Below are 115,343 nucleotides of genomic sequence, written 5' to 3'. Positions count from 1 at the left end.
AAAAATCCGCTGACCCCGATCCAGCTCGCCGCCGAGCGCCTGCAGCGCCGCTTCGGCGACAAGGTCGAGGGCGATCAGGCGACCTTCCGCAAGCTGACTGACACGGTCATCCGCCAGGTCCACGACATGCGCCGCATGGTCGACGAGTTTTCGAGCTTCGCGCGCATGCCCAAGCCGACCTTCGGCGTCGAGGATCTTCGCGACATCGTCAGGCAGGCGGTGTTCCTGTTCGAGGTCGCCAAGCCCGACATCGTTTTCAGCGTCGAGGTTCCCGAGGAAATCGAACCCCTCGTCTGCGACCGGCGCCTGCTGTCGCAGGCATTGACGAACATCGTCAAGAATGCGGTAGAAGCGATTGAAGAAAAATCGAAAAGATCGGAATCGTCGCCACTTGGCCATATTCGCGCGGTGGTTGACGTCCGCAGCGAGCGCGAGGTTGCGATCCTGATCACCGACGACGGCATCGGCCTCCCCGAGGCGCGCGAGACGATCGCCGAACCCTATATGACGACGCGGCAGGGCGGCACCGGGCTGGGGCTCGCGATCGTCAAGAAGATCGTCGAGCAGCATTATGGCGAGCTCGACTTTGCTGACAATCCGGCGGGGCAGGGGACCCGCGTCACGCTGACGCTCCACCCCGACCGGCTGCGCCCGCTGGCCGGGCAGGGAAATGATGCGGCGGCGGGGCAAATGGAATCGGTTCCGGGGCGAATCCGCAACCGCAAGGACAGAGAAGACTGATGGCGCTCGACATATTGATCGTCGATGACGAACGCGACATCTGCGACCTCGTCGCCGGTGTGATGGAAGACGAAGGTTATGAAGCGCGCACCGCTTCGGACAGCGACGCCGCGCTCGAAGCGATCCGCCAGCGGCGGCCGTCGCTCGCGCTGATCGACGTCTGGCTGCAGGGTTCGCGGCTCGACGGGCTCGGACTGGTCGAGGCGATCAAGGCGTTCGACCCGACGTTGCCGATCATCGTCATTTCGGGGCACGGCGGGCTCGACACCGCGGTCGCGGCGATCCGCCGCGGCGCGTTCGACTTCATCGAAAAGCCCTTCGAGGCCGAGCGCCTGCTCCATCTCGTCGCGCGCGCGACCGAAAGCGAGCGGCTGAAGTTCGAATATGAGCGGCTGCGCGAACGCGCCGGACCCGCCGACGAGCTGACCGGGACCAGCGCCGCGATCAACAATGTCCGCGCGACGCTCAAGCGCGTCGCCGGCACCGGCAGCCGCGTGCTGATCACCGGGTCGGCGGGGGTCGGCAAGGAAGTCGCGGCGCGCGTCCTGCATGGCTGGAGCGGGCGCCACACCGCGCCGTTCCGCGTCATATCGTCGGCGCGCATGGACCCCGAGACGGTCGAGGCCGAGCTGTTCGGGGCCGAAGTCGATGACGGGACGATCCGCGTCGGGCTGCTCGAACAGGCGCATGGCGGCACGCTGTTCCTCGACGAGGTCGCCGACATGCCGCTGACCACGCAGGGCAAGATCCTGCGCGTGCTCACCGATCAGAGCTTCACCCGTGTCGGCGGGCGGACGATGATCCGCGTCGACGTGCGTATCATCTCCGGATCGGCGCGCGACCTGATGACCGAGATCGCCGAGGGACGGTTCCGCGAGGACCTCTATTACCGGCTCAACGTCGTGCCGGTGCACATCCCCGCGCTGCGCGAACGCCGCGACGACATCGCCTCGCTGTGCGAGCATTTCGTCAGCCGCTACGCCGCCGACCGCCATGCGCCGCCGCCCGAAATCAGCCCCGAAGCGATGGCAGCGCTGCAGGCGCACGACTGGCCGGGGAACGTGCGCGAGCTGCGCAACGTCATCGAGCGCGTGATGATCCTCGCGCCGAGCGACCGGCTCGGGCGGATCGACGCCGACATGCTGCCCGCCGAACTGGTGCGCGGCGGCACCGACATATTGCCCAACGCCGAATCGATCACCGCGATCCCGCTCAAGGAAGCGCGCGAGAATTTCGAGCGCGAATATCTGCGCATCCAGATCAACCGCTTCTCGGGCAATATCTCGCGCACCGCGACCTTCATCGGCATGGAGCGTTCGGCGCTGCACCGGAAGCTGAAGCTTTTGGGTTTGACCGATAATCCCGACGGCGAGGGCTGAGGCAGGCGGCTTTGCGCTAGACCTGCGCCGCGCTTTGCCGCATATATCGCTCGCCATGGCGAAAGGTGGCGGCCCCAACGAGCCGTCCAGCGGTGTTTGCCGCCAAGAACAGGAGGCCAATGTGTCCGATAAAAACCAGAATCTCCAGGATCTCTTCCTCAACGCTCTGCGTCGCAGCAAGACACCGGTGACGATGTTCCTCGTCAAGGGCGTCAAATTGCAGGGGATCATCACCTGGTTCGACAATTTTTCGCTGCTGCTGCGCCGCGACGGCCAGTCGCAGCTCGTGTACAAGCACGCGATCTCGACAGTCATGCCGTCGCATGATTTCGACCTGTCGCTGCTCGGCGACAATCTGCGCGAGGCGCCGGCGAGCAAGGGCAAGGCGTTGCAGGACGTGTTCCTGAACGCGGTGCGGCGGTCGGACGAGTCGGTGACGATGTTCCTCGTCAACGGCGTGATGCTGCAGGGCGACATCGTCGCTTTCGACCTGTTCTGCATGCTGCTCGAACGCGAGCGGCAGGTGCAGCTCGTCTACAAGCATGCGATTTCGACCGTTCAGCCGAACGGCCCGATCAACCTGACCGACAGCGAGCCCGAAGGCGACGTCTGATCGATATCGTCGCCGAAGCCAATGAGGTCAGCCGCGGCGCTGCGGCGGTTCTGGTCGTGCCCGAATGGCACGGCCAGCGGCTGTCGCGCGACCTTGGCGCGCGCGTCGAGGAGGCGAAGGGGCTCGCCGTCGCGATCGGGCTGGAGGTCGTCGCGACCTATCCGCTGCGGCTGCGGCAGACGCGCGCGGCGACGCTGATCGGCGTCGGGCAGATCGAGACGATCAAGGCCGAAGTCGGCGAAGGTGCCGCACAGCTCGTCATCGTCGATGCGGCGCTGACGGCGATCCAGCAGCGCAACCTGGAAACCGCCTTCGGCATAAAAGTCATTGATCGAACAGGATTAATTCTCGAAATATTCGGCGAACGCGCCGCGACGGCCGAGGGGCGGCTGCAGGTTGAACTGGCGCATCTCGACTATCAGGCGGGGCGGCTGGTCCGCAGCTGGACCCACCTCGAGCGCCAGCGCGGCGGCTTCGGCTTTCTCGGCGGCCCCGGCGAAACGCAGATCGAGGCCGACCGCCGGATGATCCGCAATCGCATGGCGCGTATTCGCAAACAGCTCGAGGAGGCGCGGCGGACGCGGCAGTTGCAGCGGTCGAAGCGCCAGCGCGCGCCGTGGCCCGTGGTCGCGCTCGTGGGTTATACCAACGCCGGAAAATCGACGTTTTTCAATCGCCTGACCGGAAGTGACGTCATGGCGGAAGATATGCTGTTCGCGACGCTCGACCCGACGATGCGCGAAATCCGGTTGCCCGGGATCGACAAGGCGATCCTGTCCGACACGGTGGGCTTCGTATCCGACCTGCCGACCGAACTGGTCGCGGCGTTCCGCGCGACGCTGGAGGAGGTCACCACTGCCGACCTGATCGTGCATGTCCGCGACATCGTCCACCCCGACAGCGATGCGCAATATGCCGATGTTGTCGCCATCCTCAATTCGCTGGGGGTGAACGGGCCGCAGGACGGCGGGGAAGGGGAGGATGATGCTCCCGATATGATCCCGCAGATCGAGATCTGGAACAAGATTGACACCGCCGACGCCGAGACGCGCGGTGTCATCGAGGACATGGCGGCGCGGCGCGGTGACGTCGCGGTCATATCGGCGGTGAGCGGCGAGGGCGTCGACGCGGCGCGCGTGCTGATGGCGACGCAGTTGACCGCGCGGCACAAGTTGCAGCGCATCTACCTGGGATATGAGCAGGGCGAAGCGGCGGCGTGGCTTCATGCACGCGGCGAGGTGCTGGACGACGAACCCGAGGGCGAGGGACATGTGCTGACCGTGCGGCTCGATCCGGCGGATACGGCGCGGTTCGCGCGGTTGTTTCCGACCGGGACGAGCCAAGCATAGGGCGCGGACCTCCATCGGTCCTGTCTGGCAGATGGATATTTCGTCGTAGCCCGGCCTGTCCGGGAAGCGCCCTTCGACAGGCTCAGGGCTACGGTTCCATGTGTGCGCGTCGCGTTTGCCGGCGCCTCTTGCTCAGCCGCGCTCCGCCACCTTCACCGCCTGCCAATGCGCTTCCTGCGTTTCGAGGTCGAGCCCCGCGAGACTGCCGCCCGCCTGCGCTTCCATGGCGGCAAAGCGCCGCGCGAACTTGAGATTGGCGTCGCGCAGTGCATCTTCGGCATCGACCCCGAGCTTGCGCGCGTAGTTGACCACCGCGAAAAGCAGGTCGCCGACCTCTTCGTGGCGTTCGGCATCGCCCGGCGCGTCGGCGACTTCGGCGAGTTCCTCGTCGATCTTGTCACGCGGTCCCGCAACATCGGGCCAGTCGAAACCGACGCGCGCGGCGCGCGACTGGAGCTTTTGCGCGCGAAGCAGCGCGGGCAGCGACAGCGCGACGCCGTCGAGGGCGCCCTTGGGACCGTCGGCGGCGCGTTCGTCGGCCTTGATCGCCTCCCATTGTTTGCGCACCGCCGACGCCGTGACGTCGCCCGCGCCGTCGGCGCCGAAGATGTGCGGATGGCGGCGTTCCATCTTGTCCGAAATCGCCGTGGCGACATCGTCGAAGGTGAAGAGCCCGTCGTCGGTCGCAATCTGGCTGTGGAACACGACCTGGAGCAGGAGATCGCCGAGTTCGTCGCAGATGGCGGCGGGGTTGCCGCCGGCGATCGCGTCGGCGACTTCATAGGCTTCCTCGATCGTATAGGGCGCGATCGTCGCGAAATCCTGCGCAAGATCCCATTCGCAGCCGCCGTCGGGGTCGCGCAGCCGCGCCATGACGCCAAGCAGACGGTCGATCGGGGTTGCAGGGAGGGATGCCGGGGAAGCGGGTGTCTCTGCTGGCATAGATTTATCCGATAATATATATTATGTTAAATTTACTGATATCCGGCGAGGAATGAATGCCCCCTTCGGTATTCACCGCCGCGCCGCGGCGCCGAACGCCGTTCGTTTCAGGTCACCGCCTGCCACGTCCGCACGACCAGAAACACCAGCGCAAAGATCGCGATCCATGCGAGCGCCATCTTGACCCAGTCCGCCGCCGGCAGTCGCCGGACGAGCAAGCCGCTCAAGACCAGCGTGAACGCCCCCACGAACCAGATCAGATTGACCGCCATGTCGCCGTTCACAATTGCACCTCCAGCCCGTCATAGCCGGGCTCGACGCCCGGCGGCAACTCGGCCGCAAGGTCGTCGTAATCCATCGTATTGTCCATATGCGTGATGATCGCGCGCGGATGGCCGACCTTGGCCAGCGCTTCGAGCGTCATCGCCAGATGCGGATGCGTCGGATGCGGATAACGGCGCAGCGCGTCGATCACGAACAGGTCGACGCCCTGGAAGAAATCGACCATTTCGTCGGTGAACTTTGCAAAATCAGTGGCATAGCCAATCTTGTTCGAACCGTCGCTGAAGATGAGTCCGCTGGCCTTGATCGGGCCGTGCGGCATCTCGATCGCCGACACCTCGATCGGGCCGATCGATTGATGATCCATCAGGTCGACCGGATCGACCGACGCCGGATAGCCAGCATTGCCCGCAAAGGCATAGGTAAAGCGCCATTTCAGGATATCGAGCACATGGTCGCGCGCGTAGCAGGGCACCGGCGAGCCGCGCAGGTGCATCACCTGGCGCAGGTCGTCGAGCCCGTGGGTGTGATCGGCATGTTCGTGCGTCCAGATGACGGCATCGACCTCGCCCACCTCCGCGGCCAGAAGCTGGAGCCGCATGTCGGGGCTGGTATCGACGAGGATGCGGAAACCGCCGAGCGAGACGAGGATCGAGGCACGGCTGCGCAGGTTGCGCGGGTTGTCGGGGTCGCACTGGCCCCAGTCGTTGCCGAGCCGCGGCACGCCCGACGACGTGCCGCTGCCGAGGATGCGGACCTTCATGATGCGCTGCCCGGAAAGCCGGAGCCGAAGCCCCGGGCCTGTCGAAGGACGCCTTGCCGAGAAGAACCCTTCGCCAGATTCAGGGCTATAATATTGAAAGGACACCAAAACCTGTGTGACGTCATGGTGTCGCCTTGTTGAAAAGCGCATAGAAATTGGCGCTTGTCGCCTGCCCCAGCGCGTCGCGGTCTTCGCCGCGCAGGTCGGCAAGGAACGCCAGCGTGTCGGCTACGAAAGCGGGTTCGCCGGTCTTGCCGCGGTGCGGGACGGGGGCGAGGAAGGGGGCGTCGGTTTCGACCAGCAGCCGGTCCTGCGGCAGCCATTTGGCGGTCGCCTGAAGTTCGGCGGCGTTCCGGAAGGTCACGATGCCCGAGATCGAGATATAGAGGCCGAGGTCGAGCGCGGCCCGCGCAAAATCGTCGCTGGCGGTGAAGCAGTGGATCACGCCGGGGAAGACCGCCCTGCCCATCTCCTCGCCGAGCAGCGCGAGGGTGCCCGCCTCGGCATCGCGCGTGTGGACGATGACGGGAAGCCCGGTTTGCTGCGATGCGTGGATATGGCGGCGGAAGCTGTCCTGCTGCCGCACGCGATCGCTCTTGTCGTAATAATAGTCGAGCCCGGTCTCGCCGATGCCGATGACGCGCGGGTGCGCGGAGCGCTCGATCAGCTTGGCGGTATCGACGTCGGGATGGTTGTCGGCATCGTGCGGATGGATGCCCACGCTGGCCCAGACGTCTTCATGCGCCTCGGCCGCGGCGAGCACATCGTCCCACTCGCTTTCGCGCGTCGCGATGTTGAGCATCGCGGTCACGCCGCGGTCGCGCGCGCGCGCCAGCACTTCGCCCTGCTGCTCGGCGAGCCCCTTGTAATTGAGGTGGCAGTGCGAATCGACGAGCATTACGCCTCCCCTTCCCCCCCATTTTCGTCGGCGCCCTCGGGCAGTTCGAGGCGGGGGAAGATCGGGACGGGCTGGCCGACAGTGAAGCCCGTCGCGGCAAGCCGTGCGAACCATTCGGTGTCGGCGAGCGCGGCGGCATCGCGCGCGTCGTCGGCGATGCCCATCTGGTCGAGCAATTTGTCGGCCGCCGCCGGCACAACGGGGCGGATCGCGATCGCGAGCGTCCGGACAGCCTGGAACAATGTCATCAGCACCGCGCGCATGCGCTCGGGATCGGTCTTGCGCAGCGCCCACGGCGCCTGCGTGTCGACATATTGGTTGCAGGCGAACACCGCCCGGATCCAGTCCTCGATACCGACCGAGAAGGCCAGCTGCTCGAATTCGCGCGGCAGGCGCTCGGTCGCCATCGCGCGGAGATCGGCGAGCAGGTCGGCATCATCCTGTGATGGTGCATAGTCCGCGGCAATAACGCCGTCCAAATTCTTGAAAATCATCGACAAGCTGCGCTGTGCAAGATTGCCGAAGCTGTTCGCGAGGTCGGCATTGGCGGTGCGCACGATCGCCTCGGCCGAATAGCTGCCATCCTGCCCGAAGCTGACTTCGCGCAGCAGATAATAGCGCAGCGCGTCGACCCCGAAGCGGTCGGCGAGCGTCATCGGATCGACGACATTGCCGAGCGACTTCGACATCTTCTCGCCGCGGTTGAGCAGGAAGCCATGGCCGAAGACCTGTTTCGGTAGCGGCAGGTTGGCGCTCATCAGGAAGGCCGGCCAGTAAACCGTATGAAAACGAACGATATCCTTGCCGATCATATGAATATCGGCGGGCCAGAATTTGCCCCATTCGCCGTCGGTATCGGGATAGCCCAGCGCCGACATATAGGTGGTGAGCGCATCGACCCAGACATACATCACATGGCCGGGCGAGTCCGGCACCGGCACGCCCCAGTCGAAGCTGGTGCGCGAGACGCTGAGATCCTTGAGCCCGCCCTCGACGAAGCGCAGCACCTCGTTGCGGCGGCTTTCGGGGCGGATGAAGTCGGGATTGTCGTTGTAGAGCGCGAGCAATTTGTCCTGATAGCTGGACAGGCGGAAGAACCAGCTTTCCTCGACGGTCCATTCGACCGGGGTCCCTTGCGGCGAGAGCTTCGCCTCCCCCTCTCCCTGCGTCAGTTCGCTTTCGTCGTAAAAGGCCTCGTCGCGGACCGAATACCAGCCCTCGTAGCGGTCGAGATAGAGATCGCCATTGGCCTCCATCGCGCGCCACAGCGCCTGCGACGCGGCGTGGTGCGCGGGGTCCGAGGTGCGCATGAAATGATCGAAACTGATATTCAGTTTGCTGTACATCTCACGGAAATATCCGGACATTTCGTCGGCGAGTTCGATCGTGGGCCGGCCCTGGTCGCGCGCGGTCTGATACATTTTCAGGCCGTGCTCGTCGGTGCCGGTGGTCAGCCGCACGTCGCGGCCGCGCGCGCGCTGGAAGCGCGCCATCGCGTCGGTGGCGATCGCCTCATAGGCGTGGCCGATGTGCGGGCGCCCGTTGGGGTAGCTGATCGCGGTGGTGATGTAGAAAGGGGTCTTGGTATCGGACATCGCCGCGCCTTAGCGGGTGCGGGGCGCGAGGGAAAGCATGTCGTCGTCCGCCGCGGAGGCGGGGCTGCGGACGCCTAGCGGGCCGCGGCGCCGCGCGGCGCCAGTTCGGCGAGGCAGTTGCCGATCTCGAAGCCGACCATCGCGCCGTCGTACGATCCGCGGATCGCATCGCGGACGGTGCGCTGGATGCGGTCCCATTGCGCGAGCACGGGAGCGATCGCGGCGACCGGACGCTCGCGCGCGAGATCGGCGAGCAGGCCGGGCACAATGTCGATCACGAGCTCGAGCCGGGCGCGGTTGGCGGTGCCGCCGACCTCGCGCGCCAGCGCCTCGCGCAGCCGGTTTCCGGGGTCGCCCGAAACGGCGATCGCGCGCAACTTCTTCTCCATCGCCGCAATGTCGCTGTCGATGAGCGCGAGCGCCTTGCCGGGCACGCCGCCCGATGCGGCGACGGTCGCGCGCACCTCCGCCATCTCGGTCATCGGGCGCAGCTCGTGCAGCCACGCCGCCATGACGTCACGCTCAACCGGTTGAAAACGCAGCGTCCTGCATCGCGAACGGATCGTCGGCAGCAGCCGCCCCGGCGAGTGACTGATGAGGATGAAGACCGTCTGCGCGGGCGGTTCCTCGAGCGTCTTGAGCAGCGCGTTGGCGGCGTCGGTCTCGAGGTCGTCGATCGCGTCGACGATGATCACGCGCCAGTGGCCAAGCGACAGCGAGAAGTGGAGGCGGCGGATCAACCCGCGGATCTGGTCGATCGTGATGTTGCGCGCGAGTTCCTTGCCCTTGTCCTTGGGCTGGCGCGTCAGCGCGAGGATTTCGGGATGGTTGCCCGCGGCGACGAGCCGGTCGGCGGCGCTGTCGCCGACATCGTCGAGCGCGACGCTGCGCCCCTCGCCGCCCTTGCCGTGGGTGACGAGGAACCGCGCGGCGCGCGCGGCGAAGGCCGCCTTGCCCATGCCCTGCGGCCCCGCGAGCAGCCAGGCGTGGTGGAGCCGTCCCGCCCCCCAGGCTTCGAGGAAGGCCTCTTCGGGGGCCTGGTGCCCGATCAGAGCCATGATGAAAGCCCGGCGAGGAGCGCCGACGTCACGGCGTCGGGCGTACCCCCCGCGTCGACGATGCGCCAGCGGGCGGGCTCGGCGGCGGCGATTTCGGCGAAACGCGCGGCGAGGCGTGCCTGATAGTCGGCGGGCTTGCTGCCCATGCGGTCGGCGCCCGCGGCGTCGCGCACCGCGAGGCGCCGCGCCGCCTCGCCGGCGCCGAGGGTGAGCAGGAAGCTGCGGTCGGGAAGCAGGCCTTCGGACCCGATGCGGTGGAGGTCGAGGATGTCGGCGTCGGTGAGCCCGCCGCCGGCGCCCTGATAGGCGCGCGACGAGTCGACGAAACGGTCGCAGAGCACCCACGCGCCGCGGGCGAGCGCCGGGCGGATGGTGCGCGCGACATGGTCGGCGCGCGCGGCGGCGAAGAGCAAAGCCTCGCTGCGCGCCCCCCAGCGGTCGTCGCTGCCCTCCATCAGCAACGCGCGGATCGCCTCGGCGCCCGGGCTGCCGCCGGGTTCGCGCGTGACGACGACGTCAAGACCCCGCGCGGCGAGCGCGGCGGCGAGCGCGCGGATCTGGGTCGACTTGCCGACCCCCTCGCCGCCCTCGAGCGTGATGAAGCGCGCGCTCATCGTCCGCCGGCGCGCCCGCGCTGCGGCGCCTGCGCGAAGCCCCAGTCCATCAGCCTTGTGGCTTCGTCGCGGCGTGCCTTTTCGCTCGCCATGCCCGCGACGACCATCACCAGCCGGCGCCCGTCGCGCTTCGCCGAGCCGAGGAAGCAGTAGCCCGCCTCCGACGTGTGCCCGGTCTTGAGCCCGTCGGCGCCGTCGAAGCGGCCGAGGATGGGGTTGCGGTTCGCCTGGACGATCGGCTTGCCGTCGGGCGACTTGCCGTGCTGGAGGCTGGGGATCGCGAAATAGCGCGCATAGCCCTGCGGATGATCGCGGATCAGCCGGTCCGCGAGCGTCACCAGATCGGCGGCAGATACCTTTGTTACCCCGCCGTCGGGCCAGCCGCTGGGGGTGCCGAATCGGCTCGACTTCATGCCAAGAGACGATGCCATATCGTTCATTCGCTTGACGAAATCCTTTTCGCTTCCATCGATTCCGACCGCGAGAACCGCGGCGGCGTCATTGCCCGAAACGGTGATCAGCCCCTTGAGCAGATCGTCGACGCTGACCTTTTCGCCCGGCGCGAGGAACATCGACGATCCGCCCCTGCCCGCGCGCCATTTCTTCCATTCGGCCTCGCCGACGGTGAATTTGGTGTCGCGCGCCAGCCTGCCCGCCTTGATCAGGTCGAGCACGACATAGGCGGTCATCACCTTGGTCATCGAGGCGGGCGCGAAACGCTGGTCGGCGCCGCGCGAAAAGAGGATTGCGCCCGAATCGAGATCCTTGAGCATGACGATCGGCGCCTGCGGTACGAAGGCGGCCGAAGCCTGTGCCGCGGGAGGCGCGGCCTTGGGCGCCGACGGCGCCGCCGCGACCGGCGACGCCAGCGCGAGCGCCAGCCCGGCCAGAATTGCCGCGCCCGCTCGCTTGCTGTGGATGCGACCCATCATCGGGCGGTCAGCGATCGCGCATGACCCGCGCGTCGCGGAAGCCCTTGGCCTTCGCGCGGCCTGCCGCGCCGAGTGCCTCGGTTTCGCTGGCATAGGGGCCCATGCGCACGCGCCAGAGATTGCCCGCCTTGCTCACCGTCCCGCCGACCGACCTGGCCGCAGCCTTCGCGCGCGCCTCCCCGCTGAAGGCCGCGATCTGGACGACATAGCTGCCGCTCGTCGCTGGCGCGGGCTTCGCCGCCGCAGGCGGCTTGGAGGGCGCGGGCCTCGTTTCCGCGGGTTTCGGCGGCGCCGGGGTCTTCGCGCCCGGGCCCTCGACGATGAAACGGTCGCCGCCCGGCGCCGGGGCCGAGGGGGTCGGCTTGCTGGCGGTCGGCGCGGCGACGCCCGCGGGTACCGGCATATCCTTGAGCTTGCCGCGCAGCAGAACGAGCAGGGCGTCGGGGGTCGGCAACCGCTCGGCCACCGGCTTGCCGCTGCGCAGTTGCGCCTTTTCGCCCATCGGCGGGTTGGTCCGGCGCACGCGCACCGCGGCGATGCCGCCCTGGAGCCCGAGTTGCTGCGCCGCGCCGCGCGACAGGTCGATCAGCCGGTCGTTCGCCATCGGGCCGCGGTCGTTGACCCGCACGAGGATCGTGCGTCCGGTGTCGAGCGCGGTGACCTCGACATAGCTCGGCAGCGGCAGCGTCTTGTGCGCGGCGGTGATCGCGTCGGGATCGAAGGGCTCGCCGGTCGCGGTCGGCGATCCGGCCGCCTCGTCGCCGTACCAGCTCGCATAACCGACATCGTCATAATCGGCGATATCGGCGGGGGTATAGGTCACGCCGCTGACGGTGAAAGGCGCGCCGAGCCTGGCCGGACCGTCGACCGTCGCGGGCGCTGCCGGGGTGGCGCCGGGCGCCGCGCCGGGGACCGAATTGCGCTTGCCGTCGACACTGCCGCAGCCGCCCAGCGCGAGCATCGCCCCCGCGAGCAGCACGCCTCCCCTACCTATCGATTTCATCCGCCAGCAACCCCACAGACAGTGCGTAAAAATTGGAACAATTGTAATCGAGTATCGCACGATAGTTGCCGGTGAGCAAATAGGCCGTTTTTCCGGAGCCGTCGGGTTCGAGCAGTGTTGCCTGGACATGGTCGCCGGGCCAGCGCCCCCCGACGGGGGTGATGCCGTCGGCGCGCCATTCGGCCATCGAGCGCCAGCGGCTGTGGCGGTCGAACACGCGCGGGCAGCGCGTCGGCTGGAGCCTGTTGGCATAGCGCGCGCGGTTGAAACCGTCGGGAACGCGCACCGCGACGCCCCACGGCTGGCCGGCGCGCCAGCCGGCGTTGCGGAGGTAGGAACCGATCGATTCGATCGCATCGGCCTCGCTCGACCAGATGCGCGCGACCCCGTCGCCGTCGCCGTCCTCGGCGACGCGCAGATAGACCGAGGGCAGGAATTGCGGATAGCCGAAGGCGCCCGCCCAGCTGCCCTTGAGCACCTGGCGCGGAACCCCCTGTTCGACCATCACCATCGTCGCGATCAGTTCGGGTTCGAACAGGCTGCGGCGGCGGCCTTCATAGGCCAGCGTCGCGAGCGCCTCGGGCAGGTCGAAACTGCCGGTGACCTGCCCATAGGCGGTTTCGTGGCCGTAGATGGCGATCATGATGCTGGTCGGCACCCCGGTGCGCTGTTCGATGCGCGACAGCAGCGGCAGCAGCCGGTCGTGGACGCGGCGCCCGCCGCCGATCCGCGCGGCGTCGACATGCTTGACGCGATAGGGCGCAAAGGCCGGGATCGGAGTGTTCGGGTTCGGCGGACTGCCCAGATTGTCGCGATCGAGCGCGACGACGCGCGCATTGTAGCGCAGCCCCGTCGCGACGCGGTCAAAGGTCGCGCGCGACACCCCCTGCGCCTGCGCCTTGGGCCACAGCGACTGGACATAGGCGTCGAAGCCCGCATCGCCGCCGCTCTGCGCGTGCAGCGGCGCCGAAGCCGCCATCGACCACGCCGAGGCGACGACCGCCGCGACCGAGAGAAACCGTCCGATTCCAAAAGTTTTCGTGCGCATCATAGCCACCCCATAGGCATGATCTGGCACACATGCATCCTGAATAACCAGAGGGGCGAGGGACGAAGCGACTCATATGCGCGGCGGATGGAGTGGCGCCGGCGAAGCGGGCGCCAGGCTCGCGGCCGCCTGCCTCGAACGGGGTGAGAGCGGATCGCGGTTTGGAGTGATGATCGGATATTCTGATCCCGCCCGTGCCGCAGACCTGGAGAGGTGGCAGCACGAAGCGCCGACGGGTGGTTGACAGCGCGACGTCATGCCCCCTCCACCACGCCCTACGGGCGCGCGCCTTCCCATCGCTTCGCGACACGGGGGATATTGAAGTCCGCGATCGGTCGTTTGGCTTCATCGCGTCGCCATCCCGGATCACGTCCGGGGCGTCGATGGCGGACAGGGTGGGATTCGAACCCACGGTGAGCTTGCACCCACGGCGGTTTTCAAGACCGCTGCCTTAAACCACTCGGCCACCTGTCCGGTGCTTGCGCCATAGCGCGCGGGCGCTTCGCGGCAAGCGAAACCTGAATGGGGACGATGAACCCGCAGGCCGGGCGGCGAATCCGTTCGGGTCGTTCTGCCGGCGCCCTGCCTCACGCGGGCACCGCGCTGGCATCGGTCCAAAACGGATAAGGTTTGGCGCACGCCGATCCCCGAGACCGTTATCGTCGGCTTCTTCACGATATGACGGAGGGGCATATGGCCGAGTTCCAACTCGTTCAGGCGGACGCGTCGCTGGGGCAGGAATATCCGGATCTGGGCAAGGTCCGCGCCTATCTGCAGGTCTTTGGCTATCTTCGGGAGGACACACCGGCAGGGGGCATTCTCGACCTCGTGACTTCGGCGGCGCTCGCCCGGTTCCAGGAAATGTTCGGGATCGAGGCCAGTGGTTCGATCGATGCCCCGACCCGCGCCGCGCTGACGATGCCGCGGTGCGGGGTTCCCGACGGGGGACCGGGCGGCGGCGTGGCGAAGCCCGCGCCCTACGTGCCGATCGGCTGCGATTATCACGCCAGGCACCGGACCCTGACCTATCGCTTTGACAACAGCACGCCCGACCTGCCGGGCGATGCCGAACGCGACGCCGTGCGGCGCGCTTTCGCCACATGGGCGAAGGTGATCCCGGTCGATTTCGTCGAGGTCGGTCCGACCAATGCCGCGGACCTCAAGATCGGCTGGGCGACGGGCAATCACGGCGACGGCGCTTCGTTCGACGGACCCGGCGCGATCCTTGCGCATGCCTTCTATCCGCCGAGTTGCGGGGGCAGCTTTGCCGGTCACTGCCACTTCGACGAGGGCGAGAATTGGGGGCTGGCGCATGGCGCGGGAAGCTTCGACCTCGAAACCGTCGCGGTGCACGAAATCGGACATCTGCTGGGGCTTGCGCATTCGAACGGCGCCAACTCGGTGATGGTGCCGGGCTATGCGGGGCAAAGGCGGGTGCTGTCGACCGACGATGTCGCCGGAATCCAGTCGCTTTACGGGAAACCCGGCCCCGCGCTGCGCGTGCGCGCGCACCTCGAAGGCCATGGCGACAGGATGGGCCGCGAAAGCGAGTTCATCGGGACGCGCGGCGAATATCGGCGCCTCGAAGGATTCCAGATCGAGATTGCGACGCCCGTGCCGAACCTGTCGCTGCAATATATGGCGCATTTGGAGGGTATCGGCGACACGCCCATGGTCCCTGAGGGAAATTTCGTCGGGACGCGCGGACAGCATCGCCGGCTCGAAGGATTCACGATCGAACTCACCGGGAGCGCCGCCGGGAACTACAATCTCTTCTACCTCGCGCATCTTCAGGGGATCGGCGATACGCCGCTGATGACTGGAGGCAATTTTTGCGGGACGCGCGGTCAGAGCCGGCGCGTCGAGGGGATTTTGGTCCGGATCGAGCCCAAATGACGGCGAGCGACGGGAGACGCCGGACGGCTCGGCGGTTGGCGCCTTTTCCGGCCCGCAGATAAAAAGGAAGTCCGCCGGCGGGGGCCGGCGGACTTCAATGAACAGGACGGCTTTTCGGGGCCGCCCTGCCCTTGGGTCGCAACGACTGCATGCGCGATTCGCGGCGCGAACGCGCTACCCATCCGGGTAGCTTCGGCGATTTTTTGCATCGCATTGAGGCTTGGCACGGCGCGATACCTTCCTCTATCCTGTGCCCATCGATTTTCTCGGCGGGGGACGGGGATGCCGGCGAACAATGCACCGATCTTTCCTTCGGGCCATGACGCGCATGCCGAATGGGAAACGCTCAACGCGCTGATCGGGCGCATCTATGATTCGGTCCTGCACCCCGAAAGCTGGAACGAAACGCTGGCGCGGGTCACCGGCGCGCTCTGTCCGCTGAGTTGGGAAGCCGCGTTCATCCTGTGGGAAGGAAGCAGCCCGCCGCGCGCGCGCTTCGTCGCGGCAACCGGCCTCGCTGCGGGCATCCAGGAAATCTACACCGGCGTCTATGCCGGCAACCATCCCTGGTCGCGCAAATTCATGCGCTACGCCAATGGCAGCGTCGTCGACAGTTACGAGATCATGACGCGCGACGAATTCTACCAGTCCGAATTCTTCCGCAACTTCCTCCAGCCTTACGGGATCGACCGGCTCGTCGGGGTGCTGCTCGACCGCCGCGCGAGCGAGCGGCTGGGGCTGATGCTGCCGGGACCCGGCGACCGCGATGTCGCGCCGCTCAAGCGCGGACTGCGCGTGCTCGCGCCGCATATCCAGCGCGCGATGCGGATCAGCGACCGTATCGCGGAACTCGAGCTGGCGGCGGGGGCGGCGCGGGCCGCTGCCGACATTGCACCCTTTGCGATCTTCAGCCTCGACGACCGGCTCAATATCCTGTCGGCCAACCGCCGCGCCGGACGCTATGCCGAGGCGGGTTTCATCAGCCTGGCGCAGGATCGCTTCGCCTTCACCCACCCCGCGAGCCAGAAGAAGCTCGCCGACCTGATCCACAACCCCGCCCCCGCCGGGCTGGCCTTTCAGGCGATCGCGCCGTCGGGCGCCGAATGCCCGGTGCTCGTCGCGCGCATTTCGCCCCAGGCGGCGCAGAAGATCGGCGGTGTCAGCCACGGCGCGTCGCTGATCGTGACGCTGGGCAGCGCGCCGGGCGAGACCCCGGTCGTCGAGATCGACCGCGTCGCGCAATGGTTCGGGCTGACCCCGGCCGAGGCGCGACTGGCGGTCGGGCTGGCGGGCGGCCAGACGCTGCAGGATTATGCGGCGCTGCGCGCGGTGAGCCTCAACGCCGCCCGCTTCCTGCTGAAGGGCGTCTTCCGCAAGACCGGCGCGACGAGCCAGGCGCAGCTCGTCGCACAGCTCGCGCGGTTGCCGTCGATCAGGCGTTAAGCGAACCCGCAGGGCGAGCGGGCGCCCTACCCCATCGCCGCTTTCGGCGAACAGTGACGGTCAGTGCACCGCGGCTTTCGAAAACAGGTTCATCACCATCACCCCCGCGACGATCAGCGCGATGCCGGCGAGCGCGGGGGCATCGAGCCTTTGCCCCTGAAAGATCCAGGCGACGGCGACGATGAGCACGACCCCGACCCCCGACCAGATCGCGTAGGCGATGCCGGTCGGGACGGTGCGCAGCGTCAGCGACAGGAAATAGAAGGCGATCGCATAGCCGATGACCGTGACGAGCGACGGCCCGAGCCGGGTGAACCCCTCCGACCATTTGAGGCTGGAGGTCGCGACGACCTCTGCGACGATCGCGATCGCGAGATAGACATAGGCCATGACCCGGCTTCTCCTTTCCGGCTTATCCGACCCAGCCCGCCGCCTGCGCGAGCACCCAGAGGCCGATCACGAGGAACAGAAGGGCGGCGACGCGGCGCACCGTGTCGAGGTTGACGCGCTTGAGCAGTTCGTGCCCGAGGAAGATCGCGGGGACGTTGGCGATCATCATGCCGAGCGTCGTGCCCGCGGTGACGAGCGCGACATTCTGATATTGCGCGCCGAGCGCGATCGTCGCGACCTGCGTCTTGTCGCCCATTTCGACGAGGAAGAAGGCGACGAGCGTGGTGAGGAACGCCCCGAAGCGCGGCTTGGGGGCTTCGTCGTCCTCGAACTTGTCGGGGATCAGCGTCCATGCTGCCATTGCGACGAAGCTCGCGCCGATCGCGTAGCGGAAGACCGGGCTGTCGAGGAAGGCCGCGGCCGAGGCGCCGAGCAGCGCGGCCAGCGCATGATTGGCGAGCGTCGCGACGAGGATGCCGAGGATGATCGGCGCGGGACGGTTGAAACGCGTCGCCAGCAGGATCGCGAGCAGCTGCGTCTTGTCGCCGATCTCGGCGAGCGCGACGATGGCGGTCGAGGTGAACAGGGCTTCCATAAAGCGACTCCGGGGCCGGGCGGCAGTACGATTCCAACGGACATCGGCACCCGCCGCCCGGCCCGGACGTGGGTTCGATGCCATTGGTCTCGCCCAAGCGGTGTCCCGCTTCCACCGCACCACGGCCTCTCGACCGAGTATGTTGACGCGGCGGCCCGTCGCGAACGACGGCTGGCTACTCCCCAGATGACGGGGGCGGGTTAGCCGGGAGGGACGGCGAAGGCAAGGCCTTTGCGGGAGCCTCCTCGCCCGCGTCCTTCGCCGCCTTGTCGGCGGCGGCGATGTCGGCGTCCATCGCCTTGGCGCGCGCCTCGACCTCTTTCGCCGCCTTGTCGAAGCGTTCCTCAAACTTCGGTTCGTCCTTGCACGCCGCGAGCAGCAGCAGCGGGAGGATCAGGGCGGCGGCGTGCATTAATAATCCTTGCGATAGCGGACGCTGAAGCTCGTCTGTCCCGAGCCCCCCGCCTGGCTGAGGATCGACAGCGCGGGGGTCAGGCTGATCTCGAGCTGGGTCGCGGTATAGCCGCGGCCGTCGGTGATCACTTCGAGGTAGATGTCGTTGGTGATGTGCTGGCCCGCGGCGAGCGCAGTACCGCGCCCCTGCGCGTCGTCGGGGCCGAGGACGCGCAGGCGGTCGATGCCGGTCGCCGACTGCAGCGCGCCGAGCGGGCTGAGCCCGCCGCTGCCGCGCAGGCTGTTGAGCGACGCGGCGAGCTGCACCGCCTGGAGCGGCGACAATTCGGTGATCGAACTGCCGAACAGGATGCGCGAAACGATCTCGTCCTGCGGCAGGCCGGGAACGCTCGAGAAAGCGATCTGCGGATTCTGCGCGCGGCCCGAAACGCTGACGTTCACCGTCACATTGTCGAACGTGTCGCTCGCGAGCAGGCGGATCGACGGGTCGTAGGCGTCGCCGGTCGGGAAGGTCACCCTGCCCTCCTCGAGATCGAACGAACGTCCCGCGAAGCCCAGCGTACCGCGCACCAGCTCGATCTCGCCGGTGACGCGCGGCGCCTCTGTCGTGCCCTTGAGCGTGACGTCGGCCTGCCATTCGGATTCGAGCCCCATGCCGCTGACGTAGATTTCGTCGGGCGCGCGCAGGCGGATGTCGAGGCGGATGAGGTCGAACAGGCTGCCGCCGACCGCTGCCAGCCCGTCGCCGCTGATCCGCTGGCGGCCCGCGGGCGGTTTGCGGCGGACGCCGGTGAGCACGGGCACGCTGGCGGCCCCCTGGCGTACGATGCGGTAGCGCGTTTCGGGGAGGCGCAGGCTGCCCGAGAGCAGGGCGGTCTGTCCGGCGACCTTTTCGAGCGTCAGGTTGCCCGTGGCACGCGCCGACAGGCCCTCGCTGCGCGCGAGGCGCGCATTGTCGAGCACCGCGTCGATCTTCATAGGATAGCCGCTCGCCTGTGCGAGGCTGACATAGCCCGACGCCTTGACCGTTCCGTCGCCGGCGGTCGCGGTCAGCTGTTCGATTTCGAGCCGGTCGCCCGAGAAACGGCCGCTGACCGCCATGTTGGTCAGGCGCGTGCCGTAAGTCAGGTTTTCGTAGGTCAGCGCGTTGCCGCGGATCACCCCCTCGAGGCAGGGCGCGGAGAGGCGGCAGCTGAAATCGGCGGCGACGCCGATCGGACCACCGACGCGCTGGTCGCCCGATCCGATGAAGGAAAAGAGCGTGTCGGCAGGGCCATTGTAGCGAATGCCGCCGCCGAGCGGGGCGGCGCTGAGACGGGTGGTCCAGCTTCCGGCGCCGGGGGGCAGCGGGCGCAGCGATGCCTGCATGCGCCCGATCACGCTGCCGCGCTTGCGCATCACCGCGCGCACGTCGCCGCCGTCGGCAAGCAGCTTGCCGACGACATTGACGTCGACGGGCTGGCTGACCGTCGCCGCGGTGGTGCGGGTGAAATCGTCGAGCGTCAGCCGCGCGTCGGCGCGCGGGAAGCTGTCGGCGCCCGCCTGTTCGAAATCGAGGCTGCCGCTCGCGCGGCCGCCAAGCCCCATGCCGGGATAGATGGCGTTGAGCAGCGACAGGTTGACCCGGTCGAGGCGGCTCTGGAGCATGATCCCCTCGCCGAAGCGCCCGGCGAGCCGCGCGCTGCTGCCGCGCCCGAAATCGACGGTGGTCGGCAGCAATTCGTAACCGTCGGCGCCGGGGATGATGCGGGCCGGGCTGGTCGTGCGGAAATTGATGCCGGTCGCGCGCCCCTGAACCGAGGCGCGCCACAGCTTTGGCTGGAGGTCGGCGTTGGCGGCGACGCGGAAGGGCACGCCGCTCGTCCCTTCGACCAGCGCCTGCGCCTTGCCCGCGCCGTTCTGATAGTCGATCTTCACCCGCCCGACGGCGATGTCGAATTCGCGGATGCGCGTACTGGCGAGCTGGATATCGGCAATGACGCGCGGCTGGTCGTAGAGGATGACGTCGGCATCGACGATCGCCGAGCCGACCGAAAGCTGGGCCGCTCCGGGAAGCACGACATTGTTCGCGCGCACGTTGATTGCCGCGGCCTGATATTGCCCGGCGGCGCTGAGCCGGACGAGCCCGCCGAGCCCCTGCCCCGACGCATCGAGCTGGCCGACGAAGGGACCGGCGTTGCTCTGCACCAGCCGCCCCTTGAAGCCGATGCCCGACAGGTCGGCACGCTCGACGTCGATCGTGAGCGGCCCGGCCGCGGTGAGCAGCACGACATCGGCGCTGAGCGGGCCGTAATCGGTGTCGCCGGTCGCGGCGAGGCGGTAGCCCTTCGGCGCGCCGTTGATCCGCGCGACCAGTTTCGAGAGGCCGATGCCGAGCCCGGGCCGGTCCGCGGTCAGCGTCGCGCGCGGATCGGTGATCGTTCCGGCAAGCTGGAGCCCGAGCGGGCCGTACTCGGACGAGGAAGCGCGCGCGGTCAGGTTGATCTGGCCATTGGGGGCATAGCTCCCCTGCCCGCTCGTCACGCGCATCAACGGTGCGTTGAGGCGCAGGTTGGCGAAACGGGTGATCCCGTCGGTGCCGTATCGGACGTCGCCCGATGCGACGGCATTGCCGCCGAGTATGTTGCGAACCCCCGAGTTGAAGAGCTGCGTCGAGCGCGCGCGGACGCGGCCGACGATTTCGAACCCGCCGTTCGGTGCGGTCTTGAGGTCGGCGTCGGTGTCGATGTCGAAGATGCCGACGCTTTCGATGCGATAATCGTCGATCCGGCCATCGATCGCGCCGGTGTAGAAGCCGCGATTGAAATCGGCGATCAGGATCGCCTTCGCGTCGATGCGGCTCGATCGCAGGCGCATGTTGTCGCTGAGCAGGCGGCCATCCTTGTACGCGAGATCGCCGTCGAGGCGCACCTGGACGAGTGTTCCGCCCGCGACGGTGTCGAGCCCGCGGATGCGGCTCGCGCGGCCCGCGACCGGAATGAAGATCTGGTCGGGATCGACGCGCGCCTTGCCCGAGAGAACGAGCGCGTCGACGATGATATCGTTGACCGCGAGACTGGTCACGTTCGCCTGATATTCGACCGCCGGCAGCGCGAACGCGCCGTTGAGGCGCGCCTGCGCGCGCAGGCCGCTGCCACGCACATAGGGGGCGACCGCCCCGGGTTTGAGCAGCACCAGCGCGAGTTGCAGTTCGTCGTAGCGGCTGGTGCCGAGGTCGACGCCGCCGCTGATCCCGAGGCGGAAGGCGTCGGAAGCGATGCGACCGTCGAGGTCGGCCTTGCGTTCGGCGAGGCGCGCCGTGACGTCGACGCTGGTTTCGGTGCCGAGCAGATTGGCCACCGGGCCGGCCGCGAACAGCCGCGACGGCTGCGCCGTCCCCTTGACCGCAAAGACGCCGTCGCGCGCCGCCAGCCCGAGGCGTGCGAGCGGTGCGGTGCCGAGACTGCCGGTCAGCGTGCCGTTCCAGACCTTCCAGTCGCCCTTGCCTGCCAGCCTTGCCGTCAGCGGTTCGCGGAAGCCGCCGATCGCGGCGAGCACGCCCCCCTGCGGCGCATTGAGATCGAGCGTGAGCGCGAGCCGGTTCGTTTCGGGAACCGCGTCGAGGACCAGCGCAAGCTTGTCGCCCTTTGCGTTCGCGCCGATCGTTTCGGCGTTGGCGGTGACCTGGGCGCGGCGGTCGGCAATCGCGACCTTGCCCGTTATCCGTGCTTCCTGCCGCTCGCCCGCGACCGCGGGTTCGAAGATGAAGCGGTCGACTTGCAGTTTCGCGACGTCGATGTCGATGTCGGGAAGCAGCGGTTCGCCGGTGTCGGGGACCGGCTTTAACGCGGGCAGTCGTTGCAGCGTCATCGTTGCGGCAGTCGCCGAACGGACGTCGATATGGTTCGAAAGATATGCGAACGGTCGCCAGTCGAGCTTGACCTCGGGCGAGCGCAGGAAGACGCCCTGCGGGTCGGCAAGCGTGAGTTCGCGGATCGTCATCGCGCCGTAGAGCGACCCGTCGAGGCGGCCGATGCCGATCTTCATCCCGTTTTCGAATTCATATTTTTCGAGCTGGGTGACCACGAAGCGGCGCCCGGCATCGCTGTTGAGCCCGATCAGGAACAGCGCGACGAGCGCGACGAGACCGAGCAGCGCCACGCCGACACCGCGTGCGATGCGCAGCGGCCATGAACGCGCCTTGGCCGGCGCGGGCGGCGGACCATCGTCGAAAGCGGCGTCCTCCGCCATCAGAAAGCCTGTCCGATCGAGACATAGACGCTGACGCGCGATTCCCCGGGCTGGCGATCGATCGGGGTCGCGATGTCGAGCCGCATCGGGCCGAAGTTGGTATAGAAGCGCCCGCCGATGCCGACCCCGTAACGCATGTTGGAAAAATCGGGGGTCGAGCCGCGATAGACCTGTCCCGCGTCGACGAAGCCGACGATGCCGTAATTGCCGAAGCGGTAGCGCGCCTCGATCGCGGCCTCGCTGACGCTGCGTCCGCCGATCGGATCGTTGTTCGGATCCTTCGGCCCGAGCTGCTGGTAGCCGAAACCACGAACCGACCCGCCGCCGCCGGCGTAGAAGCGCCGCGAGGGAGCAAGCCGTTCGCGCGAGGCGCCGAGGATCGATCCGGCGCGAACGCGGCCCGCGAGCACGATGCTGTCGGTGACCGGATAATAGCCGCTGAGGTCGAAACGCACGCGCGCATAGGGCGAGAAGCGCCCGCTGAGCGAGCCTTCGGGCTGGATCAGCGCGGTGGCGCGAAAGCCCTTGGTCGGATCGAGCAGGCTGTCGGTGCGATCCATGCCGACCTGGCCGGTCAATCCCGCGATATAATAGACGCTGCGGTCGCGCGCGCCGAGAAGGAAGTCATAGTCATCCTCGCTCGTCGCGATCAGGTCGAGGCCGTAGGCATAGGTGAACTTCTTTTGCCAGATCGGCGTCGAGTCAAAGCTGACGCGCGCGCCGATGCGCCCGGTCAGCGCCTCGAACGCGTCATAATCGCTGCGCGACGCCTCGACGACGAGTTCGACGGTGCGGTCGCGGCGACCCGCGTTCGAGCGGCGGAGCGTCGCGCCGAGCGCCTGTTCCTGCGTGCCCGCGACACCGCGGATGATCAGCGCCCCCTCGGGCGGGAACAGGTTGCGGTGCATCCAGCTGCCCTCGACGCGCAGCCCCTGCCCGGTGCCGTACCCCGCGCTCGCCGCCAGCGTGCGCGGCGGGCCGGCCTCCTGCGTCACCAGCATGGTGACATATTCGGTGCCGTCGCCCGCCGGCTCGCCGGTCTTTTCGGGCTCGACCGCGACGGTCGCGAAGAGGCCGGTCGCGACGAGCGCCTGGCGCAGGTCGTCGGTCCTGCGGCTGTCGTAGAGGTCGCCGCGCCGGAAGCGCGCGAGCGTTTCGACATGCTCGACGTCGAACGCGAGCTTGCCCGTCGTCCGGAAGCCGCCGAAGCGCGCGCGCGGTCCGACGTCGACCGGCAGCGTGTAGACGCCCTCGCCCGTCGCACCGTCGAGCAGAATGTCGCGCTGGCCGACGGTGGCGAAGGGATAGCCTTCCTCGGGAAGCTTGAGCGCGATCGCCGCCTCGGCGCCCTGGATACGCTGCGCGATGATCGGTTCGCCGATCGCGATCGGGAAATTATCCTTGATCAGCGTCGGCGGTACCGTCGGTCCGGCCTGGATGACGATGTCGGACAGGGTGTAGCGCTGGCCCGGTACGACGTCGATGATCGCCACGAAAGGTCGGCGCTGGCGCGGACGGCTGTCGGCGGCGCTCGTGGTTGCGGTCGTGGCGGCGTCGCCGTTCGCTGCCTGTCCGCGCCCGCCGTTCCGGTCCCCGCCATCGCCGTCGCCGCCGTTGCGGTCGAGGCGCGTGTCGACCTCCGCGTCATAATAGCCTTCGGACGCAAGGATGCGCTGCATGAGTTCGGCGTCGGCGGTCAGGCGCGCGCGTACCATCGCGGCGTTGGCGGCCTCGCCGTCGCCGTCATGGAGCGCCGACAAATCGCTGAACAGGCCGGCGAGGTTCGCGTCGCTCGCCTCGTCGGCGAGGGCGAGGCCGTTGACCTGTACCGAATAGGCGACCTTGACCGTCTCGTCGGTCGATTCGGGCTCGGCGAACTCGACCGGTTCGACGCTGAAGCTTTCGAGCGGCGGCAGCGGGGCCGCGAGTTCGGTGTCGCGGATCGGCGCGTCGCCGATCGCCTCGATCGGGTCGCCGTCGGCCAGCGCGGGAACGGGGACCGGTTCCGAGCCGGGCGGGGTTTCGCCATCGGCTGCGGCCTTTGCGGCCTGCCGGCGCTCGAATTCGGCGATCGATTCGAGCGGGACATCGAGTTCGGGATCATCCTCGACCGCGATCGACGGGATGGCGCGGTCGAACTCCTCGTCGGGAATGATCGGTTCGACCGGCGGAAAGTTCGCATCGGGCGGCGGCGGCGTCGGTTTCGCCATTTCGGCTGCGTCGGCGGGCGCAGCCGGGTCTTCGGCCTGTCGCGCGGGAACGTCCTGCGCTGCCGCCGGGATTGCGGCAAAACAGGCGAGCGAAGCCGAGAGCGCGAGCAAGGAACGCGGCGAGACCCCGCCGCGGAGCGCGAGGATCAATTCGCGAAGATTTTCAGAATTTTGCATCTGCTGGCCGCCATCAGCCATGCTTGTGTCCCGTGGCACGAAGCCGCGCAACCGGAATCTGGCGGGGATTGCAGACGGATGGTGCGATCGCGATGCTCTTTCCCCTGCTGCTGTCTCTCGCAACGAAACGGAACGGGTCTGGTTCCGAAGCCGGGCCGCGCGTCAGGCTTCGCGTCGCAGCAAGTCGGCCATGATCGCCGCCTGACGGTCGACCGACAGCCGGGCCAGCGCATGGCTCCGCGCCGCGCCATCGGCGAAATCGCCGCGGTCGAGCAGGGTGCCGAGCAGGCTTGCGAGGCCCGCGACGTCGCCCTCGTCGAACAGATGCCCGTGCCCGCCCATCACCTCGGGGATCGCGCCCGAGCGGCTGCCGACCATCGTGCGCCCGCACGCCATCACTTCCTGGATGACGCGGCCGTACTGCTCCTTCCACTTGGGGGTGCTGAGCGACGGCAGCACGACGATGTCGGCGGCGTTCATGTAGCGCGCCATGTCCTCATGCTTTGATTCGAAGAAGATGACGCGGTCGCGAAGGTTCAGCCGCTCGATCTGTGCCTGAAGCTGCGCGGCATAGGCCGAGGTGCCGATGAAATCGTCGATCAGGAACTGCCAGTCGCGGTCGCGGATGCGGTCGAGCGCGTCGATCAGCAGATGGATGCCCTTTTCGGGGGTCTGGCGCCCGAAATAGGCGATCGTCGGGCGCGTCAGCCCGAGTTCGGCGCGCACCGCCTCGCGCGCCTCGGGCAGCGGCCGGAACAGGCGCGGATCGAAACCGAGCGGCACCTGCGTCGCGGTGAGCCCCATCGCCTCGATCAGCGCGGTGCCGTCGGCGCTGAGCGTCAGCACGCGGTCGACCCTGCGGCGCGCCGAGCGGCGCAGCCATGCCTTGACCAGCGCCGAGGCAATGCCCGCCGGATTGCGCGTTTCGGCGGCTTTTTTGAGGTCAATGCCAAGGCTTTGCGGCATATTTTCCGCGGTCAGCGACCAGAGCCGCGCGTGCGGCGCGACCTGTTTCGCCTGGCGGACCATCATGCTCGCCGGATCGCTGTCGCAATAGATATGCGTCGGACCAAAGGCGTCGACGACCGCTTGCAGCCCCTTGAGCGTATGGGTGCGCTGGTTGGTGCCGCTGAGGTCGAGCAGCGTGAGCTCGTAATTTTCGGGCGGGAAGTCGGGGGTGTCGCGCCATGTGCCGCCCACGAAATGACGGCGCGGGACGACGAGATGGACGGGAATACCGAGCGCGCCGATCTCGCGGAACAGCGCGCGGTTGACCGGTTCGTGGCACGACAGCGAGATGGCGAGGAGGCGCGGACCGCTCATGCGGCGAAGGCGGCGATGGTACGGCGCGCCTCGTCGGCGATGCCGGCGACCGGCGCCCAGCCGAGCGCGCCGAGGCGCGAAACATCGACCGCGAACGGCCTGCGGAACGCGTCGGTGCCGTCGCCATAGGTGATCGCGACCGGCTGCGGCGCGGCGGCGGCGATACCTTCGGCAAGCGCCTGCATCGTGATCGCCTGCCCCGCGCCGAGGTTGAAGATATCGTTCCAGCCGGCCTCGGCGCGCAGCAGCAGGCGCACCGCGGCGATCGCGTCGTCGAAGGGCAGGATATCGCGATAGCTCTGCCCGTCGTTGCGCAGCGCCATCGCGCCGGTCTCGGCGACCTGGCGGCAGAGGTCGAGGAAGATCAGCCCGGCCTGTTCGCCGAGGTCGCGGTGCGCGGGCGCGCCAACCATGTTGGTCGGGCGCAGGATCGCGATGCGATCGGCGACGTCGCTGGCGGTGAGTTCGCCCTCGATCGCGAGATGCGTCCGGCCATAGGGATGCCCGGGCGCCTTGGGCATGTCCTCGACATAGGTTTCGGCGGCCTGCCCGCCGTAGACGTGGAAAGTCGAGAAATGGATGAGGCGCGCCGCCCTGCCCCCGCGCAGCGCGGCGAGACACGCGGCCGCGGTGCTGCGGCCCTGCGCCATCGCGGCGTCGGCATCCTTGCCCGCCGCCTGCGCGCCGGGCATCGCGAGATTGACGATCGCCTCGAAATCGCCGCCGGGGAGCGCCGCGTCGGTGCTGCTGTCGTAGCGAAACGACGCGATACCCCGGTCGGCGAGCCACGCGCTGCGTGCCGGGGTGTCCGACCGCACCGTGACCGCGACATCGCATTCGCCGGCCAGCGCTTCCGCCAGCCGGGCGCCGAAATATCCGCTGCCGCCGACGAGCAGCAGCCGGCAATCAGCCATGGCGGACGTCCCAGTTATACGGGATCTTGTCGGTGAAGGGATCCATGCGGTCGATTTCGTCGGCCGAGTGGACGTGCGTCGGGCAGTTGGCGACGATCGCCGGATACTGGCCGTACCCCTTGAAGCCGTTCCATACGAAGGGCGGCACGGTGACGAGGCAATAATTATCCTCGCCCATGAAGATTTCCTGCAATTCGCCGCGCGTCGGCGAGCCTTCGCGGTCGTCGTAGAGCACGAACTTGATGCGGCCGTGGACGACGGCATAGTTGAGCGTCATCTCGCTGTGGATGTGCCACGCCTTGATCGCGCCGGGCTGGACGCACGAGAAATAGATTTCGCCGAACTTGTCGAAGTGCGGAGCGTCGCTGCGCAGCATGTGCATGATCTTGCCGCGCTCGTCGGGAATCTGCCGCAGCGGGGTGATGATGACGCCGTCGATCATGGTCTTTTCCTTGTAGTCAGGCCGCCCAGGCGAGCGACTTGGCCCGCGCCTGAGCAACATAGGTTTCGATATCGTGACGCGTCTGCGCCAGCGCGTCGGCGCCGTCGGCGACGACCGCCTTGTACCAGCCCGCGGTCAGCGCGACGCCGCCCGCGAAGTCGAGCGTCGGCGCCCATTCGAGCTTGTGATACGCCTTGTCGATCGACAGGCCGAGCAGCCCCGCCTCGTGCACCGCGCCGGCTTCGGCAGCGTTGATCCATTCGCCGGGCCAGTGCCTGAGGAACTCGGTAACGAGCCGCTCGACCGAACCATTGGCTTCGACCCAGGGGCCGAAGTTGAAGGCTTCGGTGACATCGGTCGAGGACCGAACCCGCGCCGTCGTCGCCGCGCCGCCGAGCAGCGCGCCGAGCCAGAGATAGCCGCTCAGCGATTCGAGGACATGCTGCCAGGGCCGCGTCGCATGCGGGTTGCGGATGCGGATCGCCTCGCCCTTCGACAGGCTGCGCACGCAATCGGGGACGATGCGGTCGAGCGACCAGTCGCCGCCGCCGATGACATTGCCCGCACGCACCGTCGCCATCTTCACCGGACTGTCGGGGGCCGAGAAGAAACTGCGGCGATAGCTGTGCGCGACAATCTCGGCCGCGCCCTTCGACGCACTGTAGGTGTCGTGCCCGCCCATCGGGTCGTCCTCGCGATATCCCGACAGGATTTCGCGATTCTCGTAGCATTTGTCGGAGGTGACGCAGACCGCGACCGCGGGCCGTCCGGCGCGGCGCAGCGCGTCGAGGACATGCACGGTGCCCATGACGTTGGTCGCCATCGTTTCGACCGGATTGTCATAGCTGTAGCGGACGAGCGCCTGCGCCGCGAGGTGCAGGACATAGTCGGGCCGGTGCGCCGCCACGACCTCGTTCACCGCATCGGCGTCGCGCACGTCGCCGATGATATGCGTCATGCGGTCGGCGAGCCCGAGGCTGCCGAAATGCGTCGGGCCGTCGTCGACCTTGTGCGAGAAACCGACGACATTGGCGCCGAGCGTCAGCAGCCATTCGGCGAGCCACGAGCCCTTGAAGCCCGTGTGACCGGTCAGCAGCACGGTCTTGCCGCGATAGGCGTCGCCGAACATGCCGTTTACCACGTCTTCCAGGGCGCCTGATCTTCGGCCCACAGTTCGTTGAGCAGCGAATATTCGCGCGGCGTGTCCATCGGCTGCCAGAAGCCGTTATGTTCGAACATCATCAGTTCGCGGTCGGCGGCGAGGCGTTCCATCGGGTCGCGTTCGAGGATCAGATCCTCGCGGTCGTCGAGATAGGTGTCGACGAAATCGCGGTTGAACACGAAGAAGCCGCCATTGATGTGCCCGCCCGAAACCTGGGGCTTTTCGTTGAAGCTGTTGACCGTGCCGCCGTCGGTGTTGAGCTCGCCGAAGCGGCCCGGCGGATAGACGCCGGTCAGCGTCGCGGTCTTGCCGTGCCCCTTGTGGAAATCGATCAGCGCCTTGATGTCGACGTCGCCGACGCCGTCGCCATAGGTCGCGCAGAAATGCATGGCATCGTCCAGATAGCGGGCGCCGCGGCGGATGCGCGCGCCGGTCATCGCATCCTCGCCGGTTTCGGCGAGCGTGACCTTCCAGTCCTCGCTCTGGTGCTTGTGGAACTGCAACCGGTCCTCTCCGCGCTTCGACAGGTCGACGGTGACGTCCGACGCCTGGTTCGCATAGTTGAGGAAATAGTCGCGGATGATGTCGCCCTTGTAGCCGAGGAGCAGGACGAAATCGGTGATGCCGTGCGCGGCATAGATTTTCATGATGTGCCAGACGATGGGCTTGCCGCCGATCGGCACCATCGGCTTGGGAAGGGTTTCCGACACTTCGCGCAGGCGGGTGCCACGGCCGCCGCAGAGGATCAGTGCTTTCATAGGGGTGAGCTCATTCCGTTCTGTTGGTCAGGATGCGGCGGAATCGATTGGGTTTTTCGGTGCCCGCTCGGTAGCCGCAAAGACAGGACGCCGCAACGCGCTTGAGGCCGTAAAACATGTCATGTGCCGCAGAAGGTAACGTAGGGCGCCGCCTCGGCGGGGCCGGGCGTCGCATAGGCGGCCCAGTCGGTGCGCGCGACAAAGGGATGGCGAACGACTTCGAGCAGCGCCTCGAACGGCGCCATGTCGCCCGCCTCGGCCGCGACCAGCGCCTCCTCAACCCGGTGATTGCGCGGGATATAGAGCGGGTTGACCCCGTCCATCGCCGCGGCGCGCTCGATCGGGTCGACATCCTCGCGCTCGAGCTGCTGCCACCAGCCGGCGATCCACGGCGCCATCGCATCGGGTTCGGGCAGCAGCGCCTCGATCGGCCCGGCATCGCCGCGGAGCAGTGCAGCAAGCGCGCGGAAGAAGCCGGTGAAATCGACCTGCAGGCGTTCGAGATCGGCGAACAGGCCGTCGACCAGCGCGCCGTCTCCGTCGTCCGCGCGGCCGAGCCCGAGCTTGCGCCGCATGCGGTCCAGCCACGCGGTCCGGAACAGCGCGGGGATCGCGTCGATGCGCGCCTTCGCCTGTTCGACGCCGGCGGGATCGACGGCGTGAATTGCAGGGAGCAGGGCCTCGGCGAAGCGCGCCATGTTCCAGTGCATCATCTGCGGCTGGCGCGCATAGGAATAGCGGCCGTTGGCGTCGATCGAACTGAACACCGTCTCGGCGGCGAAACGGTCCATGAAGGCGCAGGGACCATAGTCGATCGTCTCGCCGCTGACCGCGACATTGTCGGTGTTCATCACGCCGTGAACGAAACCGAGGCTCAGCCAGCTGGCGACGAGTTCGCATTGCAGCGCGACGACGCGTTCGAGCAGCGCGAGGTGCGGGTTCGCGGCACCCGCGAGATCGGGGAAATGACGGCGGACGGTATAGTCCGACAGCTGGATCACATGTTCCGCCCCGAAATGCGCGGCGAAGAACTGGAAAGTGCCGACGCGGATGTGGCTCGACGCGATGCGCGTGACCACCGCGCCGGGGTGCGCGCGTTCGCGCTGGACGCGGTCGCCGGTCGCGACAGCGGCGAGCGCCCGCGTCGTCGGCACGCCGAGCGCGGCCATCGCCTCCGACACCAGATATTCGCGCAGCACCGGGCCGATCGCGGCCTTTCCGTCACCATTGCGCGAAAAAGGCGTGGGGCCCGATCCCTTGAGCTGGACATCGAAACGCGCGCCGTCGGGGGCAATGATCTCGCCGAGCAGCAGCGCGCGTCCGTCGCCAAGCTGGGACGAGAAATGGCCGAACTGGTGCCCGGCATAGGCGAAGGCGAGCGGATCGGCGCCCTCGGGCAGCGCCTGCCCCGAAAAGAGCCGCGCGAGTGTCGCGTCGTCGGCGTCCGCGACGTCGAGACCGAGGCGGCGCGCGAGCGGGTGATTGAATGCCAGCAGCGAAGGCGCCGAGGGCGCCGCCGCTTCGGCGTGGGCATAAAAGCCCTCCATGTCGCGGTGGAAGCTGTTGTCGAAGGCGAAATTCATGGGTGGTTCCTCGCCCTTCCTTGTCGAGCCTGCACCGCGCGATTGCAAGCGTCCGCGCGTCAGGCGTGGTGCGCGAGAAACCAGTCGTAGGTCGCCGCAATGCCGTCGCGCAGCGCGATGCCGGGCGTCCAGCCCATGCCGGCGAGCCTGGCGTTCGACATCAGCTTGCGCGGCGTGCCGTCGGGCTTCGACGTGTCGAGGACGATCTCGACATCGGCGCCCACCACTTCGCACACGAGGCGCGCGAGATCGGCGATCGCGATATCGGTGCCCGACCCGACATTGACATGATCGGCGCCCGAATAATTCTTCATCAGGAAGACGCAGGCGTCGGCGCAGTCGTCGACGTGGAGAAATTCGCGCATCGGCGTGCCGCTGCCCCACAGCGTCATCGTCCTGGCGCCGCCGACCTTGGCCTCATGCGCCTTGCGCATCAGCGCGGGCAGGACGTGGCTCGACTGGAGGTCGAAATTGTCGCCGGGGCCGTAGAGGTTGGTCGGCATCGCCGAAATATAATCGCGGCCGTACTGGCGGCGATAGGCTTGCGCGAGCTTGATCCCCGCGATCTTGGCGATCGCATACCATTCGTTGGTCGGCTCGAGCGGCCCGGTGAGCAGCGCGTCCTCGACGATCGGCTGTTCGGCGAACTTGGGGTAGATGCACGACGAACCGAGGAAGCAGAGCTTGGCGACGTCGGCGCGATGCGCGGCGTCGATGATGTTCGTCTCGATGACGAGGTTCTGGTAAAGGAAATCGGCCGGAAAGCTGTCGTTGGCGAGGATGCCGCCGACCTTTGCCGCCGCGAGGAAGATCGCGTCGGGCCTTTCCTTCGCGACCCACGCGCGCACCGCCGCCTGGTCGAGCAGGTCGAGCGTGTCGCGTCCGGCGGTCAGTATCTCGCAATTCTCGGCCGCGAGACGGCGCACGAGCGCGCTTCCCACCATGCCGCGGTGACCCGCCACCCAGACGCGCTTGTTTTCGAGGTTCATGTCCGTCTCTTTGCTTCGCAGCGCCGCTTACAGGCTGATGTCGAGGTCGGCGCGATGCGGGAAAAATTCGCGATAGTCGAAACTGCTGTCCCAGATCGCCGGGCGGTCGCCGAGGAAGGCGCCCCACATCGAAAAGGTCGAGCGCGAGGTCACGATGAGCGGGGCCTGCGCCATGCGCGAGATAGCGGCGGCGGCGTGCACGCTTTCGTCGAAGCGGAGCCCGGGCAGGCCCAGACCGTCGCGAACCTCGTCGAAACTGCCGTCGGTGAACACGAGCAGGCGCGGACTGGCGACCCCGAGCCGCTTTGCACCTTCGGCGATCGCGGCGCGATACCAGTCGAACGAGGTGCGCGTATTGACGTCGCCGGTCCGGGCAGGGTCGGCGACGAAATCACCGAGGCGGATGTGGACCGCCATGTCGAACGCGTCGTCCGCCGGCGCGGCGCGCATGTTTTCGGCGTACCAGCGCCGGACGAGCGCGGTGTGCGGCGCAAGATCGTGAAAATAGTGGCGCAGGCCGCGATAGCGGATCACGCCGTCGGTCAGCGTCGCCGCCGCGGCGTCGCGTTCGCCGACAACGGGCGCATCGAAACGCGAGCGCAGCCAGTCACCCCATTCGCCGATGCGGCGCGCCCGCGCGACATTGGTGTAGAAGCGCTTGTCGCGCTCGCGGCGGATGATCGGTCCCCATTTGAACTGGGCGAAGGTCGGATAGACGAAGGTGCCGCCACGCACCTCCTGTCCGATCACCGCGCGCAGGATCGGAAACAGCAGATTGCCCAGCCCCGCGCCCGGCGTCCGGAACAGCCCAAAATCCACGGCGCTCAGGGATGGATAATGGTAGAGCATCCGCGGATCAGCCCGCGGCTGACGCCAGTTGCCGGACATCCTCGCGCACCATTTCGCGGCACAGCTCGCGCACCGGCGTCTCGTGGCGCCAGCCCAGCTTCTGGTGTGCCTTCGAAGCGTCGCCGATCAGGAGGTCGACTTCGGTCGGGCGGAAATAGCGCGGATCGACCTCGACGAGGCACCGGCCACTCTTCGTGCAATAGCCCTTTTCGTCGACGCCTTCGCCCTGCCAGGCAAGGGTGATGCCGACATCCTCGAACGCCCAGTTCACGAAATCGCGCACCGGGGTCGTCTCGCCGGTGGCGAGGACATAGTCGTCGGGTTCGTCCTGCTGCATCATCATCCACATGCCGCGGACATATTCGGCGGCGTGCCCCCAGTCGCGCTTGGCGTCGAGGTTGCCGAGGTACAGCCGGTCCTGTTGGCCGAGGCTGATCGCCGCGGCGGCACGGGTGATCTTGCGCGTCACGAAGGTTTCGCCGCGCAGCGGGCTCTCATGGTTGAACAGGATGCCGTTCGATGCGTGCATGCCATAGGCTTCGCGATAGTTGACGACGATCCAATAGGCATAGAGCTTGGCGGCCGCATAGGGGCTGCGCGGATAAAAGGGCGTCGTTTCGCGCTGCGGCACTTCCTGGACGAGGCCGTAAAGCTCCGACGTCGAGGCCTGATAGAAGCGGCAGGTCTTTTCCATGCCGAGGATGCGGATCGCCTCGAGCAGGCGCAGCGTGCCGATCGCGTCGCTGTTCGCGGTATATTCGGGGGTCTCGAAGCTGACCTGGACGTGGCTCTGCGCCGCGAGATTGTAGATCTCGGTCGGCTTCGTCTCCTGGACGATGCGGATCAGATTGGTGCTGTCGGTCAGGTCGCCATAATGAAGGTGCAGGCGCGCGCCCTCGACGTGCGGATCCTGGTAGATATCTTCGATCCGGCCGGTGTTGAACGACGACGACCGGCGCTTGAGGCCGTGAACAACATAGCCCTTTTCGAGCAGAAACCGTGCGAGATAGGCCCCATCCTGCCCGGTAATGCCGGTTACAAGAGCGACTTTTTCCTGTGTAGACAAGAGGTTGTTCCTCATTCTTGGGGAGGGCGCGCGCATGGGCACAGCTTGATTCTCAAACGGCCCTTCCCTTCCCGCGCCTGACCCGCGAAGTCAACCGCGCTGTTCGCGGTTGCACAAACTTCGCCCTTGTTCCCATGAACGTAGCTGTCTATCGCCACGCTTCCGAAGGCAGGAGACATTGCGTGACCGTGCTCATCACCGGGGCCGCCGGCTTCATCGGCTTCCACCTGGCCCGGCGGCTGATGAGCGAAGGCCGCTCCGTCATCGGCATCGACAATATCAATGACTATTACGACCCGGCGTTGAAGCGGGCACGGCTCGCGAAGCTGGCGGAGGAATTCGGCGACCGCTTCGATTTTCGCCAGGTCGATTTTTCGGATGCGAACGCGCTGAATGCCGCGCTCGCCGACGCGAAATTCACCGATATCGCACACCTCGGCGCGCAGGCGGGGGTTCGCTATTCGATCGAAAACCCGCACGCCTATGTCCAGTCGAACCTCGTCGGCCATCTCAACCTGCTCGAACTCGCCCGGACGCGGCAGGTGCCGATGGTCTACGCCTCGTCGTCGTCGGTCTATGGCGGCAACAAGACGCTGCCCTTCCGCGTCGAGGACCGCGTCGACCATCCGATGTCGCTCTACGCCGCGACCAAGAAGGCCGACGAGCTGATGAGCGAGACCTACGCCCATCTGTACCGGATTCCGCTCACCGGGCTGCGCTTCTTTACCGTCTACGGTCCGTGGGGGCGGCCCGACATGGCGATGTGGATCTTTACCAGGGCAATTTTCGAGCAAACGCCGATCCAGGTGTTCAACGCCGGCGCGATGCGCCGCGACTTCACCTATATCGACGACATCGTGTCGGGCGTCGCGGCGTGCATCGCCAACCCGCCGCCCGACGACGGCGCGATCAAGGCGGGGGGTAGCGTCGCGCCGCACCGCCTGTACAACATCGGCAACAACCGCTCCGAAGAACTCACCCGGATGATCGCGCTGATCGAGGAGGCGTGCGGGCGCGAAGCGATCAAGGAAATGGCGCCGCTGCAACCCGGCGACGTCCCCGAAACCTATGCCGACATCAGCGCCATTTCGGGCGACCTCGGCTATGCGCCGACGACACCGATCGACGTCGGCATCCCCAATTTCGTAGCCTGGTACCGCGCGTATCACGGGCTCTGACGCCCTCTCCCTTCCCCCAGACAGCCGCGACGGCGGCGCAGGAATAACGAAATGAAGATTGTCGTCGTCGGGCTGGGTTATGTCGGGCTGCCGCTCGCGGTCCAGCTCGCCAAACATTTCGACACCGTCGGGCTCGACAGCAATGCCGCCCGGATCGCCGAACTCGCGGCAGGGCACGACCGCACCGGCGAAGTCGATGCCGACGGGCTCGCGCAATCGGCGCTCGCGCTGACCAGTGCGGCCGAAGACTGCCGCGGCGCCGACCTCTATATCGTGACGGTGCCGACGCCGATCGACGCCGACAACCGCCCCGACCTGTCGCCGGTGCGCAGCGCGACGCGCACCGTCGCCGCGCTGATCGACCCCGCCAGGACGCCGACCATCGTCTATGAAAGCACCGTCTATCCCGGCGTGACCGAAGATATCTGCGGCCCGATGATCGAGGAATTGTCGGGGCTGAAACGCGGCCGCGACTTCTTCCTCGGCTATTCGCCGGAGCGCATCAACCCCGGCGACCGCGAGCATACCGTCGACCGCATCATGAAGGTGCTCGCGGGCGAAAATGACGCGGTCACCGAACTGCTCGCCACCGTCTATGGCAAGGTGACGAGCGGCGGGGTTTTCCGCGCGCGCTCGATCCGTGCCGCCGAGGCCGCGAAGGTGATCGAGAATGCCCAGCGCGACATCAATATCGCCTTCATCAACGAAGTGACCAAGATATTCTCCGCGCTCGATATTTCGGTGTGGGATGTCCTCGATGCGGCGCGCACGAAATGGAATTTCCTGCCGTTCGAACCGGGGCTGGTCGGCGGCCACTGCATCGGCGTCGACCCCTATTATCTGAGCCATCGCGCGCAGGAGCTGGGCATCGACCCGCAGGTCGTGCTGTCGGGGCGGGCGACCAACGACGGCATGGCGCAATGGATGGCCGATGAACTGCACAGGGCGCTCGCCAAGGACGGGGCCGACATCCTCATCCTGGGGCTGACCTTCAAGGAGAATGTCCCCGACCTGCGCAACAGCAAGGTTATCGACCTCGTCACGGCGCTGCGCCGTCACGGCCACCGTGTCGCGGTGCACGACCCGCATGCCGATCCCGCCGAGGCGCGGCACGAATATGATCTCGAACTCACCCCGATCGACGCCGCGGATCGATACGACTGCGTGATCGGCGCGGTGCGTCACGACAGTTTTCGCGCGCTGGAAACAGCTGACTTTTCGCGGATACTCCGCCCCGGCGGCCTCATCGCCGACCTCAAGCGCATGTGGCGGGACGCCGCAGACGTAGCCGTTACCGATCTTCGTTACTGGTCGATCTGAGCCTCCGGGGGTGGCAATCGGATCAATTCCTGCCTAAAGCTCCGGCCAACGACAATAATGGAAGCCTGAATGTCTCGTTCCCGGGAGTCTCTGTTCGACCGCTGGTTCCTCGCGGTTTTCCTGATTGCAATCCTCTTGTTCGGCGGTTCGGCACGCGTCGACAGCGTCGGCCTTGTGTTCGTGCGCGCGCTGGCCGTGCTGGCAATCGCCGTGTCGCTGCCGCACTGGTGGGCCGACGCCGAGCGCTCGCTCTATCGCCGCAATCGTCCGCTCCTTCTGCTGCTTGCAGCGGCGGCGGCGTGGATGTTCATCCAGCTTGTCCCCCTGCCCCCGGGCGTCTGGTCGGCGCTGCCGGGGCATGGCGAACTGGCGACGAAAATGGCGGCAGCCGGAATCGAGATCGGCTGGCGGCCGCTCGCGCTGTCGCCCGGACGCGCCATCCATTCGCTGCTTGACCTGCTCGTGCCGCTGGCCGTGGTACTGGTGATCGGCCGCACGTCGGATTCGAGCCTGCGGCAATTGCCGCTGCGCCTGCTCGCCTTTCTCGCGGTCGCGGCGATGCTCGGCGTGCTGCAGATGCTCGCCGGCGAAGGCGCGCCCTATTTCCACCGGATCACCAATGTCGGTGCCGCGGTCGGCTTCTTCGCCAACCGCAATCATCATGCCGTGTTCCTCGCGCTCTATTGGCCGCTGTTGCTGTGGTATATCCATGGCCGCAACGACCGCGCGGGAACGCATGCCTCGACGCTGCTTGGCGTTCTCGGCGGTGTGGGTATCATGCTGGCGATCATGGCCGCGGGTTCGCGGGCCGGTCTCGCAATCGGCGGCGCCAGCTTCCTTGCCACGAGCGTATTTCTCTACCGGATGCGTGGGGCGGCAGCGGGGACCGAGTCAGCGGCCTGGCTCGTGCGCCTGACCCTGCTCGGCACGATCGCCGCGACCTTGCTCGGCGGCGTCGCGATGCTCGTCTTCGGCGCCGGCTTCATGGACCGGCTCGACCAGGGTGAAGTCGTTTCCGACCTGCGCTTCGCGGTTCTGCCTGTACTCAACCAGCTCATCTGGCATTATGCACCGTTCGGCAGCGGCTTCGGCAGCTTCGAAGCGGCCTACAAGATCGCCGAGCCGGTCGAGCTCCTGTCGCTGCAATATCTGAACCACGCGCATAACGATTATCTCGAACTGCTGATCGACGGGGGCCTGCCGGCGCTGGGTCTTCTGGTCGGATGGGTACTGATCGTACTGCGCGCCGCGCGCGCCGCGTGGGGGCACGAACGGTCGGCTGCTTCCGACCGCGTCGGCGTCGTCGCGATGCTGATGATGCTCGCGATCTTTGCAGCTGCGAGCCTGGTGGACTATCCGCTGCGCACGCCGGCACTCGCCGCGCTTGCGGCGCTCGCCACGGCGCTTCTCTATCGCCGTCCCGACATTCCGCGCGAGCGGCGCAAGGGGCAACGGACGGCCGCGGGGTTCCGCTGAACGGCTTTAGGGTGCGGTGATTTTGCGGTTTCCTTTGCGGAGCGGGCGGGCTAGTCCGGCGCAGGCCGCAAAGGTGGTAACAAAAAAGGGAATATGCTTCGGTGAACCTTCGTCCGGCTATCGCCTGCCTGCTCGCCACCAGCCTTTTGGCGGGCTGTGGCGGCCGCCCGCAACTCGCGAGCACTCCGACCCTTCAGGTCTATCAGGGCAACGCCCTGCCCTCACCGTCGGGTACCGATCTCGTCGGTGAAACGCGGCCCTATCTGATCGGCCCCTTCGACCGGCTGAGCGTCGACGTCTACGGCGTGCCCGACCTCAGCAAGCAGGTGCAGGCCGACGCATCGGGAATGATCCAGTTACCGCTCATCGGTCAGATCAAGGCAACGAACCAGACGAGCATGCAGCTTGCCGAGGCGATCGAGGAACGGCTCGCCCGTTTCGTCCGCCGTCCGGACGTCACCGTCAACGTCACCGAATCGGTCAGCCAGGTCCTGACCGTCGAGGGTCAGGTCATGAACCCCGGACTTTTCCCGGTGGTCGGCAAAATGTCGCTGATCCGTGCGGTTGCCCTCGCCAAGGGAACCACCGAATTTGCCAAGCTCGACGATGTCGTGATTTTCCGCACCGTCGGCGGGCAGCGTATGGCTGCGCTCTACAACCTCAAGGCCATCCGCTCCGGCCAGTATGACGACCCCGAAGTCTTTGCCAACGACGTGATCATCGTCGGCGATTCGCAGGCCCGGCGTCTGTTCAAGGACATCTTGTCGACGACGCCGCTGTTCGTCTCGCCGCTCATCGCGCTTATCCGCTAATTCCGCAGGAAGTTCGAACGCATCCCATGACCGATTCATTCCCCAAGCCGCCGATCATGGCCGTTCCTGCCGGCCCAGGCACCGAAGCCGAGGTCAAGCAGGGCAGCGGATTCGCAACCGCGATGCCGTGGATCCTGCAATATTGGCGCGTCGCGCTGCGCTGGAAGTGGGTGATCATCGGGACGATCGTCGCCTGCCTGGTCGCGGGCGCGATCTACACGATGCTCGCCGAGCGCATCTACACCGCAACCGCGCGGATCGAGATTTCACGCTCGGAATCGAAGGTGCTCGGCAACATGACCGGGGTCGAGCCCGAACGCGGCGGGCGCGTCGAGGCGGAATTCTACCAGACCCAGTATAATCTGCTGCGCGCGCGCTCGCAGGCCGAGCGTGTGGCCAAGAGCCTGAACCTCGCACGCGACCCCGCCTATCTGGCCGCCTTTGGCGGCAAGGCGCCGCCCTCGTCGCTTCGCGTGATGTCGAAGGCCGAACTCGATGCCGCCACGCGCAGCGTCGCGGGCCGCCTCTCGAATGCGGTACAGATCAAGCCTATCATCGGATCGGCGCTGGTCGACATTTCGGTGTCGACGCCCGATCCCGAGCTGTCCGCCAAGATCGCGAACAGCTGGGCCGAGAACTTCATCGCCGCCAATCTCGAACGGCGCTACGATTCGGCGTCCTATGCCCGCCGGTTCCTCGAAGACCAGCTCGCGTCGACGAAGGCCAAGATGGAAACGGCCGAGCGCGAGATGATGACCTATGCCGAACAGCAAGGCATCCTGACCATCGCACAGTCCGACAGTTCGGATCCCAAGGCCCCCAGCGTCGAGCGCTCGATCACCGCGACCGATCTCGTCGCGCTCAACGATGCACTCAACAAGGCGACGATCGACCGCATCAGCGCCGAGGGCGCGCTGAAGGCGGCGGGCGGCCAGGCTTCGGCTGTTGCGGCCGGCAGCTCGGGTGTCACGTCGCTGCGTCAGCGCAAGGCTGAACTGCAGGCCGAATATGCCAAGCTGATGGTGATCTTCCAGCCCGACTATCCGCCGGCGCAGGCGCTCGACCGCCAGATCAAGGAAGTCGACCGCGCGATTGCCACCGAGCAGAACCAGACCGGCGGCTCGACCGTGGCGCAGGCGCGTGCGGCCTTCAATGCCGCCGTCGCCCGCGAGCAGGAATTGCGCGAACGCGTCGCAGGAACCCGTACGTCGCTGGTCGACGAACGTCGCCGCGGGGTGCAATATGGCATCCTGCAACGCGAGGTCGACACCAACCGCCAGCTCTATGACGGGCTGCTCCAGCGCTACAAGGAAGTCGGCATCGCGGGCGGCGTCGGAACGAACAATGTTGCGATCGTCGACCGCGCGCTCAAGCCCGGCGGTCCGTCGAGTCCGAAGCTGATGAACAATATGTTCACCGCGCTCTTGATCGGCCTCGCCCTCTCGGCCTTGCTGACGATCATCCTCGCACAGATCGACACCACGGTCCGCGATCCCGCCGAAGCACAGGAAGTCACCGACCTGCCGCTGCTGGGCGTGATCCCCGACACCGATGCCGAACTGGCGATCGACGAGGTCCGCGACCGCAAGTCGTCGCAGTCCGAAGCCTATCTGTCGGTCCAGACCGCGCTGCGCTTCTCCACCAGCCAGGGTGTGCCGCGCTCGCTCATGTGCACCTCGACGCGCAAGGGCGAAGGCAAGTCGACCTCATCCTACGCCATTGCACTGTCGCTGCACCGCATCGGACGGAGCTCGATCGTGGTCGATTGCGACCTTCGTTCGCCGTCGGTGCATCGCATGGCCGGGGTCGCCAACGGCGCCGGGACGAGCAACTTCCTGTCGGGCAACAACGACATCCAGTCGCTGATCCATCATGACGAAGCCGACGGGCTGCCGTTCATCACCGCCGGCCCGATGCCGCCGAACGCTGCCGAACTGCTGTCGAGCGACCGCATCGCCGAGCTGATCGAAGCACTCGCGCCGCACTATCAGCACATCGTTCTCGATGCGCCGCCGGTGCTCGGCCTCGCCGACTCGCCGCTGCTCGGCAGCAAGGTCGACGGCGTCGTCTATTGCGTCGAGGCTGAAGGCGCCCGCACCAATGCCATCCGCTATTCGCTCGCACGCCTGCGCAGTGCCGGTGCGAGCCTGCTCGGCGTGGTACTGACCAAGTTCGACGAGAAGCGGGCCTATTACGGCTACGGTTATGAATATGGCTATGGCTATGCCGACGCACAGCCGGGCGAATAGGCGCGCGGCGGGCGGCAGGCAGATCGGGCGAACGGGTGGGCGCCCGGCGCCTCGCCTGCCGGGACGGGGAGCGATCGCTTATGGTACGGCGATGGCCGCGCTGCTGGCAGGGGTGACGCTGTTTACCGCCTCGTCGGTGATGGCGGTGTACAGCGCGCCGCGTGCGCTCGCGCTCAACCCGTTCAACGCCAGCGCGAAGGCACAGCTCGCCAACGATCTCGTCTATGCCACGGGCGATGCGCGCCAGACGAAGGCAGCGGCGGCGCTCAGCCGCGAGGCGCTGGACGGCAATCCGACGCTTGCGGGCGCTTACCGGATGATCGCGCTCGACGATGCGCGCAGCGGCAAGCCGGCCAAGCCGGCGATCCTCGCGGCAACCTATCTGACCCGCCGCGACTATATCGCAAACCTGTGGCTCATCGAGGATGCGGTGAAACGCGGACGGATGGACGAGGCGATGACCGACGTCGATGCCTCGCTGCGGACGTCGCAGCGCAGCCAGGCGCTGCTCTTCCCGATCCTCGCCAAGGCGATGGTCGAACCCGAGATGCGCCCGCATTTCTCCCGGGTGTTCCGGGCCGATCCCGACTGGCTGGCTTCGTTCCTGGGTTATTATGTCGGAACCGCGCGTGGCAACGCCGCCGCGCTCGCGCAGATATTGCTGCCGATCCGCAAGGATCTTCCCGAAAACTATCGCCCGCTCGATCGCACCCTCATCGGCCTGATGGTCGGGCAACAGGACTTTGCTGCCGCGCGCGCCTATGAGCGGGCGATCACCGACCCCGCCACGCGCGCCAAAGGGGCCATCATCCACAACAGCCGTTTCGAGGCGGAAGGCCCCTATCCCCCGCTCGACTGGCATCTGTTTCGCGAAGCCGCTTATGGATCGGACATCGAAAAGACCGAGAAAGGCAATCGCCTGCTGGTGATGTCGGACCAGGAAAAGCCCAATCTGGTCGCGCGCCAGCTCGTCGAACTGGTACCCGGAAACTATCGCTTTGCGGCCAGGGGACGCATGCTGACCGGAAACGACGATGCCGAACTGCTCTGGAACGTCGGTTGCGCGGAAAAGGATGGCCCCGGCGCGCTCGCCGAACTTCGCTTCGCGCGCCGTGACGCGGCGGAGACGACGGATTTCGTCGTGCCGGCAACCCCGTGCCGGAACTACTGGGTCAGCCTGAGCGCCAGAGCCGGATTCGGCTCGGCGGCGCTGCAGGCCGAGTTCCAGTCGGTCGACCTGCAACCGGTCCGGTGAACCACGATGGCCCGGCCCGCCCATCTGCCCCGTCAGCAACCGGCCCGGAATTGACCTCATGAGCGAGCAGTTCGGTATCCGGCGCCTCTTGCGCTACGCCATGGCGCATCCGATCGGCGAGCGGCAGCGGTTGCGCACGCTGGCGCGTATCGCGCGATGGCAGCTTCGCTCGCGCTTTCACCGCGGGGCGATGGTGTGCGACTGGATCGGCGGCAGCAAGCTGCTCGCCCAGCATGGCATGACGGGGGCCACCGGCAATCTCTATTTCGGGCTGCACGAATTCGCCGACATGGCCTTCGTCCTGCACCTGCTGCGCCCGGGTGACCTGTTCGTCGACGTCGGCGCCAACATCGGCAGCTACTCGGTGCTCGCCGCGAAGGTGTCGGGTGCGCGCGTCGCGGCTTTCGAGCCCGATGGCGGCACGATGAATATCCTGCGGCGCAACGTCGAACTCAACTCCATCGAGGGGCTGGTCGACCTCCACCAGCAGGCGCTGAGCCATGCCGACCACGACCTGTGGTTTTCGACGGGCATGGGAACCGAAAACCATGTTCTTGCGAACCCCGAGCCCGGCAGCGTGCTGCTCCACGGCACGACCCTCGATCGGGCGATGAACGGCGCGGTGCCGATTGCCTTCAAGGTCGATGTCGAAGGGTATGAACCGCGGGTTCTGGCCGGTGCCGAAGCAACGCTGGCGTCGCCCGAACTGCGCGCGATCGAGGCCGAGACGGTCACTGATGACATGGAACGCACCTTCGCTGCGCACGGCTTTGTGCGGCGTTATTACGATCCTTTCACCCGCCGGCTCTGCGACGCGCCGGTCAGCATGGCGAACAACAGCCTCTATATCCGTGACGAGGCCTTCGTCGCCGAACGGTTGCGGTCCGCCCCGGCGATCGACGTCCACGGAATAGCGCTCTAGCGACATAGCGCGCCGGACGCCGCGCCATGTTGCCCGACGCCCCCGCGCTGTGTAGGGACCGGCCCGCGCTATGAAAATCCTGTATATCCAATATGCAAACCCGGGCGCCTTCCCGGTCGCGATGCGAGCCGGACGGCTGTGGCGCGCGGCGGGGCACGAGGTCCGCTATCTGGGGGTCGACTTCGGCGGAGGCGATCCGCTCGCGATCGGGGCGGACCTCGCCGGGGATTGCGACTGGATTGCCTACAACAAGCTGGCGCCGCTGCAATTCGCTGCCCGGGCGCTGTCGATCGTCCGGCGCTGGAAACCCGATTGCCTGTATGTCGCCGACAGCATGGCGGCCTTCGCCTGCGCCCCGCTCCGTACCTTCTATCGCGGAGGCATCGTCTATCACGAGCATGATTCGCCGGTGTTCGCGGAGAGTTTCCGGCTGCGGCTGCAATGGAACGCCCGCGCCGCGATGGCGCGCCGGGCGGACGCGGTGGTGCTGCCCAATGCCGACCGCGGCGCGCTGCTCGCGCGCGATGCGGGGCTGGCGCCCGGCCGCGCGCCGATCATCGCATGGAACACGCCCGCGCGCGACGAGGTCGGACCGCCCCGCCCCGCCGTATCGGCAGGGCCGGTGCGCGTCGTCTATGCGGGGTCGATCAACGTCCATCGCGTTCCCTTTGCAATGATCGAGGCGCTGGCCGACGTTCCCGCGGTCGAATTGACGCTGATCGGTTACGAAACCGTCTCGTCGCGCGGCCATTGCGCCCGCCTGCGGGCGCTCGCGGCCGAGCGCGGCTGCGCGGGCCGCCTGCATATCCGCGATGCGATGCCCTATCATGCGCTGGTCGAAGCGTTGCGCGACTATGATGCGACCTTCGCGGCTCTCGCGACCGATGCCGAAGACATCAACCTCCGCTTCATGGCGGGGGCATCGAACAAGAGTTTCGATGCGATGGGGCAAGGACTGGCGCTGATCGTGGGGCCGGGCGACGACTGGCGAAAGATGTTCGTCGATCCCGGCTACGCCGTGGCCTGCGACCCCGCGGACGCCGCGTCGATCGCCGGCGCGTTCCGGCGGCTCGGCGCCGACCGCGACGCGGTCCGCGCCATGGGCGAAGCCGCACGGCAACGGATCGCGAGCGATTGGGCCTATGACGCGCAGCTTGCGCCCGTCACGCAGATCATGGAACGCGCGGGCGGAGCCGCGCGGTGAAGATACTGACCCCCGTCAGCGGCAATCGCTGGGCCGTTCCCGATTGCTATCATCGCGGACTTGTGAACGCCGGCGCCGACGTCGCGGCCTATGACATCGGCGAGGCCCCCACCTCGCTCATCGGGCGCATGCTCCGCCGCGTCGAACGCTTGACCGGCTCGGCCGCCGCGCGCCGGCTGGAGGAGGCTGTCGACGCCGAACGGCCCGACGTGCTCGTCGTGTTCAAGGGCTTCGACTATTCGCCGGCTCTTTTGAAACGGATCGCGGCGCGCGGCGTGACGCTCGTCAACTATAATCCCGACCACCCGTTCCACTTCTTTTCGCCGGGTTCGGGCAATGCCAATGTTCGTGACAGCGTGCCGCTCTATGCGCTCTACATGACCTACAGCGGGCCGATCGGCGCCGAGCTGGAGGCCGCCAATCCAGGGCAGAAGGTCGTGGTGCTGCCCTTCGGGCATGCGATCGACGATGCGCTCTACGCCGATCTGGCCGCCGAGGCCGAGGTCGTGCGTGGCTGCTTCAACGGCAACCCCGACGCCGAAAGGGCCGAAGCGATCCGCCATCTGACCGAAAACGGGGTCGCGATGGATCTCTACGGCTACGACTGGCACAAATTCCTGTCGCCGACCTCCATGCTGCGGCTCTGCACCCCCGAGGGCGGAACCGGCATGTTCCGTATCCTGCGCCGGTACCGCTTTCAGCTCAACCTGTTCCGCCCGCACAACGAAGGCTCGCACAACCTGCGAACCTTCGAAGTGCCTGCCGTCGGCGGGATCAGTCTCGGCCCCGACAGCCCCGAACATCGCGAATTCTTCATCGGCGGACGCGACGCCTTCTATTTCGCCGACAAGGACGAGATGCTGGCGGAGGCGCGCGCCTTGCTCGCCATGCCGGTCGAGGAAGCCGAGAGCGTCCGCCGCGCCGCGCGGCAGCGGACGATCGACCTGCAATCGCATTTCGACGACCGCGCACGGACCATGCTCGCGGCGATCGAGGCGCTGGGAAGATCATGACCGGCGATTCTTTGGTGAAAGACCGATGAAGATATTGCTGCTGCTCAACGAGGAATATCGCGCCGCGAGCGGTATTGCGCAGTATAACCGCAATGTCGCCGATGCCATTCGCACGTTCGGCGACGCCGAACTGCGGATCGTGTGCCGCAAACCCGATCGCCACAGCGGCGTCGACAAGCTCGCCTTTGCCGCGCAAACGCTGTTTCACTGCACGGTCTGGCGGCCCGACCTGGTCTTCGTTGGCCACATCAATCTTGTACCGCTGGTCGTCGACACCGCGCGGCGGATGAATATCCCGGTGGCGCTGCCCGCGCACGGCATCGAAGTATGGGACGCCCCCAATGCGGCGCGGCTGGCCGCAACCCGCAAGGTGACCGAGATCTGGCCGGTCAGCGGCACGACGGAAGAGCGGATGCGCGGGTGGATGCCCGACGTTCCGATGCGCCTGATCCACAACTGCGTCGAACTTGGCGATTTCACCCCGGGCGAGAAGCCCGCCTATCTGGTCGACCGCTATGGCCTGCAGGGCAAGCGCGTCGTGCTGACGCTGGCGCGCCTTCCCGGCAAGGAACGCTACAAGGGCATCGACGAGATGCTGCTGGCGATGGCCGACCTGCGCGACCGGCGTCCCGACCTCCACTATCTGGTCGCCGGCGAAGGACCCGACAAGGCGCGCCTGATCGCCATGTCCGAGGAACTGGGCATCGCCGACTGCGTGACATTCGCCGGCTTCATCGATCGTGCCGAGAAGGTCGATCATTACCGGCTGGCCGACGCATTCGCGATGCCCAGCCGCGGCGAAGGTTTCGGCATCGTCTTTCTCGAAGCGCTCGCCTGCGGCATCCCGGTGCTCGGCAGCGTCGCCGACGGCGGCCGCGACGCGCTCCTCGACGGCAAGCTCGGCCTCCTCGTCGATCCCGGCGATCGCGCGGCGGTCGCCGCGGGCGTCGAAGCCCTGCTGTCGACGCAGGCCCCGCCGCGCGAGGCGCTCGACATTTTTGCCTTCCCCGCGTTTCGTGCAGCCGTCGAACATGCGATACGATCGCTCGTCGATGCACGCGACAAAGGGAGCTCCGATTGAACAGCAAGCTGAAGCCGGAACGCGCGCTGTGGATCGATCGCGCCAAGGCCTATGGCATCATGCTGGTCGTGATCGGACATGTGTCGCCGATCACCGCACTTCACCACCCGATATATGTCTTCCACATGCCGCTGTTCTTTCTCTTGTCCGGAATGACGTTCAAACCGTTCGGGGGACGCGCGGATGTGATCAAGCGTTCGCGATCCCTGCTGTTGCCTTATCTCGCGTTCGGCATCCTGATCACGCTTATCCTCGCAGTCGCCAACCGCGTGATGATGCAGAGCGTTCCCATACCTGGTCCCTTGCATTTCCTGTTGGGCGGCACATTTCTGACGGGCGCCTATGGCATCTTCTGGTTTCCGCCCTGCCTGCTCGCCACGCTTTTGCTGCTCGACCGGATCCTGCACCTCACGCGCTGGCAGCAAGTCGCAGCGGTCATCCTGATCGCGCTCGTCGCAGCATGGTTGTCGACCATGGTCATATATAATCCATGGGGACTTCTCACCGTCGGCATGGCCCTGCCCTTCGCCTATGCCGGTTACACGTTCGGCACGTCGGCCTCATTTGGTGGCGGAAAAGCGCTGATATGGCTCGCCGGCTTGCTGCTGCTGTTTGCGATCCTGCAATCGCACACCGGCCCCGTCGACTATAAATATCTGCGTTTCGGGGACTTGCCCCAATCGGTGCTGCTCGCGTTCGCGGGCTCGGCAATCATCTGTATCCTGTCGCTGGTCCCGGTGCCCTGGCTCGATCGCGTGGGAACGGCGTCGCTGACGATCATGTACGTCCATTTGCCGATCTATTATCTGCTTCAGCCATGGCTCGCATGGCCGTCGATCATGTTGCTGGCGGTCGGCGGCGGAACGCTTCTCCACCTCGCGCTCGCACGCTGGTCTCCGGCACGCAAATGGCTGCTCGGCCGGCCCGCCTGATCCGCCGGTGCGGCGGCTTGCCCTCGACAGCGCCGCCATAGGCGGGCATTAGCATCGCGCATGCTGTTCACGAGTCCTGAAACGACGATTCTCTTCTGGCTGGTGGTTGGCCTTGCGGCCTTCGTCGGCACGGTGATTCATCTGATTCAGTCACCAAAGGGAACGCTCGGCTTTCCCATTGCGGTGATGCTGGGTCTGCTCGTCATGCATTTCGGCGCAATCGTGCACCTGAGTTCGGACTATTTTCACCAGCACAGCCCCTTTCTCGCGAGCATCGGCTATACGCGGGTGTCGGTTGCCAAGGGGCTTCAGGTCTCGACGATCGGCTATGTCGCGATGGCGCTCGGGATATGGCTGACATCCTATTTCGGACAGAGTTACCGACTGGAATTCGACCGTCAGCACTATCCCGCCCGCTTCCTGCGCCTGGCCGAACGCAGCATGCTTCTGGTCGGCGGTTTTTTCTTTGTTCTCGTGCTGGCCTTGCCCCAGATTTCGGCGATCCCGAGCCTCGGGGCAGTCGTTTTCAGTAGCCGCAGCCTGCTACCGATCGCGCTCTGTTTCGCCCTGTTGCGACGCGTCTGGCTCGGCGAAGGCATGCGGCTATGGCAGATCGGCTTGATTGCGGCTGTCATTCCGCTGACCAACCTCCTCGCAAGCGCCATTCTGGCCGAGGCGCTGGCGACAATCATCTTCATCGGTTGCTTCTGGCTTGCGCTGGTCGGTCGGCGTCTCGGTGTGGGGCGGGCATTGCTGGCCCTGTTGCTCGGCTCGTACCTCTTCGTTTTCCTCTCGATCAATTATCTGCTGGTTCGCGATGAGTTTCGCGACGTGGTGTGGGAACCCACCTCGACGTTCGAGGAGCGCCTCGACGGACTGGGTAACGCCCTCGCTCGTTTCACGCCTTTGTCGAGCTCCGACGAGGATCAGCTTTTTGCGCTCGACGCACGCCTGAATCAGAATTTCTTCGTTGGGATGGCGGTCGAAAAGCTGGAATATCAGCCCGACACCTATGAAAATGGTGCGACGCTGATGGCGGGCCTGTTCGCCTTTGTTCCGCGCGTTATCTGGACGACCAAACCCGAACGCGGCGGTTCGGAGTTCATCACGCGCCATACCGGCTATCAGGCGAGCGGCAATACGACCTATGGCATTGGGCCCTTCTTTGAATCTTATGTCAATTTCGGCACTTGGGGCGTGTTCATCGTCTGCCTGCTCTTTGCCGCCCTGTCGCGATGGATCGATCTGCGCTGTTACCGGGCGATGGTCACGGGGCGCATGACGGAGGCGGTCCCGCTCGCGGTCGGCGCGCTTGCGCTCGTCCAGCCGCTGGCGCCCTTCTCTGCCGTTTTTTCCTCCTTCTACGCTTCGCTGATCGTCGGCTTCATCATCGCCAAGATGCTCGAACGCTATCTCGATATCCGCAAGTTCGCCGAGGAACAGGCCCGATCGCGCCTGTCATGACGCGCTTGTTGCTGACGAACCCCAGTTTCCGGCTCGAGCATGGCGGCCCGGCCTATTCGGTGGGCCGGCTGGCCGGGGCGCTTGGCGCGCTGGGACACGACGTCACCGTCTGGGCCGCCGACGGAAGCGCCGACCGGGTGCGCGCGATGGACCCCAGCGGGCGCGTGGCGATAGCGACGGGCGCGATCGGCGCAGTGCTGGGCGCGGAACGCTGGGACATCGTCCATGACAACGGGCTGTGGCTCCCTTACGGGGCGCGGATCCAGCGGCATTGCCGCGCGCACGCCATCCCGCGCCTGCTCAGCATCAGGGGCATGATGCAGCCCTGGGCATGGAACCACCGGCGCTGGAAAAAACGTCTGGCATGGGCGCTGTATCAGAAACGCGGCGTCGAAAGCGCCGCGCGGCTGCACGCGACCGCCGGGGACGAGGTCGGCAAGATCCGCGAGCGTTATCCCGAGCGCCAGCCGCTGCTGATCGCCAACGGGATCGACATTCCCGACCAGCCGCCGCGCGCGCCGCGCGCCGCGGGCGAGACGCGCACCGCGCTGTTCCTCGGCCGATTGCACCCGGTCAAGGGCCTGACGATGCTGGTCGACGCCTGGGCCGCGGCGCGCCCGGCGGGGTGGCGGTTGCAGCTGGTCGGCCCCGACGAGGACGGGTTTCGCGCGGTGCTCGAGGCGCAGATTGCGAACGCCGGACTCGCCGATGTCGTGGCCATTGCCGGTCCGGCGAGCGGAGCCGCCAAGCGCGCGCATTATGACGCCGCGTCGCTGTTCGTGCTGCCGAGCTATACCGAGAATTTCGGCATTTCGGCCGCCGAGGCGCTGGCGCACGGGCTGCCCGTGATCACCACCACCGGCACGCCCTGGCAGATCCTCGAAGCCGAAGGCTGCGGCTGGTGGCGCGCGCCCGAGACCGGCGCGATCGCTGCCGCGCTGACCGAAGCGACCGCGCTGCCCGACCAGCAACTGGTCGCCATGGGTGCGACGGGCCGTTCATGGGTTGCCGATCACCTGCACTGGCCCGCCATTGCCAAGCAGTTTGCCGATGCCTATGCCGACGCGATAGCCAACCCGTCGTTGGTTTAATCGGGGAAATTTGGGGATTTATGCCCGGCGTGCGCTTTTCGATCGTCACCGTCTGCTACAATCCCGGCGACGCCATCGAGGCGTGCCTGCGCTCGGTCGCGGCGCAATCCTATCCGCATATCGAGCATATCGTCATCGACGGCGCGTCGCCCGACGGCACCGCCGACCGCATTCGCGGCTTCGACTGGTTCAGGGGCGTGCTGGTGTCGGAGCCCGACAAGGGCATTTACGACGCGATGAACAAGGGCGCGGCGCGCGCGAACGGCGACTATGTCGGCTTCCTCAACGCCGACGACTGGCTGAGCGATCCGGGCGCGATCGCGGCGCTCGCCGCCGCCGCGCGGGATCACCCCGACGCCGTGCAAGGCGACGTGGTGATCGTCGATCCCGACAAACCCGGACGCCGGCGCTATTATTCGGGGGACGGCAACTGGCGCAGGCGCCTCAGCTGGGGCCAGATGCCCCCGCATCCGGGCTTCTACATGCGCACCGACCTGTTCCGCACGATGGGCGGATTTTCGACCGATTATCGCATCGCCGCCGATTACGACCTGATGCTGCGCTTCTTCTGCACCGGCGCGCGGACCGCGAGCCATGTGGCGGCGCCCGTCGTGACGATGGCGACGGGCGGGGTGTCGAACCAGGGACTGCAAAGCCGCAAGATCATCAACCGCGAAATCGGCGTCGCGTGCCGGCGCAACGGGGTGAAGACCAATGCGCTGATGATCTGGTCGAAATATCTGACCAAGATTTTCCAATATTGGCCGCGCCGGACCGCCTGATGGACCGGACGCTCGTCACCGGGGCGACCGGCTTCGTCGGCGCCGAGATCGTGCGCCAGCTGCGCGCGGCAGGCACGCCCGTGCGGCTCGCGGTGCGCACGGCGACCGGCGACGCGGAAGAGGTCGTAGTCGGCGACATCGGCCCCGACACCGACTGGGCCACGGCGGTCGCCGGTGTCGATTGCGTGATCCATTGCGCGGCGCGCGTGCACCAGATGGACGACCGCGCCGCCGATCCGCTTGCCGCCTTTCGCGCGGTCAACCGCGACGGCACCGCAGCGCTCGCACGGCAGGCCGCCGCTGCTGGAACCCGACGCCTCGTCTTTCTCAGTTCGGTCAAGGTCAACGGTGAGACGACACGCGGACGGGGCCCCTTTGCCGCTTCGGACATGCCGGCGCCGCAGGATCCCTATGGCGTGTCGAAATGGGAGGCCGAACAGGTGCTCCACGCCATCGCCGCCGATACGGGGCTGGAGATCGTCGTGATCCGTCCGCCGCTGGTCTACGGCCCCGGGGTGCGCGCCAATTTCGCGCGCATGGTGTCGTGGGTGGCGCGCGGCCGCCCCCTGCCCTTTGGCCTTTGCCATAACCAGCGAAGTCTGGTGTCCGTGACCAATCTCGCGTCGCTCGCGATCACCGCCGCTGACCACCCCGCCGCCGCTGGCGCGACGCTGTTCGCGAGCGACGGCGACGATGTCAGCGTCCGCGAATTGCTCGTCCGCATCGGCGACGCCTACGGACGCCCGGCGCGGCTGTTGCCCGTCCCGCCCGCGCTGCTGCGGCTCGCGGGCAGCCTGACCGGCCAGCGCGCCGCGATCGACCGGCTTTGCGATCCGTTATGCGTCGACGGCGAGGGCGCACGCCGCCTGCTCGACTGGCAGCCACCGGTCACCATGGCGGCGACGCTTCGGGACATGGCGGCGCGGCCATGACCCCCTTTCACCTCTGGCTCGCCGCCGCCGGGCTGCTCGGAACGATCCTCTTCCTCGCGCTCTATATCGGGTGGGCGAAGCAGGCGATGGTCGATACGCCCAACGAACGCAGCGCGCACCTCGTCGCGACCCCGACCGGGGGCGGTCTCGTCTTCCTCGGCCTGTGGCTGGCGCTGATGACGCTCGCGGGCGCGCTCGTCCCCGACGAACGCGCTGCGGCGATCGCGCTGGTGCCGCCGGTGCTGCTGCTGATGTGGCTCGGCTGGCTCGACGATCGGCGCCCGCTGTCGGCCGCACTCCGCTTCGCGATCCAGATCGGCTGCGCGGCGCTCTTTCTTGCGCTCTGGCCGTGGACGGTGCCGTCGGACGCCATCTTCTGGACGGCGCTGCCGGTCGCGCTGCTCTATCTCGTCTATTCGACCAATATCACCAATTTCATGGACGGAATCGACGGTATCGTCGCGCTCCAGGCGCTGGGTTTCGTCGCGGCGGTGTTGCTGATCGATCCGGCAACCCCCTTCACGCTCGCCGCGCTGCTGCTCGGCGCGGTGATGCTCGGTTTTCTCGTCTACAACCGCCCCGCGGCGCGGCTCTTCATGGGCGACAGCGGCAGCGCGCCGATCGGGCTGCTGCTCGCGGCGATCACCCTCGCCTATGCCGCCGCCGACTGGCGCGCCGGGCTCGCGCTCCTGATGATGCAGGGCGTGTTCCTGTGCGACAGCGCGGTGACGCTGCTCCGGCGCGCATTGCGGCGCCAGAATGTCACGCAGGCGCACAGCGAACACGCCTATCAGCATGCCAAGCGGCGCTGGGGCCATGCGCGCGTCAGCTACGGTCTGTTCGCGCTGACGATGCTCGTCCAGCTGCCGCTTGCGCTCGGGGTCGCCCGGCAGGCGCTGCCCTTCTGGACCGCGGGCCTCGACTTCGCGGCGCTCGCGCTTCTCGCCGCGGCGTTCGGCGCCGGAACGGCGCGCACCGATTGATCTTTATTCGAAGCTTGTTCATAGACGCAGCCGTCGCCAGGGGCGGCAGCAACAGGATGACGACAAACATATGACCGTTGCAATTCAGCCTATTACGGACCGGCGCCAACGTTTCGCGCTGGTCGGTTGCGGGCGTATTTCCGCCAATCATTTCGCGGCGCTCGAAGCGCACGGCAATCGCGCCGAGATCGTCGACGTCTGCGACACCGATCCTGCCGCGCTGGCGAAGGCGGTCGAGCGTACCGGCGCACGCGGCCACGCCTCGCTGACCGAAATGCTGAAGACCACCGACGCCGACGCGGTGATCGTCACCACCCCCAGCGGACTGCATCCCGCGCAGGTGATCGAAATCGCCCAGTCCGGGCGCCATATCGTCTCCGAAAAGCCGATGGCGACGCGCTGGCGCGACGGGCTGCGCATGGTCGAGGCGTGCGACAGGGCCGGCGTACAACTGTTCATCGTCAAGCAGAACCGCCGCAACGCGACGCTCCAGCTGCTCAAGCGCGCGGTCGAGGGTGGGCGGTTCGGCCGCATCTACATGGTCGCGATCAACGTCTTCTGGACGCGCCCGCAGGATTATTACGACAGCGCCGCCTGGCGCGGCACCTGGGAGTTCGACGGCGGCGCGCTGATGAACCAAGCGAGCCACTATGTCGACCTGCTCGACTGGCTCGGCGGCCCGATCGAGAGCATCCACGCCTATACCGCGACGCTCGCGCGCAACATCGAGGTCGAGGACACCGCGGCGCTCAACGTGCGCTGGCGCTCGGGCGCGCTCGGCTCGATGAACGTCACGATGCTCACCTATCCGAAGAACCTCGAGGGCTCGATCACGATCCTCGGCGAAAAGGGCAGCGTCAAGGTCGGCGGCGTCGCGCTCAACAAGATCGAGAATTGGGAATTCGACACCCCGCACCCCGACGACGGCGAGGTCGCGGCCGCCTCCTATGACACCGGGTCGGTCTATGGCTTCGGGCACCAGCTCTATTACGACAATGTCATCGGCACGCTCGCGGGCGATTGCGACGCCGCGACCGACGGGCGCGAGGGGCTCCGCAGCCTCGAAGTGCTGATCGCCGCCTACCTCTCGGCGCGCGACGGCAAGCGCGTCTCGCTGCCGCTGGACTATTGATGGCCGCGAAGGTTCACGAAACCGCGATCGTCGATCCGGGCGCCGAGATCGGCGACGGCACGGCGATCTGGCACTGGGTGCATGTCTGCGGCACCGCGCGCATCGGCGCAGGCTGCTCGCTGGGGCAGAATGTCTACGTCGGCAACGACGTCACCATCGGCAACAACGTCCGCATCCAGAACGGCGTGTCGGTCTATGACGCGGTGACGCTCGAGGACGATGTTTTCTGTGGCCCGGCGATGGTCTTTACCAACGTCTACAACCCGCGCGCCGCCGTGCCGCGCAAGGACGAGTATCGCGAGACGATCGTACGCAAGGGTGCGACGCTCGGCGCGAACTGCACCATCGTGTGTGGTGTGACGATCGGCGAATATGGCTTCGTCGGCGCGGGATCGGTGATCAATCGCGACGTGAAGCCCTACGCGCTGATGGTCGGCGTGCCCGCGCGACGGATCGGCTGGATGTGCGAATGCGGCGTCCGGCTTGAAGGCGCCGGCGACGTGACCTGCTCCGCCTGCGACAAGAGCTATGCAATAACAGACGAGGAATGTTCTCCGCGATGAGCGACGTGATCGAATTCAACGACCTGAAGGCCCAGTATCGCGCGGTGAAGGCGTCGGTCGACGCGCGCATCCAGGCGGTGCTCGACCATGGCCAGTATATCATGGGTCCCGAGGTCGCCGAGGTCGAGGAAAAGCTCGCCGCCTACACGGGTTCGAAGCACTGCATCGGCGTCGCTTCGGGGACCGAGGCACTGCTGATCGCGCTGATGGCGCTCGATGTCGGCCCCGGCGACGAGGTCATCACCACTTCGGCGACCTTTGTCGCGACGGTCGAGGTCATCGCGCTCGTCGGCGCGACCCCGGTGTTCGTCGACATCGATCCCGCGACCTCGACGATCGACCCGCAGGCGGTGAAGGCCGCAATCACCGACAAGACCCGCGCGATCATCCCCGTATCGCTCTACGGCCAGTGCGCCGACATGGACGCGATCAATGCGATCGCGGCGCCGCACGATATCGCGGTGATCGAGGATGGCGCGCAGAGCTTCGGCGCAACCTACAAGGACCGGCGCAGCGGCAACCAGTCGCTGTTCGGCTGTACCAGCTTCTTTCCCGCCAAGCCGCTCGGCTGCTACGGCGACGGCGGCGCGATCTTTACCGACGACGACGATCTGGCACAGGCGTGCCGCGAGATTCGTATCCACGGCCAGTCGAAGCGCTTCCACCACACACGCGTCGGGGTCGGCGGACGTCTCGACACGATCCAGGCCGCCGTGCTGCTCGCCAAGCTCGAAATCTTCGACCGGGAGATCGAGCGACGGCAGGAGCTGGGCAGCCGCTATCTCGCCGCCTTCGCCGGGCACAATGCGCTCGAACTGCCGTTGATCGCCGAGGACCGCACCAGCGTCTGGGGCTATTTCGCGCTCAAATCGCCCGATCGCGCCGCGATCCTCGACGCGCTCAAGGCCGCCGGGGTGCCGAGCGGGGTGCACTATCCCGAACCGATGCACGTCCAGCCGGCGTACAAGGACAAGTGTCGCGTCGCGGGCAGCATGGCCGAAACCGACCGCTGGTCGGAGCAGGTCTTCAGCCTGCCGATGCACGCCTATCTGACCGACGAAGCACAGGACCGCATCATCGCCGCGGTGCTGGCGGGGGCCGGTTCGGCGGCCTGACGGGGCGCAGCATGAGCCGTCTTCTGAACATGCAGCTGAGCTGGCCCGCGGCGATATTGCTCGGGCTACGGCGGCTGTTCGAACGGAATTTCCATCACTTCACCGGCAAACGCTATTTCGTCGACACCGTACGGACGCAGGTCGATGTGCGGTTCGGCATGTGGTTCTGGCAAAAAATTCTGCGCCGCAACGCCGATACCTATTGGGTCGTGCACAAATCGACGCGCGTCCGCGGTTCGCGCTTCGTCGTGATCGGCCCCGAAACCTCGCCGGGCTGGAGCGTCGGCTGCGACATCGACGGACGCGGCGGCATCTATGTCGGCGACTATACGCAGCTGGCGCCGAACGTCCGGCTGCAATCGGTTCGCGACGGCGACATTGCCCCGCCCGCGCCCGATGATTTTTCGATCTTCATCGGAAAATATTGCCTGCTGGCGATGAATGTCGCGGTGGCGCCGGACGTGCGGCTGGGCGATTTTACCATCGTCGGCGCGAACAGCGTCGTCACCGACAGTTTTCCCGACGGCTATTGCATCGTTGCGGGCAATCCCGCGCGACTGATCAAGCGACTCGATCCCGCCGCATGCGAACGATGGACGCGCGCCAGGCCCTATGTCGGTTACACCGCGCTCGACGATATCGGCCGCCTGCGCGGCACCGCGATCGACGCGCGCCTCTTCGACCGCATCTGGGGGACCGGCTGATGCGCGCCGTCCCGTGGAAAATCCGGCTGGCGCAGCGGCTGATCGGGATCAACGGCGCGGCCTATTGGCCGATGCATCCCGACAGTCAGCTGTCCTACCCCCACCGCGTGCTGCTGGGCCGCAACAGCTGGCCGGGAATCGAGCCGCGATGCTATGTCAGCGCCAATATGGGGATCGTGATCGGCGACGGCGTGACGATCGGGCGCGGGGTCGGGCTGATCTCGGGCGATCATGACCCGACGATGCTGACCAGCTTTCTGGAGGTCGAACCGCAGGTGATCGGCGATCATTGCATCATCGAGGATGGCTGCACGATCCTGCCCGGGGTCGAGCTCGCCGATCATGTCATCGTGACGCGCGGCAGCGTCGTGACCAAATCCTGCCTCCAGCCGCGCGCCATCCTGACCGGCAATCCCGCGCGCGTCGTGGGGACCCACGACCGGCGCGCACCGGCGATCGCCGCCGACGCGGCGCACGGCTACATCCCCGCGCGCGATTTCCCGACCTTTGCACGCCGCAACCTGCGGCACCGGTTCCTGGGCCGGTTCGGCGCCGCGCTTGCCGCGCCCGGCGGCGACGGCGACTGACCATGTGCGGGTGGGGCATCCTCTTCCACCGCGACGGACGACCGGTCGAACGCCCGCACCTCCAGGCCATGGCGGACGCGGTCGCGCACCGCGGCCCCGACGCCGAGGGGATCGTCGAGCTCGGCCCGCTCGGCCTCGCGCATCGCCGCCTCGCGGTCATCGACGTCCACGACCGGTCGAACCAGCCGATGCGGCTCGGCGACAGCTGGCTGCTGTTCAACGGTGCCATCTATAATTTCGGCGCGCTGCGCGACGAACTCGAGGCGCTCGGCCGCAGCTTTCGCACCCGGTCGGATACCGAGGTCCTGCTCCACGCGCTCGATGCCTGGGGCCGCGACGCCCTTCCCCGCCTCAACGGCATGTTCTCGATCGCCTTTTCCGACGCGAAGCGTGGCACCCTGTTGCTGGCGCGCGATCGTTTCGGGATCAAGCCGCTCTGCTATCACCTGTCCGACGATATCCTGATCGCGGGATCGGAGGCCAAGCAGCTGCTCGCCACCGGGCTGGTCGCGCCGCGCCCCGATCTGTCGGCGGCGCGGATATTCCTCGAATCGGGGCGGCTCGCCTTCGACGACCGGACGATGTTCGCCGATATCGCCAGCCTGCCGCCCGGGCACGCGCTCGAAATCGACCGGACCAGCCGCACGGTCACGCGCCACCGGTGGTATGATCTGGCCGCGCGCATCGTGCCGTCGCGCCCCGCCTATGACGAGGCGATCGCGACCGTCCGCGACCTGCTCGCCGATTCGGTACGCCTGCGCCATATCGCCAATGTCCCGCTCGGCGCGGCGCTGTCGGGCGGGCTCGACAGCACGGCGATCGCGGTGTTCAGCCGCGCGATGCGCGCCGACCCGTCGGAGCATGTCGTCTTTACCACCTGGCACGACGAGGCGGGGCACGACGAACGTGCGCTGGCGCGCAGCGTCGCAAGCCGCCTCGGTTTTCGCCACGTCGAGGTGCCCGTCGACCTTCCCGGCTACTTCACCCCCGACCGCCTCGAACGCTTCGCCCGCCTGCAGGACCAGCCCTTGCCGAGCGGAAGCCATTTCAACGAATATACGCTGTTCGAAGCGGTGCGCGGACACGGCATCACGGTGTTCCTCGACGGGCAGGGATCCGACGAATATTTCGGCGGCTATGGCGAATATTGGTTCGCCGCGCAGCGCAAGGCGCTCCGGGCGGGCCGGCTCGACGAAATGTGGCGGAACTTCAAGGGCCGCAGCCTTGCAACGGGCGATTCGCTCGGGCTCACGGTGCGCAAATGGATCGCCCGCCAGCTCGGGGTCGTGCCGCGCGTCTCGCCGCTGATGGAGGGCGCGTTTCCCGCCGCGATCGCGGGTGCGATCGATGCGGACGGGTTGCTGCCGCGCGATTTCGAGGCGCTCGTGCTCGCCGAGATGACCCGCCTGTCGATCCCGTACCAGCTCCATTCGCAGGACCGCTTCGCGATGGCGTTCGGGGTCGAATCGCGCCTGCCCTTCCTCGACTATCGCCTCGTCGAATATGTCGCCGGCCTGCCCGCTTCCTATCGCGTCGGCGACGGGTGGCAGAAGCGGATATTGCGCGATGCGATGCACGAACTGCCCGATGCGGTCCGGCGGCGGCGGCAGAAGAACGGCTTTTCGGCGCCTGACGCCAGTTATTGGGCGACGAACAATGCCGCGATGCGCGCGATGATCGATGACGCACTCGACACGCTGGCGCCGCTCGTCGACGTCGCCCGGGTCCGGCGACGGCTCGATGCCGCATCGGCGACGACCGGTGATTATGATCAGGCGATGTTCCGCTTGATCAGCCTCGCCGCCTGGGTCAGGGCGTTCGATGTCCCGCTCTAGTCTCGAAAGATCAAAGCCTTGCTCCGTCGCCTGCTGACATTGCGGCATTCGCGCTTCCTGCGCAGCGCTGCGACGCTGTCGAGCGGGCAGTTCGCCGCGACCGCGATCGGCTTCGGCTTTGCACCGATCCTCAGCCGGCTCTATTCGCCCGCGGATTACGGGCTGCTCGCGACCTATATGTCGGTGGCCGTGATCCTCTCGGCGCTCGCCAACCTGCAGATGGCGCGCGCGCTCGTCGCCGAAGCCGACGAGGAACGCGCGCGGGCCCTGCTCGCGCTCAGCCTGCTGCTCGCTTTCGGCTTTTCCGGACTGACGCTCGCCGGCGTGCTCGTGCTCGGCCTGTCGGGATTCGGCGGGATCGAGCGGCTCGGCTTCTGGCTTTTCCTGCTCCCTGCGACCGTTCTCGCGTCGGGCAGCGGCGGCGCGCTGATGGGCTGGGCGAACCGCCAGCATCGCTACCGGTTGATGAGCGGCTACCAGCTCGTCAACGTGCTCGCCTCGTCGGGCGGCGCGCTGTTGCTCGCCTGGGCGGGTGCCGGCGCGCGCGGGCTGATGATCGGCTATTTCCTCGGCCAGTTCCTGTCGCTGCTGTGGGTCTGGGTCGGCAACCGCGACGTGCTGCCGACGCTGCGCCGCGTCGGCTGGACGCGCATGCGCGACGCCGGGGTCGCGCATCGCAACTATGCGCTGTGGACCACCCCGACGTCGATCATCGAGCAGGTGTCGCAGGCATCGCCGATCCTCGTGCTGTCGCTGTGGGGCAATATGCTGACGATCGTCGGCCACTATAATCGCGCGCGGGGTTTGCTGATGCTGCCGGTCGGCATTCTCGGCGGCGCGATCGGTCAGGTCTTCTTCCGCCGAGCGGCGCAGGACATGGCGCGCGACGGCCACTGTCGTCCTTTGTTCTGGCGTCTCGTCGCGGGCTTGACGGCGATCAGCGTGCCGAGCTTTGCCGTCCTCGCGCTGATCGCGCCGCAGCTGTTCGTGTTCATCCTCGGTCCGCAGTGGGAGGAGGCCGGCCATATCGCGCGCATCCTCGCGCCGGTGATGGCGCTGCAACTGGTCGTGATGCCCGCGTCGAAAGTGATGTGGCTCTATCAGCGCCAGCGGCTCGACTTTTTCCTGTCGATCCTGTTCGCGGTCACCACGACGCTTTCGGTCGCGTCGGTCGCCTTTCTCGGTTTTGCGCCCGAAATCGCGATCGACGTCTTTGCCGGCGTCCAGATCTTGTTATACCTCGTCTATCTCGTCACCAGCATTCTGATCGTCGAGCGCGATCACCGTACCAGACAGGGGCAGGCCGCCGACGCGGCTCCGTTACAACCATGATCACCATCGTCGACTATGATGCCGGAAACCCGCGTTCGATCATCAACATGCTCGGCTATCTGGGTCAGCGCGCCGAACTCACCGGGGATCCGGACCGGATCGCGAGGGCCGAGCGGCTGATCCTGCCCGGGGTCGGCAAGTTCGACTGGGGCATGGGACGATTGCACGAAAAGGGACTGGCTGCGCCGCTCGACGAGGCGGTGACGCAGCGGGGGGTGCCGATGCTCGGCATCTGCCTCGGTGCGCAGTTGCTGACGCGCGGCAGCGACGAGGGCGACCTGCCCGGTTTCGGCTGGGTGCCCGCGCGCACCGTCGCCTTCGACCGCAGCCGCCTCGACGCGCGGCTGAAGGTCCCGCACATCGGCTGGGCCGATACCGAGTGGATGCCGGGCCGTCGCCTGACGGTGCCGACCCCCGATCCGCGCTATTATTACGTCCACAGTTTCCATATGTTGTGCGACGACCCTGCCACCGAATTGTGCCGTACGACCCATGGTTACAGCTTTACCGCCGGGGTCGAGCGCGACAATGTCTTCGGTGTCCAGTTCCACCCCGAAAAGAGCCTGTCGTTCGGCATGGCCGTTCTCCAGCAATTCGCAGGCCTGTGACCGAATGACCGAAGGTGCCCTCCCCAATCTGTTCGTCATCGGCGCGATGAAATGCGGCACGACGAGCCTCAACGACTATCTCGCGCTCCATCCGCAGATCCACATGGCTGCGGTGAAGGAGATCAACTGGTTCTCGGGCGAAGAAGCGCACCAGCCGGTCGAATGGTATCGTGCGCAGTTCGACCCCGCCTTTCCGGTGCGCGGTGAAGCCTCGCAGAATTACAGCAAGGCGCACCACCCCTTCTACAAGGGGGCGCCCGAACGCATGGCGGCGCTCGTTCCCGATGCGAAACTCGTCTATATCGTGCGCGACCCGATCGAGCGCTACCGCTCGCATTTCGTCGAAAACAACCTCGAGGAACCCGGCGAGGATATGGCGTGGAACCTCGCCAACGACCATCACTTCCTGACCGGGCGCTACGCCTGGCAACTGCGTTTCTTCCTCGAACATTATCCGATCGAGCAGATCCTCGTGGTCGACAGCGACGATTTGCGGCGCGACCGGCTCGCGACGATGAACCGCATCTTCGACTTTCTCGGGCTCGACCGCGTCGATGATCCGGCGCTGTTCGACTTTGAATCGAACACGATCGATTCGAACATGGCGCCGCTGCACTGGCGGCAATCGCTCGCCTATCGTATCGCGTACAAGCTCGCGCCCTTCGATTTTCACCGCTTCATGGCGAATGCACTCTTTCGCAAATATCTCTATCCCGAGCACAAGAAGCCCGACCTGACGCCCGGGGAGGTCGCGCAGCTTCGCGAACGCTATGCGCCCGATGTTGCCGAACTGCGCGCGCTGACGGGACAGGCCTTTGCGAAGTGGCAGGTCTGACATGCGCCGCGTCCGCGTCATTCCCGTGCTCACCATCGACCGCGACCGGCGGCTGGTGAAGACCGTCGGCTTCGGCAAGCGCACCTATATCGGTGACCCGATCAACGCCGTGCGTATCTTCAACACCAAGATGGTCGACGAGATATTGCTGCTCGACATCGACGCCAGTGTCGACGACCGCGGCCCCGCATTCGACGCCATCGGCGACATCGTCGAAGAGGCCTTCCTGCCGATGGGCTATGGCGGCGGCATCCGCAGCGTCGACGACGCCGCACGCCTGTTCGCGCTCGGGCTCGAAAAGGTCGTGCTGTCGACCGAAGCGCTGGCGGATCCGTCGCTTGTCGCGGCGATCGCCGAGCGGTTCGGCGCGCAGGCGGTCGCGGTGTCGCTCCCCTATGCGAAAAAGCTGATCGGCGGCCAGCAGGTGCTGACGCGCAGCGGCAAGGACAAGGCCGGGCTGACGCCCGTCGAGGCAGCCCGTGCGATGGCGGCCGCGGGGGCGGGCGAGATCATCCTCTACAGCATCGATCGCGACGGCAAATGGGCGGGGTACGACCTTGCGACCGTCACGGCGGTCGCCGATGCCGTCGACGTCCCCGTCGTCGCCTGCGGCGGTGCGGCAGGGCTCGGCGATTTCCTGCCCGCGATCCGCGATGCCGGCGCATCGGCGGTGGCGGCGTCGAGCCTGTTCGTCTATCGCGCACCCAGGCAGGGTGTGCTGATCTCCTACCCCGACGAAACCGACCTGCGCGACCAGCTGTTCGCCCAGCTCAACTGAACGAGACCTTGTGACCCAGGCTACCTCTCCCCTGCCTTCGCCCTCGATCCGCGTCTGTACCCGCACGGTGATGGACGGGAGCGACCCTGATATCGTCTTCGACGCCGACGGCGTGTCGAACCACTGGCACGAATATCAGGCGCTGATGGCGACGCAGCCGGACGCCGGGGAGAAAAAGGCGCGGCTGGAGCGCTTGCTCGACAAGGTGCGCGCCGACGGTGCGGGCAAGCCCTACGACTGCGTCATCGGCCTGTCGGGCGGGGTCGACAGCAGCTATGTGACCTGGCTCGCGAAACAATGGGAATTGCGGCCGCTGATCGTCCATTTCGACAATGGCTGGAACAACGAGCTCGCGGTTCGCAACATCGAGAATATCTGCAAGAAGCTGGGCTTCGAACTCCATACGTTCGTGATGGACTGGGACGAGTTCCGCGACCTCCAGCGCGCCTATTTCAAGGCGTCGGTGGTCGATCTCGAAGTGCCGACCGATCACATGATCTCGGGCGCGCTCTATCGCCTCGCGGCGAAGCACAACCTCAAATATCTGCTGTCGGGGCTCAACCACGCCACCGAATCGGTGATGCCCAAAACGTGGAACTATGCGAAGTTCGACCTCGCAAACATTCGAAATATTCACAAAAAATATGGCGAGAGGCCGCTCAAAACGCTGCCCGCGCTCGGCGTGTGGCAAAAGGCCTGGTATCAGCTGGTGCGCGGCATTCACAGCGAAGCGGTGCTCGACCTGATCGACTATAACAAGGCCGAGGCGAAGGAACTGCTGATCCGCGAACTCGACTGGGTCGATTATGGCGGCAAACATTATGAATCGCTCTTCACCCGCTTCTACCAGGGCTATATCCTCCCGCGGAAATTCGGGGTCGACAAACGCAAGGCGCATCTGTCGAACCTGATCCTGTCGGGACAGATGACCCGCGACGAGGCCCTCCGCGAGCTCCAGCAACCGACCTACGATGAAGCGCTGCAGGAACGCGACAAGGCCTATGTGCGCAAGAAGCTGGGCTTTTCCGAAAGCGAATTCGAGGCCTTGCTGACGCTGCCCAACCAGCGGCACGAAATTTTCGGTACCGACCGCGGTCAGCGCGACCTCTATTTCAAGGTCGTCGGCGTACTCGGCCGCGCCGCGCGGACGGTCGGACTGAAGCGCTGACCGATGCGACCGTCCGCCTGCGCGCTGCTCGACCGGCCGCTGACCATCATGCTCCTGTCGCCGCAGCCCTGGGTCGGGTTGCAGGTGTCCAAACATCATTATGCCCGCGAACTCGCCGCGCTCGGGCACCATGTCTATTTCGTCAACCCGCCCGGCGAGAAGGCCGAGATCGGCATTTCCCCCAGCGGCACCCCCGGAATCGATCTTGTCGATCATCCGTTCATGCCGCTGCGCCGGTTCAAATATCGCGCGCGCTGGCTGTTCGACCTTGCAGCGCGGCGGCGCGCGCGGGCGATCGCGCGCCGTGTCGGGCCGGTGGACCTGCTCTGGGACTTCGACAATGCCCGCCAGTTCGCCGACCATCGGGCTCTTCGCGCGCGCCTGTCGATCCTGCACATCGTCGACCGGCTCGACCCGGGTGATGTGGCGCACCGCCACGCAGACCTGATCCTCGGCGTCGACGCCCTGCTGCTCGCCGACGTCTCTCCCGCCGGCCAGCCCGTGCACGTCGTCGGCCACGGTCTCTCGCCGCTCTTCGCCGATCGCGCCCGGCAATTGCTCGCGGCGCCCGCGGCGCGCCCTGCCGACTCCCTCGTCACGATCGGCTTCATCGGCAACCTTGCCCAGCCCGCGATGGACAGGGCGCGCGTCTCGATGCTGATCGATGCGCTGCCCGAAGCACGTTTCCGGTTCATCGGTCCGGTCCAGGGCGAAACGCCCGCGGTGCGCGCGTGGGTCGACGACCTCGCGCGCCGCCCCAATGTCGAGCTTGCGGGGCTGCTCACCGGCGACGCGCTGATTGCCGCGAGCGAAGGCGTCGACATCTGGCTTCTGTGCTACGATCTGGCGCGCGACCGCAACAGCGGGGTCAATTCGCACAAGCTGCTCGAATATTTCGCGCTCGGCGGCGAAGTCGTGAGTAGCTGGATCGAAGCGCAAGCCGATGCGCCCGGCATCTTCATGCCCGCCAAGGATGCACCCGACGCGATCCTCGATCAAATGCAGGCGGCGATCGACGCGGTGCGGGACAGGCGGAATGCGGCATGGCGCGCCCGCGCCGAACGTGCGCTGGCGAGCAGTTACAGCACCAATGTTGAACAGATCGCCGCATTGCTGGCCGCGACGGCCGCGTGCAACTGCGATAACAGGAAATAGGACGATTTCATGCGCAAGGTTTTCGGCATCGGTTTTCACAAGACGGGAACGACGTCGCTCGCGCTCGCGCTGATCGAACTCGGTTACCGTGTGACGGGCCCCGATCGTGTCGGCGATCCCGACATCGGCGAAAAGTATGTCGAGCTGACACGCGCGCTGTCGCACGATTTCGACGGCTTCCAGGACAATCCCTGGCCGCTTGTCTATCGTGAGATGGATGCGATGTGGCCCGACGCGCTGTTCGTGCTGACGGTGCGCGACGCCGATGCCTGGATCGCTTCGCAGACCAAACATTTCGGCGAAGGCTCGACACCGATGCGCGAGCATATCTATGGCGCGGGGCGCGGGGCGCCGATCGGCAACGAAGCGCATTATGTCGCGGTGATGGAGGCGCACAACGCCGCGGTTCGCGAATATTTCCGCGACCGCCCCGGCAAGCTCGTCGAGATGGATTTCTCGAGTGGCGACGGCTGGGAGAAACTGTGCCCGTTTCTGGGTCTGCCCGTGCCGGCCAAGCCCTTTCCCCACGCCAACAAGGCCGAGGGGCGCAAGCCGCTGGCGCGCGCGATCCGCGGCGCCAAAACCGCGGTCAAGGCCCTGCTCGGAAGCTAGACCGGTTCAGAGGCGCTTCGGATAGAAGCCGAGCTTTCGCTTGATCCGTCGCTCGAGCGCCTCGCGCCTGCCCAGCTTGAACAGCGTGATCGGCTTGCCGAACATCAACCGGTCCGAAAGCGACGCACCGCGCAGGCGGGGGGTCGACGCCAGCATCGTCCGATAGCGTTCGGCCGCGGCGGGACGCGCGACGAACAGCTTGTACTGCGTGATCAGGAAGGGCTGCAGGCGTTCGGCGCGCTCGGTCAGGAAATGGATGGCGGCGACCGACACGTCGGGCCAGCCGATGCCAAAGAAGTCGTGGACCATCATCACGCCGTCGTCCGCCAGAACCGCATCGGCGAGGCCAAGATCATGGACGATATTGGCATAGTCATGCCCCCCGTCGACACTGATCATCCGGACGCCGCCGATGCGTTCGCGCATCGCGTCGGGCGTGACCGTGAGCGTATCGACTTTCCACACGTCGCGGTCGCCGAGGTCGATGCCGAGTTTGGTGCAATTGTCGAAAAAGGCCCGGTCGCGGTTCGCGTGGATCCCGGTGTTCAGCGCGTCATCCTCGAACAGGTCGATCGCAAGGGCCCTTTCGCCGGCCTGCCGGAGCAAGGCGAGGATGAAGAACAGCTTCCCGTGATGCACGCCGATTTCGGCGAGGTTGCCGGCGATGCCCTGCTCCACCTGCCATCGGCCGAGCGCGTCGATCGCAGCCCATTCGGCATGTCCGAAATAGCCCGGGACGGCTTCGATCTGCCGGTCGATATAGCGGTCGAGCGCCACGAAATCTGCGGACAAGGATAACTCCATCACAGGGGGCGGCCACCGCGATGGCCGGCAAGGGAACGGTGGTTGCGGGCTAGATCAGCGGCAGGGCGGGCGCAACTCCGCCGTGGCGGAGCCGCACGCCATCACCCCGCGAGCGGCGCTTGCAACGCGGGACTTTCCCCGTTCACTTCCTCGGCGGGGCGATATTCGGGGACCAGTTCGTGAAGCAGCGCGAGGCATTCGCCGGCGCGGCCGTGGTCCATCGCGTCGCGCAGCGCATCGAGCTTCGTCGACAACAGCCCCCATTCGATCATCGCCTCGCGCGCCTGCATGATCCGGCTGTGGCTCGTCGGCTTGGGATCGTCGCCGATCAAAAGCTCCTCGTAGAGCTTTTCGCCGTTGCGCAGCCCGACCTCGGCGATCTCGATGTCGCCGTCGGGATGATCCTCGTCGCGGACGGTGAGGCCCGAGAGGTTGATCATCGTGCGTGCGAGCTCGATGATCCGCACCGGCTTGCCCATGTCGAGCACGAACACCTCGCCGCCCTTCGCCATCGCCCCCGCCTGGATGACGAGTTGCGACGCCTCGGGGATGGTCATGAAGAATCGGGTGACGTCGCGGTGGGTAACGGTGACCGGACCGCCATTCCTGATCTGCTCGCGAAACAGCGGGACGACCGAACCGCTCGACCCGAGCACGTTTCCGAAGCGCACCATCGCGAAACAGGTCCGGCTGCCGCGACTGGCCAGCGCCTGGAGCACCAGTTCGCAAACGCGCTTCGAGGCGCCCATGACATTGGTCGGGCGCACCGCCTTGTCGGTGCTGATCAGCACGAAATTGGCAACCCCGCTCCGCTCGGCCTCGGTCGCCATGAACAGCGTTCCGCAGACATTGTTGCCGATGCCCGCGATCGGGTTGGCTTCGACCAGCGGGACATGCTTGTACGCCGCGGCGTGAAAGATCGTCTCGGGCTGCCAGCGCGCGAGCAGGCGCCGGACCGTCGAATGGTCGGTGACGTTGCCGAGTTCCTCGATCAGGTCGGGCCTGCGATCCTCGGGCAGGTCGGCGATCAGCGTCTGGAGATCCTGTCCGATCGCGTAGAGCCCATATTCGGAGGATTCGACGAGGATCAGCTTGTCCGGGCGGATGTTGATGATCTGGCGGCACAATTCGCTGCCGATCGAACCGCCGGCGCCCGTGACCATCACGGTCTTGCCGACGATCGTGCGGCCCAGCAGCAACTCGTTGGGGGGCACCGGGTCGCGGCCGAGCAGATCCTCGATCTGGACGTCGCGCAGGTCGCTGATCGAAACCTGTTCGTCGATGATCTGCCGCATGCCGGGCAGCATGCGCACGCGGATCGGCCAATCCTCAAGCGACTGCATGATCCGCCGCCGCTTCGATCGCGTGACGTGCGGCAGCGCGAGCAGCACGTCGGTGACGCCATAGGTGTCGACCAGATAGGGAAGCTTCGGGCGCGAGAAGATCGGCACGCCGTCGATGATCTCGCCCTCGATCTTGCGGTCGTCGTCGATGAAACCGACGAGCCGCATCTCGGGATCGCCGCGCAGCGCGAGCGCCAGCTGCTGCCCCGCCTCGCCCGCGCCATAGATCAGCACGACCGACGCCTGCTTGACGTCGCGCCGCTTGAGCAGGTCGACCACGGCGTAGCGCGCGACGATGCGCGTCATCGCCAGGAAAAGCAGGAAGATGATCGGCTGGATCACCGCGATCGTGCGCGGCACCCCGTCCATCCCGATCAGCCCGATGATCCCGATCACCGGAATGGCATAGAGCGTCACCGAATAGGCGAGCCCGACCATCGTCCGGCCGCCCGAGAAACGCAGGATCGAGCTGTAGGTCCCGCGGATCAGGAAGATCGGCAGCCAGCTCGACAAGGCGATCACCGCGGCAAGCCCGACCTCGCGATCGAATACCTCCCAATGCCCGAGCCGGAGCGAAAAGGCGACGAGCACCGCCGCAACGCACAAAAGCGCATCGGCAACGATCAGGATCGCGCGCTTTTCGCTGCGCCCGAGCGCGACGAGCGCGGCAAGCGCCGCGAGAATGCGCTCTTCGACCACCCCCCATGCGCGCGCAAGCATCATGCGGCAAGCGCCTCCCCGGTCTTCAGGAAGCGCCTTGCCTTGCCTTCGAGCACCAGCGCGGTCAGCACGCCGCTGCGATAGGCACCGGTGTCGATGCCGATACGGTTCGTGCGGCAATCGACGTCGGGTGTGATCGTGTGCCCGTGGACCACCATCACGCCATGATCCCGGTCGTCTTCGAGAAATTCGTCGCGGATCCAGCGCAGGTCGTGGACCTGCTGCTGGTCGAGCGGACGCCCGGGGAAAATCCCCGCATGGACGAAAAGATAGTCACCGATCTGCACATAATCCACCATCGAGCGGAACAAACGGACATGCGAAGCCGGTATGCCGGCGTGAATTTTGGCGACCAGAGCCTCTCTATCGCCGAAAATTGATGCATCTTCAAGCCCATAGCTTTTGAGCGCCTGTTCGCCGCCGTAGCGGATCCAGCCCGGCAGCTGCGAATGGGCGCCGTCGAGGATTTCGAGCAGCGCCTCTTCGTGGTTGCCCATCAGCAGATGGACCTCGTCGACGCCCGCGGGCACGGTCAACAACCGCTCGACGACCTGTGCCGAATGCGGGCCGCGATCGATCAGATCGCCGAGCATCACCAGATGGACCGTGCCGACGGGTAGGCGCGCGCGTTCGTCGGCGATCCGCGCTAGTAGCGCGTCGAGCAGGTCGAGCCGGCCGTGTACGTCTCCGATCGCGTAGACCCGGCTATCCTCGGGAACCAGCGGCCAGTCCTCGGCAACGGCTTCGACGACCTCCTTGCGGCCAAAAAGTCTTTTCAGCATAATCTTACCAAATTGATCCTGACGCCCGTCCCCATTCGCCGGCTCACCACCGCAGCGCGTCGACAACGCACAAAAGGCCGGAGGGATGCGTATGCCCAGCCATTTACCCGCGATTGCCGCAATGACAAGGATCACACCCCTTTCTTTCCGCTTCCGGTTAAGCGGATGACAACCAAAATTGTCTAACGGAACCAATATGAACAGTCGATGCAAGAGCCCGCAATGAGAGTGATGACGGTATTCGGGACACGCCCCGAAGCGATCAAGATGTTCCCCGTCGTGCACGCGCTGCGCCGCCAGCCGGGACTCGACGTCCGCGTGTGTGTCACCGCGCAGCACCGCGAGATGCTCGACCAGGTGCTGCACATCGCGCGCATCGTCCCCGACGTCGACCTTGACGTCATGCAGGCCAACCAGACGCTCGACGCGCTGCTGGCGCGCCTCGTCACCGGGCTCGGCGAGACGTTCGACGCCGAAAAGCCCGACCGCATCCTCGTTCACGGCGATACGCTGACCACGATGGCCGCGACCTTGTCGGCCTATTTTCGCAAGATTCCCGTCGGCCATGTCGAGGCGGGGCTGCGCAGCGGCAACATCTACCATCCCTGGCCCGAAGAGGTGAACCGCAAGGTGACCGGTGCGGTCGCCGACCTGCATTTCGCCCCGACCGAGACCGCCGCCGCGGCGCTGCGGGCCGAGAATGTCGATGCCGCGACCATCCACATCACCGGGAACACGGTGATCGACGCGCTGCTCGCGACCAAGGCGCGGATCGACGAGGAACCCGGGCTTGCCGCGGGCCTCGATCCGCTGCTCGCCCGTTTCGCGGGCAAGCGCATCGTCGCGGTCACCTCGCACCGGCGCGAGAATTTCGGCGACGGCATGAAGGCGATCGCCGAGGCCATCGCCGCGATTGCTGCGCGCAGCGACGTCGCGGTCGTCTTTCCGGTGCACCCCAATCCGCACGTGCGCAGCGCGATGGCTCCGATCCTCGGCGATCTGGACAATGTCGCGCTGATCGACCCGCTCGACTATCCGCATTTCGTGCGGCTGCTGTCGGCGAGCGACCTGGTGCTCACCGATAGCGGCGGCGTGCAGGAGGAAGCCCCTTCGTTCGGCAAGCCGGTGCTGGTAATGCGCGAGACGACCGAGCGTCCCGAAGGCATCGCAGCGGGCACGGCAAAGCTTGTCGGGACCGACAAGGAGTATATTGTTTCCGAAATTTTCAGTCTTTTGAACGATGAAGACGCCTATGCCGCCATGTCGCACGCCCATAATCCCTTCGGCGACGGCACGGCAGGGACCCAGATAGCGGAGATTGTTGCGCGTGCCCGTTGATATCGAACAGAAAGTCACCGTCGTCGGCCTCGGCTATATCGGCCTTCCGACCGCCGCGCTGATCGCCCGGTCGGGGTGCAAGGTCACGGGCATGGACGTCAGCGCGCATGTCGTCGAGACCGTCAACAACGGCAAGGTCCATATCGAGGAGGTCGACCTCGACGGGCTGGTGCAGGGCGTGGTAGCGCGCGGCGCGCTCGTCGCGTCGACCGAGGTGATCGCCGCCGATACGTTCGTCATCGCCGTGCCGACCCCGCACGACGCCGAACATCGCCCCGACATTTCCTATGTGCTCGACGCCGCGCGCGCGATCGCGCGGGTGCTCGAACCCGGCAATCTGGTGATCCTCGAATCGACCTCGCCCGTGGGCACGACCGAAAAGGTCGCCGAACTGCTGGCCGCCGAACGCCCCGACCTCAAGGTTCCGGGCCGCTGCGCCGGCACCCCCGACATCTTCGTGGCCTATTGCCCCGAGCGCGTGCTGCCGGGTCGCATCCTCATCGAACTCGTCGACAACGACCGCTGCATCGGGGGCATCACCCCGCGCTGCGCGCGCCGCGCGATGACCTTCTACCGCCAGTTCGTGCGTGGCGCCTGCGTCACCACCACCGCGCGCGCCGCCGAAATGGTCAAGCTGGTCGAGAACAGCTATCGCGACGTCAACATCGCCTTCGCCAACGAATTGTCGATGATCGCCGACAAGATGGGCGTCGATGTCTGGGACGTGATCCGCCTCGCCAACCTTCATCCGCGCGTCAACATCCTCCAGCCGGGCCCCGGCGTCGGCGGCCATTGCATCGCGGTCGACCCCTGGTTCCTCGTCCACGGCGCGCCCGACGAAAGCCGCCTGATCCGCACCGCGCGCGAGGTCAATCTCGCCAAGACGTCGCACGTCATCGCGGCGACCGCGGCGCTCGTCGCGAGCCATCCGCAGGCACGGGTCGGCGTGCTCGGGCTCGCCTTCAAACCCAATATCGACGATTTCCGCGAAAGCCCCGCGGTCGAGGTCGCCGCCGCGCTCGCCCGCCAGTTCGGCCAGCGCATCCGCATCGTCGAACCCTTTGCGCGCGGGCTGCCGATGGAATTTGCGGGCAGCGGCGCCGAACTTGTCGAACTCGACGATGCGCTGGCCGAATGCGAGATTTTGGTCGTGCTCGTCGACCATGACGTGTTCAAATCGGTCCCGCTCGAGGAACGCAGCGACAAGATCGTCTATGACACGCGCGGCCTGTGGCCCGACCAGGGCTGGCCCGCGGCGGCAAGCGGACCGCGCGCGGTGGCTTAAAAGGAAATCCTCCCTGTCGCGAAGCGATGGGGAGGTGGCGGCGGCGCAGCCGCTGACGGAGGGGCAATGACGCAACGTCGCTGGCCCCACCACCACTCGCTTCGCGAGCGGTCTCCCTCCCCGCGGCTTCGCCACAGGGAGGATCATTTGCCCTCCCCTTGCGCGCCCCGCCTCACTCTCCCATATCGCACGCCATGACCGATCCCCATGCACGCAGTGCCTCGCCCTGGCACGGAACCACCATTCTTTCCGCCCGCAGCGCCGACAAGGTCGTCGTCATCGGCGACGGCCAGGTCTCGATGGGTCAGACCGTGATGAAACCCAATGCGAAGAAGGTGCGCCGCCTGCACGACGGCAGCGTCATCGGGGGTTTCGCGGGCGCGACCGCCGACGCCTTCACCCTCTTCGAACGACTCGAAGCCAAGCTCGAACGACACAACGGCCAGTTGCTGCGCGCCGCGGTCGAACTCGCCAAGGACTGGCGCACCGACAAATATCTGCGCAACCTCGAGGCGATGATGATCGTCGCCGACAAGGAGGTGACGCTCGTCATCACCGGGAACGGCGACGTGCTCGAACCCCAGGGCGGCATCGCGGCGATCGGGTCGGGCGGCAATTTCGCGCTGTCGGCGGCGCGCGCGCTCGTCGACTATGAACAGGATCCCGAGGTGCTGGGGCGCAAGGCGATGCAGGTCGCGGCCGACATCTGCGTCTACACCAACGACCAGTTCACGCAAGAAACCATCGAAATACAGGCATAACTCCCCATGAATGAAGCTTTGACCCCGAAGGCGATCGTCGCCGCGCTCGACACGCATATCATCGGCCAGGACGCGGCGAAGCGCGCGGTCGCCGTCGCGCTGCGCAACCGCTGGCGCCGCCAGCAGCTCGGGTCCGATCTTCGCGACGAGGTGAGCCCCAAGAATATCCTGATGATCGGGCCCACGGGGTGCGGCAAGACCGAGATCTCGCGCCGTCTGGCGAAACTCGCCGATGCGCCGTTCATCAAGGTCGAGGCAACCAAGTTCACCGAGGTCGGCTATGTCGGCCGCGACGTCGAACAGATCGCCCGCGACCTCGTCGAGGAAGCCGTCCGGCTCGAAAAGGACCGCCGCCGCGAAGCGGTGCGCGCCGCCGCCGAGGAAGCCGCGATGGAGCGCCTGCTCGACGCGCTCACCGGCAAGGGCGCCAGCGAGGCGACGCGCCAGAGCTTTCGCCAGCGCATCCGCGAAGGCCATCTCGACGACAGCGAGGTCGAGATCGAGGTCGCCGACGCGCCGAACATGCCGTTCGAACTCCCCGGCCAGCCGGGCCAGATGAGCATGATCAACCTGTCCGACATGCTGGGCAAGGCGATGGGCGGCATGCCGAAGAAGCGCCGCAAGCTGACCGTGCACGAAGCCGCAACGCGGCTGATCGAGGAGGAACAGGACAAGCGCCTCGACCAGGACGATGTCGCGCGCGTCGCGCTCGCCGATGCCGAGGCGAACGGCATCGTCTTCCTCGACGAGATCGACAAGATCGCGGTGAGCGACGTGCGCGGCGGATCGGTGAGCCGCGAGGGCGTGCAGCGCGACCTGCTGCCGCTGATCGAGGGCACGACCGTCGCGACCAAATATGGCCCGATGAAGACCGACCATATCCTCTTCATCGCCTCGGGCGCGTTCCATGTCGCGAAGCCGAGCGACCTGCTCCCCGAACTGCAGGGCCGCCTGCCGATCCGCGTCGAGCTCGGCGCGCTGACCGAGCGCGACTTCGTGCGCATCCTCAGCGAAACCAAGGCCGGCCTTCCCGAACAATATGCCGCGCTGCTCGCGACCGAAGGCGTGACGCTGAACTTCGCGCCCGACGCGATCGCGCGCGTCGCGAAGCTCGCGGCGGAGGTCAACGAGAAGGTCGAGAATATCGGCGCCCGCCGGCTCCAGACGATCATGGAACGGCTGATCGAAGAGGTCAGCTTCACCGCCGAGGACATCGGCGGGACCGTGGTCGACATCGACGCCGCCTATGTCGACCGCCAGCTCGCCGATGTCGTCGGCGACACCGACCTCAGCAAATATGTGCTCTGACAAGGCGCCGCTCCGGCGAGCCTAATTCCGGGCCTTTTCAGCCCTTCGTTAACCGAACTTCATTTGACTTTGGCGCGCCGTCAGTGCGATGACAGGCGCGACACGGTCGCGATGGGTTGCAACGACCGGCACGGAGACAGCAATGGCAGACGAGGTAGCCCCCGCGCAGGGCGAACTGGCGATTACGCGTACCGGCGACCGGCTGCGGCTCGCCCGCGAAGCGGCGGGGCTGTCGCTCGCCGACGTCGCGACGCGGACGCGGATCACCCAGCGCCACCTCGAAGCCGTCGAACAGTCCGATTTCTCTGCGTTGCCGGGACGCACCTACGTCACCGGCTTTGCGCGCGCCTATGCCCGCGCGGTCGATTTGCCGGAGGCCGAGATCGGCGCCGCGGTGCGCAAGGAACTCGAGGAGGACGAATATGGCCGTCCGTCGTACGAGGCCTATGAGCCCACCGACCCCGCGCGCCTGCCGACCGCGCGACTGACCTGGACGCTGGTGATCATCGTGCTACTGCTCGGATCGGCCTATGGCGTGTGGCGCTTCCTGTCGGTCGAACCCGACGAGGCGCTGATCGCCGCGCAAACGCGCGCCGCCGAGGAATCCGAAGCCCCCGCCCAGACCGCCGCGACCGGCGCGGCCGCCAAGGGCACGACCAGGGCGGGCGCGGTGCCCGCCGATGCCCCGGTGGTGCTGACCAGCCTTTCCGAGGTGTGGATCGGCTTCGACGATGCCAGCGGCAAGACCGAGAATTGGCGCACGCTCGATGCCGGCGAAACCTACGAGGTTCCGCCCGCCTATATCGAACAGTTCACGCTGCGCACGAGCATTCCGCAGGCGCTCAAGGTCACCGTGGGCGGGCGCGACATCGGCGCGATCGGTCCTGCCGATACGCTGGTCAAGAATATCTCGCTGAAACCCGCCGACCTGATCGCGCGCGCCGAGGGCGCGGGGGCGGCCCAGACGCTCGCGCCGGTCCCGGCCAAGCGCTGACCGCCCCGGCGGACCGACGAAACGACGCGGCGCCGGGCCGAATTGGGTTTGCGCAAGCGGCCATTGCCGCGTTATGGGGCTGGTAATGGTTAATTGGGTGTGGGGGCCGAAAGGCAGATGAACATGCGTTATAATCCCTTTCTGGGCGCCGCGGCGGTTGCGCTGGCGGTGACGATGCCGGGCGTCGCGCTGGCGCAGAGCGGCACGATCGACAAGCGGGTCGAGCGGCTCGAAAAGGAAATGCGGGCGGTACAGCGCTCGGTATTCCCGGGCGGCAGCCCGACCTTCTTCGAAGGCGAGATCGCGCCCGACAACACGCCGGGCGAACGGGTGAAGAGCAGCGCGCCGGTGATCGACCTGACCGCGCGCGTCGACGCGCTCGAAAGCCAGCTCCAGACGCTGACCGGCCAGACCGAGCAGAATGCGTTCCAGCTGCGCGAACTCGAAAAGAAGTTCGAGGCGTACAAGAGCGAGATGGAAAAGCGTCTCGCTGCGCCCCCGGAGACGGTCGAGACCACGCCCGCCAGCCTGCCGGTGACCCCGGTCGCCAGGCCCGCAACGACAACGGCCGCGGCGACCAAGCCCGCGGCAACGAAACCCGCGGCCGCCAAGCCCGCCGCCGCTCCGGCATCGAGCGCCGCGCGGCTCGCGCTGGTCAAGAAGGTCGAGATCCCGGCGACGGGCAACGAAGTCGATGACGGCTACAACTACGGCTATCGCTTGTGGGAAGCGAAACTCTATCCCGAGGCGCAGACGCAGCTCAAGGATGTCGTTGCAAAATGGCCGCAGCACCGGCTTGCGAGCTTTGCGCAGAACCTGCTCGGTCGTTCCTATCTCGACGAGGGCAAGCCGAGCCTCGCCGCGGTTGCCTTTTACAACAACTACAAGGATCGGCCGAGCGGCGCCCGCGCGCCGCACAGCCTGATGTACATGGGCGTCGCTCTCGACAAGCTCGGCCGCAAGGCCGACGCGTGCAAGGCTTTCCGCGAACTCGAGGAAGTCTATGGCGACAAGGCCCCGCAGGATGTCCGGACCGATGCTGCCGCCGCAAAAACAAAAGCCGGCTGCTGAAGCCGACGCCGTCGCCCGGCTGGGGCAGCAGCTGAAGGCGCTGGTCGGCGCCGACTGGCAGGATCGCGACTATGGTGTCGCCGTCTCGGGCGGCCCCGACAGCATGGCGCTGCTGTGGCTGATGGTTTCGCTGCTGCCGGGCCAGGTCCGGGCAGCGACGGTCGACCACGGATTGCGCCACGGCTCCGCCGAAGAGGCGCGGATGGTCGCGGGCTTTTGCGCGCGCGATCATATCCCGCACGCCATCCTCACCCCGCCGGCCCCGATCCGCGGCTCGTTGCAGGCGGCGGCGCGCGCCGAACGCTACCGGCTGCTCGACGACTGGCGATCGCAGCAGGGCCTCGATCACATCGTCACCGCGCACCACGCCGACGACCAGCTCGAAACCGTGATCATGCGCCTCAACCGCAGCAGCGGGGTCGGCGGGCTTGCCGCGATCCGCGCGCGCAACGGGTCGGTGCTGCGCCCCTTGCTCGGCTGGCGCCGGAGCGACCTCGTCGCACTCGCGCTCGACGCCGACCTGCCCTTCGTCGACGACCCGTCGAACGCCGACGTCCGGTTCGACCGCGCGCGGCTCCGCAAGGAACTGACCGCGCAACGCTTCCTCGATGCCGAGGCCGCGGCGCGATCGGCGCAGTGGCTCGCCGACGCCGATGCCGCGCTCGACTGGACCGCCGAACGGCTGATCGAGGGCTGGCCCGACGCCGGCGATCGCGCGGTGATTCGCGACGATGCCAGCCCCGCAGAGATTTTCCGCCGCATCGTCGCACGCCGCCTCACCGCCTATGATCCGCGGCTGACCTTGCGCGGCAGCGCGCTGGACGGGGTGATCGCGGCGATGCGCGACGGCCGCCGCGCGATGGTCGGCAGCCTGCTGATCGATCGCGTCGGCGCGGTCGGCGGCGGATTGTGGCGCATTTCGGCTGCACCCCGGCGAAAAGCGCGCACGCCCCGCTGATCTGCTCATTGTCATTTAACGCGAAGCGCCTATCTTGGACGCGGGTCGCTCCCCGGCCCCTCGCGAAGTGGAAACCGACGAAATGCAGGACGACAAGGAACCGCAGGGCAACCCCTGGATGAAGAGCGTGATGATCTGGAGCGGCATTTTGCTCGCCATGCTCCTCGTCGCCTCGATGTTCGGCGGCGCCGCACAGCCCGCGGGAACCCCGCTGACCTATTCCGAATTCCGCCAGAAGATCGAGGACGGCAGCGTCAAGGACGTCGTGCTGACCGAGGAACGCGCGACCGGCACGCTGTCGAACGGCGACCGTTTCAGCGCCAACCTGATCCGCGACCCCGAACTGCTCAAGCTGCTCAACGAACATAACGTCAAATATGACGGCAAGCCCGCCGAACAGGGCAATATCTGGCTCTACCTGCTCGTCCAGTCGCTGCCCTTCCTGCTCATTCTGGGCATCGCCTTCTTCGTCTTCCGCCAGGTCCAGAAGAACAACGGCTCGGGCGCGATGGGGTTCGGCAAGTCGCGCGCCAAGATGCTCACCGAAAAGCAGGGCCGCGTGACCTTCGACGACGTCGCGGGCATCGACGAGGCGCGCGAGGAGCTCGAGGAAATCGTCGAGTTCCTGAAGGATCCGACCAAATTTTCGAAGCTCGGCGGCCAGATTCCGAAGGGCGCGCTGCTCGTCGGTTCGCCCGGCACCGGCAAGACGCTGCTCGCCCGCGCGATCGCGGGTGAGGCGGGCGTCCCCTTCTTCACCATTTCGGGTTCGGACTTCGTCGAAATGTTCGTCGGCGTCGGCGCATCGCGCGTCCGCGACATGTTCGAACAGGCGAAGCGCAACGCGCCGTGCATCGTCTTCATCGACGAAATCGACGCGGTCGGCCGCCATCGCGGCGCGGGTCTCGGCAACGGCAACGACGAGCGCGAACAGACGCTCAACCAACTGCTGGTCGAGATGGACGGCTTCGAGGCGAACGAGGGCATCATCATCGTCGCGGCGACCAACCGCCCCGACGTGCTCGACCCTGCCCTGCTCCGTCCGGGCCGCTTCGACCGCCAGGTCGTCGTGCCGCGTCCCGACATCGAGGGCCGCCAGAAGATCCTCGAGGTGCACACGCGCAAGAAGCCGCTGGCGCCCGACGTCGATCTCCGCCGTATCGCGCGCGGCACGCCGGGCTTCTCGGGCGCCGATCTGGCTAATCTTTGCAACGAAGCGGCGCTGCTCGCGGCGCGCAAGGGCAAGCGCCTGATCGCCTCGAACGAATTCGAGGAAGCCAAGGACAAGGTCATGATGGGCGCCGAGCGCCGGTCGATGGTGATGACCGAGGACGAGAAAAAGGCCACCGCCTATCACGAGGCCGGCCACGCGCTCGTCTCGCTCCACGTCGAACACAACGACCCGCTGCACAAGGTGACGATCATCCCGCGCGGCCGCGCGCTGGGCGTGACGTGGAACCTGCCCGAACGCGACCGCTATTCGCAGAATATGAAGCAGATGAAGGCGCGGCTCGCGCTCTGCTTCGGCGGCCGCATCGCCGAGCAGCTGATCTACGGCAAGGACGAGCTCAACACGGGCGCGTCGAACGACATCCAGCAGGCGACCGACATGGCGCGCGCCATGGTCATGGAATATGGCATGTCCGAAAAGCTCGGCTGGCTGCGCTATCGCGACAATCAGGACGAGGTATTCCTCGGCCACAGCGTGTCGCGCGCCCAGAATATGTCGGAAGAAACCGCCAAGCTGATCGATGCCGAGGTTCGCCGCCTCGTCGAGGAAGGCGAAAAGGTCGCGCGCAAGGTGCTGACCGACAATATCGACGAGCTCCACCTGCTCGCCGGCGCGCTGCTCGAATATGAGACGCTGTCGGGCGAGGAAGCGAAGCGCGCGATCAAGGGCGAGGATATCGGCCGCGAGGACGATTCGGGCAAGCACGGCACACCGGTGTCGGGCCATGCCGGCGGCCTGCCCCAGATCAAGCGCAAGCCGCGTCCGTTCGGCGACGCCAACCCGCAGGGCGCGTAGGACTGCCCGCGGCTTGTCGGGGGTAAGGGTTCGCGGTTTTCGCAGCGGATGGGCGGCGCGCGCGCTGCCGGCGATGCTCGCGGGCGCGCTGCTGTGCGGCATGGCGCCCGGCGAGATGAGCGTCGCCGGTTTCCTGGCGCGCGCCGATTCGATCATGCGCCTCGGCCCGCTGGCCATGGCGACGCCCGAGGCGGCGCGGCTCAAGAATGAAGTGATCGCCGCCGGCAAGCGCTACAAGGCGCGCCACGACGCCGACCGCAAGGCCGGCCGCCGGACGACGAGCTGCCCGCCCGAAACGGGTTCGCTGACCCCCGAACAATGGCTTGCGCACCTGCGCTCCTACCCCCCGGCCATCCGCCCGAAGATATCGCTCACCGCGGCCTTCGACGGCCTGATGCGAAAGCGTTATCCCTGCCCATGACGATCTATTGCGACGAATCGGGCGGGCTCAACGCCGGGGCCATGACCTTTGCCGCGGTGATGCTCACCCCGCAGGCGGCGGGCGATATCCACGCGCGCTTCCGTTCGGTCACCGGGCTGCGCGGCGAGCTCAAGGGCAGCCGCATCAGCATCGTCGAGCGCGCCTACCTGCTCGAACTCTTCGACCGCGCGGGCGGCCGCGCGTGGGTCGCGGTCGCGAAACGCGACACGCTGGCGCAGGGCGCCGGGGGGACGCTGCCGAGCGACCTCGCGCTCTATGGCGCGCTGCTCAATTCGGCGATCGGGCACTGGCTCCCCGAAACGGGCGGGGTCTGCACCGACGTGGTCATCGACGACGGCCGCTACGACCCCAATATCCTCGCGCACGTCCGCGAGGAAATCCAGGCGGGCCTCGGCCAATGGGGCCGCGCATCGCTCGCCGACAGCAAGCGCAGCGACGGCGTCCAGATCGCCGACGTGATCGCGAACAGCCTGTTCAACACCACGGTGGGGTCGCCGCGCGCGTACCGCATCCACCGGATCATCGAACCGATGCTCGCGTCGAAGGCCATCCGCGTCGCCGAACTGGCGCGCGTTCCATAGGAAACGCGACCCGGCGCCGAAGCCGGTCCGCTGCCCTTCAGGGGATGGCGTAGGTCACGTTCGCCTGCCCGACGGGCTTGTCGGCGTCGTCGGTCCAGATACGCACGTCCATCACCGCGAGCCTCTTGCCGAGGCGCAGCATCGTCGCGTCGGCGAAAAGCGGCCCCGGACGGCAGGGACGCAGAAACTGGTAGTTGAGGCCGCTCGTCACCGCCATCGCGACCGGACCGATATGCGCGAGGACAAGCGCATAGGCCGCCATGTCGGCGAACCCCATCTGCGTCGGCCCCGAGATCAGCCCGCCGGGACGCAGCGCATTCTCGTTCGGGTCGAGCCGCGCCTGGATATGTCCGGGCACGGCCGACACGACACGCCCCCGCGATCCCGGCACCGAATGCGGGAAAGCCTCCGCCATGAAGGCATTGAGCGCGTCGGCGTCGAGGCGGATCGCGCTCGACGAGATGGGAGCCTCGTCCGCCAAGGTCAGCGCGTCAGCTTCTTGTAGGTCGTCGCGTGCGGACGCGTCGCGCCGTCGCCGAGGCGGCGGATCTTGTCCTCTTCATAGGATTCGAAATTGCCCTCGAACCATTCGACATGGCTGTCGCCCTCGAACGCAAGGATGTGCGTCGCAAGCCGGTCGAGGAAGAAGCGGTCGTGGCTGATCACCACGGCGCAGCCCGCGAAATTTTCGAGCGCCTCTTCGAGCGCCGCGAGCGTTTCGGTGTCGAGGTCGTTGGTCGGTTCGTCGAGCAACAGGACGTTGCCGCCTTCCTTGAGCATCTTGGCGAGGTGGACGCGGTTGCGTTCACCGCCCGACAGCTGGCCGACCTTCTTCTGCTGATCGACCCCCTTGAAGTTGAAGGCGCCGACATAGGCGCGCGTCTGCATCTCGTGCTTGCCGATGCTCATCAGCTCGTGCCCGCCCGAGATTTCTTCCCAGACATTCTTGTTGGGGTCGAGCGCGTCGCGGCTCTGGTCGACATAGCCGAGGCGCACGGTATCGCCGATCGAGACGCTGCCGCTGTCGGGCTGTTCCTGCCCGGTGATCAGTTTGAACAGGGTCGACTTGCCGGCGCCGTTCGGACCGATGACCCCGACGATGCCGCCCGGCGGCAACGTGAAGGACAGGTCCTCGAACAGCAATTTGTCGCCATAGGCCTTCGAGATGCCCGCAACCTCGATCACCTTGCCACCAAGGCGTTCGGGAACCTGGATGACGATCTGCGCCTTTCCGGGCGTCCGGTTTTCCTGCGCTTCGACGAGCTGGTCGAACGATTTGATACGCGCCTTCGATTTCGCCTGACGCGCCTTGGGCGACTGCCGGATCCATTCGAGTTCGTCCTTGATCGCCTTCTGGCGACCGGCGTCCTCGCGCGCTTCCTGTTCGAGGCGCTTGCCCTTCTTTTCGAGATAGGTCGAATAATTGCCTTCGTAGACGAAATAGCGGCCGCGATCGAGTTCGAGGATCCAGTTCACGACATTGTCGAGGAAATAGCGATCGTGGGTGACGAGGATGACGTTGCCCGGATAGTCGACGAGATGTTTTTCCAGCCAGGCGACGCTTTCGGCATCGAGGTGGTTGGTCGGTTCGTCGAGCAGCAGGATCGACGGCTTTTCGAGCAGCAGGCGGGTGAGCGCGATGCGGCGCTTTTCACCGCCCGACAGATTCTCGACGCTCCAGTCGCCCGGCGGGCAGCGCAGCGCTTCCATCGCGATTTCGAGCTGGTTGTCGAGCGTCCAGCCGTCGACCGCATCGATCTTTTCCTGGAGCGTGCCCATTTCCTCCATGAGCGCGTCGAAATCGGCGTCTTCCGGCGGGTCCGCCATCAGCGCGCTGATCTCGTTGAAGCGGTCCATCATGTCGGCGACCGGGCGGACGCCGTCCATGACATTTTCCTTGACCGTCTTGGCCGGATCGAGCTGCGGCTCCTGGGCCAGATAGCCGACGGTAATCGCCTCGCCCGGCCAGGCCTCGCCGGTGAAATCCTTGTCGATGCCCGCCATGACCTTCATCAGCGTCGACTTGCCGGTGCCGTTCGGACCGACGATGCCGATCTTGGCGTCGGGGTAGAATTGCAGGCTCAGATTGTTGAGCGTCGGCTTCTGCGCGCCGGGATAGGTCTTGCTCAGACCTTTCATCACGAAACTATATTGGGCGGCCATGGAATGCTCCGGTAGAGGCTGGGCCGCAATGCGCGGCCGAAGAGAGTTGCGCGCCGGTTAGCGAATGGGCGCGCGGTTGGCAATCGGCGCTTGCGCGCGCGGGGCGGGCCGTTACGACGGCATCATGAAGGCCTCTTCGCACCCTGCCCGGCTCGCCGGGAGCCTCGCCCTGATTTTTGTTGCAACCGGCGCGGCCGCATCGATCCCCCCGCCACCGACCGCCGCCGAACTGGCGCTGCAGGGCGACGACGTCGCCTGGTCGATCGCCGAGGGGCTGACGACGGAGATCGGTCCGCGCCAGGCGGGCACAGAGGCGGAGGCGGCCGCACGTCGCTGGGCCGTGGCGCGGCTCGGACAGCTCGGCTTCGCCAATGTGCGCGAAGAGCCTTTCGACATGCCGACGTGGGTGCGCGGCGAGGAACAGGCCTGGCTCACCGGCCCGTTCCATCCGCAACCGCTGGCGATCGCGGCGCTGGGCAACAGCGCATCGACCGGGCGCGGGGGGATCGAAGGTCCCGTCGCCTATTTCGCGAGCTATGACGATCTGGTCGCGGCACCCGACCATTATGTAAGGGGCAGGATCGTCTTCATCGACCACCAGATGAAGGCGGCGCAGGATGGCAGCGGCTACGGCTATTACGGCCGTGCGCGCTTTTCCGGTCCCAATGCCGCCGCGAAAAAGGGGGCGATCGCCGTGGTGATCCGCTCGATCGGCACCGACAGCCACCGCACGCCGCACACCGGGGTGACGAGCTTTGAGCCCGGGGTGACGCCGATCCCCGCAGGCGCAGTCTCGAACCCCGACGCCGACCAGCTGGTCCGGCAATGGAAACGCACGCTCCAGATGCGGACCAACGAGACGCCGCTCGGCTACACACCCGAACCGCTGCGCCTCAAGCTGGTGCTGACGCCGCAGCTGCTTGGCCCGCGCGCCTCGGGCAACGTCATCGCCGAGGTTCCGGGAAGCGATCCCGCGGCGAGCCCGGTGATCGTCGCCTGCCACCTCGACAGCTGGGATCTCGGCACCGGCGCGATCGACGACGCCACCGGATGCGGCATCATCACCGCCGCGGCCAGATATGTAATGTCGGCACGGCAACCGCGAAGAACCATCCGCATCCTCTGGGCAGGCGCCGAGGAGGTCGGCGTCCACGGCGGCAAGGCCTATTTCGACAAATATGGTGCACAGCGCCATGCGGTCGCGATGGAATCGGACTTCGGTGCCGACAAGGTGTGGCGCGTCGACTTCAAATTGCCCGACAGCGCGAAGACGGTGGCCGACCGCATCGCCGCCGCGCTCGCCCCGCTGGGCATCACGCGCGGACGCAATCCGGCGAGCGGCGGTGCCGACGTCGGCGCGCTCGTCCAGGCCGGAACCGCGGCGGTCGACCTGCAACAGGACGGCACGCGCTATTTCGACCTCCACCACACTGCCGACGACACGCTCGACAAGGTCGATCCGGCGCAGCTCCGCCAGAATGTCGTCGCCTGGACCGCGACGCTCGACATCCTCGCGAACAGCAGCGCATCGGAACTCGGGGAGTGACGGCCGCATTTCATGGCCGCCACTCGGGCTATTTGCCCCCTGCCCGGTCGCCGCGACTCAGCCGCTGCGAACATCGTGGCAAGCGACTCGCAGCCGCCGGGATTCGGTACGACATCGATACTCAACCAAAAAAGTAGGATTTCCGCCCTCTCCGGGACAACTCAATTATTTTTGTTGACGATTGGGACGGAACGGCTAAATCCCGCCGCTCGCGGGACGGGAAAGTTTCCCCAGCGCGGAAAGGCATTTTAGGGAGCCACACATCATGAAGAAGTTTGCTGCTATCGCCGTTGCTGCCAGCATGTTCGCCCTCGCCGCTTGCGGTGAAAAGGCTGCTGAAGAAGCCACCACCACCGAAGCTCCGGCCGCTGACGCCGCTGCCGACGCCGCTGCTGCTGGCGCCGACGCCGCTGCCGCTGGTGCCGACGCTGCTGCCGCTGGTGCGGAAGCTGCTGCTCCGGCCGCTGACGCCGCTGCTGCTGCTCCGGCCGCCGACGCTGCGAAGGCTGAAGCTGCTCCGGCCGCTGCTGCTGCTGCTCCGGCTGAAGCCAAGAAGTAAGTCGCAGCCCTTCGGGGCAATGACTGAAACGAAAAGAGGCGGTCTTCCATTGCGGAAGGCCGCCTTTTTCGTTGCCTGTCCGGCACCGGACGCATCCGCGCGCGCGTGTTCATTCGCGAAGCATGCAGGCGCGGCCGTTTCCCGCGGGATCAGCCGCACGAACATCCGTCCAGAACCGCACGAATGGCAGCACGCAACCGATTGCGGTCGCAAGTCCTCGCTGCGGCGAGTCAAAGACGGCGCGCTGCGCCCGCGGGACCGCTCGCACAGCGAGTGGTGGACAAGCCGAAAGACGGCGCCGGCCCCTCCGTCAGCCCTGCGCGCTGCCACCTCCCCATCGCTGCGCGACAGGGAGGAGCGGCAACGAGTGGCCGGTTGCAGCCTGCCGGCTTCCGGTACGGAAGTATCGAAAAGCGGACATCGCGACCTACCCCGATCTGACTATGGCCCGGAGAGGGCGACGACTTCCCTTCAGGCCGCCTCTTTCGTCAGGGGCTCGATATAGCGCGAGGCGGGACGGATCAGCCGGCCCGTCAGTGCCTGCTCGCGGGCATGAGCAAGCCAGCCCGCCACCCGGCCCATGGCAAACACGCCGGTGAACACCTCCTTCGGGAAACCTGCCGCCTCCAACAACAGCGCCGTATAAAATTCGACATTGGTTTCGAGCACGCGATCAGGTTTGCGCTTGTGAAGCGCCTCAAGCGCGACACGTTCGACGCTCTCGGCGAAACGCAGCCGCGCATCGACGCCCCCGAATGACTGAAGCGCAGCCTTGAGGGCGTCGGCGCGCGGATCGCGCGTGCGATAGATGCGGTGTCCGAACCCCATCAGGCGCTCGCCATCATCCAGCGCGCGCGCGATCCAGCTCGCGCTGTCGCCTTCCGCCGCGATGGCATCGAGCATGTCGATAACCGGACCGGGCGCCCCGCCATGAAGCGGCCCCTTGAGCGCACCGAGTCCTGCCAACACAGAGGAAGTCAGCCCCGCCTGGGTGGAGGCGACCACCCGCGCGGCGAAAGTCGAGGCGTTGAGGCCATGGTCGCTCACGGTAACGAGATAGGTATCAAGCGCATCAGCGCCGCTCGATCGGCCCAACATGCGGATCACATCGGCCGCGTGGCCTGCACTGGCCGAAGGCGCGATGGGTTCGTCGCCTGCCTGCAACCGGATCAGCGCGGGAAGGAGCACGGCCGGGGCCGCTAGCAGGCGTAGCGCATCAGGCAGCATTGTGCCGTCAGGCAACATCGCCATCGCGGCGCGCATGCCATCATAGGCAGACAGCTTCGACGCCGATCCCAGGAATTTCCGCGTCGCCTCGAACATATCGACGCGCGCCGCGCCCAGCCTTGGCGCAAATTCGGCTGCATCCGGCAGATCGGCAAAGAAGCCCGTAAACAGGAGATGCGCGGTTTCCTCAAAGGTCCAGCGCCCCGCCAATGCCGTAAGCGGATGTCCGCGGATGATGAGTTGCCCTTCGGCGCCGCGTACATCCGACAGGATCGTTTCGGCCGCTACGACATCTTCAAGACCATTGTTCATTTCATCCGCTCCTTGACTGTCGAGGAGCGAGATGATCCCTTCGTTCCAGTGAATCAATCTTGATCAAGTGAATCAATTATGCGCGAATGGATGACCCGCGATGAGGTGCTGGCGAAGCTGGGCGTCCGGCCTCAGACGCTCTATGCCTATGTGAGTCGGGGTCAGATCGAGCGGCGCGCCGATCCCGCCGACCCGCGGCGCAGCCTCTATCGGGGCGACGATATTCTTGCGCTCGCTGACCGGCGCGCGCGCGGGCGCCGTCAAACATCCGTTGCAGCGAGCACGCTGGCATGGGGCGAACCCGTGATCCCCACCGCCATTGCGACGGTCAGCCACGGGGAATTGATCTATCGCGACCAGCCCGCCACGGCCCTCGCCGCGCACATGCGGCTGGAGGATGTCGCGGCGTTCTTGTGGGAGCGGCCTGGCGCCATCGTCTTTCCAGAGGCGGCCGCCAGCAGCGACCCGTTTCAGGCTCTCGCCGCACCGGCCGGAAAAGCACGTTCGCTCCTTGGCAGGCCGACCACCAAGCTGGTGGATGAAGGCGCGATGTGCGTCGCAACGATGGCATCAGCTTTCGGCGCGGTCGGGACGGGGCCGATCCATCAGCGGCTCGCCTCGGCGTGGTCCCTCGATACCGAAGGCGAGGAGCTGGTCCGCGAGGCGCTGATCCTGCTCGCCGATCATGAGCTCAACCCGTCGACGTTCGCGGTGCGCGTCGCAGCTTCGACGGGTGCAGGAATGCCCGCCTGCATCCTTGCCGGACTGGCGACCCTGTCGGGACCGAAACATGGCGGCGCCGGCGTAGCGCTGGACTCATTCCTCTTCGAGGCGATCAATATGGGCGCCGATGCCGCGATCGGGCGCTGGCTCGCAACTGGACATGGACTGCCGGGATTTGGCCACCCGCTCTATCCCTATGGCGACCCGCGCGCACGCGCTTTGCTCGCAAATATTCAGCCGGACGGAGAGTTTGCGACGCTGCGGGATACGGTCATGGACATGCTGGGACTGGAACCCAACATCGACTTTGCACTTCTCGCGATCACGCGCCGATACGCATTGCCGCCGCGATCGAGTTTTGCCTTGTTTGCCATCGCCCGAACGGTGGGCTGGGTAGCGCATGCTCTGGAGCAGACGGCAACCGGTGCGATCATCCGACCCCGCGCGCGATATTTGGGTAGAAGCTGACGGGTCTGCCGAACGGCATTAGATGGCTTCGCGGATACCGAGGAGCTGTCGCGCTGTCATGTGTGGCCGTTAGTCGCCGCTAGAAATGTGCACCCCGGCGAAAGCCGGGCCCAGAATGCCGACACGAACCCGGCGTGTTTCTGCAATGGACCCCGGCTTTCGCCGGGGCGCACGGAGGGCTGGATTCGGTCATGTTCCGTCATCCCGGCGAAGACCGGGATCCCGCCCTGCAAGCCATGATGCACCGGTGAGATCCCGGCCTTCGCCGGGATGACGACTGGAAATGGACGCGGTCCGCTTCCCACCCTAGACTTGACATTTCGTGCCTATCGACGTCGCCGAATGGAATCAGCCATCGGCCTGTTCGGACGCGCGCTTGCGCCCACCCGACGGTTTGCCATATTGAGGTGTAGAAGCGGCCTATTTCAGCCAATTTCAGAAATGGTCGGGGAGACAGGATTCGAACCTGCGACATCTTGCTCCCAAAGCAAGCGCGCTACCGGGCTGCGCCACTCCCCGACGCCGGTGGGGCTTTAGCAGGCTGGCGCGCCAAGTCTATCCTGCAGACGTCGCAATCAACCGCGCATAGAAATCGATCATCCGCTTGAAGCTGTCGATCTTCATATGTTCGTTGGTGCCATGGATCATCGCCGATTCCTTCAGCGTGAAATGCATCGGCATGAAACGATAGACGTCCTCCGACACCGGCTCCATGCTGCGACTGTCGGTCCCGCCGACGACGAGCATCGGCGCAAGGACCGCATCGGGCGCGTCGGCGCGCGCCGCGGCGGCGATCCATTTCCACCCTTGCGAGCTGGTCGACGAGACGCGCGACGGTTCGCGCGGCGGCTTGACCCACGCGAGGTCGACCGGCAGCCCCGCCACCGCCTCCTTGGCGCGCGCCATGACGTCGGCCGACCGGTTCCATGGAGCGATCCGGTAGTTGATCAGGGCGTTGGCCGATTGCGGCAGGACATTCTCCTTCGGACTGCCCTCCAGCATCGTCGGCGCGATCGTGGTGTGAAACGCGGCGGCGGTCGAAGGCGTCGCGGCGAGTTGACGCCTGAGCAACGGTCCGAACAGCCATTGATTGGCAACCGCGGCCCTGGTCGTCCCGCCCTTCGCCGCGGCGAGCGATTCGAGCATCGCGGCCCCGGGACCGCGGACCTCGATCGGGAAAGTATCTTCGGCGATCGCGGTAATCGCACGCGCAAGCGTGCCGACGCCGGTCTCGGCCGGGGGCATCGAACTATGCCCGCCGGGCGCCTTTGCGGTCACCTTCAGCGTCGCATAGCCCTTTTCGGCGATGCCGATCAGGATCGCCGGGCCGCCGACGACGGGGGTGTCGGTGATGACGAGGCTGCCCTCGTCGAGCGTGAAGATCGCCTTGACGCCGTCGGCCTTCAGCTTCGCGGCGGCGGCGAGCGCGCCCGTGCCGCCCACTTCCTCATCGTGGCCCGACACGAGGTAGATGCCGCGCCGGGGCTTGAATCCGGCCCGCGCGAGCGCCTCGATCGCCTCGAACAGGCCGACCAGCGATCCCTTGTCGTCGACGGTTCCCCTGCCCCACACCGCCTGTTCGGCGATCGTCCCCGCAAAGGGGGGATATTTCCAGTCCTTCTCGGTTCCTTCGGTCACCGGCACGACGTCCTGATGCGCCATGACGATGATCGGCGCCAGCGACGCGTCGCTGCCCGGCCAGTGATAGATCAGCGTCTTGTTGGGCAGGATCGTGCGGGTCATCGCGCCGTGGGTGGCGGGGTAGGTCGCCGCGAGCCAGGCGTGCAGCCGGTCCCATTCGGCGATCTGGTTGTCGGCCGGGTCCTGGTGCGAAATCGTCGCAATCTGCGTCGCGGCGCTCAGATGGGCGACGGCGGCATCGAGGTCGTACGCCGGCGCGGCGGCGAGCCTGGTGTCGCTGCCGTCGGCGATGTCGCCGGGCGCGAAGGTGGCGGTCCGGATCGCCGCGGTCCCCGCCAGCACCGCCACGACGGCCAGTCCACCAAGCAGGATCGTCCGTTTCCGCGCCATCATGTCCCTCCCCCATTTGTCCGGACAATGGAGCGGCACGGGTCTTGATTTGCAAGGAAAATGGTGGGCCCGGCAGGACTCGAACCCGCAACCTAGCCGTTATGAGCGGCCAGCTCTAACCATTGAGCTACAGGCCCCCGTGGGGATCGGCCCGCGATAGCGGAGCGCGGCGAGCCTTGGCAAGCGCGATCAGGCGGGCGACCGGTGCCGGTCCGCACTCGCGACCATTTCCGCCGCGGTCGTCGGCTCAACCCCGCGGCGCGCGAGGTGCGCCAGCACCGCGTCCCACCAGCGATAGAAGGCCTCGAGGTCGGCTTCGGTCCGGACATAGGGCGTGTTGCCGGGCTGAAGCGACGGCGAATGAAAGGAGAAATTGAGGAGCGGCAGGCGCGCGCGCAGCGCGATGTCGATCGCGGCGCAGGCCTTGTCGGCCGGAATGCCTTCGGGGGTCAGCGCGATGCGTTCGGCGAGGCCCAGCCGCGCAAGCGCCGAACGCGTTCCCGCCGAAATGCGGTGATAGAGCCACCGCCCCGCCATCGGCCCCAGCCACCCGCCGAACACGGTGGTCACCGGCGCCTCGACCAGCGCCGGACGGTCTCCGGTTTCCACCCACCACGGCGCGAGCGGCGCGTCGCGATAGTCGGGGCCGTGCCCCGGACGATAGTCGAAGCCCGAGCGCACCGAGGTATCGCAGCGAAAGCCGAGTTCGGCGAGCATCGCCGCGCTCTCGTCCCCCAGCCCGTAGCGCCCCGCGCGATAGATGATCGGGGCGACGCCGAAGCGGTCGCGGATCGCGTCGCGCAGCGCGGTCATCTTCGCACGCTGGAGGCCGGCCGGCAGATTGCCGGTATAGCTGTTGTACGCGGTCACCTCTTCGTCGTGGGGCGGCGTGACCCAGGGATGGAGCTGGGCGCCGATCTCGCACCGTCCGGCCGCCTGCGCCGCGCCGAGGATCGCCACCGCGCGATCGTCGCCGACGATCGGCCAGTCGACAAGATAGATGGGACGAACCCCGGCACGCTCGAAATAGGCCTGGCAGTCGGCGAGCGCGGGCACCGAGTCGAGCCGGTAGCCACTGCGCGCAAAGGGCGCGGTCCAGTCGAAATCCTCTTCGGTGTCGATCGTGACCCAGAAGCGCGGGGCCTCGCCCGGCGCGAGCCTGATCATGTCGGTCGCCGACGGTGGCTTCAACAGATTGCCCGCCCGTTGCACCGAGCCTTCCCCCTGCAAGCGGGTCCCCGCCCCGATCAGTCGCTGCGCGACCCGGCCTCGGGACCGGCCGCGAACGCCGGGTTGGCCGACGGCAGGTACAAGGTCAAGGCGTTATGCCCGATGTCGAGATGTCCGCCCGCCGCGCGCGCGAGGCTGTCGACGAGCCGGAGCGAAAAGCCGAGGCTGAGGATCGCCGCGCCGGGCGCCTCGCCCTCGGGGCTGTAGCTCGGGTCGAGCAGATCGCGGGCCGGGGTGAACCGGATCGCGGCCGGGCGCACGATGCGCAATTGCAGCATCGGCCCGTCTGCGGGTTCGATGAGCAGCTGCCCCACCAGCGACGCGTGCGATTCGGCGACGTCGACGAGCGCCGTGACGAGGCGGCCGATCATCCGGCGGGCCGCGATCTCGTCAACCGCGGCATGGAACGGGCCGCCGACGCGTGCGAGGCTGATGCCGACCCCATGTTCGGCCAGCAGCGGCGCCAGGTCCCGCTCGACCTGCGCCGTCACCGCCGCGATGTCGGACGCGACACCGACCGGCAGCGAGGGCTCGGGCGCCGCGGTCGTCGCGACTTGCAGATCGTCGATGATCGCCTGGATCGCCGCGGCATCGGCGACGATCGTGTCCGCCATCGCGCGATAGGCCTGGCTGACCGGGCCGAACATCTGTCCCGAGATGATCTGCGCGAAACCCGAGATGGCGTTGAGCGGACTGCGCAGTTCGTGGATCAGCTGCCGGATCGAATCGCCCGCTCCGTCCCCCGCGGCGAGGCCATAGGGCATCTCGTTGCGTTGCGGCCGCCGCGCGCTGCCGCGGTAACCGCGAAACTGTCCGGTCGCACGGTCGAACCACGGCAAGGCCGAAAAGCGCCATTCGCCCGAATCGCTGTCGGCGCCCTCCACGATCATCCGCGCGTTGATCATTTCGGCGCGCTGGCGGAATGCCCCCGCCGCCACGCCGTCCGCGCCCGGCTCGCCGCCGAGCGCCACTTCGGCTATCGACAGCCCGATCACCGCCCCGCGCGCGACGCCTTCGACCCAGTGGATGATCCCGTCAGGTCCCGTTTCGAACAGGAAGGATTCGCGCGGCATAACGGCCGGGCGGGCTTCGGCGACCTGCTGGCCGCGCGCCGACTGGAACTTGTCGATCCGGCGCACCAGTTCGCTGATCTGGCTCGTCCCGGCGTCGGGATCGCGAACCGGTGTCGCCAGCACGGGCTGCGCGGCCTCCTCCTCGATCTCCGCCACCGTCTCGGGCTGCGGCAGCGCCACCGACGCAGCGCCGAGCGCCACGAGCGCACGCCGCACGCCGTCCGGCAGGTCGGCACGCGCCGCGAGGAAGGAACGCGCCATCGGGCCGGTGGCGGGCAGCAGGGCAAGCCAGTCCTCTTCGGCGAGCTGGGCATCGCGCAGCATCGCGAGCGACACGCTCGGCACGTCGCTGGCGTAAAGCGCGACGATCGGCGCAAACCGGCTGTGCCGTGCGATCGAGCGGGCGCAGTCGCGGCGCACGCCTTCGGGAACATGCGGCCGCAGAACGGCTAGCGCGTGCAGCGACCGGCGAATATCCTCATCGGCCAGTTGATTGCCGCGCTGAGCCAGAATATCGGAGAGCTGACGCCACGCAGCGACCGACGAACGCCGGTCCACCGGGGACTGACGCAAGATCGTCGCAATCATCGTATCGGCAGTCACGCGGTGCGGTCCCCCACCCCTTTATTGGTTAGCGTATCTTTACCGGCTAGCGTGAATCCCCGGGTCATGAAAGCGGCTTAACCATCCGCGTCGCATTGTGGGACAATTGCAATCACCTGAAATATTATTATGGTCGCCACCATCAGAGGAAACGGAAGTTACAATGATGGCGAGCCAGAAATTCGATCAGATCGACCTCCAGATCCTGCAGGAACTACAGAAAAACGGCCGAATGACGAATGTCGAGCTTGCCCAGATGGTGGGCCTCACGGCGCCTCCGTGCCTGCGTCGAGTCCGCGCGCTCGAAGAGTCGGGAGTGATCCGGAGCTACCATGCCGATCTCGACGCGGCGAAGCTGGGGTACGGCATCACCGTGTTCGCGATGGTCAGCCTGCGCAGCCAGGCCGAAGCCGACCTCAAGGCCTTCGAGGACTATGTCGGCGCGCTGGCCGAGGTGCGCGAATGCTACATGCTGAACGGCGAGATCGATTTCCTGCTCAAGGTGGTTGCCCGCGACCTCCAGAGCTTCCAGTCCTTCCTCACCGCCCATCTGACATCGGCCCCCAACGTCACCAGCGTCAAGACGTCTCTGACGATCCGGACGGCCAAGCAGCTGGCAGGAATTCCGGTCGAACTCTGACGTTCGGCGCCACAGGCACGTGCCCAAAAGAAAAGGCGCCGTCCCGATGGGAGCGGCGCCCTTTCTGTTCTGGGCCGGTGAACTAGCCAGCCGTGCCTTCAATATGAACCGCTCGCCCTGAGCTTGTCGAAGGGCCGTCCTTCCTTTCAACGGTGAAGGAAGAAGAACGGTGCTTCGACAAGCTCAGCACAAACGGACTTGGGCATGATGCGAATTTAACGCACGATGCTCTAGCCAGCCGCGGTGGCGGCTGCGGGCGCTGCGCCCCCATCGAGCTTGATGGTCCACAGCTGCGCGAGCCGCTTGCGCGCGCCCGTGACCTGCGCGAAGCTCGCCTTGGCGCCTGCGGCGTCTCCCGCCAGCGCCTGTGCGACGCCCATGCGATAGGTCCACAGCTCCTTGTCGCCGCCGGCTGCAAGCGCCGCCTTGTAGAGCGGCACCGCATCGGCGTAGCGGCCGTAGCCGACCATCGCATCGCCCGTCGCGCCTGCAACCTTGGGGTTCGACAGCGTCGAGGGCTTGGCCGCATAGGCGGTCAGCGTCGATTCCTCGTCGCCGATGCGTTCGCCCTGCGCCTTGGCGATCTCGTCGAGCCGCGCGTCGGCCTGCGGAATGACGTTGCTCGCCTTGCCGGCCTTGATCAGCGAAACCACTTCGCCGGGCAGTGCGGCTTCGGTCGCAAGCGTTGCATATTCCAGATATTCGGGACGCTGGAGCATCGAATTGGTCGCGCGCATCAGGCGCAGCGTGTCGAGCGCGATTTCCTTGTTTTCGCCGCTCTGCTGCAACAGGATGAACAGCGTCTGGCGCCACACCTGCGGCTGGTTGAAATCGCGCATGCGCAGCGTCATCATATCCAGCGCTTCATCGTTGCGCTTCGCAGCCTGCAACGCCTTGATCGGGCGAACATAGAGTTCGTCGGACGGACGCTGACCCGCAGCACGGTTCGCCTCGATCGCCGTCTTGGCGACCGCAATCCCCCGATCGACCTGATTGCTCTGGATATAGCTGTCCATCAGCAGCAGGTCGAGTTGCTGCTCCTTCGAGCCCCCTGCCTTGGCGGCCTCGAGCCGCTCGGCGGCCTTGGCATAGTCCTTGTCGCCATAGGCAAAATTGCCCGAGAAGAAATTATAGGTCGCAAGGCTCTCCGGCGGCGTCTTGCCCGATGCCAGCATGGCGTCGAGGCCCGCCGCCTGCTTTGCCTTGTCGTTGGTCTGGATGCCGAGTTGCAGGGTGAACTGGCCGATCCAGTAACGATCCTCGTCGGTCGTCGCCGACGGGCTGCCTTCGGCGATTGCGGCTGCCAGCGCAGCCGAATCCTTGGCATTGCTCGCGTCCTGCATCTTCTTCACCGCCGGGCCAAAAGCCTTGCTCACGGCAACCGTGGTGCCCTTGGCCTCTTCCTGCTTGCCCTTCTTTTCCTTCTTGGGCTTGTCCTGGGCGGCGGCAGGCACGGCGGCGGTCGCGATCAGCGCGCAGCCGAGCACGGCGGCCATTGCCGTCGCGGGCATCGAGCGAAAACGGGTGAACATCTGAAATCTCTCCTTACGATTCGGCCTCGCGCGCAGGCGCGCTATCGGAAGCCGCTGTCGCGAAACGCGGCTAAACCCCAAGCGTTGCCAAGGCAAGACAGGCCGTCGAAATTTGCTATGGTCGGGGGCGGCTGAACGATGATTGAACCGCCGCGCCCGCTCAGGCGAGGACGTCGATCGCCCGGTTGATGTCGCGCAGCACCGCGGGGTCGCCCGGGGCGCCCGCCATCGCCTCTTCCGCCAGTTCGATGAGCGGAACGATTCCGAACGTCGCCGCCAGCCCTTTCAGCCGCAACGCCGCGACGTTCCAGTTGGCATCGCAACGCGCCCGCCGCATCAGATCGGCGAGTTCGCGCGCGCTGTCGGTAAAGGCGCTACGCAGGTCGGCAGCCATCGCCGCGTCATCGCCGATCGCGGCCGTCAGATAGCGATCGAGGGGCCCACTGTCGAAGGACATTCCACAGCCTTGACAGCGCATGGTTAAGTTTCCGTTTCGTGGCGGGCATTTGCTGCTATGATGGCCCGATGACGGGGGACAAGAAAATCGTCGGTTTGTGGCGGAATTCCGCAACGAACGGAGACAAGGACGGCCAGATGGCAGAGCCCGAGGCCGCAACCGCGGCACCTGTTGAACCGCCTGCTGACGCGGAGGGCCCGGCGGGTGTCGCCGTGCGCCCCGAACGCGACTGGCTCGATACGGAGGCGCTCGCCGACGCGGGCGAAGCCGATGACGACATGGCGGCCCCCTCCCCCTTCCGTGACCGTTTTGCTCCCGCTCTGGTCGGCCTGCTTGCCGTGGGCTGGACGATCTTCGCGCTTGCGGCCGGGACATCGGGCTTTGCGCGCGCGCCGGCGATGACCGAATGGGCCGGCCTGATCGCGACCATTGCGATGCCGCTGACGCTGCTCGCGGTGCTTTGGATGGCCTGGCTGCGATCGGGACGCTCGGAACAGGCACGATTCGCGCGTGTTGCAACCGCGTTGCGCGACCAGAATGCGGCGCTCAACCAGTCGATGCATTCGCTCGGGCTGCACCTCGCCGACGCCCAGCGCCAGCTCGCCGAACAGGCGATGATCGTCCAGCAACTCGGGCTCGATACGGTCGCGCGGCTGAGCGAAAGCAGCGACAGGCTCGCGACCAACGCGTCGGTGATCGCGAATGCGCACGACCAGCTCGCGCGGTCGGGCGACGTCGCCATGCAGCGGATGGACGGATTGCTCGCGGGGCTCCCGCGCATCGACGATGTGGCGCAACGGCTGGCAGGCAATTTCCGCGAGGCGGGGCTCGTTGCGCACCAGCAGGGCGCCAGTCTGGAAGCCCGGCTCGCCGCACTCGCCGAGGAAGCGGCGAAGGCCGCCCAAACCGGCGAGGAATCCGTATCGGCGCTCGCCGATGCCATCGGAACGATCGAAAGCCGCACCCGGCAGGCTGAAAGCGAATTGCTGGCAACCTCGGCGCAGGTAACCGAAGCGCATGACGCCGCGCTGACCCAGATGACGCTTGCGGCCAATGCGGCCCAGCACGAGCTGACCGCGACGGTCGAGGCGGTCAACGCCAGGCTTGGCGAAACCTGGAAGGCCTTCGGCGAAGGCGTCGCGACGGCCGCGAGCCAGCTCGACGATCGTCTGGCGGTCGCGCGCGGTGCGAGCGATGAAATCGGCGCGCGGCTTGCTGCGCATGGTCAGGCAAGCGAACAATTGTCCGCGCAGGTGGCCGGTCATGTCGCCGAGATCGGCGACCGGCTCGAATTCCTCGACGTCAGCGTGTCGGCGAGCGCGGGGGTCATCGGCCGCGCGATCGACGACACCAAGGCACAGCTCGCCGCCTTCATGGATCAGACCGAAAAGGGCAATGGTTCGGCGCGCCAGCTGATCTCGCATGCCGAATCGCTGCTGCTCGCACTCGATGCGGTGACGCGCGAAATGGATGAGACATTGCCGCACGCGATCGATCGTATGGCGGCGCACGGCAAGGCGACCAAGACCTCGCTCGGCGAACTGCGTCCCCTGCTCGAGGCCTCCGAACTGGTCGCCCAGTCGACCCTCTCGCACGTCAATGCGGTGCAGGCGACGCTGATATCGAACGAGACCCAGATGGCGAGTCAGGCCGAAAGCCAGCAGGCGCAGGTCGAACGGGTCAAGACCGCGCTCGCCGAAGCCGACGCCGCCTTTGCGCGCCTGCGCGAAGGCGCGGACGCCTTTGCCGATCAGGGCGGCGCAAAGATGATCGCGACGCTGGAGGATGTGCGCCGCACCGCCGACACCGCCGCCGAACAGGCGCGCACCACGCTCGATCGCCTCGCCGCCGGCGCGCGCGAAGCCATGCAGACGACCGCGGCCGAGGCGATCGATGCGGCCTTCCAGACCGAGGTCAGGACCCAGCTCGATGCGATCGGCGCGGCGTCCGAACGGGCGGTCGAAGCCGCGAACAACGCCACCGACCGGCTGATGCGCCAGCTGATCACGATCATGGACACGAGCGCGAACGTCGAGGCCCGCGCCGCCGAGGCCGAAGCCGCCATTGCATCATCGGATCGCGATTCGCTGGCCAAGCAGGTCGGGCTGCTCACCGAATCGCTCAAGTCGACGGCGATCGACGTGACCAAGATCCTGTCGAGCGACGTCAGCGATACCGCGTGGGACGCTTATCTGAAGGGCGACCGCGGGGTCTTTGCCCGGCGCGCGGTTAAGCTGCTCGAAAATGGCGAGGCCAGGGAAATCCTCCGCGTCTATCAGAATGACGATGCCTTCCATGCCGCGGTGAACCAGTTCATCCACGATTTCGAAGCGATGCTGCGCCTGCTGATGGGCGCCCGCGACGGATCGGCGATCAGCGTGACCCTGCTCTCGTCGGATATCGGCAAGCTCTATGTTGCGCTGGCGCAGGCCATCGACCGCCTGCGGGGCTAGGAAGAAAGCGCGTCGATTGGACCGGCAGCGGAGGCTTTTCTCCCCGGTCGAACGAAATCCGCGTCAGCGGATGGCCCCGCTTTTCATCAGCCGCGGGACCAGCGTCAGCGCGGCGAGGAGCGGCCAGCGGCGCTGCCATGGCTTGATCTCGATCGCCGTTCCCGCGTGGCGGTTGATCTTCCACGCCAGATAGTCGATCCCGCCGGCGTAGGTCAGGCTCGCCTTGGCAAGGCGGAGGATGCTGAGCCCCTTCCCCTCCATGCGGCGCCGCGCCCAGCCGCCGCTCCGTGCGGTGGCCGGGATCGCGTCGGCCGCGGGCGGCCCGAAACGGCGATAGCGCTCGGGGTCGGCATCGACCACCGACTGGGCGCGTCCCTTGCGCTCGGCGCGGAGTTCGGCCGAATAGGTCAGCCGAAAGGCGCGGCGCCACCAGTCGAGCATATCCTCGCCCGCAACGCGGCCGGCGGCGGCCAGCAGCGCCGGCGCCGCGCGCGCTACGGCTGCAACGACGTAAGCGGCAGCGGTGTCATCAACCACCCAAACCAACCGAGAAGGCTGCGCGAAGCGCGCCCACACCGACACGTTGCGCGTCTCGGCGCCGTTCAACCGGTGAAAATCGGCCTCGCTGAGTACCGCATATTTTGCGATGAGCTCGCCCGACTGGAACGGAAAGACATTGGGCGGGATCAGCCGATTAGCGACAGCGAGCCAGCGCCGGTCATAGGCATCGCCATAGTCCGAGACGATCACGTAGAAATCGAGCATCAACCCGTCGAGCTGGGTCTCGCGCAGGCAGCTCCCGTAAAAGAGCACCGCGCGCGCCGATCCCGGATATTGGGCGGCGAGCGCAGCGGCCATCGCGGCGACACGCGGATCGACCGGAAGCGCGAGTTCGGTACGGACAAGGTCGGTCAGCGTATCGAGCATGGGCGGGCCATCAGGCCGCAAGGCGAAGGAAGGGCACCGGCTGGGTCGAGGTCAGGATGATCGGCTTGCCGCCCTTCGCCTCAAAAATCTCACCGTCAAGGATGACGTTCGAACGTTTGCCTTCGATGCGAATCTCGTCGCCCTGCTCAAAATGGACACCTTCGAGCTGACGCTGTCCCAAGGTGCCGCGCCAAGTCGCGCCGAGCATGCGCACCAACGCACCAAGGCCGCGTTCGACCGCGAGCAACTTCATCTTGCCGCTTTCACCCGCATGATCGTTGGTGCGAATGCTGAGGAGCAGCTTCTCGAGCGTCGTGACGATCAATAGCGAGAATTTGCCTTTGAACTCGCCCTGCCGGATTAGTGACACCGTCATCGGTTCGGGCTTGGGCGGCAGACGACCGCCACCGAGCCCGAACAGCATCGCGAACAGGCCGAGCATCGCCGCCAGGAAATGCGACACGCCGTTGGGCAGGCCGAGCGGATAGATGCGATGGCGGCAATAAAGCATCACGTCGGCAAGATAGGCGCCGCCAAGAAACATGCCGAGCACCGGACGGGTGCCACCGCTGTCGAGCGCGATCAGTTGGCGTTCGATCACATGATCCTCGAGCCGGCCCGATTCGACGAGCTCGACAACCCGTTCCAGCGCCTTGATCGGATCCCCCTCGGCCCCAAGGTCGAGCGCGATCAGGTTGGTCTTGCCATTGGGCAGCACCGCGACAGGAGGCGGTGAGCCACCGAAATGGCCACCGGAATAGAGCTCGGTCAGCGCCGCCTGGACCGTACCGTCACCGCCGTTTATCGCGACGACCCGCGGGCTGACCATCGCGATGGTACGAATGGCTTCGCCGATCTGATCGACGTCCTCGACCTCATAATGGAAGATATCAGGATGCGCGGCGCAATATTCGCGGACGCGCGGAAGCAGCGAGCGGTTCCCCGTGGAGCGCGGATTGGAAAGGAGCGCGACGCTGGCCAATGTGTCCTACATATATTTCATGGTGATGGAGATCGTCTTGGGCGCATTGCCGACTGCGAAGGCCGTCTTCTTGTAGCTCGGCTTGCCGAGGTTGAAGATGCTGATGCTCGGATTGTTCGACATCCCGCCGCCGTCGGAACGCAGGTCGGTCTTGCCATTGCCGTTGACGTCATGACGCACGGCTATGCCATAGCTGCCCTCTTCGGGCAGCGGCACGCACACCGTCATCGACCCGGCGCGCGCAGGCACTTCGATGCGATTGATCCAGCGGCCCTTCGCCAGCCAGTCCGCATTCGTCGCGCGATAGCTCTGCACGCGAAGTTTGCCGGTTCCGGCCTTGATTCCGGTGATGTGGACGAGCGTCGACGGCCCGTTCTTGCACTTCGACAGATCATTCGTAACGACCTGACCGCTTGCATTCGCCGCTACCGAGACAGTCAGCAGGGCCACGCAGAGCGACGTCGACAAAAATTTCGACATGACGCACTAGCTCCCAATGGTTATAGCCATCTCAGCCACGCTGACATGGGTCCCTGTCGCCCTTGAATCGGCATATCGGGACCATTTGCGGCCAAATCATGGTGATGGGGCGACGAAAGCTTGAATAGACTCCCCGCCATCGACCGCTACATCGCGCGGCTCATCTTCTTCCCCATGCTCGGCACGCTCGTCCTGTCGGCAATGCTGCTCGTCCTCGAAAAGATGCTGCGGCTGTTCGATTTCGTGGCTACCGAAGGTGGCCCGGTCAGCGTCGTCTGGCGAATGCTTGCCAATCTGATTCCCGAATATCTTTCACTCGGCATCCCGATCGGGCTGATGCTCGGTATCCTCCTTGCCTTCCGCCGTCTCGCGACGTCGAGCGAACTCGACGTGCTCAAGGGTGTCGGCATGAGCTTCGGGCGCCTGATGCGCGTACCCTTCGCCTACGCCATTGCACTCGCGGCGCTCAACCTCGCGATCGTCGGTTTCATCCAGCCCTATGCGCGCTACGCCTATGAGGGGTTGCAGTTCGAACTGCGCTCGGGCGCACTCGGCGCGTCGATCAAGGTCGGCGAATTCACCAATCTCGGCAGTCGGATGACACTGCGCATCGAGGAAAGCTATAACGACGGTCGCAGCCTGCGCGGCATTTTCGTTCGCGGCGTCAACAAGGACGGCCAGAGCGTATCGGCGACCGCCGCGCAGGGGCAATTCCTCGCGACCGACGATCCGAACACGATCATCCTCCGTCTGACGCGCGGCGTACTGATCCACGAATCGCCAAAATTTTCGGTCCCGCGCGTGCTGACGTTCGACAATCACGACCTGCCGATCCCGCTGCCAAAGATCGACGCCTTTCGCACTCGAGGCGGTGCGGACCGCGAACTGACGATCCCCGAGCTTTTCGTTGTCGGTAAGGACAGCGCGACCCCACTGGCGACCCGGCTCGAAACGAGAGCGAACTTTCACTTTCGCATCGTCGAAGTGATGTCGATGTTCCTGATCCCGCTGATCGCGATCGCGCTCGCCATCCCGCCAAAGCGATCGACCTCATCGCTCGGCGTGTTCCTGTCGATCGTAATCTTGGTTACGCAGCACAAGATCAACCAATATGCCGAGGATCTTGGCGCGCGCGGCACCGTCGACCCGATCATCGCCCTGTGGGTGCCCTTCCTGCTTTTTTCGGCGCTCGCGATCTGGATGTACTATACTGTCGCGCACGTCCCCGGTGGCCAGCCGATCGGCGCGCTGGAGCGCGTCGCCGCCAAGGCTGGACAGAAGCTGCGCGCCCTCCTTAGCCTATTCCAGCGCAAGACGCGGGTTACCTGATGCACCAATTGTCCTTCTTCCCCTCACGCACGATGGCGCTTTATGTTGGACGCCTGTTTCTGGTCCGCAGCTTTGGCATCCTGTTTGCGCTTGTCCTCGTGCTGCAGACGCTAGACCTGCTTGGCGAAAGCGGCAAGATTCTGGCGGTCGCGGGCAATGGCGATTCCGAAGTGTGGCGCTATGTCGGACTCCGGCTGCCCCAGATCGTCGAGACCTTCCTGCCCTTTTCGGTGCTGCTCGGCACGATCCTGACGCTCGCGACACTGAACCAGAACAGCGAAGTTATCGCGATGAAAGCCGCTGGCATGTCGGCGCATCAGGTTCTTGCCCCCCTGTTTCTGGCGGCCTTCCTGGTTGCGGGAATCAGCTTTGCGTTCAACGAACGGATCGTCGCGCGCGCGACCGCTTCGCTCAGCGCATGGCAAAAGGTTGAATACGCCCGAATCCCCGTCGACAACGGGGTACGCAGCAACATCTGGGTGCGCGCCGGCGACGACCTGATCAACGCGCAGACGGTGCAAACGACCGGTGGCACGGTCAAACTGACCGGCGTCCGGGTCTATGAGCGCACCGGCGGCGTGCTGTCGTCGATCCTCCGCGCCGACAGCGCACGCGCGATCGCGGGCGGATGGGAGTTTACCAACGCGAGCCGTTTCATACGCCGGTCGGGCACGGTGCGGGAGCTCGGCACAATCGTTGCTGCCAAAGGCGTACGCCCCGACCAGTTCACCCTCGCACAGGTCAAGGGCGACGAACTGCCCTTCCTCCAGCTCAAGAGCGCGATCGCCGACCTTGAGGCTGCGGGTCGACCCGTCGATGCGTTGAAGGGCGTGCTCTGGCACAAGATTTCGGGCCCGCTGTCAGCGATCCTCATGCCGCTTCTCGGCGCGGTTGCGGCCTTCGGACTCGCGCGATCAGGCAAGCTGTTCGTGCGCGCAATCCTTGGCATGGCGCTCGGCTTTGCCTATTTCGTTGCCGACAACTTCGCGCTCGCGATGGGTGATCTTGGGGCCTATTCGCCCTTCCTCGCTGCATGGGGGCCCTTCATCCTCTTCGCGCTGATCGGCGAAATGATCCTGATCCGAACCGAGGAATAGCGGACGCGCACCTCGCGCGATGAGTCACCTCTCCCCGATTGCCTGAACCGCCAGACTGTCCGCCAGCTCTCCGAGCAGCGCATCATCGATATCCGCGGCCGCGACATTCTCGCGCCCGATCAGCACCAACACGGGAACCGCTAGCGGACTGATCCGCGACAGGTCCCGGTGAAGCATCGTTCCCGCCGCGCGGTCGAGCAGGTCGCCAAGCCGCGCAACATCGGTCAACCGCTCGCGCGCGTCGGCCCACGCGGCTTCGAGCAGCAGATGGTCGGGCTCATATTTGCGCAACACGTCAAAGATCAGGTCGGTCGAGAAAGTTACCTGCTTGCCCGTCTTGCGCTTGCCGGGATGCTGACGCTCGATCAGCCCCCCGATCACCGCGACCTCGCGGAACGCACGCTTGAGCAGGTGCGATCCCTCGACCCATTCGACGAACTCGTCTTCGAGGATCGCTGCATCGAACAGCCCCGCGGGATCTGTCACGGGCTTGAGCGACCAGATCGCCAGCGCATAATCCGACGCGACGAAACCCAGCGGCTGCAATCCCGCCCGCTCCATCCGCTTCGAAATCAGCATGCCCAGCGACTGATGTGCATTCCAGCCTTCGAACGGATAGACGACGAGATAATGATGACCTTCGTGAGGGAAGGTCTCGACGAGCAATTCGCCGGTCCGCGGCAGCACCGACCGCAATTGCTGCATCTCGAGCCAGAAGCGCACATCCTCAGGAAAGCGTACCCAACTGGCCGGCTCGGCAAGGAAGCCGCGTACCCGGTCGGCGAGCCGCGTCGTCAGGGCCATGCGCGCGCCGACATAGGAAGGGATGCGCGCGGGCCGCGTCGTCGCGCGCACCAGCAGGTCCATGTCGCGGATCGCCTCGACCTCCAGACTCAGCCCGGCAAAGGCGAATGTGTCACCAGGACTCAGCGTGCTCGCGAAATACTCCTCGACGCTGCCGAGCCGGCGTCCGTTTTTGAACCGCACGTCGAGCGTGGGCGCGTCGACGATGATCCCGGCGTTGAGCCGATGCTGAGCAGCGAGTCGCGGATGCGCGATCCGCCAGCCCCCCTGCCCGTCGGGCGCCAGCCGGCGGAAACGGTCATAGCTCTTGAGCGCATAGCCCCCGTCGCGCACGAAACCGAGCAGTCGCGCAAAGGTCGTCGCATTTATCCAGCGATAGGGAGCCGCCGAGCGGATTTCTTCGAGCAACGCGGTCTCGTCGAAAGGCGCGGCGCAGGCGACCGCCATCACATGCTGCGCGAGCACATCGATCGCGCCGGGGCGGAAGCGGTCCGCGTCGCGCTCGCCCGCCTCCACGGCGTCAAGAGCGGCCTGTGCTTCGAGATATTCAAAGCGGTTGCCCGGCACGATCAGCGCACGACTCGGCTCGTCCAGCCGGTGGTTGGCACGCCCGATGCGCTGGAGCAGCCGCGAACTGCCCTTGGGAGCGCCCATCTGTATCACGCAGTCGACGTCGCCCCAGTCGAGCCCGAGATCGAGGCTCGACGTCGCGACCAGCGCGCGAAGCCGCCCCTCGGCCATCGCCGCTTCGGCGCGCTGGCGTGCTTCACGGTCCAGGCTGCCGTGATGGATGCCGATCGGCAGCGACAGATCGTTGACCTTCCACAGCTCCTGGAAGATCAGTTCGGCGAGCCCGCGCGTGTTGCAGAAGATAATCGTCGTGCGGTTCTTGGCGATCTCTTCCATGACCTGGTGCACCGCATAGCGCCCCGAATGCCCGGCCCAGGGCACCGCTCCCGCGGGCAGCAGGATCGATATGTCGGGCTCGGCGCCCGGCTCGCCTTCGACGATCGTTACTGCATCTCCCACCGCTTCGGGCGCAAGCCACGCGGCATATTGCCGGGGGTCCGCAATCGTCGCGGACAGCCCGACACGACGCATTGCGGGGGCGATTTTCTGAAGCCGCGACAACGCGAGGCTCAGAAGGTCGCCACGCTTGCCCGGCGCGAAAGCGTGGATCTCGTCGATTACCACCGTCTTCAAATCGGCGAACATCGCGAAGCTGTCGGAATAGGAGAGCAGGAGCGACAGCGATTCGGGGGTGGTCAGCAGGATGTTGGGCGGCCGGCTACGCTGACGCGCCTTTCTGTCCGAACTGGTGTCGCCGCTGCGGCTCTCGACGCTGATCGCCAGCGCCATGTCCTCGATCGGCCCGAGCAGGTTGCGTTCGACATCGGCGGCGAGCGCCTTCAGCGGCGACACATAGAGGGTATGCAGCCGGTCCGAGGGCTGCGCGGCCAGATCGACCAGGGTCGGCAAAAAGCCCGCCAGCGTCTTGCCCGCCCCCGTTGCCGCGACAAGAAGCGCATGCCTGTTGCTCTGCGCCGCCGCGAGCATCTCTGCCTGATGGCGCCGGACGCGCCATCCGCGCGCCGCGAACCAATCCGTGAAGACGGGCGGAAGGGGCATCAGCGGAATGTGGCGCCGCGCCGCAGCCGCTGCAAGCCTTTCACGCCGTTGCCCGGTCGCGTGTGGCGCGATGCCCATTCTCATTCGCACATGCTCGCCGCCAACAGCCATGCGCAGCGATTTCCGCGTAGGGCGTCCGCGTCAAGCGCGTCCGGTAATAACGTCGGGATCGGCCCAGCCATTCACATAGGCGATGTAGTAGAACACGAAGCAAATCGCCGCGGTGATCGTCATCTGCAACAGGATGCGCTTGGGCCGGAAGGTGGCTGGTGCGCCTCGATCCTGTCCGGCGATCAGCGGCTGGGATTCGTCGTCTGCGCGACGGCCGTGGAAAGGCAGCACGAAGAAGGCGCTGAACACCCAGAAGAGCGTGAAGATCGCCAGCGCGGAGGTCCATTTCATCGGGTTCGTCCTCAGATATCAATGAGCATCACGTCGACCACCGGCTTCTTGCCTGTCCAGTCGGTCGCGATACGGCGCACACCGAGGCGGATTGCCTCGCGCAGTTTCTCGCGGTCCTTTGTGGGCGCGACCGCAGCCATTTCGGCGGCTTCGCGCATTTCATCGACAAACGCCTCGCGGTCATCCTCCACCGGCACGCCGCGATAACTGACCGCACTCTCGACGAAACGACCTTCGGAAAAGATAGTCGCGACCGAAATCTGACCGTTGAGTGCAAGCTTGCGCCGCTCGTTGATCGTCTCGCCGTCGGCGGGCAGGATGACGTCGCCATCGAGGATCAGGCGTCCTGAACGAACGCGCTCGACGATCTTCGCCGGTCCCGGTGCCAGACGGCAAAGATCACCATTTTCCTGCACCAGCATGCCGGGAACGCCGCGTTCGAGCGCGAAGCGTGCCTGTTCGTGCATGTGTCGGATCTCGCCATGCACCGGCAGCACCAGTTTCGGGCGCAGCCAACCGTAAAGTGCAGCGAGTTCAGGCTGTCCGGGATGACCGCTGACATGAATATGTGCCTGCTTCTCGGTCACCGTCAGCACATCCCGCGCGGCGAGCTGGTTCATGATGCGGCCGATCGCGACCTCATTGCCGGGAATCTGCTTCGACGAGAAGACCACGGTGTCGCCCGCCTGCAGCTTGATCTGGTGGTTGTCCGACGCCATGCGCGCGAGTGCGGCTCGCGCCTCGCCCTGCCCGCCCGTCGCGATCACCATGAGCTTGTCGCGGGGCAGCCGCATCGCCTCGTCGAAATCGACCGTCGCCGGGAAATCTTTCAGATAGCCGACCGAGCGCGCAACGCCGAGGATTCGGTCGAGCGAGCGCCCGGCGACGCACAGTGTGCGCCCGGTTTCTGTCGCGACCCGCCCCAGTGTCGCGAGCCGCGCCGCATTCGAGGCGAAGGTGGTGACGATGACGCGTCCGCGCGCTTCTCCGACTGCCTCAAGCAGACCATCATAGAGGTCGCCCTCGCTACCCGAGGCGTCGGCGTTGAAGGCGTTGGTCGAATCGCAGACGAGGACGTCGACTCCCTCATCGCCGATCGCGGTCAGCGCCGACGCGCTCGACGGGATACCTAGCACCGGATCGGCGTCGAGTTTCCAGTCGCCGGTGTGAAAGACACGTCCATAAGGCGTATCGATTACCGCCGCGCTCATCTCGAGGATCGAGTGGGCGAGCGGCATCAGGCGGATACCGAAGGGGCCAAGCTGGAACTGCGCGTCGATGTCGACGGTATGGATCTTGACCTCTTTCTCCAGCCCCTCTTCGGCGAGCTTGTGCGCGATCAGCCCGGCGGTGAAGCGGTTGGCGTAAAGCGGCACGCCGAGGTCGGCGGCGAGATAGGGCAAAGCCCCGATATGATCCTCATGCCCGTGGGTGAGCACGATCCCGAGCAAATCCTTCTTGCGGTCCTCGATGAATTCGAGGTCGGGCATGATGATGTCGATGCCGGGATAATCATGCGTGCCAAAGGTCACGCCGAGGTCCAGCATGATCCATTTGCCGTCACAGCCATAGAGATTGGCGTTCATTCCGATCTCGCCCGAGCCGCCGAGCGCGAGAAAGAGCAGTTCCTTGCCGGGCTTGGTCATGCTTCGGTCGCCCGCTGGTGATAAAGGTGCATAAGTCCGTTCAATGTCAAATCCGGATCGATCCGATCAAAAAGATGCGCCTGTTCCTGGAACAGCGTCGCGAGTCCGCCGGTGGCGATCACGGAAAGAGGTTTGCCGATCTCGGCCTTCATGCGCGCGATCAGTCCCTCCATCATCGAAACATAACCCCAATAGACGCCGATCAGCATCTGGCTTTCGGTGTTGCGGCCGATCACGCTCGCTGTCGGTGGCGCCTCGATCGCGATACGCGGAAGCTTGGCCGCGGCGGCGACCAGCGCCTCGAGCGACAGGTTGACACCCGGCGCGATGATACCTCCGAGATAGGCACCGTCGGGGCCGATATGATCGAGCGTCGTCGCGGTACCGAAACTGATGACGAGCTTGTCCTTGTCGGGCGCGATCGCCTGTGCCGATACCGCGTTGCACGCGCGATCGGCGCCGACCGACTGCGGCTCGGCGACCTTGAGCGCGATGCCCCATCCGACCGGCGCGCGACCCGCAATCAGCGCATCGACGCCGAAATATTTGTGCGCGAGGAGTTGAAGATTGTGGAGCGCGCGCGGCACGACGGTCGAGATGATCACTGCACCGACGTCGGCCCGGTCGTGCCCTTCAAGACGCAACAACTGGTCGAGCCAAACCATATATTCATCGGCGGTCCGGCGATCGTCGGTCGCTATGCGCCAGCGCGCGAGCAGTTCGGTGTCACGGAACAGTCCGAATTTGGCGTTGGTGTTGCCGACGTCGATCGCGAGCAGCATCTACTTTCCTTCCTCGACCGGACGGCGCAATTCAATGTCGCCTGCGTGGATCAGCATGGTCTCCCCGTCATCCCGGCGCAAGCGTAGCGCCCCATCGGGGGCAAGGCCGTCGAAAAGGCCGTCGATCGCCTGCTCCGACACATGCAGCGGTGTTCCAACCGGGTGGCCGAGCGGCAACCACGCGCGAACGATGCTCTCGATCCCAGTCTGCCGCCACGTCCAGAGCGCGTCGACCATCGCCACCGCCAGCGTATCGGCAAAACGGTCCCGGTCGATCGCGGCGCCCTTGTCGGCGAAGCAAGCGGTTGCACGGTCGGGCAACTCGGGCGCAGAGACCAGATTGACCCCGATTCCGATCACCACTGCATCGCCGCTCCGTTCGAGCAGTATGCCCGAGCATTTTGCGCCATCGACGAGCACGTCGTTCGGCCATTTGAGTCGGAAATCGACGGCAGGCGCAAGTGTTTGGACGGTCCGGGCGAGTGCGACCCCGGCCATCAGCGCGAGCGTCGCCGCGATCGGATCGCCTGCACCGAGGTGGACCACGGTCGAACCCATAAAATTGCCGAGCCCGTCGCCCCATGCGCGACCCAGGCGGCCACGCCCGGCGATCTGGCGGTCAGCGACGAGCCAGTGCCCCTCGCCAACACGCTCGCCGCCTGCCAGCCGCGCCAGCAGGTCGGCGTTGGTCGAACCTGTCTGCGCGATCCGCTCGATCGGCGGTATCAGAACAGCACCGCGGCGGCGTAGGCTGAAGCCACGGCCAGCGTCGGAATGAAGAGATAGCCGATCACGGACAACCAAAGCGCGCTGACCGTCACAATCGCCCCTTCGACGGCATTGCCGCCGCCGCTGATCTCGACGTCCGAGCGATCATCGAAGTACATCGTCTTGATGATCATGATGTAATAATATGCGCCAATCACCGAGGCGACGATGCCCGCGACCGCCAGCGGAACAAGGCCCGCGTTGACTGCGGCCTCGAACGCCAGATACTTCGGCCAGAAGCCGAACAGCGGCGGAATGCCGGCGAGACTGAACAGGAACACCGCCATCGCCGCTGCCAAGCCCGGGCGATATTGCGACAGGCCGGCAAGTGCGGGAATGCTCTCGATCTGGTTGCCATCGGCATCGCGCAACTGGAGCACGACGAGGAAAGAACCGATCGTGGTGACGACGTAGACCAGCATATAGGTCAGCACGGCCTCGACCCCCGCCTGCGTTCCCGCAGCGAGCGCGATGAGCATAAAGCCGACGTTGTTGATCGAAGAATAGGCCAGCAGGCGCTTGATATTCTTCTGCCCGATCGCGCCGACCGCACCGAGGATGATCGAGGCGAGCGCGAGGAAGATCACGATCTGCTGCCAGGCAGTGCCCGCCGGCCCCATCGCATCGATCACGACGCGCGTCATCATTGCCATGCCGGCCACTTTCGGCGCGCTGGCAAAGAAGGTTGTCACCGGGGTCGGCGCGCCTTCATAAACGTCGGGGGTCCACATGTGGAATGGCACTGCGCTGACCTTGAACGCCAGGCCCGCAAGCACGAAGACGATACCGAAGATCAGTCCGATGTTGAGTCCGCCGTCCATCGCCTTGGCGATGCCCGCGAAGTCGGTCGTCCCGCTGAAACCGTAGAGCAGCGTCACACCATAGAGCAGGATGCCGCTGGCAAGTGCGCCGAGGACGAAATATTTGAGCCCCGCTTCACTCGACCGGTCGTCGTTGCGCATGAAGCTGGCAAGCACATAGGCCGCGAGGCTGTTGAGTTCGAGCCCGACGTAAAGAGTCATCAGGTCGCGCGACGAGGCCATGATGCCCATGCCGAGCGCGGCGAAGAGGATCAGCGCCGGATACTCGGCCCGCATCCCCGCCCCGAAGAAGCGCGGCGCGACGAGGATGCACACGAAGCTGGCCGCATAGATCAGCAGCTTGGCGAAGCCGCCGAACGCGTCGACCGACAGGGTGCCCGAAAAGACCGAGGCGTTGACCCCGAACAGCGCGACCACTGCGACCGCCGCGGCGGCGAGCGTCAACAGCGACGAGAGCTGGTAGAGGCGGGTGTTGCGATCGCCCAGGAAGGTCCCGAGCATCAGCGTGACCAGCCCGCCGATCGTCAGGATCAGTTCGGGCCAGATGAGCGCGAGATCGGCGGTCATTGGACGCCTCCCGCATGCTGCGCTTCGCCATGGTCGGCCTCGGCAGGCTTCGCCTTGCCCATCGCGAGATGCGCGTCGCCCGCGGGTTTCGACGGCGCGAGGCGCGCAACCACGGTGGTCACGTCGCCGCGCATCGGCGCGAGGAAGCTCTCGGGATAGACACCCATCCACAGCGCCACGGCCGCCAGCGGCACCATGATCGCCCATTCGCGGGGGTTGAGGTCGGGCATCGCCTTGACATCGTCCTTGGTGAGTTCGCCGAACACGACGCGGCGGTAGAGATACAGCATATAGGCGGCGCCGAGGATGATCCCGGTGGTGCACACGAAGGCGACCCAACTCGAGGCTTCGTATATGCCCGCGAGGCTGAGGAATTCGCCGACGAAGCCGCTGGTGCCCGGCAGGCCGATCGACGCCATAGTGAACAGCATGAAGAAGATCGCATAGGCCGGCATGTTCACCGCGAGCCCGCCGTACCGGTCGATTTCGCGCGTGTGGAGCCGGTCATAGATCACGCCGACGCAGAAGAAGAGCGCAGCCGACACGACGCCATGGCTGAGCATGATGATCAGTGCGCCCTCAATGCCCTGCTGGTTGAAGGCAAAGAGGCCAGCGGTGACGATGGCCATATGCGCGACCGACGAGTAAGCAATCAGCTTCTTCATGTCGCTCTGCACCAGCGCGACGAGACTGGTGTAGACCACCGCGACCATCGACAGCGCAAAGACGAGCCACATCAGTTGCGCCGAAGCGTCGGGGAACATCGGCATCATGAAGCGCAGGAAGCCGTAGCTGCCAAGCTTGAGCAACACGCCCGCCAGGATCATCGACCCCGCCGTCGGCGCCTGCACGTGCGCATCGGGAAGCCATGTGTGGACGGGCCACATCGGCATCTTGACCGCCAAGCTGGCGAAGAAGGCGAGCCACAGCCAAGTCTGCATTTCCGGCGGGAAATTGTAGCTGAGCAGCGTCGGAATGTCGGTCGTTCCCGCTTCGGCGATCATCGCGATGATCGCGATCAGCATCAGCACCGATCCGAGCAGCGTGTAGAGGAAGAATTTGAACGCCGCATATTTGCGGTTCGCTCCGCCCCAGATGCCGATGATGAAATACATCGGGATCAGGCCGGCTTCAAAGAAGATGTAAAAGAGCAACAGGTCCTGCGCCATGAAGACGCCGATCATGACGACTTCCATGATCAGGAACATCGCCATGTAGAGGCTCACGCGCTGTTTGATCGCGTCCCAGCTCGCAAGGATGCACAGCGGCATCAGGAAGACGCTGAGCATGATCAGCATCAGCGCGATGCCGTCGATGCCGAGCGCCCACTGAAAGCGGCCGAACAGGTCGGCGCGTTCGACGAACTGCCATTGCGCACCACCGATGTCGAACCGCGTCCACAGCAGGATGCCCAGCGCGAGGTCGATCAACGTCGCACCGAGCGCGACCCAGCGCGCCGGTTTGTCGCCAACGAACAGGCAGACGATGGCGGCAACCGTCGGGACCGCCAGCATCAGCGAAAGGAGACCCACCCCGCCGCTCACAGGAAATTCACCATGGCCCAGCTGGCGAGGCCGACAAGACCGAGCAGCATCACGAACGCATATCCATAAACATAACCCGATTGCAGCCGCACCGCGAGACGCGTGCCTCCCTGAACGAGCGTCGCCGCACCATCGGGGCCGAAGCGGTCGATGGTCTGTTCATCGCCGCGCTTCCAGAAGAAGCGGCCGATGGCGAAGGCGGGCTTGACGAAGATCACGTTGTACAGCTCGTCGAAATACCATTTGTTGTAGAGGAACTGGTGGAGCAGCTTGAACTGCGCCACAAAGCGCGCCGGCAAGGTCGTGTTGCGGATATAGCTGTTCCACGCGAGGAACAGGCCGATCGCCATCACCGTGAACGGCGTCCACTTGACCCAGGTCGGCACCTCGTGTGCGGCGTGCATCAGATGTTCGTCGAACGCCAGCATGCTTCCCTTCCAGAAGGCCATGCCTTCTTCGGGATAGATGAACGGGTGCGCGAAGACGAAACCGGCGAAGATCGCACCGACCGACAGCAGCACCAGCGGGACAAGCATCGACATCGGGCTTTCGTGTGGATGATAGCCCGCCGTGCCGTCACTATGCGCGTCGCCGTGATGTGCATGATCATTATGCGCATGGCCGTCGTGGCCATGATCGTCGTGCACCGCATGCTGGACATGCTCGCTCTGCTCCCAGCGCGGCTTGCCGTAGAAAGTCAGGAAGACGAGGCGCCACGAATAGAAGCTCGTCAGCAGCGCGGCGAAGATGCCGACCCAGAAGGCGATCTGGCCGCCACCGCCGGCAGCGAACGCCGCCTCAAGGATGCCGTCCTTCGAATGGAAACCTGCGAAGCCCGCGACGCCGGCGATCCCGACGCCGGTGATCGCCAGCGTGCCCGCCATCATCGCCCAGAAGGTGATCGGGATGTGCTTACGCAGGCCGCCGTAATAGCGCATGTCCTGTTCGTGGTGCATCGAATGGATGACCGAACCGGCGCCGAGGAACAGCAAGGCCTTGAAGAAGGCGTGCGTGAACAGGTGGAACATCGCCGCGCCATAGGCGCCGACGCCCGCGGCGAAGAACATGTAGCCGAGCTGCGAGCAGGTCGAATAGGCGATGACGCGCTTGATGTCCCACTGCGTCGTGCCGACCGTCGCGGCGAAGAAGCAGGTCGCGGCGCCGACGAAGGTGACGACGCCGAGCGCGATCGGCGCGGTTTCGAACATCGGCGACAGGCGGCACACCATGAAGACACCCGCGGTGACCATCGTCGCGGCGTGGATCAGCGCCGACACCGGGGTCGGGCCTTCCATCGCATCGGGAAGCCACGTGTGCAGCCCGAGCTGCGCCGACTTGCCCATCGCGCCGATGAACAGCAGCAGGCAGAGGATCGTCATCGTGTCGAGGCGCATGCCGAGGAAGGTAATCGACGAGCCCGCCATGCCCGGCGCGGCGTCGAGGATCGCGGGGATCGAGACGGTGCCGAATACAAGGAAGGTGCCGAAAATGCCGAGCATGAAGCCCAAGTCGCCGACGCGGTTGACGACGAAAGCCTTGATCGCGGCGGCGTTTGCGCTCGGTTTCTTGTACCAGAAACCGATGAGCAGATAGGATGCGAGACCGACGCCTTCCCAGCCGAAGAACATCTGGACGAGGTTGTTCGCGGTCACGAGCATCAGCATCGCGAAAGTGAAGAGCGACAGATAGGCGAAGAAGCGCGGCTGGTCCGGGTCTTCCTCCATATAGCCCCAGCTATACAGATGTACGAGCGCCGAAACGGTGGTGATCACGACAAGCATCACCGCGGTCAGCGTGTCGACGCGCAGTTCCCAGTTGAACTGGAGCGCGCCCGAGCTGACCCAGTGCAGCACGGTCACGACCTCGGCCTCGCCGGTGCCCGTCACGAAGGACAGGAAAATCGGCCAGCTGAGCGCGCAACTCGCGAACAGCCCGCCGGTGGTGACCAGCTTCGCGGCGGTCTTGCTGATGAAGCGCTGGCCGAGACCAGCGACGAGGGCCGCCAGCAGCGGCAGGAAAACGATCGCCTGAATCACCGGCTTACCCCTTCATCCGGTTGGCATCGTCGACGGCAATGGTGCCGCGGCCGCGGAAATAGATGACGATGATCGCGAGCCCGATCGCCGCTTCACCCGCGGCGACCGTGAGCACGAACATCGAGAAGACCTGCCCGACGAGGTCGCCGAGCGCGGCGCTGAACGCGACGAGATTGATGTTCACCGCGAGCAGGATCAGTTCGACCGCCATCAGGATGACGATGATATTCTTGCGGTTGATGAAGATGCCGAGCACGCCGAGCGTGAACAGCACCGCCGAAACGGCGAGATAATGGCCGACCGAAATCACAGCTCAACCCCCTGCCCAACGCCCGGGTCGACAAGGCGCGTCGCCTCGTCCGGACGGCGCCGGTTCTGCGCCGAAATATTCTGCGTGCGCACCCCGCCGCGCTGGCGATGCGTCAGCACGATCGCGCCGATCATCGCGACGAGCAGGACGATGCCCGCTGCCTCGAACAGGAAGATATACTTCGTGTAGAGCAGTTCGCCGATCTGCTGGATGTTGCTCTTGTCGGACACCACCGGCGCGGCGCGCGCGGCAAGGTCGATCCCGCCCGCGCTCCAGGCACCGATCGCAAAGATCAGCTCGGCGACAAGGATGATCGCAACGAGCGCGCCGAGCGGCAGATAGCGCACGAAACCGGCGCGCAGTTCGGCAAAATCGATGTCGAGCATCATCACCACGAACAGGAACAGCACCGCGACCGCGCCGACATAGACGATGACCAGCAGCATCGCGATGAACTCGGCCCCCGCGAGCAGCATCAGCCCCGCCGCGTTGAAGAAGGCGAGGATCAGCCACATCACGCTGTGGACCGGGTTGCGCGCGAAAATCACCATCGCGCCCGAAGCGATGACGAGCGTGGCGAACAGGTAAAAGGCGACCAGTTGAATCATGTGCGCCGCCCCCTAGCGATAGGGCGCGTCGGCGGCAAGATTCGCCGCGATCGCGCGTTCCCATTTGTCGCCGTTGGCGAGCAGCTTGGTCTTGTCATAGAGCAGTTCCTCGCGCGTTTCGGTCGCGAATTCGAAGTTCGGCCCCTCGACGATCGCATCGACCGGGCACGCCTCCTGACAGAAGCCGCAATAGATGCACTTGGTCATGTCGATGTCGTAGCGCGTCGTGCGGCGGCTGCCGTCGTCGCGGGGCTCGGCCTCGATCGTGATCGCCTGCGCCGGGCACACCGCTTCGCACAGCTTGCACGCGATGCAGCGCTCCTCGCCGTTCGGATAACGGCGCAGCGCATGCTCGCCGCGAAAGCGCGGGCTGAGCGGGTTCTTCTCGAACGGATAGTTGATCGTCGCCTTGGGCTTGAAGAAATATTTCAGCGTGAGGGCGTGCGCCTTCACAAATTCCCACAAGGTGAAGCTTTTGACGAGATGGGCGATGTTACTCATGAATACCTCGTCAGCATCAGCCAGCCGGAGATCAGGAAAATCCAAAGAAGCGAGATCGGCAGGAATACCTTCCAGCCCAGCCGCATCAACTGGTCGTAACGGTAGCGCGGGACGGTCGCTTTGACCCAGCTGAAGACGAAGAAGAAGAAGAGGATCTTCGCGAACAGCCACACGATGCCCGGGATGTCGAACCACGGGATCAGATCGACGTTGAGCGGCGGCAGCCAGCCACCCCAGAACAGGATGGCGTTGAGCGTGCACATCAGCAGCACGTTGGCATATTCGCCGAGCCAGAAGAGCGCGAAGCTCATCGACGAATATTCAGTCTGGTAGCCCGCGACCAGCTCCGATTCCGCTTCGGTCAGGTCGAACGGCGCGCGTGCGGTTTCGGCGAGCGACGAGATCAGGAACATCACCGCGAGCGGGAAGAGCAGCAGGTTGAAGCCGAACGCGTTCACGAAGCCGAAGCCGAAGCCTTCCTGCGCCTTGATGATCTCGTTCATGTTGAAGCTGCCGGCATAAAGCACGACGCCGATCAGGATGAAACCGATCGACACTTCATAGCTGATCATCTGCGCCGAGGCGCGCATCGCCGAGAAGAAGGGATATTTCGAGTTCGACGCCCAGCCCGACAGGATCACGCCATAGACGCCGAGCGACGAAATCGCGAGGATGTAGAGCAACCCGACGTTGATGTCGGCGAGCACCGCGCCCGAATTGAACGGGATCACCGCCCAGGCGAGCAGCGCGACGGTGAAGGTGATGATCGGCGCGATCAGGAACAGCCCGCGGTTCGCACCCGACGGGATGATCGTTTCCTGCAGGAATACCTTGAGGCCGTCGGCGAACGACTGGAGCAGGCCGAAAGGACCGACGACGTTCGGGCCGCGGCGCAGCGCGATCGCCGCCCAGATCTTGCGATCGGCATAGATGATCATCGCCACTGCGAGCATCAGCGGCAGCGCGATCAGCAGGATTCCCGCGATCGTCGCGACGCCCCACGCCCAGGTCGGGTCCATGCCCCAGGAAATGAAGGTCTCGGTCATTTCTTGGCCCCGTCCTGGTTCCGCCATCCGTTATGCGGACCCGGCTTCTCCGACTTGCCCCGGGGATTGAAACCGCGCCAAACCGAATAGCCCATCCCGACGAACAGGATGCTGGCGATAGCATGCACCGGGGTCATTCCGCGGCCTCCGCAAAGTCGACGCCGTGGATCAGCTCGTCCGAGCAGCGCTGCATCGTCGGCGATGCGCGGCAGATGGCGTTGGTGAGATAGAAATCCTTGACCGGCGACGGGATCGCTCGCGCCTCGGGCTTGGCCGGAAGCTTCGGCGGCGCCCAGCCATAATCGGCGAGCCCCTCCACACCCAGCGCCGGAACCGCAGCAATCATCGCCGCGCGGCATTCGGCGAAGCTGTCGAAACCGACCGATACACCGAGCGCGTCGGCCAAGGCTCTAAAAATGCTCCAGTCCTCGCGCGCGTCGCCGGGTGCGAACACCGCCTTCTCGCTGCGCTGGACGCGGCCCTCGGTGTTGACCGTGATGAAGTCCTTCTCGGTCCACGCCGCGGCGGGCAGGATGACGTCGGCAGCGTGCGCGCCCTTGTCGCCATGATGACCGACATAGACTTTGAGCGTGCTGGCGAAGGCAGTGAAATCAACCTCGTCGGCGCCGAGGAAGAAGGCGAGCTTGGGCTTCGCCGCGACCACATCCCTGATTCCGCCGGGCAGCCCGTAACCGAGCATCAGCGCGCCCATGCGCGCGGCCGAGAAATGGACGACGTTGAAGCCGTTCCAGTCATCCTTGATCGCATCGACGCTCTTGGCGAGCGCGAGGCCGGCGCCATGGACGCCGGGCACCGACAAGGCGCCGCCGCCGAAGACCAGCATCGGCCGTTCGGCGC

At 66.2% G+C, this 115,343-nt stretch carries 103 protein-coding genes and 3 tRNA genes (2 of these 106 only partly in view); 52 read left to right on the top strand and 54 right to left on the bottom strand.

The features are described from left to right. The 4 genes in view from EAO27_RS08485 to hflX are tightly spaced (at most 56 nt apart) and all read left to right on the top strand, a layout consistent with a single transcriptional unit that may run on beyond the window. Nucleotides 1-741 carry the end of an ATP-binding protein gene (locus EAO27_RS08485; protein WP_242779562.1) on the top strand. 1,542 nt of this gene lie to the left of the window's left edge, so the window shows 741 of its 2,283 coding nt (coding positions 1,543-2,283); its start codon lies beyond the left edge, outside the window; the stop codon is at nt 739-741. Continuing rightward, complete coding sequence (locus tag EAO27_RS08480; RefSeq protein ID WP_242779560.1) at nt 741-2,120, top strand: sigma-54 dependent transcriptional regulator; 1,380 nt, start codon at nt 741-743, stop codon at nt 2,118-2,120. The genes EAO27_RS08485 and EAO27_RS08480 overlap by 1 nt, the downstream gene beginning before the upstream one ends. Nucleotides 2,121-2,175: 55 nt before the next feature. Beyond that, nucleotides 2,176-2,733 (top strand): RNA chaperone Hfq, encoded by a 558-nt coding sequence (gene hfq / locus EAO27_RS08475; RefSeq protein WP_278190147.1) that lies wholly within the window; start codon nt 2,176-2,178, stop codon nt 2,731-2,733. 56 nt (nt 2,734-2,789) lie between these two features. Next, on the top strand, nt 2,790-4,082 hold the full coding sequence (hflX, locus tag EAO27_RS08470) for a GTPase HflX (protein ID WP_242779556.1): 1,293 nt from the start codon (nt 2,790-2,792) through the stop codon (nt 4,080-4,082). Between the two features lie 132 nt (nt 4,083-4,214). On the opposite strand, the gene mazG is transcribed toward hflX, so the two are convergent. The 11 genes from mazG to EAO27_RS08415 form a co-directional block, all read right to left on the bottom strand. Then, nucleotides 4,215-5,024 (bottom strand): nucleoside triphosphate pyrophosphohydrolase, encoded by an 810-nt coding sequence (gene mazG / locus EAO27_RS08465; RefSeq protein WP_278190146.1) that lies wholly within the window; start codon nt 5,022-5,024, stop codon nt 4,215-4,217. A 107-nt stretch (nt 5,025-5,131) separates the two neighbouring features. Next, nucleotides 5,132-5,308 carry a hypothetical protein gene (locus EAO27_RS08460; protein WP_242779552.1) on the bottom strand — a complete coding sequence of 59 codons (177 nt, stop codon included), beginning with the start codon at nt 5,306-5,308 and terminating at the stop codon, nt 5,132-5,134. Next, nucleotides 5,305-6,069, bottom strand: a complete 765-nt coding sequence (locus EAO27_RS08455; protein WP_242779550.1) for an MBL fold metallo-hydrolase — start codon at nt 6,067-6,069, stop codon at nt 5,305-5,307. The genes EAO27_RS08460 and EAO27_RS08455 overlap by 4 nt, the downstream gene beginning before the upstream one ends. A 121-nt stretch (nt 6,070-6,190) precedes the next feature. After that, complete coding sequence (locus EAO27_RS08450) at nt 6,191-6,967, bottom strand: TatD family hydrolase (RefSeq protein ID WP_242779548.1); 777 nt, start codon at nt 6,965-6,967, stop codon at nt 6,191-6,193. Further along, nucleotides 6,967-8,562: a methionine--tRNA ligase gene (gene metG, locus EAO27_RS08445; protein WP_242779546.1), complete on the bottom strand. Its 1,596-nt coding sequence runs from the start codon at nt 8,560-8,562 to the stop codon at nt 6,967-6,969. Before metG ends, EAO27_RS08450 begins: the two co-directional genes overlap by 1 nt. A gap of 74 nt (nt 8,563-8,636) precedes the next feature. Then, nucleotides 8,637-9,620, bottom strand: a complete 984-nt coding sequence (locus EAO27_RS08440) for a DNA polymerase III subunit delta' (protein WP_242779544.1) — start codon at nt 9,618-9,620, stop codon at nt 8,637-8,639. Then, complete coding sequence (gene tmk, locus EAO27_RS08435; RefSeq protein ID WP_242779542.1) at nt 9,611-10,234, bottom strand: dTMP kinase; 624 nt, start codon at nt 10,232-10,234, stop codon at nt 9,611-9,613. The genes EAO27_RS08440 and tmk overlap by 10 nt, the downstream gene beginning before the upstream one ends. Beyond that, nucleotides 10,231-11,166 carry a D-alanyl-D-alanine carboxypeptidase family protein gene (locus tag EAO27_RS08430; protein ID WP_242779540.1) on the bottom strand — a complete coding sequence of 312 codons (936 nt, stop codon included), beginning with the start codon at nt 11,164-11,166 and terminating at the stop codon, nt 10,231-10,233. The genes tmk and EAO27_RS08430 overlap by 4 nt, the downstream gene beginning before the upstream one ends. A gap of 7 nt (nt 11,167-11,173) precedes the next feature. Continuing rightward, a complete protein-coding gene (locus tag EAO27_RS08425) occupies nt 11,174-12,169 on the bottom strand; it encodes a septal ring lytic transglycosylase RlpA family protein (protein WP_242779538.1) in 996 nt (331 codons plus the stop codon). Continuing rightward, entirely contained in the window at nt 12,153-13,148 is a 996-nt protein-coding gene (locus tag EAO27_RS08420; protein ID WP_242780522.1) for a lytic murein transglycosylase, read from the bottom strand. Before EAO27_RS08420 ends, EAO27_RS08425 begins: the two co-directional genes overlap by 17 nt. A 453-nt stretch (nt 13,149-13,601) precedes the next feature. Further along, nucleotides 13,602-13,691: transfer RNA gene (locus tag EAO27_RS08415), tRNA-Ser, on the bottom strand. 219 nt (nt 13,692-13,910) lie between these two features. Here EAO27_RS08415 and EAO27_RS08410 point away from each other — a divergent pair. Beyond that, nucleotides 13,911-15,113, top strand: coding sequence for a matrixin family metalloprotease (locus EAO27_RS08410; RefSeq protein WP_242779536.1), 1,203 nt, complete (start codon nt 13,911-13,913; stop codon nt 15,111-15,113). A gap of 282 nt (nt 15,114-15,395) precedes the next feature. Further along, nucleotides 15,396-16,556, top strand: a complete 1,161-nt coding sequence (locus EAO27_RS08405; RefSeq protein ID WP_242779534.1) for a hypothetical protein — start codon at nt 15,396-15,398, stop codon at nt 16,554-16,556. A gap of 60 nt (nt 16,557-16,616) precedes the next feature. Here the strand turns inward: EAO27_RS08405 and EAO27_RS08400 are convergent, their stop codons facing one another. From EAO27_RS08400 to gmd, 14 genes are all read right to left on the bottom strand, one after another. Next, nucleotides 16,617-16,946, bottom strand: coding sequence for an SMR family transporter (locus tag EAO27_RS08400; protein ID WP_242779532.1), 330 nt, complete (start codon nt 16,944-16,946; stop codon nt 16,617-16,619). Between the two features lie 22 nt (nt 16,947-16,968). Beyond that, nucleotides 16,969-17,541: a TMEM165/GDT1 family protein gene (locus tag EAO27_RS08395; RefSeq protein WP_242779530.1), complete on the bottom strand. Its 573-nt coding sequence runs from the start codon at nt 17,539-17,541 to the stop codon at nt 16,969-16,971. Nucleotides 17,542-17,716: 175 nt separating this feature from the next. Continuing rightward, nucleotides 17,717-17,953, bottom strand: coding sequence for a hypothetical protein (locus tag EAO27_RS08390; protein WP_242779528.1), 237 nt, complete (start codon nt 17,951-17,953; stop codon nt 17,717-17,719). After that, complete coding sequence (locus tag EAO27_RS08385) at nt 17,953-22,185, bottom strand: translocation/assembly module TamB domain-containing protein (RefSeq protein ID WP_242779526.1); 4,233 nt, start codon at nt 22,183-22,185, stop codon at nt 17,953-17,955. The genes EAO27_RS08390 and EAO27_RS08385 overlap by 1 nt, the downstream gene beginning before the upstream one ends. After that, complete coding sequence (locus EAO27_RS08380; RefSeq protein WP_242779524.1) at nt 22,185-24,572, bottom strand: BamA/TamA family outer membrane protein; 2,388 nt, start codon at nt 24,570-24,572, stop codon at nt 22,185-22,187. The genes EAO27_RS08385 and EAO27_RS08380 overlap by 1 nt, the downstream gene beginning before the upstream one ends. Nucleotides 24,573-24,734: 162 nt before the next feature. After that, a complete protein-coding gene (locus EAO27_RS08375) occupies nt 24,735-25,895 on the bottom strand; it encodes a glycosyltransferase (RefSeq protein ID WP_242779522.1) in 1,161 nt (386 codons plus the stop codon). Next, complete coding sequence (locus EAO27_RS08370; RefSeq protein ID WP_242779519.1) at nt 25,892-26,809, bottom strand: NAD(P)-dependent oxidoreductase; 918 nt, start codon at nt 26,807-26,809, stop codon at nt 25,892-25,894. The genes EAO27_RS08375 and EAO27_RS08370 overlap by 4 nt, the downstream gene beginning before the upstream one ends. Beyond that, nucleotides 26,802-27,251: a dTDP-4-dehydrorhamnose 3,5-epimerase family protein gene (locus EAO27_RS08365; protein ID WP_242779517.1), complete on the bottom strand. Its 450-nt coding sequence runs from the start codon at nt 27,249-27,251 to the stop codon at nt 26,802-26,804. Before EAO27_RS08365 ends, EAO27_RS08370 begins: the two co-directional genes overlap by 8 nt. 16 nt (nt 27,252-27,267) lie before the next feature. After that, on the bottom strand, nt 27,268-28,392 hold the full coding sequence (rfbG, locus tag EAO27_RS08360; RefSeq protein WP_242779514.1) for a CDP-glucose 4,6-dehydratase: 1,125 nt from the start codon (nt 28,390-28,392) through the stop codon (nt 27,268-27,270). Next, complete coding sequence (gene rfbF / locus EAO27_RS08355) at nt 28,386-29,171, bottom strand: glucose-1-phosphate cytidylyltransferase (protein ID WP_242779511.1); 786 nt, start codon at nt 29,169-29,171, stop codon at nt 28,386-28,388. The genes rfbG and rfbF overlap by 7 nt, the downstream gene beginning before the upstream one ends. A gap of 119 nt (nt 29,172-29,290) precedes the next feature. Next, on the bottom strand, nt 29,291-30,754 hold the full coding sequence (locus EAO27_RS08350; protein WP_242779508.1) for a protein adenylyltransferase SelO: 1,464 nt from the start codon (nt 30,752-30,754) through the stop codon (nt 29,291-29,293). A gap of 59 nt (nt 30,755-30,813) precedes the next feature. Further along, the gene (locus tag EAO27_RS08345) at nt 30,814-31,743 is read right to left on the bottom strand and encodes a GDP-L-fucose synthase (protein WP_242779505.1); all 930 of its coding nucleotides are present in this window, start codon (nt 31,741-31,743) and stop codon (nt 30,814-30,816) included. A gap of 27 nt (nt 31,744-31,770) precedes the next feature. Beyond that, nucleotides 31,771-32,562, bottom strand: a complete 792-nt coding sequence (locus EAO27_RS08340; RefSeq protein ID WP_242779502.1) for a hypothetical protein — start codon at nt 32,560-32,562, stop codon at nt 31,771-31,773. Between the two features lie 37 nt (nt 32,563-32,599). Beyond that, nucleotides 32,600-33,673 (bottom strand): GDP-mannose 4,6-dehydratase, encoded by a 1,074-nt coding sequence (gene gmd, locus EAO27_RS08335; RefSeq protein WP_242779499.1) that lies wholly within the window; start codon nt 33,671-33,673, stop codon nt 32,600-32,602. A gap of 167 nt (nt 33,674-33,840) precedes the next feature. Between gmd and EAO27_RS08330 the strand changes: the two genes are divergently transcribed. From EAO27_RS08330 to EAO27_RS08190, 29 genes are all read left to right on the top strand, one after another. Then, nucleotides 33,841-34,836: an SDR family NAD(P)-dependent oxidoreductase gene (locus EAO27_RS08330; RefSeq protein WP_242779494.1), complete on the top strand. Its 996-nt coding sequence runs from the start codon at nt 33,841-33,843 to the stop codon at nt 34,834-34,836. Between the two features lie 51 nt (nt 34,837-34,887). Further along, entirely contained in the window at nt 34,888-36,156 is a 1,269-nt protein-coding gene (locus tag EAO27_RS08325; protein WP_242779491.1) for a nucleotide sugar dehydrogenase, read from the top strand. 69 nt (nt 36,157-36,225) lie between these two features. After that, a complete protein-coding gene (locus EAO27_RS08320) occupies nt 36,226-37,632 on the top strand; it encodes an O-antigen ligase family protein (RefSeq protein WP_242779488.1) in 1,407 nt (468 codons plus the stop codon). A gap of 101 nt (nt 37,633-37,733) precedes the next feature. Next, on the top strand, nt 37,734-38,444 hold the full coding sequence (locus EAO27_RS08315) for a polysaccharide biosynthesis/export family protein (protein ID WP_242779484.1): 711 nt from the start codon (nt 37,734-37,736) through the stop codon (nt 38,442-38,444). Between the two features lie 26 nt (nt 38,445-38,470). Continuing rightward, a complete protein-coding gene (locus EAO27_RS08310; RefSeq protein ID WP_242779481.1) occupies nt 38,471-40,693 on the top strand; it encodes a polysaccharide biosynthesis tyrosine autokinase in 2,223 nt (740 codons plus the stop codon). A gap of 91 nt (nt 40,694-40,784) precedes the next feature. Further along, entirely contained in the window at nt 40,785-41,948 is a 1,164-nt protein-coding gene (locus EAO27_RS08305; RefSeq protein WP_242779478.1) for a hypothetical protein, read from the top strand. Nucleotides 41,949-42,006: 58 nt separating this feature from the next. Continuing rightward, the gene (locus EAO27_RS08300; RefSeq protein WP_242779475.1) at nt 42,007-42,870 is read left to right on the top strand and encodes an FkbM family methyltransferase; all 864 of its coding nucleotides are present in this window, start codon (nt 42,007-42,009) and stop codon (nt 42,868-42,870) included. A 70-nt stretch (nt 42,871-42,940) separates the two neighbouring features. Further along, the gene (locus tag EAO27_RS08295) at nt 42,941-44,074 is read left to right on the top strand and encodes a glycosyltransferase (protein ID WP_242779472.1); all 1,134 of its coding nucleotides are present in this window, start codon (nt 42,941-42,943) and stop codon (nt 44,072-44,074) included. Then, nucleotides 44,071-45,087 (top strand): glycosyltransferase, encoded by a 1,017-nt coding sequence (locus EAO27_RS08290; RefSeq protein ID WP_242779470.1) that lies wholly within the window; start codon nt 44,071-44,073, stop codon nt 45,085-45,087. Before EAO27_RS08295 ends, EAO27_RS08290 begins: the two co-directional genes overlap by 4 nt. A 25-nt stretch (nt 45,088-45,112) precedes the next feature. After that, nucleotides 45,113-46,168, top strand: coding sequence for a glycosyltransferase family 4 protein (locus tag EAO27_RS08285; RefSeq protein ID WP_242779467.1), 1,056 nt, complete (start codon nt 45,113-45,115; stop codon nt 46,166-46,168). Further along, a complete protein-coding gene (locus EAO27_RS08280; RefSeq protein WP_278190145.1) occupies nt 46,165-47,100 on the top strand; it encodes an acyltransferase family protein in 936 nt (311 codons plus the stop codon). Before EAO27_RS08285 ends, EAO27_RS08280 begins: the two co-directional genes overlap by 4 nt. Nucleotides 47,101-47,160: 60 nt before the next feature. After that, nucleotides 47,161-48,564, top strand: a complete 1,404-nt coding sequence (locus tag EAO27_RS08275; protein WP_242779461.1) for a hypothetical protein — start codon at nt 47,161-47,163, stop codon at nt 48,562-48,564. After that, nucleotides 48,561-49,655 (top strand): glycosyltransferase, encoded by a 1,095-nt coding sequence (locus tag EAO27_RS08270; RefSeq protein WP_242779458.1) that lies wholly within the window; start codon nt 48,561-48,563, stop codon nt 49,653-49,655. Before EAO27_RS08275 ends, EAO27_RS08270 begins: the two co-directional genes overlap by 4 nt. Nucleotides 49,656-49,684: 29 nt before the next feature. Next, nucleotides 49,685-50,437: a glycosyltransferase family 2 protein gene (locus EAO27_RS08265; protein ID WP_242779455.1), complete on the top strand. Its 753-nt coding sequence runs from the start codon at nt 49,685-49,687 to the stop codon at nt 50,435-50,437. Next, entirely contained in the window at nt 50,416-51,369 is a 954-nt protein-coding gene (locus EAO27_RS08260) for an NAD-dependent epimerase/dehydratase family protein (protein ID WP_242779452.1), read from the top strand. Before EAO27_RS08265 ends, EAO27_RS08260 begins: the two co-directional genes overlap by 22 nt. Then, the gene (locus tag EAO27_RS08255; RefSeq protein ID WP_242779449.1) at nt 51,366-52,352 is read left to right on the top strand and encodes a hypothetical protein; all 987 of its coding nucleotides are present in this window, start codon (nt 51,366-51,368) and stop codon (nt 52,350-52,352) included. Before EAO27_RS08260 ends, EAO27_RS08255 begins: the two co-directional genes overlap by 4 nt. Before the next feature lie 70 nt (nt 52,353-52,422). Further along, nucleotides 52,423-53,484 carry a Gfo/Idh/MocA family oxidoreductase gene (locus EAO27_RS08250; RefSeq protein ID WP_242779446.1) on the top strand — a complete coding sequence of 354 codons (1,062 nt, stop codon included), beginning with the start codon at nt 52,423-52,425 and terminating at the stop codon, nt 53,482-53,484. After that, the gene (locus tag EAO27_RS08245) at nt 53,484-54,047 is read left to right on the top strand and encodes an acyltransferase (RefSeq protein ID WP_278190144.1); all 564 of its coding nucleotides are present in this window, start codon (nt 53,484-53,486) and stop codon (nt 54,045-54,047) included. Before EAO27_RS08250 ends, EAO27_RS08245 begins: the two co-directional genes overlap by 1 nt. Next, entirely contained in the window at nt 54,044-55,162 is a 1,119-nt protein-coding gene (locus tag EAO27_RS08240; protein WP_278190143.1) for a DegT/DnrJ/EryC1/StrS family aminotransferase, read from the top strand. The genes EAO27_RS08245 and EAO27_RS08240 overlap by 4 nt, the downstream gene beginning before the upstream one ends. Before the next feature lie 11 nt (nt 55,163-55,173). Next, complete coding sequence (locus EAO27_RS08235; protein WP_242779443.1) at nt 55,174-55,866, top strand: acyltransferase; 693 nt, start codon at nt 55,174-55,176, stop codon at nt 55,864-55,866. Continuing rightward, nucleotides 55,866-56,453: an acyltransferase gene (locus EAO27_RS08230; protein ID WP_242779440.1), complete on the top strand. Its 588-nt coding sequence runs from the start codon at nt 55,866-55,868 to the stop codon at nt 56,451-56,453. Before EAO27_RS08235 ends, EAO27_RS08230 begins: the two co-directional genes overlap by 1 nt. Before the next feature lie 2 nt (nt 56,454-56,455). After that, complete coding sequence (gene asnB / locus EAO27_RS08225) at nt 56,456-58,288, top strand: asparagine synthase (glutamine-hydrolyzing) (RefSeq protein ID WP_242779437.1); 1,833 nt, start codon at nt 56,456-56,458, stop codon at nt 58,286-58,288. 18 nt (nt 58,289-58,306) lie between these two features. After that, complete coding sequence (locus EAO27_RS08220) at nt 58,307-59,620, top strand: oligosaccharide flippase family protein (protein WP_242779434.1); 1,314 nt, start codon at nt 58,307-58,309, stop codon at nt 59,618-59,620. Continuing rightward, a complete protein-coding gene (gene hisH, locus EAO27_RS08215) occupies nt 59,617-60,228 on the top strand; it encodes an imidazole glycerol phosphate synthase subunit HisH (RefSeq protein ID WP_242779431.1) in 612 nt (203 codons plus the stop codon). The genes EAO27_RS08220 and hisH overlap by 4 nt, the downstream gene beginning before the upstream one ends. Nucleotides 60,229-60,232: 4 nt before the next feature. Then, nucleotides 60,233-61,063 carry a sulfotransferase gene (locus EAO27_RS08210; RefSeq protein WP_242779428.1) on the top strand — a complete coding sequence of 277 codons (831 nt, stop codon included), beginning with the start codon at nt 60,233-60,235 and terminating at the stop codon, nt 61,061-61,063. Between the two features lies 1 nt (nt 61,064). Continuing rightward, complete coding sequence (locus EAO27_RS08205; protein WP_242779424.1) at nt 61,065-61,841, top strand: HisA/HisF-related TIM barrel protein; 777 nt, start codon at nt 61,065-61,067, stop codon at nt 61,839-61,841. Between the two features lie 10 nt (nt 61,842-61,851). Continuing rightward, nucleotides 61,852-63,009, top strand: a complete 1,158-nt coding sequence (locus EAO27_RS08200; protein ID WP_242779421.1) for an N-acetyl sugar amidotransferase — start codon at nt 61,852-61,854, stop codon at nt 63,007-63,009. Between the two features lie 3 nt (nt 63,010-63,012). Next, nucleotides 63,013-64,164 (top strand): hypothetical protein, encoded by a 1,152-nt coding sequence (locus tag EAO27_RS08195; RefSeq protein WP_242779418.1) that lies wholly within the window; start codon nt 63,013-63,015, stop codon nt 64,162-64,164. Nucleotides 64,165-64,173: 9 nt separating this feature from the next. Then, on the top strand, nt 64,174-64,776 hold the full coding sequence (locus EAO27_RS08190; RefSeq protein ID WP_242779415.1) for a sulfotransferase family protein: 603 nt from the start codon (nt 64,174-64,176) through the stop codon (nt 64,774-64,776). 6 nt (nt 64,777-64,782) lie between these two features. On the opposite strand, the gene EAO27_RS08185 is transcribed toward EAO27_RS08190, so the two are convergent. The 3 genes from EAO27_RS08185 to EAO27_RS08175 form a co-directional block, all read right to left on the bottom strand. After that, nucleotides 64,783-65,568, bottom strand: coding sequence for a class I SAM-dependent methyltransferase (locus EAO27_RS08185; RefSeq protein ID WP_242779412.1), 786 nt, complete (start codon nt 65,566-65,568; stop codon nt 64,783-64,785). A gap of 113 nt (nt 65,569-65,681) precedes the next feature. Beyond that, nucleotides 65,682-67,646, bottom strand: a complete 1,965-nt coding sequence (locus EAO27_RS08180) for a nucleoside-diphosphate sugar epimerase/dehydratase (protein ID WP_242779409.1) — start codon at nt 67,644-67,646, stop codon at nt 65,682-65,684. Then, on the bottom strand, nt 67,643-68,560 hold the full coding sequence (locus EAO27_RS08175) for a metallophosphoesterase (RefSeq protein ID WP_242779406.1): 918 nt from the start codon (nt 68,558-68,560) through the stop codon (nt 67,643-67,645). Before EAO27_RS08175 ends, EAO27_RS08180 begins: the two co-directional genes overlap by 4 nt. A gap of 87 nt (nt 68,561-68,647) precedes the next feature. Between EAO27_RS08175 and wecB the strand changes: the two genes are divergently transcribed. The 10 genes from wecB to EAO27_RS08125 all read left to right on the top strand — a co-directional run bounded on the left by wecB (nt 68,648) and on the right by EAO27_RS08125 (nt 79,189). Continuing rightward, complete coding sequence (wecB, locus tag EAO27_RS08170; RefSeq protein ID WP_242779403.1) at nt 68,648-69,763, top strand: UDP-N-acetylglucosamine 2-epimerase (non-hydrolyzing); 1,116 nt, start codon at nt 68,648-68,650, stop codon at nt 69,761-69,763. Beyond that, a complete protein-coding gene (wecC, locus tag EAO27_RS08165; protein ID WP_278190142.1) occupies nt 69,753-71,048 on the top strand; it encodes a UDP-N-acetyl-D-mannosamine dehydrogenase in 1,296 nt (431 codons plus the stop codon). Before wecB ends, wecC begins: the two co-directional genes overlap by 11 nt. A gap of 194 nt (nt 71,049-71,242) precedes the next feature. Next, complete coding sequence (gene hslV, locus EAO27_RS08160; RefSeq protein ID WP_242779400.1) at nt 71,243-71,809, top strand: ATP-dependent protease subunit HslV; 567 nt, start codon at nt 71,243-71,245, stop codon at nt 71,807-71,809. Nucleotides 71,810-71,815: 6 nt separating this feature from the next. Further along, nucleotides 71,816-73,117 (top strand): ATP-dependent protease ATPase subunit HslU, encoded by a 1,302-nt coding sequence (hslU, locus tag EAO27_RS08155; protein ID WP_242779397.1) that lies wholly within the window; start codon nt 71,816-71,818, stop codon nt 73,115-73,117. Between the two features lie 142 nt (nt 73,118-73,259). Next, nucleotides 73,260-74,111, top strand: coding sequence for a helix-turn-helix domain-containing protein (locus EAO27_RS08150; RefSeq protein WP_242779394.1), 852 nt, complete (start codon nt 73,260-73,262; stop codon nt 74,109-74,111). A gap of 123 nt (nt 74,112-74,234) precedes the next feature. Beyond that, nucleotides 74,235-75,182, top strand: coding sequence for a tetratricopeptide repeat protein (locus EAO27_RS08145; RefSeq protein ID WP_242779391.1), 948 nt, complete (start codon nt 74,235-74,237; stop codon nt 75,180-75,182). Then, on the top strand, nt 75,136-76,140 hold the full coding sequence (tilS, locus tag EAO27_RS08140; RefSeq protein ID WP_242779388.1) for a tRNA lysidine(34) synthetase TilS: 1,005 nt from the start codon (nt 75,136-75,138) through the stop codon (nt 76,138-76,140). The genes EAO27_RS08145 and tilS overlap by 47 nt, the downstream gene beginning before the upstream one ends. Before the next feature lie 82 nt (nt 76,141-76,222). Beyond that, nucleotides 76,223-78,166 (top strand): ATP-dependent zinc metalloprotease FtsH, encoded by a 1,944-nt coding sequence (gene ftsH, locus EAO27_RS08135; RefSeq protein WP_242780515.1) that lies wholly within the window; start codon nt 76,223-76,225, stop codon nt 78,164-78,166. 13 nt (nt 78,167-78,179) lie between these two features. Further along, nucleotides 78,180-78,587, top strand: coding sequence for a hypothetical protein (locus EAO27_RS08130; RefSeq protein ID WP_242779385.1), 408 nt, complete (start codon nt 78,180-78,182; stop codon nt 78,585-78,587). Further along, complete coding sequence (locus EAO27_RS08125; protein WP_242779382.1) at nt 78,584-79,189, top strand: DUF3800 domain-containing protein; 606 nt, start codon at nt 78,584-78,586, stop codon at nt 79,187-79,189. The genes EAO27_RS08130 and EAO27_RS08125 overlap by 4 nt, the downstream gene beginning before the upstream one ends. A gap of 37 nt (nt 79,190-79,226) precedes the next feature. On the opposite strand, the gene EAO27_RS08120 is transcribed toward EAO27_RS08125, so the two are convergent. Further along, on the bottom strand, nt 79,227-79,670 hold the full coding sequence (locus EAO27_RS08120) for a PaaI family thioesterase (RefSeq protein ID WP_242779379.1): 444 nt from the start codon (nt 79,668-79,670) through the stop codon (nt 79,227-79,229). Nucleotides 79,671-79,672: 2 nt separating this feature from the next. Next, nucleotides 79,673-81,352 carry an energy-dependent translational throttle protein EttA gene (gene ettA / locus EAO27_RS08115; protein ID WP_242779376.1) on the bottom strand — a complete coding sequence of 560 codons (1,680 nt, stop codon included), beginning with the start codon at nt 81,350-81,352 and terminating at the stop codon, nt 79,673-79,675. Between the two features lie 124 nt (nt 81,353-81,476). On the opposite strand from ettA, the gene EAO27_RS08110 reads away from it, so the two are divergent. Beyond that, nucleotides 81,477-82,898 (top strand): M28 family peptidase, encoded by a 1,422-nt coding sequence (locus EAO27_RS08110; protein WP_242779373.1) that lies wholly within the window; start codon nt 81,477-81,479, stop codon nt 82,896-82,898. 265 nt (nt 82,899-83,163) lie between these two features. Then, the gene (locus EAO27_RS08105) at nt 83,164-83,457 is read left to right on the top strand and encodes a hypothetical protein (RefSeq protein ID WP_242779370.1); all 294 of its coding nucleotides are present in this window, start codon (nt 83,164-83,166) and stop codon (nt 83,455-83,457) included. A 471-nt stretch (nt 83,458-83,928) separates the two neighbouring features. Here EAO27_RS08105 and EAO27_RS08100 read toward each other — a convergent pair whose 3' ends face one another. Then, nucleotides 83,929-85,053: a citrate synthase/methylcitrate synthase gene (locus EAO27_RS08100; RefSeq protein WP_242779367.1), complete on the bottom strand. Its 1,125-nt coding sequence runs from the start codon at nt 85,051-85,053 to the stop codon at nt 83,929-83,931. Nucleotides 85,054-85,074: 21 nt separating this feature from the next. Between EAO27_RS08100 and EAO27_RS08095 the strand changes: the two genes are divergently transcribed. Then, nucleotides 85,075-86,187: a citrate synthase family protein gene (locus tag EAO27_RS08095; protein ID WP_242779365.1), complete on the top strand. Its 1,113-nt coding sequence runs from the start codon at nt 85,075-85,077 to the stop codon at nt 86,185-86,187. 442 nt (nt 86,188-86,629) lie between these two features. Here the strand turns inward: EAO27_RS08095 and EAO27_RS08090 are convergent. From EAO27_RS08090 to EAO27_RS08070, 5 genes are all read right to left on the bottom strand, one after another. Then, nucleotides 86,630-86,706 (bottom strand) — tRNA-Pro (locus EAO27_RS08090). A 36-nt stretch (nt 86,707-86,742) separates the two neighbouring features. Beyond that, complete coding sequence (locus EAO27_RS08085) at nt 86,743-88,221, bottom strand: M20 family peptidase (protein ID WP_242779362.1); 1,479 nt, start codon at nt 88,219-88,221, stop codon at nt 86,743-86,745. A 58-nt stretch (nt 88,222-88,279) separates the two neighbouring features. Next, nucleotides 88,280-88,355: transfer RNA gene (locus EAO27_RS08080), tRNA-Ile, on the bottom strand. A 52-nt stretch (nt 88,356-88,407) separates the two neighbouring features. Further along, nucleotides 88,408-89,430, bottom strand: a complete 1,023-nt coding sequence (locus EAO27_RS08075; RefSeq protein ID WP_242779359.1) for a polysaccharide deacetylase family protein — start codon at nt 89,428-89,430, stop codon at nt 88,408-88,410. Nucleotides 89,431-89,465: 35 nt separating this feature from the next. Beyond that, the gene (locus EAO27_RS08070) at nt 89,466-91,124 is read right to left on the bottom strand and encodes a histidine kinase dimerization/phospho-acceptor domain-containing protein (RefSeq protein ID WP_242779356.1); all 1,659 of its coding nucleotides are present in this window, start codon (nt 91,122-91,124) and stop codon (nt 89,466-89,468) included. Between the two features lie 166 nt (nt 91,125-91,290). On the opposite strand from EAO27_RS08070, the gene EAO27_RS08065 reads away from it, so the two are divergent. Next, a complete protein-coding gene (locus tag EAO27_RS08065; protein WP_242780513.1) occupies nt 91,291-91,764 on the top strand; it encodes an Lrp/AsnC family transcriptional regulator in 474 nt (157 codons plus the stop codon). Nucleotides 91,765-91,994: 230 nt separating this feature from the next. Here EAO27_RS08065 and EAO27_RS08060 read toward each other — a convergent pair whose 3' ends face one another. Next, nucleotides 91,995-93,296: a tetratricopeptide repeat protein gene (locus EAO27_RS08060; RefSeq protein ID WP_242779353.1), complete on the bottom strand. Its 1,302-nt coding sequence runs from the start codon at nt 93,294-93,296 to the stop codon at nt 91,995-91,997. Between the two features lie 160 nt (nt 93,297-93,456). Further along, on the bottom strand, nt 93,457-93,753 hold the full coding sequence (locus EAO27_RS08055; RefSeq protein ID WP_242779350.1) for an Hpt domain-containing protein: 297 nt from the start codon (nt 93,751-93,753) through the stop codon (nt 93,457-93,459). Between the two features lie 137 nt (nt 93,754-93,890). On the opposite strand from EAO27_RS08055, the gene EAO27_RS08050 reads away from it, so the two are divergent. Further along, nucleotides 93,891-96,206 (top strand): hypothetical protein, encoded by a 2,316-nt coding sequence (locus tag EAO27_RS08050; protein ID WP_242779347.1) that lies wholly within the window; start codon nt 93,891-93,893, stop codon nt 96,204-96,206. 63 nt (nt 96,207-96,269) lie between these two features. Here the strand turns inward: EAO27_RS08050 and EAO27_RS08045 are convergent, their stop codons facing one another. Genes EAO27_RS08045 through EAO27_RS08035 form a run of 3 tightly spaced genes read right to left on the bottom strand, consistent with a single transcriptional unit; the run spans nt 96,270 to nt 98,595 of the window. Further along, nucleotides 96,270-97,133, bottom strand: a complete 864-nt coding sequence (locus tag EAO27_RS08045; protein ID WP_242779343.1) for a hypothetical protein — start codon at nt 97,131-97,133, stop codon at nt 96,270-96,272. 10 nt (nt 97,134-97,143) lie between these two features. Beyond that, nucleotides 97,144-98,115 (bottom strand): acylglycerol kinase family protein, encoded by a 972-nt coding sequence (locus EAO27_RS08040; RefSeq protein WP_242779340.1) that lies wholly within the window; start codon nt 98,113-98,115, stop codon nt 97,144-97,146. 6 nt (nt 98,116-98,121) lie between these two features. After that, complete coding sequence (locus tag EAO27_RS08035) at nt 98,122-98,595, bottom strand: DUF2141 domain-containing protein (RefSeq protein ID WP_242779337.1); 474 nt, start codon at nt 98,593-98,595, stop codon at nt 98,122-98,124. Nucleotides 98,596-98,715: 120 nt separating this feature from the next. Here EAO27_RS08035 and lptF point away from each other — a divergent pair, with 120 nt between their 5' ends. Next, entirely contained in the window at nt 98,716-99,924 is a 1,209-nt protein-coding gene (lptF, locus tag EAO27_RS08030) for an LPS export ABC transporter permease LptF (protein WP_278190141.1), read from the top strand. Beyond that, complete coding sequence (gene lptG / locus EAO27_RS08025; RefSeq protein WP_242779334.1) at nt 99,924-101,021, top strand: LPS export ABC transporter permease LptG; 1,098 nt, start codon at nt 99,924-99,926, stop codon at nt 101,019-101,021. The genes lptF and lptG overlap by 1 nt, the downstream gene beginning before the upstream one ends. 24 nt (nt 101,022-101,045) lie before the next feature. On the opposite strand, the gene EAO27_RS08020 is transcribed toward lptG, so the two are convergent. The 13 genes from EAO27_RS08020 to nuoG form a co-directional block, all read right to left on the bottom strand. Further along, nucleotides 101,046-103,454: a ligase-associated DNA damage response DEXH box helicase gene (locus tag EAO27_RS08020; protein ID WP_242779330.1), complete on the bottom strand. Its 2,409-nt coding sequence runs from the start codon at nt 103,452-103,454 to the stop codon at nt 101,046-101,048. 141 nt (nt 103,455-103,595) lie between these two features. Beyond that, entirely contained in the window at nt 103,596-103,856 is a 261-nt protein-coding gene (locus tag EAO27_RS08015; RefSeq protein WP_242779327.1) for a DUF1467 family protein, read from the bottom strand. A gap of 11 nt (nt 103,857-103,867) precedes the next feature. Beyond that, nucleotides 103,868-105,502, bottom strand: a complete 1,635-nt coding sequence (locus EAO27_RS08010; protein ID WP_242779324.1) for a ribonuclease J — start codon at nt 105,500-105,502, stop codon at nt 103,868-103,870. Continuing rightward, nucleotides 105,499-106,284 (bottom strand): type III pantothenate kinase, encoded by a 786-nt coding sequence (locus tag EAO27_RS08005; protein ID WP_242779321.1) that lies wholly within the window; start codon nt 106,282-106,284, stop codon nt 105,499-105,501. The genes EAO27_RS08010 and EAO27_RS08005 overlap by 4 nt, the downstream gene beginning before the upstream one ends. Next, nucleotides 106,285-107,001, bottom strand: a complete 717-nt coding sequence (locus EAO27_RS08000; protein WP_242780509.1) for a biotin--[acetyl-CoA-carboxylase] ligase — start codon at nt 106,999-107,001, stop codon at nt 106,285-106,287. It lies immediately after the preceding gene. Between the two features lie 8 nt (nt 107,002-107,009). Next, nucleotides 107,010-108,440, bottom strand: a complete 1,431-nt coding sequence (gene nuoN, locus EAO27_RS07995) for an NADH-quinone oxidoreductase subunit NuoN (RefSeq protein WP_242779318.1) — start codon at nt 108,438-108,440, stop codon at nt 107,010-107,012. After that, nucleotides 108,437-109,972, bottom strand: coding sequence for an NADH-quinone oxidoreductase subunit M (locus EAO27_RS07990; RefSeq protein WP_278190140.1), 1,536 nt, complete (start codon nt 109,970-109,972; stop codon nt 108,437-108,439). Before EAO27_RS07990 ends, nuoN begins: the two co-directional genes overlap by 4 nt. 8 nt (nt 109,973-109,980) lie before the next feature. Then, the gene (nuoL, locus tag EAO27_RS07985; RefSeq protein ID WP_242779315.1) at nt 109,981-112,020 is read right to left on the bottom strand and encodes an NADH-quinone oxidoreductase subunit L; all 2,040 of its coding nucleotides are present in this window, start codon (nt 112,018-112,020) and stop codon (nt 109,981-109,983) included. A 4-nt stretch (nt 112,021-112,024) separates the two neighbouring features. Then, the gene (nuoK, locus tag EAO27_RS07980) at nt 112,025-112,330 is read right to left on the bottom strand and encodes an NADH-quinone oxidoreductase subunit NuoK (RefSeq protein WP_242779312.1); all 306 of its coding nucleotides are present in this window, start codon (nt 112,328-112,330) and stop codon (nt 112,025-112,027) included. Further along, nucleotides 112,327-112,938: an NADH-quinone oxidoreductase subunit J gene (locus EAO27_RS07975; protein WP_242779308.1), complete on the bottom strand. Its 612-nt coding sequence runs from the start codon at nt 112,936-112,938 to the stop codon at nt 112,327-112,329. Before EAO27_RS07975 ends, nuoK begins: the two co-directional genes overlap by 4 nt. A 12-nt stretch (nt 112,939-112,950) precedes the next feature. After that, nucleotides 112,951-113,439: an NADH-quinone oxidoreductase subunit NuoI gene (nuoI, locus tag EAO27_RS07970; protein ID WP_242779306.1), complete on the bottom strand. Its 489-nt coding sequence runs from the start codon at nt 113,437-113,439 to the stop codon at nt 112,951-112,953. Then, nucleotides 113,436-114,485 carry an NADH-quinone oxidoreductase subunit NuoH gene (nuoH, locus tag EAO27_RS07965; RefSeq protein ID WP_242779303.1) on the bottom strand — a complete coding sequence of 350 codons (1,050 nt, stop codon included), beginning with the start codon at nt 114,483-114,485 and terminating at the stop codon, nt 113,436-113,438. Before nuoH ends, nuoI begins: the two co-directional genes overlap by 4 nt. Before the next feature lie 133 nt (nt 114,486-114,618). Beyond that, nucleotides 114,619-115,343, bottom strand: partial view of an NADH-quinone oxidoreductase subunit NuoG gene (gene nuoG / locus EAO27_RS07960; protein WP_242779300.1) — the 3' end only. It continues 1,288 nt past the right edge of the window; only the last 725 of its 2,013 coding nucleotides appear in the window; the start codon falls outside the window, past its right edge; the stop codon is at nt 114,619-114,621.

The sequence above is a fragment of the Sphingopyxis sp. YF1 genome, from assembly GCF_022701295.1.
Taxonomy (GTDB): Bacteria; Pseudomonadota; Alphaproteobacteria; order Sphingomonadales; family Sphingomonadaceae; genus Sphingopyxis.
Note: the sequence above shows the minus strand (reverse complement) of the source record. Positions and strands in the feature narration are given on the sequence as shown.

Coding starts and splice junctions, on each gene's coding strand:
- asnB (WP_242779437.1), top strand. CDS start 56,456: ATGTGCGGGTGGGGCATCCTCTTCCACCGCGACGGACGACCGGTCGAA.
- EAO27_RS08230 (WP_242779440.1), top strand. CDS start 55,866: ATGCGCGCCGTCCCGTGGAAAATCCGGCTGGCGCAGCGGCTGATCGGG.
- EAO27_RS08015 (WP_242779327.1), bottom strand. CDS start 103,856: ATGAAATGGACCTCCGCGCTGGCGATCTTCACGCTCTTCTGGGTGTTC.
- gmd (WP_242779499.1), bottom strand. CDS start 33,673: ATGAGGAACAACCTCTTGTCTACACAGGAAAAAGTCGCTCTTGTAACC.
- EAO27_RS08395 (WP_242779530.1), bottom strand. CDS start 17,541: ATGGAAGCCCTGTTCACCTCGACCGCCATCGTCGCGCTCGCCGAGATC.
- EAO27_RS08405 (WP_242779534.1), top strand. CDS start 15,396: ATGCCGGCGAACAATGCACCGATCTTTCCTTCGGGCCATGACGCGCAT.
- EAO27_RS08095 (WP_242779365.1), top strand. CDS start 85,075: ATGCGCGAATGGATGACCCGCGATGAGGTGCTGGCGAAGCTGGGCGTC.
- EAO27_RS08145 (WP_242779391.1), top strand. CDS start 74,235: ATGCGTTATAATCCCTTTCTGGGCGCCGCGGCGGTTGCGCTGGCGGTG.
- hslV (WP_242779400.1), top strand. CDS start 71,243: ATGACCGATCCCCATGCACGCAGTGCCTCGCCCTGGCACGGAACCACC.
- EAO27_RS08250 (WP_242779446.1), top strand. CDS start 52,423: ATGACCGTTGCAATTCAGCCTATTACGGACCGGCGCCAACGTTTCGCG.
- metG (WP_242779546.1), bottom strand. CDS start 8,562: ATGTCCGATACCAAGACCCCTTTCTACATCACCACCGCGATCAGCTAC.
- EAO27_RS08210 (WP_242779428.1), top strand. CDS start 60,233: ATGACCGAAGGTGCCCTCCCCAATCTGTTCGTCATCGGCGCGATGAAA.
- EAO27_RS08255 (WP_242779449.1), top strand. CDS start 51,366: ATGACCCCCTTTCACCTCTGGCTCGCCGCCGCCGGGCTGCTCGGAACG.
- EAO27_RS08065 (WP_242780513.1), top strand. CDS start 91,291: ATGGCGAGCCAGAAATTCGATCAGATCGACCTCCAGATCCTGCAGGAA.
- EAO27_RS08450 (WP_242779548.1), bottom strand. CDS start 6,967: ATGCTCGTCGATTCGCACTGCCACCTCAATTACAAGGGGCTCGCCGAG.
- EAO27_RS08295 (WP_242779472.1), top strand. CDS start 42,941: ATGAAAATCCTGTATATCCAATATGCAAACCCGGGCGCCTTCCCGGTC.
- hfq (WP_278190147.1), top strand. CDS start 2,176: ATGGCGAAAGGTGGCGGCCCCAACGAGCCGTCCAGCGGTGTTTGCCGC.
- ettA (WP_242779376.1), bottom strand. CDS start 81,352: ATGGCCGCCCAATATAGTTTCGTGATGAAAGGTCTGAGCAAGACCTAT.
- EAO27_RS08345 (WP_242779505.1), bottom strand. CDS start 31,743: ATGAACCTCGAAAACAAGCGCGTCTGGGTGGCGGGTCACCGCGGCATG.
- lptG (WP_242779334.1), top strand. CDS start 99,924: ATGCACCAATTGTCCTTCTTCCCCTCACGCACGATGGCGCTTTATGTT.
- EAO27_RS08365 (WP_242779517.1), bottom strand. CDS start 27,251: ATGATCGACGGCGTCATCATCACCCCGCTGCGGCAGATTCCCGACGAG.
- hisH (WP_242779431.1), top strand. CDS start 59,617: ATGATCACCATCGTCGACTATGATGCCGGAAACCCGCGTTCGATCATC.
- nuoN (WP_242779318.1), bottom strand. CDS start 108,440: ATGACCGCCGATCTCGCGCTCATCTGGCCCGAACTGATCCTGACGATC.
- EAO27_RS08310 (WP_242779481.1), top strand. CDS start 38,471: ATGACCGATTCATTCCCCAAGCCGCCGATCATGGCCGTTCCTGCCGGC.
- nuoH (WP_242779303.1), bottom strand. CDS start 114,485: ATGACCGAGACCTTCATTTCCTGGGGCATGGACCCGACCTGGGCGTGG.
- ftsH (WP_242780515.1), top strand. CDS start 76,223: ATGCAGGACGACAAGGAACCGCAGGGCAACCCCTGGATGAAGAGCGTG.
- EAO27_RS08350 (WP_242779508.1), bottom strand. CDS start 30,754: ATGAATTTCGCCTTCGACAACAGCTTCCACCGCGACATGGAGGGCTTT.
- EAO27_RS08425 (WP_242779538.1), bottom strand. CDS start 12,169: ATGAAATCGATAGGTAGGGGAGGCGTGCTGCTCGCGGGGGCGATGCTC.
- EAO27_RS08050 (WP_242779347.1), top strand. CDS start 93,891: ATGGCAGAGCCCGAGGCCGCAACCGCGGCACCTGTTGAACCGCCTGCT.
- EAO27_RS08055 (WP_242779350.1), bottom strand. CDS start 93,753: ATGTCCTTCGACAGTGGGCCCCTCGATCGCTATCTGACGGCCGCGATC.
- EAO27_RS07975 (WP_242779308.1), bottom strand. CDS start 112,938: ATGATTCAACTGGTCGCCTTTTACCTGTTCGCCACGCTCGTCATCGCT.
- EAO27_RS08370 (WP_242779519.1), bottom strand. CDS start 26,809: ATGGCTGATTGCCGGCTGCTGCTCGTCGGCGGCAGCGGATATTTCGGC.
- EAO27_RS08305 (WP_242779478.1), top strand. CDS start 40,785: ATGGCCGCGCTGCTGGCAGGGGTGACGCTGTTTACCGCCTCGTCGGTG.
- EAO27_RS08045 (WP_242779343.1), bottom strand. CDS start 97,133: ATGCTCGATACGCTGACCGACCTTGTCCGTACCGAACTCGCGCTTCCG.
- EAO27_RS08385 (WP_242779526.1), bottom strand. CDS start 22,185: ATGGCGGAGGACGCCGCTTTCGACGATGGTCCGCCGCCCGCGCCGGCC.
- EAO27_RS08085 (WP_242779362.1), bottom strand. CDS start 88,221: ATGATGGCGCGGAAACGGACGATCCTGCTTGGTGGACTGGCCGTCGTG.
- EAO27_RS08390 (WP_242779528.1), bottom strand. CDS start 17,953: ATGCACGCCGCCGCCCTGATCCTCCCGCTGCTGCTGCTCGCGGCGTGC.
- EAO27_RS08380 (WP_242779524.1), bottom strand. CDS start 24,572: ATGCAAAATTCTGAAAATCTTCGCGAATTGATCCTCGCGCTCCGCGGC.
- wecB (WP_242779403.1), top strand. CDS start 68,648: ATGAGAGTGATGACGGTATTCGGGACACGCCCCGAAGCGATCAAGATG.
- EAO27_RS08410 (WP_242779536.1), top strand. CDS start 13,911: ATGGCCGAGTTCCAACTCGTTCAGGCGGACGCGTCGCTGGGGCAGGAA.
- EAO27_RS08270 (WP_242779458.1), top strand. CDS start 48,561: ATGACGCGCTTGTTGCTGACGAACCCCAGTTTCCGGCTCGAGCATGGC.
- EAO27_RS08430 (WP_242779540.1), bottom strand. CDS start 11,166: ATGATGGGTCGCATCCACAGCAAGCGAGCGGGCGCGGCAATTCTGGCC.
- EAO27_RS08150 (WP_242779394.1), top strand. CDS start 73,260: ATGGCAGACGAGGTAGCCCCCGCGCAGGGCGAACTGGCGATTACGCGT.
- EAO27_RS08190 (WP_242779415.1), top strand. CDS start 64,174: ATGCGCAAGGTTTTCGGCATCGGTTTTCACAAGACGGGAACGACGTCG.
- EAO27_RS08240 (WP_278190143.1), top strand. CDS start 54,044: ATGAGCGACGTGATCGAATTCAACGACCTGAAGGCCCAGTATCGCGCG.
- EAO27_RS08010 (WP_242779324.1), bottom strand. CDS start 105,502: ATGACCAAGCCCGGCAAGGAACTGCTCTTTCTCGCGCTCGGCGGCTCG.
- mazG (WP_278190146.1), bottom strand. CDS start 5,024: ATGCCAGCAGAGACACCCGCTTCCCCGGCATCCCTCCCTGCAACCCCG.
- EAO27_RS08375 (WP_242779522.1), bottom strand. CDS start 25,895: ATGAGCGGTCCGCGCCTCCTCGCCATCTCGCTGTCGTGCCACGAACCG.
- EAO27_RS08320 (WP_242779488.1), top strand. CDS start 36,226: ATGTCTCGTTCCCGGGAGTCTCTGTTCGACCGCTGGTTCCTCGCGGTT.
- EAO27_RS08110 (WP_242779373.1), top strand. CDS start 81,477: ATGAAGGCCTCTTCGCACCCTGCCCGGCTCGCCGGGAGCCTCGCCCTG.
- EAO27_RS08125 (WP_242779382.1), top strand. CDS start 78,584: ATGACGATCTATTGCGACGAATCGGGCGGGCTCAACGCCGGGGCCATG.
- EAO27_RS08245 (WP_278190144.1), top strand. CDS start 53,484: ATGGCCGCGAAGGTTCACGAAACCGCGATCGTCGATCCGGGCGCCGAG.
- hslU (WP_242779397.1), top strand. CDS start 71,816: ATGAATGAAGCTTTGACCCCGAAGGCGATCGTCGCCGCGCTCGACACG.
- EAO27_RS08420 (WP_242780522.1), bottom strand. CDS start 13,148: ATGGCGGCTTCGGCGCCGCTGCACGCGCAGAGCGGCGGCGATGCGGGC.
- EAO27_RS08035 (WP_242779337.1), bottom strand. CDS start 98,595: ATGTCGAAATTTTTGTCGACGTCGCTCTGCGTGGCCCTGCTGACTGTC.
- EAO27_RS08060 (WP_242779353.1), bottom strand. CDS start 93,296: ATGTTCACCCGTTTTCGCTCGATGCCCGCGACGGCAATGGCCGCCGTG.
- EAO27_RS08180 (WP_242779409.1), bottom strand. CDS start 67,646: ATGATGCTTGCGCGCGCATGGGGGGTGGTCGAAGAGCGCATTCTCGCG.
- tmk (WP_242779542.1), bottom strand. CDS start 10,234: ATGAGCGCGCGCTTCATCACGCTCGAGGGCGGCGAGGGGGTCGGCAAG.
- EAO27_RS08455 (WP_242779550.1), bottom strand. CDS start 6,069: ATGAAGGTCCGCATCCTCGGCAGCGGCACGTCGTCGGGCGTGCCGCGG.
- EAO27_RS08020 (WP_242779330.1), bottom strand. CDS start 103,454: ATGCCCCTTCCGCCCGTCTTCACGGATTGGTTCGCGGCGCGCGGATGG.
- EAO27_RS08285 (WP_242779467.1), top strand. CDS start 45,113: ATGAAGATATTGCTGCTGCTCAACGAGGAATATCGCGCCGCGAGCGGT.
- EAO27_RS08440 (WP_242779544.1), bottom strand. CDS start 9,620: ATGGCTCTGATCGGGCACCAGGCCCCCGAAGAGGCCTTCCTCGAAGCC.
- EAO27_RS08400 (WP_242779532.1), bottom strand. CDS start 16,946: ATGGCCTATGTCTATCTCGCGATCGCGATCGTCGCAGAGGTCGTCGCG.
- EAO27_RS08275 (WP_242779461.1), top strand. CDS start 47,161: ATGCTGTTCACGAGTCCTGAAACGACGATTCTCTTCTGGCTGGTGGTT.
- EAO27_RS08480 (WP_242779560.1), top strand. CDS start 741: ATGGCGCTCGACATATTGATCGTCGATGACGAACGCGACATCTGCGAC.
- EAO27_RS08105 (WP_242779370.1), top strand. CDS start 83,164: ATGAAGAAGTTTGCTGCTATCGCCGTTGCTGCCAGCATGTTCGCCCTC.
- rfbF (WP_242779511.1), bottom strand. CDS start 29,171: ATGAAAGCACTGATCCTCTGCGGCGGCCGTGGCACCCGCCTGCGCGAA.
- nuoI (WP_242779306.1), bottom strand. CDS start 113,439: ATGAGTAACATCGCCCATCTCGTCAAAAGCTTCACCTTGTGGGAATTT.
- EAO27_RS08325 (WP_242779491.1), top strand. CDS start 34,888: ATGAAGATTGTCGTCGTCGGGCTGGGTTATGTCGGGCTGCCGCTCGCG.
- EAO27_RS08195 (WP_242779418.1), top strand. CDS start 63,013: ATGCGACCGTCCGCCTGCGCGCTGCTCGACCGGCCGCTGACCATCATG.
- EAO27_RS08300 (WP_242779475.1), top strand. CDS start 42,007: ATGAGCGAGCAGTTCGGTATCCGGCGCCTCTTGCGCTACGCCATGGCG.
- EAO27_RS08235 (WP_242779443.1), top strand. CDS start 55,174: ATGAGCCGTCTTCTGAACATGCAGCTGAGCTGGCCCGCGGCGATATTG.
- EAO27_RS08005 (WP_242779321.1), bottom strand. CDS start 106,284: ATGCTGCTCGCGATCGACGTCGGCAACACCAACGCCAAATTCGGACTG.
- EAO27_RS08205 (WP_242779424.1), top strand. CDS start 61,065: ATGCGCCGCGTCCGCGTCATTCCCGTGCTCACCATCGACCGCGACCGG.
- tilS (WP_242779388.1), top strand. CDS start 75,136: ATGTCCGGACCGATGCTGCCGCCGCAAAAACAAAAGCCGGCTGCTGAA.